The sequence below is a fragment of the Sulfurisphaera javensis genome, from assembly GCF_041154675.1.
Taxonomy (GTDB): Archaea; Thermoproteota; Thermoprotei_A; order Sulfolobales; family Sulfolobaceae; genus Sulfurisphaera; species Sulfurisphaera javensis.
The window spans coordinates 1,434,448-1,547,955 of record NZ_AP031322.1; the positions used below are offsets into that span (position 1 = coordinate 1,434,448).

Sequence of the window (113,508 nt, forward strand, 5' to 3'; positions counted from 1 at the left end):
ACTTTTTTTACTATATAAAGGCCAAACAATATACCTTCTGGGAATTTCAATCCAAATACCAGAAGAAGAATGTAGTTAACAATTATAGTTTCTGGTATACCGAATAGGTTAGCAGCATCATAAACTATAAAGAAATATAAAATATCCGCTACAAAACCCAAGCTATATATCAAAACTTTCTCTATAAATTTAAATGATGAGATAAAGTAACCCATGATAAATCCAGCAATCGCCATTGATATAAATGAACCAGCAAATAAGATCTGATTCTCCTCTTCAATTTTAAACATAAGTGGAGTTAGCCAAGGTATAACAAGAGCTAAACTTAAGACAAATGATAAGATAGCATATTTCCTTATTGCAATAGATACAACTGGAACTCTTTCGCCTTGCTCATCTTCAACATATTTATCCTTACTTGCTGAATTAAGTGTATACCATCCTAAAACTCCACCTCCTAATACTGGTCCTTGGTAAGAAAGTAACTTAGTTATTGGATCCCCGAAGACATAAACTATTACTGATACTAGAAGAATAACTATACTTGTGTACTTTGCTAATACTAAATAATTCATAATTATTAATTAGCTTATAGATCCAATTATATTTTACGTTTATTTTTGGTCTTTAATTTCTAATGACAACAATTCTATTTGTTTAATTTATTTTTTAAAAATAAATAAAAGAAACTATAGTTATGGAAGATATACTTTATATACTATCTTGTCTCCTTCATCTGACTTTGACAATATCTTAACTCCTTTTTCTTTCATGGCTTCGGCCCACATTTCAACTTGATCAGCTTGTAATCCCTTTAATGCTATAATTTCTATTTCCTGACCTCCTCCTTCACTAAGCCAGAATCTCATAATACTTAATGCTGGTGAGTTACTTCCGCATTTAGTATCACTTTGCCTTAAATCTAATACTTTCATCAATATATCATCTCAGAACTAATATTTAGGATCTTTTTATCTTCGAGGAAATATATTCTATTCCATCTCTCTCTTTTCATTTTTTCGATTAAGGAAAGAAGAATCACTTTAGTATTACAGAAAGCTCCTCTACACGAAGTTTTCTCTATCTCAGTATAATCAATTTTCTCTTTTAGTTTGTTTTCTCTTTCATCGCCAGAAGATAAAATTATTATTTGTCTATTTCTAGTGGAAAATATCGGAGAATGAACAAATAATTCTAACTTTTCATAACTAGAAGGGCTTCCAAAAATTTCGGCCATCTTTAATGTACTAAAATAAGCTACACCGTAATTTTCTCCTTTCCCTAAGAAGAAAGGATTATCTTTAATGTTTAAAATTTCTTTAGGATTTTCCTTATCTTCTTCTAGTCTAAAAATAGAATATAAAGCTGATAAAGACATAAGAAAAGACAAGAAGCCTGGTAATTGTGCTTTTGGTTTATATGGTAATATAACTAAATCATTAACTTCTTTTGCTAGTGGCGAGTCTTGATTAGCTGTAACTACTATCACTTTAACTCCTTTATTTTTCAGTCTTTTTGCTAATATTACATTATACTTAGTTTTTCCAGATACTGATAAAATAACTGTGGGCTTGTCTATATTAAAATCAAGAGCCTCATAAGGATCTAGAACAATAATTTTCTTGTAGCTTTTCTCTTGTACTATTAAACCAGCAGCGTATGAATCACCTGCACCTATAACATAGGCTTGATCAAGCTGAATTGGAGAATCGACTTTATAGTTAGTGTTTAATTCCTCTTCAAGTAAAGTGATATAGTCCATAATATTATAAGGTGTTGTTTGGATGAAAAGTATTATTAGAGCTGGGATAGCATTAGGTGCTGATAATCCATTAAAGAAAGTATATGTAGGAATAAATGAAGGTAAAATAGAAGTAATTAGCAATGAAGAGCCAGCTGGATATGAAGATGCTGAGTTAGATATTGGAGGATGGGACAGGTTACTTTCACCTGGTTTTATTTCAATTCATACGTTCATTACACTTTATCCATTTAGATATAGAATATTTTATGGGAAAACTAACGCAAATGACCTTCTTTCAGTTATCAGCAATAATGATGTCTATCATTTGGCTACCTTAGGAGCTTATCATTTATTAAGATTTGGTGTTACTACAACTGTTTTTAGTGATAAGTATTCAGATATCGTAGCAAGAGCTATAGCCAATGTAGGGTTAAAACCAATAATAGCTATTCCAGTTGGTTGTAACAATTCCCCAGATGATTGGGAAAAGGAGTTTAAGGCCATGTACAATAGATGGTCTTATTCAGGTGGAAACAACGTAATACTAAAGGTTTGTGAACACGATTTAGCTAGGGAAGTCTTTGACCTAGCTAAGGAATATAATGTTGCTGTTCTGGTTGAAAGGACAGTAAACTTTTCTCAGTTTAGAAAAGAAGATTTGCCTAAAACTGTAATTGGATTAGGAGGAGGATCAAGGTTAGATTTGAATTATATAAAGAAATATGGACTATATCTTGCTTTCACTCCTTCCTTTGAGGTATCTAGATTTCCACTCAGTGAATATAAGCCTTCATTAGCTTTAGATTTAGTTCCTTCATTTGACATTAGACAAGAAATGGCTTTTGCAAGTACAAGATTAATGCTATCTCCAGAAGAAGCTTTTAGATCAGTGACATTATGGGGTCATCAACAATTAGGATTAAATTCTGGTTATTTAGGAGTTGAAGGTATTGCTGATTTAGTGCTATATGAATATCGTGAACCACCAGCCTTTCCTTTGGATGCTTTCTCTCCTTATGAAAGTCTGATTTACTCTGGTTATTCTGTTGAAACAGTTTTTGTAAATGGAGAAAGCGTATTAGATGGAGGAGTCCCATTAAATGTAGGATTAAAAGATGTCGAGGAAGGGTTAAAAAGGGTGGAGGAAATTGATAAAAGAGCTAGCGAAAGAATTAGGACTATGGAAAAGAGTAGAAATAGTGGGTGATATTGCAGTAGTAGGAATACCATTTGAAAAAGATATTGAAGAAGTAAGAAAATTCGCGTATGAGATACTTCAAAAGATTCCTTATATAAAAGCAGTATGGGGAAGATATAGAGATACAAAAGGAGATTACAGATTATCAACTTTTGTTCACCTAGCAGGTGAAAAAAGAAGTGAAACAATATATAAAGAGCATGGATGCAAATATTTTCTTGATATAACAAAAGTGTTTTTCTCTTCAAAACTATCTTATGAACATTTAAGAGTCGCTAAACAAGTTAGACAAGGAGAAATAATAATTAATATGTTTGCCGGATTTGGTCCTTTTTCAGTTCTTTCCTATGTTTTAGGAAAACCGAAAGTAGTTTATTCAATTGACATAAACCCTTATGCATACTATTATATGATGGCTAATGTGGATCTAAACAAGGCGTATGGGGTTATTCCTATATATGGGGACGCTTTTGAAAAAATAAAGTATTTACCCTTAGCTGATAGGATCATTTCTCCTTTACCAGAAAAGGCTAATGAAGCGTTTAATGTTGCTTGGGACCACGTAAAAGAAGGCGGAATAATCCATTTATTTACTGAAATTGAAGGAGAAGATCCTATTAACATTTCAAAAAATAAATATCCAAATGTTATTTTTGCCAGAATAGTTAGAAGTGTAAAACCAAAAGTTTATCATGTTGTTGTAGATATAAAGAAATAATGGATATTTACACAATTATGATTTTAGGCTATGAAGTTTCACAGAAGAAAGTAATAAACGCTGGAATTTACACAATTAAATTTCACAGAAGAAAGAGAAAAAATGAATATATTTATATTGTTGAGCTTCAATCAGGCGGAAAAGTAATCGAAAGAGGAATCTTTAGTGAATATTCGAATGCCGTATTATATGCTGGACAAATATTTAGTCGTTTTCGCTAATGCTTATAAATTGAGTGGTTTAATTAGTGGTGAGAAAATTGCTTAGAGACGAAGTGCTTGAAATTCTTAAAAGTGGAAGAGTAGACTACGTAAGAGTAGTTTTCACGGATATCCTAGGGAACTCAAGAGGCAGATCACTGAGAAGAATAGAATTTGAAAAAGCATTAGACAAAGGTGTAGAATACTCTGAATCGCTTCTTTATTTAGATTATAAGGATATACCAATAAAACCGAGGTATGGAGATGTATTTGCTGTTCCAGATATTAGCACCTTCGTTATAATACCCTATTTAGAGAGAACAGCTAGAGTGCTATCTTACGTTACTACCCAAGATAATTCTCCTCATCCATTGTGTACTAGATCTTTATTAGCTAGAGCTATAGATAAATTAAGCGAATTAGGTTACAATTTGAAAGTTGCTTTCGAGCCTACTTTCTATTTGATTAACTTTAAAGACGGAAAGCCTGTACCAGCTGACGAAGCTAGAGCTTTTTCATCTGAAGGCTTAATGGAACAACAGAATTTTCTTAGAGATTTGATAAAGTACTTAGAAAGCGTTAATATACAAGTTCAATATATAAATAAGCATTATGGTCCTGGTCAATATGAAATTACATTTAGTATGGGAGATGCAATAGAGGGTGCTGATTCGTTAATAACATCAAGAGAAATTATTAGAGATACGGCAAGAATATATCGCATGTATTCTACTTTTATGCCGAAGCCTTTTAAAGAATATCCAAGCAGTAGTATGGATATTTACATTAAGCTTGTAGACCTTTCAAATAAATCTGTTGGTGTTGATACATCAGATCCAAAAGGCTTAGGTTTAAGTAAAGTTTTGTATTCCTTTTTAGCTGGAATATTAGAACATATTTCATCAATTTTAGCTATTGCTTCTCCCACAATAAACTCTTACAAAAGATATACTGAGATTGTGACACCTAATATTGCTGGAATAGGGAATGAAAGACACTATGTAATTAGAATACCATCGACTTACAGAGATGTTGGTGTATTTGAGTTCAGATTAGCTGACCCATTAGCTAATCCTTACTTATTATTATCTTCAATGATATTTGCTGGTATTGATGGTATTGAAAGAGGACTTGACGTTGATGTTAACTATGAGGTAACTATTTTACCTAAAAACCTTAAAGATGCAATACACAAACTTGACAATGATACTAAACTTAAGTATTATATGGGGAAAGAGCTAATTGATACATTCATTGACTTGAAGAAAAAAGAAATAGATGAATATGAAAAAGAGATTACTGAGTGGGAAATAAACTCTTATTTAAAATCCGGCTGGTAATAATGAAAGCAGCCGTATTTAAGGAGATTGGCAAACCGCTTAGCATAGAAGATGTTCCGATACCTAAATTAGAAAATGAAAAAGAAGTTTTACTAAAAGTTAAAGCTACTGGAGTATGCCATGGCGACTTACACGTTATCATGGGCGATTGGAAGTATGAAGTACCAGTAACTACTCCAATTATCTTAGGGCATGAGATAGTTGGAGAGGTAGTAGAAGGTGGTACTAGATTTAAGAAGGGAGATTTAGTAATGGTTTACAATGCTTTTGGATGCAAAGAATGCAAACATTGCAAAGCTGGTTACTATCAATTCTGTGAAAGGGTTAAAGTATTAGGAGTTCATTTAAATGGTGGTTATGCTGAGTACGTTAAAGTTCCAGATGAGGATTTTCTGATAAAGGTTGATGGTAATCCTATCCAGTTAGCTCCTTTGGCTGATGCTGGAGTAACAGCTTATAGTGCAACTAAGGGTATTCAGGCTGGTGATAAGGTTTTAGTTGTAGGCACAGGGTCTGTAGCTTTGCTTGCTATACAAATACTTAAGAGTTTAGGGGCTGAAGTGAGTGTAGTTAGTAGAAGTCCAGCAAGATTATCAAAAGCTGAGGAATTAGGGGCCGATCACGTTTATTATAGAAAGAAAACTTATCCATCACTTTATACTTCAATTGTAGGAAAGAAGTTTGATTATATTTTGGATTTTGTTGGATCAGATGAAACTTTAGATGATGTTACTTGGCTTTTAGATAGAAGAGGAGAATTGAGAATTATTGGTGAATTTGGTGGTCAACTTAATGTGCCAGAACAATTACTTGTACTTAGAGGGCTTAGGATTAAAGGAATTTTGTATGGAACTATGGAAGATATGATAAACGTTATTAAGCTCTTTAAAGATGGAAAGCTTAAAACCTTACCAGTTCCTTATTACTTAGACGAAATAAATGATGCATTAAACGATTTAATGCAAGAGAGAATTCTTGGTAGGGCTGTCATAATTCCTTCCTAGCCTTAAAGAAGAAGGGTTTCTCACCTTTTATTTCAATTTCAACGTTTAAGAACTTTTTAATAATCTCAGCATTAGTCTTTGCATGCATTGTTAAGATAGAACCTATGTATTCGCCAGAAAATAATGAAGCATACAACATTAACATATCTCCCATGTGCTTATCAACAGTTGCATTACTTTTTATTTCTTCAAAAAGTAGCTTTGCTGCTTCTTCGCCTACAGTTTCAGCTCTTTTCCCTTTTTCACCTAAAGAATCCGATCCTAAATAAGTATTTTCATATATTGCAGTTAATGTAATACCAGATCCTTTACTTATTTCTTTTTCTCTTATATCAAGATCGATATCTATTGGTACATTTAATTTTGATTGAAGGTATTCTTTAGCTGATTTGGCTTGTCTTTCAGCAATATGAGATGGTAATGATGAAACGTGAGATATTCCTTTTATTTTAATTAGTTTGCCAGTTTGTAGTAAAGAAAACCGAGAAGGATTTCCGACAACTTGTGAAACTCTTATTTCACCTCCTCCTTCTGGGTAATGTCCCCTTTTAATCAGATCTAAAGAAACTTTAATACCTATTTTCTCTAGCAAGGGGAGAAAAGTTAATCTAATATAATCTATAGACGGGGATTTCGGTACATCTGTACCTCCCCTAATAGTCACTTTTACCTTTCTATTTAATAAAAGAGGTAAAATTGTTTGTAAAATTAATGTAACACTTCCAGCTGTTCCTACATCGAACATAAATTCTCCTTCTTCAATTATATTTTGAGGTTCAAAAATAACTTCTGTAGAACCTAATTTATCCCCCTTAACTTTTGCATTAGTAAGAATTTTAACAGCCTCGAGTGCAGTTAGATGTTGTCTCTGTAACCCTGGATTAGGTCTATTTGCTCTAATTTTATAAATTTTGAAAGGTTTTTTTGTTAATGCTGAAAGTGTTAATGAGGTTCTTAAGATCTGTCCTCCTCCTTCTCCAAAAGAACCATCTATTTCAATCATTTCTGGTGATTATAAAATGCGTGTAAAAATAAATCCTCTTATTAATATAATAGGAACAGAAGAACTTATTATTTTACCTATAACAAGAAAAGAAGATTTTTTATTAGCTTTAAACTTCTATGAAGATACTTTAGGTGGAAGATTAGCGAGATTTATCTTAGTTTTAGACAAGTATAGAGAAATTAACTATGAAGAGACGATAATTAAAGGCGATAAGGGAGTGGTTGAGGCTGAAGGTGTAGAAGAGGATTTCAAAAAACTTAGTAACTTAATAAAAATTGAGAAATATTTGAGAAGCAATAGATTACCACTCTTTATAAACATAGAAATTTTGAAGGACGCAGATGTAAATGAAAGAGGTGTGAGAGGATTTATTAATTATATTTCAAAATACGGTAAAATAGACATAGAGAGAATTAAGGACAAAATAGAACTTATTATTGAATAAAATCCTCGAGACCCTTAGATTTAAAGATATTATCAAACTTTACTCCTACTCTCCTAACTAGTCTTTTGTCTTTTTCTAATATAGCCTTAAGTAATTCTAAAGATTCTTTATATGCTTTGTCTTTACTTATTCCCCCTTTAAAAGTTTTACTCTTACTTATAATATCTAAATCTTGCATAATTGTAACAACAGTTATTCTTCTGGGTATTCCATCAATTTTTTTGTAAGCTTCGTCTATAGCCTTGATCAAATAAGGTTCAATAATTTTTAGATCTCTAGTATTTTTAGGCAGTGTTAAATATCTTCCGTGAGGTACTCTTTCTTTATTAACAACAGGTTCAAAGTAAGTGTTTGTCGCTAATTTATAAAGATAATGAGCTTTTGCTTCACCAATTTCTTTCTTCAGAGTATCAAAAGGTACATGTAGTATGTCAATTAATTTGTTTATTCCTATCTTATGAAGTTTTTCAGATATCACTTTTCCTACGCCGGGTATTTCATCAATATCCAAGTTTCTTATGAAATCTGATACTTCCTCTGGTTTTAAAATACCTAAACCGTTTGGTTTAACTTTGTCGGCAATAATCTTAGCAAATACCTTGTTAGGTGCTATTCCAATACTTACAGTTATCTTTTCTTTCTGATAAATTTCTTCCTTTAATCTTTTTCCTAACTTCAAAGCCTCGTCAAAATCTTTAACTTTATCTGTTATGTCAATGTAAGCTTCATCAATGCTAGCTATCTCCATTTTATCTGAGTATTTTCTTATTATTTCCATAATCCTCTTAGAAACTTTACTATAAACTTCTTTTCTCATTGGCAAAAATATAGCGTTAGGTGCCAATTCCATCGCCTTAGAAATAGGGATTCCTGCCTTTACTCCTAACTTTCTTGCCTCATAATTTGCTGTAGCTACTGCACCACTTCTTTCACTTCTTCCAGAGTAAACACATACAACTAAAGGTTTTCCCTTATATTGAGGATTAAGAACCTCTTCTACTTGAGCAAAGAAATAATCAAAATCTATGAAAAGTACTATCATTTACATTCTACTTTTGGTGTGTAAGTTTTTAACGCTTCTTTTATTTCGTTTAATGTAGGGGAATTAATACCTCCTAATCTTTGTACTTTTAACGCTGAGGATGTAACAGCCAATTTTAAGCTTTCTTCTATACTTAAACCTTCTGCTATAGAATAATTGAAAGTAGCATCAAATACGTCTCCAGCTCCAGTGGTATCCAGTACGTTGTTAATTTTATAAGCCTCAGCATAACATTCTTGGCTTTCAGTAATAACTTTAGCCCCCTTTTCTCCCATTTTTATAACTATAATCTTAGCCCTTACTTTGCTTAGGTCTATTAGATTACTTTCCTTCTCATTTAAGTAAAGAACATCCACATCGACCTCATTTACATCTTTACTAAAAGGACCAGGATCATAGGAAATTAACCTAGCCATAGGATCTCTGATGACTACATTTGAGGGAATTGAAGCAAAGTGAATTACATCAAATAGACCAAAATATTTCTTTACATCTTCAGCAGTTATTAAGGTTGAAGCCCCTAACTTTCTTACCATCGAAATTTTACCATTCTTTCTTAAAAATATTAAGGCCATACTCTGTGGTCCATTAACTTCTTCAACATAATCAAGTCCAACACCAATTTCTGCTATGCTTTCCATTAAGCTTTGAGTTAAGGGGCTTTTACCAACTTTTGCTAAAAGCTTACTACTATGGCCAAGTTTAACAATAGTCACAGCGTAATTTACTGCAGCTCCTCCTGGTAAAATTTCAAGTAAATCAGTAGTCATAAATTCATCAACATCTGGCAATCTTTCTATATTAGCTATTATATCTATGTTGAATCTACCTACTGAAAGGTGAATAGGTTTCATACTTAAAACCTCAGACAGCCGCCACTTCAGCACTACTCAGTTCCAAAGGTCTTCATCACTATTAAATATTCTTTGATAGTCATTTAAAAGGATAATCTCAAAAATTCACTTATATATATTATTAATGACTATGGCAGAGATCAGAGAGATAAGAAAAATAGAGAGAGAAAAGGCGAGCATTCACAGTCATATAACTGGATTAGGATTAGATGAGAAAGGAAAAGCCAAGTTTAAGGCTGATGGGCTTGTGGGCCAAGTCGAAGCGAGAGAAGCTGCTGGAATCGTAGTTCAGTTAATTAAACAAGGTAAAATGGCAGGTAAAGGAGTGCTCTTTGTTGGTCCTCCTGGTACTGGTAAAACAGCATTAGCTGTTGCAATAGCCAAAGAACTTGGAGAAGATACACCATTTACTACAATGAACGCATCAGAAATATATTCAACAGAGCTTAAGAAAACTGAAATATTAACTCAAGCTATAAGAAAATCAATAGGCGTTAGAATTAAGCAAAGAAGGACAGTTTATGAAGGAGTTGTTAAAGACATTAAATTAAAAGTGGCAAGGAGTAGATTAAATCCTTATTCTGTTATGCCTAGAGAAGCACAAATAGTTTTAGCTACTAAAGATGAGGAAAAAACTTTTACTGTTGGAGATAGCATTGCAGAGCAACTTGTTCAATTAAACGTAAGAAAAGGAGATGTAATTTGGATTGATGCACAAACTGGTGAAGTAAGTAAAATTGGCAAAGCGAAAAGCTTTGAGGGAGCAAAAAGCTATGACATTGAAACGGTTAGACAAGTAGAAATACCATCAGGACCAATAAAGAAAGATAAGGAAACAACAATAACAGTCACTTTACATGATTTAGATTTAAATGTAGCCGCTAGGAATATTTCAATAACTGCATTATTTAGCTTCTTTAGTGAGAGAGAAATAAATAGTGAAATAAGGGAAAGCGTAGATAAATGGGTTAAAGATATTATAAGCAAAGGTGAAGGAGAGTTAGTACCTGGCGTTTTATTTATAGACGATGCTCATATGTTAGATATTGAAGCTTTTTCCTTCTTAACTAAAGCTTTAGAAGCTGATTTAGCCCCTATATTAATTTTAGCTACTAATAGAGGGATAACTAAAATTAGAGGAACGGACGTAGAATCTCCTCACGGAATGCCATTAGATTTGTTAGACAGATTATTAATAATCCCAACAAGGCCTTATAATGCTGACGAGATAAGAGAAATTCTAAAAATTAGAGCTGATGAAATAGATGTCCATTTAGAGGATAAGGCGTTAGAAACGCTTACAAAATTAGGTGTTGAGTTTAGTTTAAGATATGCAGTACAATTGCTTGAGCCATCATTCATCATAGCACAAAGGAACGGAAGAAATATAATTAAGGAAGAAGATGTAATAGAGGCATCAAAATTATTCACAGATTTCAGAAGAAGTGTAGAATATGTAAAGGAATATGAGAAACTATTGTTAAAGTGATGAAAGGCAACGGCACTGAGCTATGATGTATTGTTGCCTGACTGAACACATTTTTCATACAGTTTTTTATCAATTATATCTCTAATAATTCTATATGTCATACCCCATATCCTATAACCATCATAGTAAAAAGCCTCATCGTTACCTTTTTGAAGTTTACTAATTTCAGCCCAGAAAGCCTTCTCAACTTCTTCCTTTTGTATTTTTGGAGTTATTTCACTCTCAATACAACTTAAAAATGCTTTCACTGTCATTGATGGCATGTTATGAGGGGAATAAATACCTATTTCTATTAGATTGCAAGGCTTTATTCCAACCTCTTCTAAACATTCTCTTATTGCTGTATAACTACATTCTTCATCTCCTTCTCTTCTTCCACCGGGTAGTGCAATATGACCACTCCAAGGATCATTCTTATTTTCCTTTCTCTTTATTAGAAGAATTTTCCCAGATTTCGAAATCAAAGCAACAACTGCAGCCTTGCACTCAATCATAATAATGTAATCTACTCAAAGCTTTTATTTTTAAAAGCATAAAACTTTATGTGAAAATTGCCGTAATTTACTTTGGAGGTCAATATAATCATTTGATAGTAAAAGACTTAAAATATCTAGGAATAAACGCTATTCCTATTACTCCAGATAAACCAGTAGAGATTTTAAAAGACTTTGACTGTATTATTTATGGTGGAGGTCCATATTCTGTAGTTACTGAGTTAGATAAAATGGGAAATGCTGTTGATTATGTATTAAAAACGACACAACCAAAATTAGGTATATGTCTTGGTCATCAACTAATAGCTAAAGTCCTCGGCGGAGAAGTTACTAAGGCCTCTTCTCCAGAATATGGACTTGTAAAAGTCAATATACATGATGAGGACACAATATTAAGGGGTTTATCTCCAACTATTAATGCATGGGAAAGTCATTCTGATGAGGTTGTAAATCCTCCAGCTGGATTTAGGGTATTAGCAGAGAGTGAAAACGCTAAAGTTCAAGCTATGGTAAATAAAGATAATACAATATTTGGAGTTCAATTTCACCCAGAAGTAAAACACACTGAAAAAGGAATTGAAGTATTTAAGAACTTTATAGAAGCTTGTAAAAAATAGACTTACTCAATTTTGTTGTTTTCATTTGTTTCTTTAATTTTTTGCATAACTTTTTGGGGTAAAGCATAATCTTCTCTTCTTTCGTTTAGTTTTCCTAAAAGCACAATTCCTTTGCCGGGTTTAATATCAATCTCCCAAACGTACTTATCATGATTAGTTTGCCTCATTTTTTCTATCAAAACATATCTGTGTAACATTCCATCTTTTATAGCTCTTCTAAATCTTATTATTCCATCAGCTACGTGTTCCACACCAAAACCAAAGGCTTGTGATGTAGTTATTGCATATTGCGAAGTTGCATAAATTGTGAACTTCCATTTATTTAACACTCTTTTCAAGTAATAACTAATTTTTCTTGCCATTGCTGGTTTATCTAAAAATAAGGCACTAACAGAATCGATTACTAATCTTGCTCTTCCTTGTCCTAATCTTTGTTTAGCTTCAATTACCTTATTTACTAATTCTTCGGGTGTAAGTTCAGTTAAGCTCCATTCATCTTCTTTTTCCTTCATTAAAGCATCTATAATTATTAATTTTTTCTCCATATATTCCTCAAAATCCCAATTAAACTGTTTTGCTTGTCTAATTATTGAATCCCTACTTTCCTCAGTAGTTACATAAATGCAATTGTCTCCTTCTTTTAGTCCTTGAGCAATAAAATGCAAAGAAAATATAGTTTTTCCGGTTCCAGGTTCACCAGTAAGCGCAACAAAGAAGCCTTGCGGAATTCCCCCTTCTATCAGCTTATCAAAATCTGGTATACCAGTTGAAAGCCTTATCATAATTTTAAAATTTGAGTATAACCTAATAAAATATGATGAAGAACAGCGGATCTGCTGAGTGATGAATGATGTACTGGGTAAGAAGAGGAATTATAGGCGGATCACCTATTCCATACACTGAAGATGAAATAGATGAATGGAAAAAGAATGGGGTAAAACGTGTATTAGTTTTACCAGAAGAATGGGAAATAGAAGAGGCTTGGGGCTCATCTGTGTATTACTTCACTTTATTAAAAGAAAAAGGATTTGAATTTCTTCATATACCTATACCCGATGGTTACCCACCAACATTTGATCAGATGCTAGAGATTTTCAAATGGTTAAAGAAAGATAATGGAAATTTGGTTCATTGTGTAGGTGGAATAGGTAGAACTGGCACTGTAATTGCTGCCTATTTAATACTTGAGGAAGATTTAGATAGTGGTGAAGCCATTGAAGAGGTTAGAAATCATAGGCCTGGAGCTGTTCAGACGTATGAGCAACAGTTGTTTTTATTACAGTTAGAGAAGATGAAAGAAAAATGGAGAAATATATTTTAGATTTTTTAATTAAATTTCAGCAATTAATAGCAAAAAATGTTAAAATTGAGCATTTTGGCTTAGAAAAAGCAAAAAGTATTTGTGGCGTAGATATTGCATATAAAGGAAATATAGGATACGCAGTTGCAGTAAAGGAAGAAAACGGAAATTATGAATATAATTTAGTTAAAGGTGACGTATTTTTCCCTTATATACCTACTTTTCTCTTTATGAGGGAAGCTCCGTTAATGATAAAAGCAGTAGAAAAATATGAGTGTGACTTAATCTTAGTTGATGGTCATGGTTTAACTCACCCTAGGAAGAGCGGGATAGCAACTGTTATAGGCGTACTTCTTGATAAACCAACTATAGGAGTAGCGAAATCAAGGTTAACTGGGGAATATCTAATGGAAAATGGAATAACGTACGTCATCGTTAACGGGGAAAAGTTAGGGGTGAAAGTAGGAAAATATTTCTATAGTATAGGTAATAAAACTGACTTGGATGACATTATCTCACTATCAAGACTAGGTTATCCTACAGTTCTAAAGATGGCAGATAAACTCTCAAAAGAGTTGAAGAAAAAAGAATAATAAACTTGTGTTCGTATTATAAATTATGAAGGTTGAAGTTCCACAAATTCCAGAAGAGAAAGAAGTTTTGCTCTCTCCATCAGACACAGCTTTACTTATTGTAGACATGCAAAATGATTTTGTTAGAAAAGAAGGAAAGTTATATGTTCCAACTGCTGAAGCAACAATACCTTCAATTAAAAAATTGATTGATAAAGCTAGGAGTGCTAATGCTTTAATAATTTACACACAAGACTGGCATATGAAAGATGATCCAGAGTTTAAAATATGGGGGGAACATGCATTAGCTGGAACTTGGGGAGCCGAAATAGTAGACGAATTAAAACCAGAAAAAGATGATTTTATAGTCAAAAAATACCGTTATGATGCATTTTTTGAAACCCCCCTAGATTACATTTTAAGGGTTAAAGGAATAAAGAATGTCGTAGTTACTGGAACAGTAGCTAACATTTGTGTTTTGCATACAGCAGGAAGTGCTGCATTAAGGTGGTATAACGTAATAATGATAAAAGATGGAATATCAGCGGTTACAGATTTTGACTATTACGCTACATTAAGACAAGTGGACTTTCTATATAAAGGCAAAATTACAGATTCCTCTGGAGTAAAATTTATTACTAGAATATAAGGTTTTTATCCTATGGATTATTACGCCATAGTACACAATGATTTTGACGGCACAGCCTCAGCAGCAGTTTATGCTAGAGCAGTAAACAGTTTACCTAAGAAAACCTTCTTTACTGAACCTACAAAGATTCATGACCTATTAGGAAAACTTGAGTTAAGAGGAGTAAATAACATAATGATAGCTGATATAGGGATTAATGCATCGACTCTTGAGACGACCCTTAAGAATCTAAAAAGATTAATTTCTGAGGGAGCAAAAGTCCAATGGTTTGATCATCATGTATGGAAAGAAGATTGGAAAAAGAAACTAAATGAAATTGGAGTTGAAGTCTATCATGATACATCAACTTGTGGAGCTGGTGTAATTGTAAAATATCTAATCCCTAATGACGAGTTTTCGAAAAAGCTAGCTAGTGCTGATTGTTCAGTTGATATATGGCTTCATGATGATCCGATGGGTGAAAAACTTAGAAGAGTAGTTGAATCTAATAGAGATTATAGTTGGAAAGAATATCTAATAAAAAAATTCTATCAAGGCATATTATGGGATGAGGAATTCGAGAAGATACTTATAGATCAAGTAGACAAGGAGTTAAAGGGTTATGAAAAACTTCAGAAATACGTTAGATTATTAGAAATAGATGGAAAAAAAGTAGTAGTTGCTGTAAGATGGAAAGGTCCCCCAGATATAAGCTATGCTTCACAGTTTTTAATGAATAGATATAATGCAATTGTTTTTGCATCGGTTAATGGTAAAGCAATTTCGTTTAGAAGCAATATTATAGAAGTTAGAAAATATGCTGAAAAATTAGGAGGAGGTGGGCATCCATTAGCGGCAGGTGCAGGTTTAAAAGCACCATTTTGGAGATTTTTCCTTCATAGATTAGGTTATAGAAAACCGATGCTTGATTGGGTAAGTAATATAGTTAAGAATGTAATAAATGATATAGGTTTTGTCCCCTACCAGAAAAAAGATGTACCAATGTAAAAATACTATCTTGAAAGAATGATTTATAAGCTCATCTATTAACTTTCATTTAAAAATAATTTAAAAACTTGAAAAGATACTAACTTATAGTGATTCTAAATGGTAAAGCTATACTCCAAGTTTCCAGATACTCAAGTATTAACAACTAAAGGTCCAATAGACTTTTACAAAGATATATTCGGAAAAGGGAAGTGGCTATTCCTATTTGCTCATCCAGCAGACTTTACTCCAGTATGCACTACGGAATTTGTTGCCTTTTCTCAAAAATATGAAGAGTTCAAAAAACTCGGTGTTGAATTAGTGGGAATGAGTGTTGATAGTGTTTATTCTCATATTCAATGGTTAATGGATATAGAGCAAAGGTATGGTATTAAGGTACCATTCCCAGTAATTGCAGACCCAGACAAGAAGTTGGCTAGAATGCTAGATGCCTTAGATGAAGCATCAGGGCAAACAATTAGAATTGTTGTGTTAGCCTCACCTGATGGAATAATCAGATTTGTTGCTCAATATCCATTAGAATTTGGTAGAAACATTGATGAACTACTCAGAATAACCAAGGCAGCAATAGTTAATTATAAAGCAAAAGTAGTATTACCGGCAAACTGGCAACCTGGACAAGATGTTATAGTTCCGCCACCAGCAATATTTGATGAGGCAGAAATGAGGATAAAATTACCAAATGCAAAAGCTTGGTACTTACTATTTAAGAAATACGAAGAATTACCACAAGATCAAAGAGTCTGAATCAATACTATTTTTTTATTTGCTGGTAAAGCTACATTATACACTCTTACATTTCTTACTATACTGAAAGTTATTTTTGCATAATGAGCATGACCATGAATTGCAATATGTGGTAAGCATTCGGCTTCTTCAATTATTCTATCTCCTAGTTGAGGATAAGCTGACTTTCTTTCTCCAACAACTGTGGCAAAGCTTGAAGCATAATGTGTTAGTAAGATCTTTATATCCCCATCTTCACATAACATTTTCATTATTTTTTCTTTTCTCTCTCTATAGAAAGTTTCATCCATACCATTAAGTCTTTGCCATTTTGTAGGTTCTTCTAATACTCCTTCACTTCCTATTATAGTTACTGTTTTATTATCTATATTTAACTTTATTGAATTATCTTCTACCCAAATTATCTTATCAAAGTACTTTTTGTAATATTCTCTCTTTTCATAAAAGTCTTCATTTCCAAAGACAGCAACAGTAGTATACTTTTTTAATACTTCATATATGGGATAGAAGTGGTTATATTCTCCTTCATTTACTAGATCACCAGCTAAAAGAAATAGATCTATTTTTACGTTTCTAATACTATTAAATGCCATAAAGAACTGTGTGAGGTACTTAGGTGAGTGGATATCAGAGGTAGCAGCTATTAGCATAATTTAAATTCTTCTTTGTGTATAAGAAATTTAATTGTGAAGTTAGAAGGAATTGCTGATTTACCTTTACATACGGGTCATGTTCCTCCATGGCTAGCTCAGATTATGAAAAGACTTAGCAAAGCAATTATAGATATTATGGTAATTGAATGGGGTCCAGAAAAAGTAGTTGAAAGATTATCAAACCCCCTTTGGTTTCAAGGGTTTAACAATATAATTGGCATGGATTGGGATTCCTCTGGTTCAACAACTGTAACATTAGGAATACTTAAAGAAGTGATAAGACCAGAAGAAGAGGGATTAGCTATATTAGGTGGTAAAGGAAAGAATGCCATTAAGGTCCCAGAAGAATTATACTCTTTCTCTCAAAAGTACGATTTAGATTATCAAAGGTTAATTAAAGCAAGTAAACTAGTGGCAAAAGTAGATAGTGTCCTTATTCAAGATTCTCACACATTATATCATCATTCTTTCTTGGTAACTACTTCAGGAAAATGGGGGATAATACAGCAAGGTATGAATGTAGAAACAAGGTTCGCAAGGCGATATCATTGGAAAGAAACTGATAACTTTATCATTGAACCTCATGATGGAATTGCTGGTATAAAACAAAATATTGCAGTGAATGTGATAGAAAAAGATAAGGATAAAACTAGAAAATTAATCGTTGACCTAGTAAAAGAAAGGCCAACAAATGTTATTGGGCAAATAAAGAAAGCATTAGCCGTTTTAAAAGGTCAATCTACTTTAGATTCTTTTGGGAAGGCATTTAATGTTGTTATTTCTCCAGAGGCTAAAATAGTTTATATGAAGCCAATTGATGTTAATAAAATACAAACTGTTTTACAGCAACTATATGAATATAATCCTTCTAATTTAGAAGAAGTTCTTCTTAACGGCCTTGGACCCTCTACAGCAAGAGCCTTATATTTAGTTGCTGATTTAATATATAATGAGCCACCTTCATATAATGATCCAGTAAATTATCCATACGATCCATTTAAATATGCGTTTGCCAGTGGTGGAAAAGATGGAGTTCCTTATCCAGTAAATAGAAAAGTTGCGTGGGAAGTGATATATACTTTGGAAGATATTATAGAAAAAGCAAAGTTAGAAAGGAAGGATAAAGATTTTGCTTTAAACAAATTAAAAGAGTTGGTAAAGAATGGAAATAAAGAAGGGCCTTGAGGATGTTTATGTTAAAGAGACAGAGATAACATATATTGATGGAGAATTAGGTAGATTGTATTATAGAGGTTATTCCATTTATGATTTAGCAGAATTTTCCAATTTTGAAGAGGTAAGTTATCTTATTCTTTATGGAAAATTACCAAACAAGGAAGAGCTAAGCTGGTTTCAAGAGAAACTAAGGGAAGAAAGATATCTACCAGATTTTATAGTTAAATTTCTTAAGGAAGTTAGAAAAGATGCTCAACCTATGGATGTTTTAAGAACAGCTGTAAGTCTTTTAGGAATAGAAGATAGTAAAAATGATGAACCATTAGATGTAAAGGGAATAAAATTAATCTCAAAGTTTCCAACTATTGTAGCAAATTACGCTAGATTAAGAAAAGGGTTAGAGGTAATTGATCCCGATCCAAAATTATCTCATGCTGAGAATTTCTTATACATGCTTTACGGAAATAAACCAAATGAAATAAAAGCTAAAACCATGGATGTAGCACTTATTTTGCATATAGATCATGAAATGAATGCATCAACTTTTGCTTCATTAGTAGTCGCATCAACTCTTTCAGATATATACTCATCAATTATTGCTGGAATTTCAGCATTAAAGGGTCCATTACATGGAGGAGCTAATTATGAAGCCTTAAAAATGTTCAAAGAAATAGGTTCTCCAGAAAATGTAAACGATTACATACTTAATAAATTATCTAACAAGCAAAGGATAATGGGATTTGGACATAGAGTGTATAAGACTTATGATCCAAGAGCTAGAATATTAAAACAATATGCAAAATTATTGGCTGAAAAAGAAGGAGGAGAGATAAACACATTGTATTCAATTGCTGAAAAAGTAGAGGAAATAGGAATAAAATATTTAGGCTCAAGAGGAATATATCCAAATGTTGACTTCTTCTCTAGTATAGTATTCTATGCTTTAGGATTCGAACCTGATTTATTTCCAGCTGTTTTTGCTTCAGCAAGAGTAGTAGGATGGGTTGCTCACATTATAGAGTATATAAAAGATAATAAGATAATTAGACCTAAAGCATACTATAAAGGGGAAATAGGAAAGAAATATATTCCAATCGACAGTAGGTAATCTAAATTGATTAAAATTAGAATAAATAAAGAAGAGGAACTGTTTGGGAAGTTAGTAAAGATGGGAGAAGATATAAAAGTAGCTTGCGATACGTTAAAACAGTTAGTTCAAGGTGTAATTTATAATAATGATGATGCCATAAATAGTAATTTAGTTAAAATAAAGACAATAACGGAAAAAATCGCTATGAATAGGGAAGAAGTTCTTGAATTACTTTATAGTGGTGCATTTTTACCAGACTTTAAAGAAGCAATGGTTATGTTAACTCAAGCCCTATATCATACTGGAACTTCAATAAAAGATTCTGCAAGATCCTTAGCATCTAGAAAACCATCAGAGAAATGTGTAATTAGTGTAAAGGAGAGCATATTATCTTATTTATCCATCATACAAGAAGCATCAGAGAAAATGATTACAATGTTATCTACGTTATCTAGAGATATGCAAGAGGCATTAAAGATAGGAAGAGAAATACAGATGTTAGAGAGAGCTGGAGATGATATGAAAGATACATTAATTACCAAGCTATATGAGTTAGAGAAAGAAATAGACTTAATAACAATATTACAAATGAGAGATGTAATATTCTTTTTAGATGACATATTGGACTCAATGGAAGAAGCAACTTTGAGCGTTGAGATTCTTTATGCAACCTTAAAGGCCTAAAATACTTTTTAAAACCCCATATGTTGCTAAAGTAACGATTATTGCTAAAACAGGAGAAATTGTCCAACCTCTTGCAATTTGAAGTAATTGCCTTTTTATATCAAAACCAAAACTTCTAAAGCTTAAACCAATTATTCCTCCCATAATTGTTTGTGTTATAGATATTGGTACACCTAGAACTGTAAAAATTTCAGAAATTATATCACTTCCAATGAGTGCTGATGATGCAGCAATATATCCTAGTCGTGTTATTCTAAACCCTACAGTTATTGCTGCTCTTTGAGAACCTAGATAAAGGCCTAAAACAGCAGCTATTGCATAAATTAGAGAAGTTATATAATAAGGTTCTGCTAGTATGCCAGCAGAAATTATAATTCCTATAGCATTTGCTCCAGTTACATAAGAAGTAAAAATTGAGGCTATAATTAAAGAATATTTATAATATTTAATTTGTTTTATAAAGTTTATGTTTCTATTTCTGAAAGCACTTACTAAACCAAAGTACATAGAGAGAGAAGTAATTATTGCTATTAATGGGGATATACCCCAGGAGGCTACGGTAAACCAAAATTTTTCCCAATCAAAGCTAATAAATCCTCTTGATATTAAAACCAAAACAGCTATAGAAGGGTATATCATTTGACTCAATGAAGCAGGAATGCCTCTTTGATTCAAATAATAAAAAGTAGTAGTTGAAGATAAAAGAATAGAAGATAAAAGAATTTCCAATAAAATTTCTTCCTCAGATTTTAAGATACCATAAATACTGTTAATCATAGTATAACTTCCTAAAAACGCGCCAATAAACAAAGAAATGGCATTTATTGCGTATGACTGTTTTCTTTTAAGTACATTGGTTGAAAGAAGGATACCTAAAGCTACAGCAGAATTATTTCCACCTACACTAAAAGATGCTAATAATCCTACTATGAAAATGAGTAATAATAAAAGATTCATACTTTCTTCTTTTCCTCTTTTTCTATGCTCTTTAAGTAATTAATATATTCTATTATTGCATCTCTAATTAAATCGCTCCTATTAGTATAACCTAGCATTTTTGCTTTTTCATCAATTTCTCTCAAAAAATCTTCTTCTAGTTTAAATGAAATTGTCTTTACTTCACCTAAATCTATTTCAAACATAGTTTCATCCACTTTTCGTATAGTTGCCATAAGTATCAAAAAGAAATTGTAAGGACCTATAAAAAATCTTTTCTGAGAAATCTCTTTTTGATAAGGTTTATATAAGGCTATATTATATGCTGAAGCATACTACATATTTAAAGGCAGATGGATAATAAGGGAAAATACTTTTAAGGCTAAATATAATAAGGAAATAGTTTTAAAATGGAGACAATAACTGTTGACAAGTTACCGTTAGATGAAAAAATTATCCTAATTTTAAAGAAAAGGGGAATTAGAACTTTAAATCCTCCACAAGCCGAAGCAATTAAGAAAGGACTTTTAGAAGGTAAAAGATTATTGGTTACTTCGCCTACGGCCTCTGGTAAAACACTAATAGCTGAATTAGGAATGGTTAATTATCTTTTATCGAAAGGTGGAAAAGCAATTTATATAACCCCTTTGAGGGCTCTAACAAACGAAAAATATAATACATTTAAGGATTGGGAAAGTTTAGGCTTAAAAATAGGAATGTCAAGTGGAGATTATGATACAGACGACTCTTGGTTAGAAAACTATGATATAATAGTTACGACTTATGAAAAGTTAGACTCGCTATGGAGACATAAAGCAAAATGGTTGAATGATGTGTCTTATTTTGTTCTAGATGAATTTCATTATTTAAATGACCCTGAAAGAGGACCAACAGTGGAATCTGTAGCCATAAGAGCAAAAAGGAAAGGGGTTGTGTTGGGATTAAGTGCTACAATTAGTAATGGAAATGAAATAGCAAAATGGCTTAATGCTGAATTAGTTGCTACTAATTGGAGGCCCGTTCCCTTAAAGGAAGGAATAATATACCCAGAAAAAAAAGATTTCATAATAGTTTATAAAGACAATTCAACTAGAAAAGTCTATGGAGACGACCCTATAATAGCCTACACTATAGATATAGTATCAAAAGGAGGACAAGTACTAGTTTTTAGATCTTCTAGGAAATTAGCCGAATCCACGGCAAGAAAAATAGCCCAATATATGAATTTTATAAAGTTAGAAGATAAAAAACTACTTGACATAGGGAGAGAAATAAAAGAAGTTGATGATGCTGGAACAAATGAGAAAGAAGATCTATATAATTTAATAATAAAAGGAGTATCTTATCATCATGCAGGTTTATCTAAAAAGTTGAGGGATATAATTGAGTCTTCATTTAGAGAAAGAATATTGAAAGTTATTGTTGCGACTCCAACGCTAGCCGCAGGAGTAAACTTACCAGCAAGGGCAGTAATAATTGGAGATATTTACAGATATAATAGGAAAGTCGTTGGTTATATGGATCTTATTCCAGTCATGGATTATAAGCAAATGAGTGGAAGAGCTGGTAGACCAGGATTTGATGAAAATGGAGAAGCTGTAATTGTGGTTCGATCAAAAAGAGAAGCACAAAAAGTCTTTGAAAGATATTTGATGTCTGATGTAGAGCCAATTGAATCTAAGTTAGGATCTGAAAGTGCATTTTATTCATTTCTTATAAGTATAATTGCCTCAGAAGGAGAAAAAACAGAGAGAGAATTATTAGAATATGTAAAAGAGACACTATTGCCCAAGGAGTTAGCAAAGAAATATTTTAAGTCTGGGTTAAACTGGTTATTAGATCATGATATTTTCATCAAAATAGAGGATAAAATTAAGCTTTCTCGTTTTGGAAGCAGAATTTCAGATCTTTATATTAATCCATTTACTGCAGTGACTATAAGAGAAGCATTAGAAAAAAGTGAAAAAAGCTGTGAAATTGCGTATCTTCATTTACTTGCATATACACCAGATGGTCCAACAATAAGTGTAAGCAAATCTGAGGAAGAAGCGCTAATAGATGAACTTAACTGCGAGTTATTAGTAGATGAGCCGGAGGATGAATATGAATTTTCTAATTATATCTCTGCATTAAAAGTTGCTTTCATAGTTTATGATTGGATAAATGAGATTGATGAAGATACAATTTTGGGAAAATATGGTATAGGTTCAGGTGATTTAAGGGCTATAATTGATACTATGGATTGGTTAACTTATTCTGGTTTTCATGTAGCATCAGTATTAGAACTGAAAGATCACAAAGAAGTATTAGAAGAACTTCATATGAGAGTTAAAGATGGAATTAAGCCAGAACTAATAGAATTAGTTAAAGTTCCTGGAATAGGAAGAGCCAGAGCTCGATTACTGTATCAACACGATATTAAAAGACCAGAAGATATAGTAATGAACCCAGAAAAAGTAAAACGATTATTAGGTCCAAATCTTGGGGAGAAAATTGTCAGAGAAGCTGCAAGAATTATTGCTTAAATATATACTAGAAGAGAAAAATGAGTTTGTAATTCAATGTAAAGAGTTAGAAAGAGTAAAAAAACTGTTTTTAGCCTTAGGTCGAAACATAATAGTGAAGGAAAAGAAAAATGAAGAAGAATGTGTTATAATGGTATATTCCCATGCTTTTTAGGATATCTATATTCTCTCTTAGTCTTTAACATTTCTAATCCAGCAGCTATCACTCTTCTTGTGTCTTTTGGTTCAATTACATCATCTACTAATCCTTTTTCAGCAGCCCAGTATGGATTTGCAAATAGTTTCCTATATTCAGCTATTCTTTGTTTTAGCACATCGTCTGGATTAGTTGCTTGTTGTATTTCTTTTCTATATAAAATTCTTACAGCACCTTCTGGCCCAGTTACAGCAATTTCAGCTGTTGGCCATGCGTAAACTAAATCTGCACCTAAGCTCTTAATACTCATTGCTATATGAGCTCCCCCATAAGATTTCCTTATAATTACCGTAATCTTTGGAACTGTAGCTTCAGCGAATGCATATAGCATCTTTGCTCCATGCCTAATTATTCCCTTATATTCTTGTTCTGTTCCGGGTACATAACCTGGGGTATCTACTAAGCTAATTAAAGGAATATTAAATGCGTCACAGAACCTTATAAATCTGGCAGCTTTATCTGCTGCATCTATATCAATTGAACCACCAAACTCTTCTGGGTTATTTGCAACAATGCCTACAACATTACCAGCGATTCTAGCAAATCCAACGATTATATTTTGTGCCCAATGTCTGTGTACTTCAAGGAACTCTCCGTTATCTACAATCTTATATATTATTTCCCTCATGTTATATGGTTTTGCTGCATCATTAGGAACTATTTGTTCAACCCCAGCTGCATCTCTATCTGCTGGGTCACCAGTATCAATATAAGGTGGTTCTTCCATGTTATTTGAAGGCAAATATGATAGCAACCTCTTAGTTAAGTTAATTGCTTCTTGCTCGTTATCAACCATAAAGTGTACTACACCAGATTTCGTTGCGTGTACAACTGCTCCGCCCAAGTCTTGGAATGATACTTCTTCTCCAAGTACTACTTTAGTAATCTCTGGACCAGTTACAAACATGTAATATGCATCTCCTTTGATCATTATTATGAAGTCCGTTAATGCTGGTGAATATACTGCTCCTCCAGCTGCAGGACCTGCCATAATTGTTATTTGTGGAATAACTCCAGATGCCATAACGTTCATTTTAAATACAGCACCATATCCTTCTAATGACATTGCACCTTCTTGTATTCTAGCTCCGCCAGAGTCATTAATACCAACTACTGGTGCACCTACTTTTAATGCTAATTCATATACTCTTACAATTTTATTTGCATGCGTCTCTCCTAAGCTTCCTCCTAAAACAGTGAAATCTTGTGCGTAAGCAAATACAGTTCTTCCATCAACTTTTCCCCATCCAGTTACTACACCATCTCCATAGAATCTTTGCTTATCTAAACCAAATTCAGTAGCCCTAGTAGTTGCGAATGTCATTATCTCATTATATTTTCCATCATCGAATAGTAATGCTAATCTTTCTCTTGCAGTTAACTTACCTTTACTGTGCTGGAATTGTATTCTTTCGTCTCCTCCACCCTTATATGCTTTTTCTTTTAATTGTCTTAATTCTTCAATTAATTTTTCAACTGGGGGTTTTTCGTATATGGACATTTTTACCACCTAATTACATGGGAACTATAATGCTTTACAAGAAGAAAAATCATTTAATTATAAGAAGCAAATCACCTTTCTTTACACCTTGTCCAGGCTTTACTAATATCTTTTGTACAACTCCGGCTACTGGTGCTGAAATAATAGTTTCGCTCTTCATTGCTTCGATAGACAATAATGGTTGGCCTTTGTTTACAGCATCTCCTTCTTTCACCCTTATTTGCACTATTCTTCCCTGCATTGGAGATAATATCTCTCCTTCTTTTCCTTTTATTAATTCCTCAATCGACTTTCCTTGTTCTATCGGAGTTTCTGTTATTCTATCTACCTTAAAGATTGTTTCATCGTCAATAATTATATATCCTTGATCGACGTAGACCCTGTGAACTTCTCCATTTATTTTAAATAGTAATTCTCCTTCTCTCCAGCCTGGTCCAATATATTCTATTTTAAATTCATTATCCTCAAACTTTATTATATCCTCATTTCCTTTCTGATCATAAGTCATTACATAATTATCTCCTAAATCTGATGAAATCCTTAGTAACTTCATTACCACATCACCCTATATGAAGATTGTTGTAATAATCCATAAGTCTTCCAGTTTGACTTTCTTTGTGTATTTTGTGAAGTCTGTTGTGTAATTGCTGTTGCTTTCTTATAGTATCCTCTCTGATAGAGTGTTGCAGCTAAAGCAGCTTTCATTTGCTCCTTAGCTTTTAAGTACTTTACAAATTGCTCCCTTTTTTCACTAATGTAAGCTGTTGAGAACTTTCCTTTCTGGAAATCTTCTTCTTGTGAAATCCATTTATATAATTCAATAGTTGTTCTTACTCCACCAATCTTATAATCGTTTAATGCTCTAATACCAGCTTGAATTGCTGTTGGCCTATCTGGCCCATAAACAATAAGTTTTGAAACTAAAGAATCATAGAATGGAGGAACATAACTACCTAAAGTAACACCACTATCAACTCTTACTCCAGGACCAGTAGGTTCTTTATAATAAGTTATAAATCCAGAGCTGCCAGTGAAGTCATTTAATGGGTCTTCTGCATTGATTCTATATTCTATTGCATGTCCTCTTACTCTTTTATTTAATTCTTCTTGCGTGAATGGTAGTGGTTGATCTGCTACTATGTTTATTTGCAGTTTTACTAGATCTAGTCTGAATATCAGTTCTGTTATTGGGTGTTCTACTTGTAGTCTTTTGTTTAATTCAAGGAAGTAGAAATCTCTTGTTGTGTCTGAAAATACTGTTTCGAATGTTCCTAAAGTATAATAGTGTATTAGTTGACCAAATTTAATTATTGGCTCAAACATTGACTCTCTTTCTTCCATTTTTAATGCGGGAGAGGGTGCTTCTTCAATTAATTTTTGATTTCTTCTTTGTATAGTACATTCTCTTTCCCATGCTACCACATAATTACCATATTTGTCACCAATCAATTGGAACTCTATATGTCTTGGATTTACTGCAGCTTTTTCTATATATAAATCTGCTTTTCCAAATGCTTGATAAGCTAATCTTTTGTTTCTCTCCCATACTTCCACTAATTGATCTGGATTATCAACTCTTGTTATTCCAGTACCTCCTCCACCGAATGCCGCCTTTACCATTATCGGGTAACCAATTTTTTCGGCTAATTTTAATGCCTCATCTAGGGACTCAATTGGTCCATCTGAGCCAGGGGAAATTGGGACACCAGCCTGTTTTGCTATTCTTTTACCATCTAATTTGCTTTTTATTGCTCTCATAGCATCTACTGGCGGGCCGATCCAAGTTATTCCAGCTTTAACTACTGCTTCAGCGAAGTCTGCATTTTCAGACAAAAACCCGTAACCGGGATGTATTGCATCTGCATGTGCTTTTTCTGCTGCATCAATTATTGCCTGAATATTTAGGTAGCTTTGTAATGCTGGTGCTGGACCAATATAGTAGGCTTCATCAGCATACTTTACGTGCAAAGCATATTTATCTGCTTCAGAATATACTGCAACAGCTTTCATTCCCATTTCTTTAACAGCTTTCATTACTCTTACAGCAATTTCTCCTCTGTTAGCAACGAGTACTTTTCCAAAAGGTGGCATTTTTGTTCTACTTATAATAGAGTATTTATGGTTTAAAAAGTTTTAATCTTACAGTTTTAATCATACAGATTAAAAAAAGAATATAATTATAATCTCAAATTATTCATTTAATAAAATTTATTAAGAAAATAAGGAATGAACATAGTGACTAAAGATATTAAATTTAGTTTTATCCTCATAGGAAGAACGAGTCTTAACAAGAATCTAAAAAAATAAAAGATCAGTGCTCGCGCATGTCATCACAGTCAGTTCCCGGATTCCACATCATGCAAGATAAATTCCTTCCTCTGCAATATATTTCTTTCTTGCCAAATCCATTAATTTTCTCGTAAATAAGATTGAGTATATTATTACTATTATCCCGAAGAGTAATGAGACCCATGAAGCTAATACTATATTACCATTAGCCGTAGCTACATCTATTAACTTCATCATTCCAGTACGTACTTCTAAGTTATAGTTTTGTATAATATCTGGCCAATATTCTCCAATAGCTAAACCTCCCCATGCGCTGTTTATAGTACTAGATAAACCTGCAATAATATAAGGAAAAGTTCCAGGTAAAATTACATATCTCATTTTTTGCCAGAATGTAAATCCATAGTTTTTCATGATTTCCCAATACTGTTCTGGCAAATTTTTAACTCCCATCCAGAAGCTATAAAAGACGTAATAGAACGTTGATATAAAACCTAGAAGTAAAACGTAAAACTCATTAGTAAATGGTCCAAAGATATTATGTGTAAATGAGAGAGTAACTAAAAAGAGCAAAGGAAAGTAAGCTGGAGCCGGCAAAGATGCGTAAGCTTGGATTAATGGTGTAATTATTTTGTCTGCATTTTCATGAGTAGCTACGTAATACCCTAAAAATATAGCAAAAAGTAAAGAGATAGTAGCAATTATTGTGACTCTCAAATAGTCTACTCCTATTGCTACAAGATCTGAAGGTAAAGTTGAAATTAGATAATTCCATGTAGAAGGAGAAACTGATAGGATAGTAGTTATTGCACCATAAAGTATTAGAGCTAGCAGAAATACACCAACAACTATACCACTAATTTTCCATAGGTATTTATGTTCTTTCTCTTCCTCTTCCGTTTCCTCAGGCTTTCTAAGTTTGGCTGGTGTGGGAAAAACTTTAGACAATTTAGCTGGAACTGAAAGAGTACTTGAAAGTCTTGTAGTATAACCGAAATGAATTCTTCCTCTCTTCTTAACTGATATCTCAGTATCAAGTCCATATCTTTCAACGCTATATCTCGCAAACTCTCTCAGAAGTAAAGTTATAGCAGTAGAGAAAATTCCTATAACAGCAACACCGATCAAAGCGTCACCATAATCATTTTCGCTCACCAAATTAGCAATAACAGTTCCTATTCCAAAAACTTGATAGGTATGTAGACCCACTGAAAATACCTCACTAACTGTTATGTAAAAAAGACCATCAGCAAAACTAGGAATTAAATTTGCAGCTATTCTAGGAATTGAGAATGGTATGTAAACTCTAGTCATAGTTCCCCAGAATCTAAATCTATAATTTTCAGCTACTTCAAGTAAATCTTGGGGAACTGTTTTAAAAGCTTGATATTCGCCCATCCAGATATTCCATACTGTAGCTGTGAAAACTAAGAAGAGAACTGCAAATTCGACCCCTAAACTTCCTCCAATATCATAGATGAAGAAGATTAAAACTATAGGGAAAAAGCTGAATACTGGAACTGATTCGAAAACCTCGATTAAACTTACGTAAATATTTTCAAATACTCTATTTTTTACACTAGCATAAGCTAAGAACCAACCTGTTACAATAGCAAATAATATAGTAATCCAAACTCTTCCTATACTAGCCAGAGAGGCTAAAATCATAGTGATTAATAGAGATAAATTCATTTTTTATCATCTTCATTTACTTTTACTTTTTTACTCACTGGTGTTAATAATTTATATAAGGTATCTAGGTATTCTGCAAATTTAGGATCTCTCGGATCTCTAGGCCTTTCTAGTTCTACTTTTATTTCCCCCACAACTCTAGCTGGGCTTTCATTTAAAACGTAAATCCTATCAGATAATTCAACAACTTCATTTAAATTATGAGAGACTAGAACAGCTGCTCTAAGGTTTGTCTCTGGCGAGAATATCATTTGATATATTTCTTGTCTCAGACCTTCAGCAGTTAACTCATCTAAATGAGAAAAGGGTTCATCCATTAGAAGTACAATTGGTTCAGCTGCTAATGCTCTAGCAATAGCAATTCTTTGTCTCATACCCCCACTAAGTTGTTTAGGATATAAGTTTTCAAAACCAGATAGTCCTACAATTTCTAACATTTTTCTAGCTATTTTATCCTCTTCTTCTTTTGATAATTTTCTGTATTTTAAACCAAGTTTCACATTTTCCAGGGCTGTCATCCAGGGAAATGTTGCAATTGATTGATGAACTAAAGCAATTTTTGGAGTTGGTTTAGTTATTTTCTTTCCAAGTAGTCTAACTTCTCCTTCTTTAGGTTGAATAAATCCTCCTAATATTCTTAATAAAGTTGACTTTCCTATGCCAGAAGGACCTACAATAGTTATTAATTCTTTATCAAATGCTGTTATGTTAACTCCTTTGAACACAAAGTTATCATCTATATAAGCGTAGGCTAAATTTATTCCTTCTAAGATTCTTCCATCTGACCACCGGGATTAAGTTTTTCAAAATACTTATAAGCTTTTCTATTTTCTTAATCATAAGGCTATACTATTTAATATCATGAGTGTAAGTAATTAAATTTAAATTTCGTTAAACTCCGTTCAAAATGCAAAATCTAAAGAATATATGTATAAATATATCAATTTCAAAAGATCGAAAGCAAAGTTTATTAGAAAGTAATGTGTAATTTTAAATGATAAAAATGGCTTTCACAGTAACGGATACGGCGTTATTAATAGTCGTTGCAATAATATTGATATTTGGAGCCTCTAAGCTGCCAGATATTTTTAGAAACTTAGGAAGAGCTACTGGAGAATTTAAGAAGGGGCAGTTAGAGGCTCAAATGGAATTAGCACAGCTACAACAAATGCAACAACCACAGCAACAACAAGCTAGAGAGAAAGAATTACAGAGTAAAATTGATGAATTACAAAAACAATTAGAAGAATTAAAGAAACAACAACAATCACAAAATAAGTGATTTTCTTTTTTCTTAAGGTGATTTAAATGATTGGAAGTTTAGATGATTTTTTAATTGTTGTTCTTGTAGGAATATTATTATTTGCAGGAGATAAAAATTCTGTTAATTCTATTAAGAGTGTCCTAAAAGGATATAATGAATTTAAGAAGAGAAGGGATGAATTAGTAGCTGAACTAAGAAGAGAGATTAATGATATAGCAGAAGAATCTTCTACTCCCATTAGAGATGTTTCTCAACATTTTAAGCAAGGAGTAGAGAGCTTAAATAATAGTTATTTACAAGCTAGAAATAATTTCCAAGATATGAAAGTTAAACTTCTTGAAGAGAGAATAAAGGAACTTGAGGAAGAAATAGAGAAACTTAAAAAACAGACAAAAAGTGATACTAAATGAGTTTTCAAAAACCTACTACTGATAAAGAGGCTCCACTAATAGAACATTTAAAGGAGTTAGGTATTAGAATTAGAAATGCTATTATTTATATTTCAATATTTTTCGTAATTTATTTCGCATTTGGAATTTCTACGACAAAAATTGGTTCTTATACAGTTCCTATTATATATCCTACGATTTATCATAGTATTGCAATACAATTCACTGATACTTTTTTAGAAAGAGAAAAACCAGTTGGTTTACATCTAATTACTCTTAATCCTTTTGATCCTCTATATGCTTCAATGTACGTTTCATTTCTTTTAGCGCTAATTACTACTTTTCCCCTAGTTTTTAGAGAATTTTGGGCTTTTGTAGCCCCAGGATTATATGAGCATGAAAAAAGAACCATAAGGAGAGTATTATTACCAGCTACTGTTCTTTTTTTGGCTGGAGCTTCCTTTGCTTATTTTATAATAATACCTTTTATGATGCTATTCGTATATAGGCTAGATTTAATGTTAGGAGTTGAGCCTACATTAAGTTTAAGGTCTTATGTAAGCACAATAGTTAACTTAATGATAGCTGTAGGTGGTTCATTCGAGTTTCCTCTGGTTATGACATCTTTAACTCAGTTAGGTTTAGTAAAAGCAAAAACGTGGAGAGATAACTGGAGGTGGGGCGTTTTAGTCTCTTTTATAATAGCGTGGATCGTTTCTCCTGGAACTACAGGAGGTCTAATAGAAACAACAATTGCAGTAACTCTGTCAACTTTATATTTTGTAGGAGTTCTAGTTTCGTCAATTATCGAAAAAAGAAGGTCGAATAAAGAAAAAGAGTTACTAGTGAAATAACAAAAATCGAACATATTTTAAAATAATATTTATTTTCTTCTTTTCCTTCTTATAATTCGTGCCTCAAACATTAACTGAAAAAATTTTAAGCAGAGCTGCTGGGAAATCAGTCAGTCCGGGTGATGTAGTAGAAATAAATGTAGATATAGCCGCATTCCATGACTTGACTGGTTATCATGTTATAGAAGTAATGGAAAAAGCTGGAATGCTAAAAGTTTTTGATAAGCAAAAAATAGTTATTGCTTTTGATCATTTAGCACCACCACCTGATGTTAGAAGTGCAGAAATACAAACCCAAATAAGAAAGTTTGTTAAACAATTAAGTATACCTAATTTTCATGATATAAACGTAGGAATTCTACATCAAATATTATTAGAAAAATATGCAAACCCTGGATATGTTATAGTTGCAGCTGATAGCCATACAACTACTTCTGGAGCTGTTGGTGCATTTGCGCAAGGATTAGGTGCAAGCGATGTTGCAGCTGCTGTGATAACTGGCAAAACATGGATAATGGTTCCTCAACCTTTCAAGATAACATTAGAGGGTAAACCCGGTAAATGGATAAATGGTAAAGATGTTTCCTTAAAAATTCTTGGAGACTTTAAGGCTGATTACTTTAATGGAATGAGCATTGAAGTTTTTGTTAAAGAACCTTCAGCATTTCCAATGGACTTTAGGGCTACTGTCTCTAATATGGGAATTGAAATGAATGCTGATGCGTTAATGTTTGTACCAGATGAAGAAACTATAAACTATATAAAAACTAACAGAGGTTACGAACCACCAACAATTAGACCGGATGAAGAGGCTAAATATGTTGATGAATACACAATTGAGCTTAATAAATTAGAGCCTTTAGTTGCTGCCCCTCATAGTGTCGATAATGTTAAAACTGTAAATGAAGTTGAAGGATTAGATGTGGATCAAGTTTACATTGGTTCTTGCACAAATGGTAGGTTAAGTGATTTTGAAATGGCAGCCAAAATATTGAAAGGTAAAAGAGTTAAAACTAGATGCATAGCGATTCCAGCCTCATATGATTTATTTAAGAAAGCGATGGATTTAGGCTATATCGAGATTTTAGTAAATGCTGGATGTGTAGTAACTTATGGTACATGTGGTCCTTGTTTAGGTGGGCACTTTGGTGTTGCTGGTCCTGGTGAAACTATTGTTTCGACAAGCTCAAGAAACTTTAAAGGAAGAATGGGAAGTAATGATTCAAAAGTATATTTATCTGGTCCAGCCGTTGCTGCGGCAACAGCTTTAGAGGGTAAAATAACTGATCCGAGGAGATTCTCATGATAGTCGAAGGAAAAGTATTGAAATTTGGAGATAAAATAGATACTGATATTATAATACCTGCAAGGTATTTAAAATATACTGATCCTCAGTATTTAGCTCAACATGCGATGGAGCCGTTAGACCCAGAATTTTATAAGAAAGCATCAGCTGGAGTAATATTAGTAGCTGGTAAAGTATTTGGAATGGGATCTTCAAGAGAACAAGCAGCCATTGCGTTAAAGGCTGCTGGAGTTAAGGCGATTATTGCTGAATCTTTTGCTAGAATATTTTACAGAAATGCTATTAATAATGGATTACCCGCAATCGTTTTGCCAGATGCGACAAAGTTAATAAATCAAGATGATTATGTTAAGGTTAACGTAGAAACTGGAGAAATAATTGTAAATAACCAGAAAGTGTATAAAGGAAGAGGAATAACTGGAATGCCATTAAAAATTCTTGAAAGCGGCGGATTATTAGATTATTTGAAGAAAGTTTCAGTAAAGGGTTAGAGAGTTCTCCGAAATAAAAAAGCTTTTTTATGATCTTATCTATTTTAATATATGAAAATTACTTTCGTTATACTCTCTCTCATTTTTATGTTAATTGATGAACCAATTGCTCTCTTAACTTTAGAAAGAATTTACGGTTATAAAGTGTATTCCCTTGCATTATCTTTATGGTTCTTAATTCCATATTCTTTACTCATATTCTTTATAGAGTATATGATAGTTAGTAGCTTATCTTTAATATTAGCTAAATTTTTGCATTTCTTAAAACATTTAAGAGCCTTTCATTAGGTTTATTATTCCACTGATTTTCAAAAACTAGTTCCTCGAGCGGCAATCTCTTATTCCATCCTTTTTCTTCTAGTTCTGGAACTTCTGGAAATTTTGTAACATAACAAAGTGTCAGATATGCAATTAATTCTACGTTATCTGGAATTCCAAGAATTTTCTTCACATCCTCTTTTTTGAAGAAGCTAACCCACCCAACTCCTATTCCTTCTGCTGTTGCAGCTAACCATAAATTTTCTATTGCTAAAACTGTAGAATAATTACATGTTTCTGGAATAGTACGTCTTCCTAAAACATGAGGTCCAAATCTGTTGAAATCGCAAGTAACAGCCAAATTTATTGGCGATTCCATTATTGCATCAATTTTTATATTATCAAAAATTTTCTTTCTACTTTCATCTAAAAGATTCTTAAATTCTTCTCTTTCTTTATCAACTAGTTCCTTTATTCTTCTCTTTATTTTCTCATCTTTAATTATAATGAAATTCCATGGCTGAGAGTAACCTACAGAAGGACCTAAATGGGCTGAAAGCAAAAGCTTTGCCAAAACTTCATCTGGTATGGGATCGCCTTTACAGTAACTTCTTACATCTCTTCTCTTTTTTATTGCTTCATATAAATCCATGGATAAGTTATCCACATATTAGAATAAAAATTATTTAGCTAAATAAAGTTGTGTAGCTTTTACTCCTTCTCCTAGCTTTATATCTTCTCCTAACCTTTTTAGTGCCCTTTCAATCGATGCTATTGTAGAAATTGCATCATTTTCTGTTACCCATCCCATATGACCTATTCTAAAGTACTTGCCTTGTAATGCTGGATGTACGCCCGGAGCAAGTTCAATTCCTTCAGAAATTACTTCTGAAAGTACATTTCCTGCATTTACTTTCTTAACCAAAACACCAGTAACAGTATTACTATATGCCTCTGGTTTTCTAGCTACAATATCTAAACCCATTCCTTCAACTCCAGCCCTTATTGCCCCTGCGATTTTTTCATGCCTTTTTATTCTATTATCTAATCCTTCTTCGTCTATGATTATCTTTAAGGCCTCAGCTAACATTAAAATTGTGTGAACTGGAGGAGTTGAGAAGTAAGATGCTTTTCCATCTTCCATGTTAGTCATTACTGGCAACCAGTTTCTTAGATCTAAATAATAGCCAGCAACGCTTTTCTCCTCTTTTAATTTTTCTATTGCATTGCTCGAAAGAACTAACAATCCCATCCCTGGTGGGACTCCTATAGCTTTTTGGCTAGCAGTTAAATAGACGTCAACATTCCAATCTTTTGCTTTAACCTCTTCTGCTCCAACACTAGAAACTCCATCCACGACTACTAAATCCACATAGTCCCTTACAGCTTTTACGCTTTCCCTTATAGGTTGTCTAACTCCAGTGCTTGTCTCTACATGTGTGAATGTTACTAATTTATACTTTTCCCTCTTTACCTCTTTTTCTACTGTTTCTGGTTCTACATAATATCCAGGTTCAGCTTTTAATACATTTACCTGGACTGGATATTTTTTAAATATGTTTATCCATCTATCACCGAATACACCATTAGTAACTACTAATACTTTTTCTCCTTCCTTTAGAAGGGAAGTAACGCTTTCCATTGCTGATGTTCCGCCACCAGGTATAATGAATGGTTGATACGTTTTATCTACTTGAAATAATTCTCTAATTTTCTTTAGAGAAAACTGAAATGCTTGGACAAATTCTGGTGATGTAAAGCCCACGTTATTTTTTAACCCTGCGTAAAGGATTCTATCCAGAATGTTTACTGGACCCACATGCATCAAAATTCGTTTTTCTTTTTGTATCATGAGATACATGACGTGAATTGGTATTTATTCTTTTTATTCTCTCGGAAAGGAAACTTTTTGCTAAAAATCTATTTTTAATTCAAGTATTATCTTGGTGTCTTTATTTGATAATACTGACTAATATATTAAACATGATTGACTTAGCTAATTATACTGTTCTAAGAAGGACTTATGAGAATTTTAGGTCAGAACTCTCTAGCTGTATAAACATTAAAGAACTAAAATTAAAAGTTCAGAAGTTCTTGTCTTTTATATCTTCTATTGAAGCAGAAGAAAACTTAATAGAGTTTATTACAAAACAAAAGGAGATTGCTAAAAGATTACTTCTAGTAATAAATATTCGTTATGTTATATTCTTCTTATATAGGTATTTGGTACATAAACTTCTATCAGAGCTCCTATCTTTAATCAATAGGGCCTTATCTATTTTAAACTATAGATGATCTAATACATTCTTCAATTTTTTTCACATCTTCTTCTGGTATTGGTCTTTTTAAATTTGCTGGGACATTTCTCAAATACTTAGAGAATTGAAATTTGTCCTCTATGAAGGATAGAGATCTTATTAAGTCTTTCGAATCGCATTCACCAACTAAGATAGGTTCGAGTTTAATTCTATAAACTTCAACTGCTTTCCCTACTAGTTTTTCATTAGGAAATAAGACTGTTTCGTCGTAATACCAATCCGATATTACTTTAAATATTCCTACAAATTTTCCTCCATACTTTTTAGCATAATATTTTCCTACGTAGAAAATGATGTAATCTCCAGGCTTGATATACTTTTGTGGTGATTCTCTTCTAAATCCAAACACGTGAGTTTTGAGAATAGTCTCCCACATGTCTTCTTGTACTGGTATAATCCAGTAAGCCATCAATATTAAAACTTCGTTAATAGAATATTTAAAGGTATTGTAATGGTACCGCTTGAAAACTAGAGGTTAAATAAGGGGTATGAATAAGGGTAAATTTATTAGTTCTAAGATTAGAGTAATCATGTGAAAAAGCTATTTCTGTTTGTTACTCCTAAAAGACATTCTTCTATTGAGGATTACGAGCTTGATATGCTATACAAGATTTCCGATAAGTTTGATTTAGGCGACTTAACAGAATATAGTAGATGGAGTGAAGGAAACGTAAATTTTATTTATGCTAGATTTAAAGGTGGATCAGTTAAAATTAGATATATCGAAGGAAAAGAAGGAATAGCACTCATTAGAATAAAAAAACATTACTTAAATAAGAACAAGGATTTCAGCTAACATAATTGCAAATAAACCAGACATAAATATTCCATCAAACGTTCCCATGCCTCCTATACTTACTAACTGAGGACTTGAGTCAATAATCTTTTTAAGATTAAGTAAGTCTGCTCCAATCAAAGATCCTAACACACTACTTATATATGCAGAGATGGGAACTAAATAACTTACCTTGAAAAAGAGAACGTAACTGAAAAGTGCTGAAAATAATGGAGCTATTAAGGGGTTCATAACAACTCCAACACCGTTTACAACCCTAGAAAATATATTACATATTACAATTAAAATTACTAAATCTAATAATAGGAAAATAATGTAAAATCCGTGAAAGGCTAATGCGATTAAAGTTAATGAAAGTAAAGTAGGAATTACTGCTCCTCCTATATTTATAGCTACTAAGGTTTTTCTTATTTGGTATGAAAGTCTAGGGACATAAAAAGGGATACCGAAAACATATACTACGTCAACTTCTGGAGCTAATGCTGGTTTGTTAATTTCTTTGATTACCACGTTTACTGGGCTTAGAATTAGGCTAAAAAGAGCTAATTCAAATGCTAAAAAGTAACTTAACATTGTATTTATTCCAACTATTTTAAGCAAAGTCGAAAAATAACCTATTGAAACAACGAAAATTATTAACCCTAAAAAACCATAGCCTATTGCATATATTCCTCTAAAGGGAGTAAATATTAGTATTCTTTTAGCCACTTGTTATATTCCATGCTCTTACATAAATTTTTAACATTCAAATAATCTGATAAGGTATTCACATTAATGATCTCTTTCTCGAAATATACGTTTTCGTACTCATTAAACTTAAATTCTTTCCATAAGCTAATTCCTACATAACCAGATTTAGTTAGAAGACTACATATAGGTTTTTCGCAATTAAAGAGCTTATACATAGCTTCTTCTGGAATAAATGGGGTATCAGAAGGTACAATTATTACTGGAAAACCAACTTTTTTTATAGCTTCAATGACGTCATATTCATACCCTTTTCCTTCTGTTATGACTTTTCGAAACTCTGAAAATATTAAAGGGCTATAAGGTGTTATTGCAAGATAGATTTCATTTGTAAAGTTTAATAAATTTCTATAAACCCAATAATACATAGGATAACCGCATAAGTCTAAAAGAGGTTTAAAAGGAGATAACCTAGTGCCCTTACCCCCAGCCATAATAATTGCTTTCAAACCTGACAAGCTCTTCATAGAAATCCTCCTTGAAGACTCCTTCTCCCTCAACTTCTAATACGTCTTCTCCCTCAACTATTTTTCCTATTATCTCTCCTCCAAGCTCCTCAATCTTCTTAGGTTTATCTGTTATTACAATAAAAGCACCAGAGGAAATTAACGTATAAGGATTTATTCTCAAAGCTTTTGTTATTTCCAAGGTTTCTTCTAACATTCTAGGCTTTTTGTTTATTACTACTTTATTTTTACTAGCCTTCGCCACTTCTAATAACGCTTGATAAACTCCTCCCTCTGTTGCATCATGCATTGCAATTACATAGTCTTTTACTCTTAACGCTTTATCTTGAACTGAAATAAAATTTCTGAGTTGTTTAGCTTTCTCTATAGTTTCTTTTTTAATTCCTCTTTTTAGAAGCTCATCCTCAAATTCATTTGCTAAAATCCATGTTCCTTCTAAACCAGTATATCCAAAAAACCCTATGTAATGCCCTGCTTTTGCATCTGATAATTTCATAATTTTGTTACTAAAAGATAATGCAGTAGTAGTTACTATGTCTTGATTTAATCCCCTTGTTACTTCAGTGTGTCCTCCAATTACTGAACAACCTATTATTCTACAAGCTTCATTTATTCCTTCAATTACTTTATCAAGGTTTTCCTTTTTGGATAGAAGTATAGTAGTCAATACCCACTTACAAGGTACTCCTTTCATATTTACATCATTACAAGCCACAGTAACTGATAAGAAACCAGCATCTTTTCCAGCTTCAGTTATTGGATCAGAATGAATAACTAGATATTCCCCTTCAGTCTTAATCATTGCATCATCTTCACCTATTGAGGGACAAACATCACAATTTCCGGTCTGAATTTTACTTAGGAAGTCTTTAACTGGAATTTTTCCAAAAAGCATAAATTTTATACGTACGAGAGGGTAAATATGCATTTAATTGAGGTTGAAGATCTTTGGAAAATTTATAAGAATGGCGTTGAAGCACTAAAGGGAATTTCCTTCACAGTTGATGAAGGAGAAGTATTTACATTTCTTGGTCCAAATGGTGCTGGTAAAACTACTACAATTAAAATTCTTTCTTGTGTTTTAAAACCAACGAAAGGTAAAGTAGTTATTTCTGGCTATTCTTCCCCTAAAGAGTGTGACAAAATCAGAAGAGTAGTCACTACTGTACCCCAGGAATTTCAAGGGTTTTCAGATTTAACAGTGAGGGAAAACATAGAGTATTTTGCAAAGCTTTACGATACAGTAGATAAAGTTGATGAAATAATAGAGAAATTGGATTTAAAAGAGCATGAAAGGAAAAGATTCAAAGAATTATCGGGCGGTTTGAAAAGAAGAGTTGCAATTGCTTGCGGATTAGTTGGAGATCCTAGAGTAATTTTTCTTGATGAGCCTACAATAGGTCTTGATCCAAAAGCTAGAAGAAATCTCTGGAAATTAATAGAGACTTTAAAACATATGAAAATTACAGTTTTTCTAGCAACTCATTATTTGGATGAGGCTGAAAAATTAGCAGATAAAGTAGGAGTAATATATAAGGGTAAGATAATCAAAATTTCTTCACCTTCAGAACTTATGGAAGAATTTAAAAAAGAAAATTTAGAAGATGCTTATCTTTCGTTAATGGAACAGTTAAAAAGTGAGGAAGAATGAAAAATATAATTCCAACAACAATTGCAATAATAAAAGATAACTTAAGAAGTCCAATTACAGTATTCTTTATCCTATTTTTCCCTTTAGTTTTAGCAATAATATTCTCTCTTATAACAATAGCACCACAACCTCACATAATGGTTTATGTCAGTGGTGAGAATGCTACTAAAATTGCCAGTTATTTGAATGAAAGCAAACTGTTTATAGGAGTAGTAGGAGGAAACCCAACTGTTGTAAAGCTTAATCAAAATGTTATGTTTTATAATTCAACAAGTAAAGAAGTTTATTACAATCAATTGGAAGCTAATTACGTAACAGTGTTTGAATCTTACTTAATGGCAATGAACAAAAAAGATTTTTTCATTTCACAAGAACTAATAACTAGAAATACTCCATTGGCCTATGAAATTTCTGGTGTAATTGGTGTAATTTCTCTTTCAAATGGAATTTTAGGAATTACTGGAGTTGGAAGTGGATATTATAGGGATAAACTTATTGAGAGATTAGCTTCTTCTCCAATCAAGGACTATGAGTGGGTTGTCTCTTTAATGATTTACGAAGTACTAATTACCGTAATGTCAACTATTGTAGTCTTGATCTTTGGTATAATTTTTGGGTTTCTGCCTATAATCAGTCTTTCCTTCATTGGAATATTAGCATTAGCAACATTAATGTTTTCTGGTTTAGGGGCAATAATTTTTGGTTTATCCCCTAAAGATAAAATTGCTATATCAAACACTGTTGCTACAGTCATAGTTTTTCCCTTAATGTTCATAAGCAACGCCTTCTTTTACGTTAATGAATTTCCATGGTTTATAAGAGCTTTCGTTAACTATCAACCAGTTTCTATTGTAAATGATATGGTAAGAGACGTATTAATTTATAACAGCTTACCAACTCCTATTTACTTTCTCATTATTCTCTTTTTAACAATAATATTCATTGCCATAGGAAGTAGGTTATTAAGGCTCAGAGAATAGACCATTTCGGCTTTGATTTTGTCAAGAACGCTGAAATCCCTTGCCTTCCATCTTCAGTTAGAACTTGATCAATTAAATCTGAAAATGCATCTTCAACTTCTTTTTCGTATTTTTTATATAAGTGTTGCCTCATCACCGTAATTGATGAAGGAGCCATCTGCTTAAGTTCTTTTATTAAATTAAGGTTCGCTTCATCGAAATTGTCATTTATTTCATAAACTAGTCCAGCTTCCTTTGCCTCATTAGCGTTTAATTCTCTGCCTAGGAATGCCATTTTGAAAACCGTATTCCAGCCTAACTTGTATTTACCTAAAGTTATAAGAACTGGAGGATAAACGCCAATTTTTCCACCGGGGGCAGCAAATTTAGCATTATTAGAAGCAATAACGAAATCGGTAGCTAGAAGAATTTCCATTGAAGCACCATAAGCTATTCCTTCAACGTTAGATATTAATACTTTTGAAAAATTTAGTAAAGTTCTAAACATCTCGAACATTGTGGAAAAGAAGCTTGTTGCATATTCTCTATTTTCCGACGCTTTCCTAAGTTCTCCTATATCTGCTCCAGCACCAAAATTTTTTATTCCTCTTATTATTACAAATCTTATTTCTTTATCTTTATCTAGTAATCTTAAGGAATCTATAAGTGAATGCATAAAATTTATGTTCACTAGATTGTATTTTCCTTCTTCATTACTTATTAGCATTTTAGCTGTATAACCCTCCTTTTGAACTAATATTTTAGTCATTGATTAGTCAGTGTAAATGGACTTTATAACCTTTTCTTAATTTTAATGGGTTATTTAGGAACAAAATAATAAACAAAATTAAAGATTTCTTTTAAATTGTTTTATACTTGTTTATTAGGTTTATGAAAATACATTTAAGTCAGAAAAAATAAAAAATAGTTAATCTGATTGGGTGAAACCCATGAGCGCCTCTGATTTTATACGAGGATTGGGCAAAGCTATAGTTTTAGGATTATATTTTGGTGTCAACTTCACTTTGGCTAAAGTATCTGATTTTGTTAATGCTATATTTCAGTTAGATAAGGACTGGATAACAAGAGCTACGATGGGAATGATAGTTCTTAGCCTAATTTGGGGTATATTAGGTATAATTGATGCTTTAATGGTAAGAATCCAGGAAGCTGCGTGGGGAATAGCACAAGCACTGCCATTAACTGCCCAAGAGTATGAAGCATCAATTACATTACATGGAATGAGAGACTTATTTGGTTTTGCTCAGCAATTAATTCTTGCTGTCTTTATATACTTTACATTTAAGATGTTAAATATTCAGCCAAGATTAAAGTGGATGTTTAACTTAGGTTTCGTATTATTTAACATTTCTTTTATGTTATTTGAAGGGCCAATTATAATAACTACTCAATCTGGTTTTGATAATTACTTTTCCGCTACTGGTTGGTACTATTTAGCACCAATAGGTGTAAATGGCTATTCATTATACGTAGTGAGCCCATTATGGTACATAGGATGGATCTTACTTGAAATTGGTATTTATCTAATGACTGGCTGGTATGTCTATCACTTCTATTTAGCATCCAAGAACTTAAAGGAAAAATTACCAATTTTCTTAGTATTCGGATTAGTCGTAGGTATCTTAATACTTGAAAGCTATTCCGGTTCATTCATCACTGCAGCTTGGGACTTATTGGCCTATTACCATGTGGTGGGATATAATATCATAGCAGATCAAATCTCATTTGTAACCTTATGGCATGGTATAGTTTATATAGCGTGGTTCCCTGCTGTTGGAGCCATGTATTTGTTAATACCTATGTTAGCCAATAAACCACTTTATAGCGATAGAATGGGAAGAATTTCAGCTTTATTATATTTAGTCTTTGCTACTGGTCCATTAGGAATTCATCACCTTTACATGGTTGACTTACCAGTTGCTGTAAAAATAGTAACCGAAGTTCTAACTGACGGTATTATAGTACCTTCAATGATGACGTTCTTTAACCTATGGGCTACAGCTAAGGGGGCTAACATTCAATGGAACATATTAGCTGGATTAACTGCAATGTCTTTTGCTGGTTCAGTTTACGCTGGAGTCATGGGAATATCTAACTCTGTAATTACTTACGATGCTATAGTTCATGAAGGATATTACGTGGTAGCTCACTTTCATGCATTTATATTATTCTCTATAGTTCCAGCCGGATTTGCTGCTTTATATTTAATGGTACCAATGATGACAAAAAGAATGTGGTATTCCGCAAAAATGTCATGGATACACTTCTGGGGATATATGATAGGCGTAATAATGGTAGTGATGGGATTCTCGTATTTAGGTGTAACTGGACTAATAAGGAAGGAAATGATATATCCAATATCATCTACTTTTGTTACTGGCCAGTTAATTGCTACTGCTGGTGCTATTATTGCTGATTTAGCTACTGTAGTCTGGTTAATTAATGTTGTTCTAACATTAGTTAAAGGAAAAGTTATGGAAACAGAAGGATTAAGCTTAGGGGAATTAACTACTACAATTGCTATGGCTTTAAATGGAAACTCCGATATAGTATCTAATAGTTTCATAAAAGGAATAAACTTTGTAAAGGCAGAGATTCAAGATTTGATAAAAGTTAAGAAGTTATAACTTTTTTACTTATTTCTTTTAAAATTTCTTCATGTTCTGGGAATCTTTTCTGTTCGTATCTAGAGAATATTAAATTTCCATCCAGGTAGATATCAAATATTCCATTCTTACCTTGTTCTAGAGTTACTTCAACATTATCAAAATAAGTAAGAATATCTTTTGCTAAGTTTAGTGCTCTATCTAAATACCCACAAGGTCTACAATAAACAATTTTAACGGAGTGCATATGAATCGTTATTTTTATCACTTAATATATTTTTCTTTATAATATTTTGTTGGTTATGTAATAATGACTTTATAAAATTGTTTTCCTAAACTTTTTATAAACTTATAATTTAAGTTACAAGTTCGTTTACTAACTGAACTAAAATGAGAATAGTTGTAACATATGATAAAGAATTTAATTTAAAACCATTAGATGAAGCAGAAATAATTGGTTTAATAGATGAGGAAAAGAAAGAAGTTGAACAATATGAGAATCCGGGAATTGGCAGCAAAGAGATGACTATGGATGCTATCCTAAGTTTAAGTCCAGATGCTATCGTAGTTAGTAAGGGTTTCTTATGTCCAGGATCATATATGATGTCTTATGGAAGAATAAAGTACATACCAACAGAATATAAAAACTTAAATGAAGTATTAAATCATTTAGATGAGTTAAAAAAGAACATTAGGGATGAATTAGAAGAAGATATGTACGCTGAGGAGCATATGCACCATTATCGTTTCTAACTCTGAAGTTCTTCAATCCATTTTTCCCAAAGTTTTCCGTTTTCGTCAATTCCTGTAGTTACTTCATAACCCATGCTCATCCATCCCGCCATTCCTCCTATCATGTAATATACTTTTTTACCTTTCCACAAATCTGGCATGCCATAAGTTGCATATCTAGCCCTATTTCCATGTTCGCAAATTACTGCTATTTCTTTGTGTGGTATTTTTTGTATTAATACATCTAAATAATCAAGAGGCACTAAGATAGCTCCGGGAATATGATGATCTTCGTATTCCATTGGTGTTCTAATATCGAGTAACAAGACTTGGTTCTTTTTCCATAGTTTCCTTACTACTGAGGGAAATACATCAATAATATGTGGATAAAATGGTGAGGTGTATTGTTCAATTACTTCCATTTCTAATCTATCTTTAACACTGTTAAAGTAGCTTAAATTTTTTTCTTTTAAAAGAATTTAACTCAATTAGTTTGTTTTCAATAAAAGAAACAAACTATAACTTGTATTGATTATTCTAAATTATTATTAAATTACATAATTACTATATTTAGTAATATTTGTACATATAAAATAAAGTTTTAAGAAATTGCATTTAGCGTAATATTTAAATATTGTATTATATATGAATATATTAAGGGTTGTTATATGAGTCAACTCAAGATATATAAAGAACTAGATCTAACAAGTTCCTCATGTGCCGGGCCAATCGGAGAACTCTCTGGAGTATTAGAAGAGATTAGAGAGGGAGAAGCTGTAAAGGTAATTTTAGGAGATGAAGCTACAAAAAAAGATGTTGAAGCTTTCGTGAAAAAGAAAGGATACAAAATAGCTCAATCCACTCAAGAGGGAAAGAATTTCGTATTATTAATAACAAAAGGGTGAAAGAATGAAAAGGATTATAATTGCAGGAGGAAACATTGCGGGAACTATAGTTGCAAATAGGTTAGCTAAAAAGTTAGATGAAGAACTTGATAAAGGCGAAGTGGAAATAGTAGTATTAAACCCAACCGATGAGCATACTTACTTACCTGGGCAATTGTTAGTAGCTTACGGCCTCGAAAACCCTGTAGAGCTGAAAAGAAAAGAGAGTGAATTACTTGATCCAAGAATAAAATTCTTACATGGTCAAAAAGGAACTATTACGAAAATTGATGTAGCAAATCATTCAGTAATTACTGCTGATGGCCTATCTCATTCATATGACTATTTAGTCATAACAACTGGAGTAGATTACACATGGGATGAAGTACCAGGTTATAGAGCCGCTGCATTATCGCCTTATGAATATGATGGAGCACTAAAGATGAGAGAAGCTTTAGAGAAATTCCAAGGAGGGACTATTGTAGTTAATGTTGCAAAGTTGCCTCACAGATGTCCAGTAGCACCTTTGGAAATGACATTAATACTTGATGACTACTTGAGAAAAAGAGGAATTAGGGATAAGACAAAGATAATTTACACTTATCCAACGCAAGGGGTATTTGGTAGACCAATTACAAATAAGTTTATGTTAAAGTTATTCGAAGAAAGAGGAATTGAAGTTCATTCGCCATTTAATGTTACTAAAGTTGATCCTAATGAGAAAGTAATTGAGTCCCAGGAAGGAGGAAAGTTAAAGTTTGACTTACTATTAGGAGTCCCACCAAATATGGGTGCTAAGGTAATTGAAGATTCTGGAATTGGTGACAGAAGAAGATGGGTCCCAACTGATAAATTTACGTTAAGGATGAAGGATCAGTCAAATGTTTATGTTATGGGTGACGCAACTGACTTACCAGTGTCTAAAGCAGGTTCTACAGCAGATTTTGAGTCATATATTGTAGCTCATAATATAGCTAACGACATTAAAGGAAATATGGGAGTAAAGCACTATGGTGGGGATGTCTTATGTTATATTGCAACTGGTACTGACACTGCAACTTATATTAGGTTTAGTTATACAATGAATGAGAATCCACCACCACCATCATACGTACACTGGTGGGGTAAGATAGGGTATAACAAACTATACTGGACTGTAACTGCTAAAGCTGTGGTGTAAAATGGCAAAAGTAGGAATAGTGCTTGGTACTAATGAGCTTTCAAAAGTCCTCTATACAGGAATGTGGGCTGTAATATCGACGTCAATGGGAGATGAAGTAATAATTTTTGCAACAATGGATGGTGTAAAGGTATTTTTAAAGGAAAATCCAGATTTAAAGGTAACTGATGAAGCATCAAAGAAAGTATTAGAAGCAAAAGAAGATATTTTATCTTACTATAGAAAAGCCAAGAAAACTGGAAAATTAAAAATTTATGCGTGCTCTTATGCAACAAAATTATTTGGGTTAGAAAAAGGAAATTATGATGATTTAATTGACGATATAGTTGGTATAACAACCTTTCAAATGGAATTAGAGGGAGCTCAAATTCTATCAATTTGGTGATTAAATGCAAGAGCTTAACTTGGAGAAATTAATGGAAAAACTTGATAATAAAAAGATTGAAGAACTTTCAGAGATACTTGATCAACTTCCTACTTTAAATGAAACTTTAAAGACTGTTTCACAACTTAAAGAGACTGGAGCACTTGATGCATTAGTAAATTTATCATATTCAGCTAAAGTATTAAGAGATATGTTGACAGATGACGCTATTGAAAACACGGTTGAAATGCTTGGTGGACTGATGGAACTATCAGAAATAATTTCGGAAAATGGAAATAAATTCGCAGAGTTTGTAAAGCATTTAGATTTAATGGATGATTTACTTCATACTATTCATCAATTAAAAGAATCCGGTGCATTAGATGCTGTTGTTGATGCTACATATTTCTTAAAGACTATGAAAGATATGTTAAACGATGAAGCTATAAGTAACTTAGCTTCTTCCATATCTGGTATCCTAGAATTTTCCACTGTATTCTTAGATAACTATGATAAAATAAATGAAACTATAAGGCACATAGGAGTAGTCAACGATTTATTAGTAAAAATGAAAGAGTTAAACGAGTCTGGTGCATTAAATGCATTAATGGATTCTGCATATATGCTTAAGACATTACGCGATATGTTAAACGACGAAGCTATAAGTAATATTGCTAGTTCTATTTCTGGTTTATTAGAGCTCTCTTCTACATTTTATGATAATTATGATCATGTAATGAAAGTAATAAAGAACATTGATATAGTAGGAGAGCTTTTAGATAAAATGAAAGAACTAAAATCTAGTGGAGCTTTAGATGCTGTTGTTGATGCTACATATTTCTTAAAGACCATGAAAGATATGTTAAACGATGAAGCTATAGCTAATATAACTACTACGCTTTCCTTAACTTTAGATTTTCTACCTAGGGGTATTGAATTTCTTAATCATGCAATGCATCCAGTGTTTTATAATATGGTAACTACTTTAACCTCTCCGGAAGCTCAGAAACTCCTTTCAAATCCACCTAAGGTAACTTTAGGTGGATTAGTTGCAGCATTTAGAGATGAAGACATACAACGTGGAGTTGGTGTTTTACTAACTATTTTGAAAATTTTGGGTAAAAACTACAAAATCAATTTATCGTAGAAAAGTTTTAAAGTGATCTTTTTTATATCTTTTTTTGGTGTATTCAAATATGGACATATTTACGAAATTTAGGGAGAATTTGGAAGTTTATAAGAGTATGGGATTAAATCCTTTGTCTCTTGCGACTGGTTGTGCAGTAAAAGTTGATTTGATAGATACAGTATATCCAGCACTTGAAAAAATAAGAAAGATCCTTGAAGAAAGAAACATTACTATACTTCCAAGAGAAGATGCTGATATTTTTATAACAAAAGAAAAAATGGAAATGAAAAGGATTATAAATGGAGGAGAATTTGATGCCGATAGGGCAATAAGTTTAATTCAAGTTAATCAAGAAACAGCTGGAAATCCTGAGGCTTTTTCAAATTTTCTTATAAGAGTGTATACTTCAGTGAAAACTAAGCGGAAATTAACTATAGGTAAAGGACATTCTATTGTTACTACTAAAAAAGATGGTGAGGTAGCGGTATTAGACCTCTTTAGATTAGATGGTAAAGAGGAGAAATCATATACAGTTGCAAATAATGATACAATACAGATAGTTGACCCTCTTGATAACCCTGGTTCTCAAACGCAAGTCGACGTTGCTATATCAAATTCGTTAAATGATTTATTTACTAAAGGTGCTTATCAAGACTTAATTATAGTTCCAGTAGTTGATGCACCGAATGAAAAACTAAAAGAGATTTTGTTGTCAAATTATGAAAACTTTACGAAAAAGTATAATATGAGCTTAAAACATGATATTCAGCCTTCTGTGGGTACTTTAATGATGGGAGCTACGGTAATTGGAAAGAGTGATCATGAATTACCAACCTTTTACGATAAAGTAGACGAGGATATGGTAATTATAGCTAATAGATTCTTTGGTGAGTTAACACCAATTAACGTTCATCTTTGGGCATTAGCTGTTCCGGAATTAATTGAAATAATGGAAAGTAAAGGAATTCGGTTCTCTAGAGTAGAGGAAGTTAAAGCAAAGGCTTTAGAAATTATGAGAAGACCGAATATTCACGTAGCTAAAGTTATTTATTCTTATTTGCCAGAGTTTGGAAAACCTTTTGATAAAAACTCTCATATTGCTATGACTACTGACGTTACTGGTCCTGGAATATTTGTAATTAAAGAGTTTGCTGAGAAAGCTGGTGTAGACGTTGAATTAACAAATATTCCGGTAATAGATAGAGATATATGCGAATTTGCTACTGAGAACTTCATAATTCCTAATTCAACTATTGGAACTAATGGTGCAATAGTCATTTTTGCTAGCAAAAAGATAGCTGATGATATAATGGAGGACTTAACTAAAGTTGGTGAAAAACCAGAAATTGTTGGTTATGTTAAAGGTAAAGGAAATGGTACAGTATATGCTCCAAAAGATGTTATTAAGCTAATAAGAAGGGATAATGTATTAAAACAGTTTAAAATAAAAGAATGAGTTTTTAATAATTAGATAACAAACTTTATTTCTTACCTTTTTAATTACGTCTTATGCGTATTGGTTTAGCTGGACTTGGTGTAATGGGTTATAGAATTGCTGGGAATTTAGCTAAAGCTGGTAAATTAGATATAGTGTATAATAGAACATTAAGTAAGGCTGAGCAGTTTAGTAAGGAATACGGTGTAAAACATGTTACTGATCCTAAGGAGCTTATTAAGTCAGTTGACTTATTAATTACAATGCTTGCTGATGATAATTCTGTTTCCTCATTTTTAATGCCATTAGCTCCTTATGCTAAGGATAAGATTATTGTTGATATGTCAACTATTTCACCTTCAGTCTCTATTAGCATAGCTAATGAGGTTATGAAAAATGGGGGGATCATGTATGATGCTCCAGTAATTGGGACGTCGATATTTGCGGAACAAAAGAAGTTGACAGTGCTTTTAGGTGGACCAGAGTCTCATGTAAGCACTGTTACTGAAGTGTTAAAAGAGACAGCTTCAACTATTCTTTACATGGGTAAAAATGGTATGGGATTGTATGCTAAATTAGTAAATAACTTAATGGTTGGTGTTTATGTTGCTGCTTTAGCTGAAGCTTATAACTTTGGTATTTCTGCTGGGTTAAAACCAGAAGATGTTCATAAGGTTCTAGCATTATATGGAAGTGCAAAATCACCTACATCTGAACTAAAAGTTCCAAAGATGATGACTTCTGATTACTCAACACAATTTGCAACTAAGCATATGAGAAAAGATTTAGAGATTATAACTAAAGAAGCCCAAAATCTTCACGTAATAAATCCATTATCCTCATTAGCCTTACAATTTTATAAGTTTGCTGAAGCCTTAGGTTATTCAGAGTCTGACTATGTTTCAGTATTAGAAGTTTATAAGAAAGCCAACTTAAGCAAATGATAAAATATCTTCTTTTCCACTAATCTTTTTTCTACCTCTAAAACCTTCTTCTGCGTAATGCCAGAACTCTATGTCTTTTTCATCTATTTTCCAACAAAAGTAAGCTGGCCTATCATTTATTACTGCTGGAAAATCTACCAGACCTATGTCTGGATCTCTAATAATTACACCTTTCTGAGTTATCTCTTTAACTATTCTGTCTATTTGTATAGTATATTGAAGTAAGGCTTGTTTATCTCCTTTCATTAATGCCTCTTCAGTAAGATACTTTATTCTCTTCATTTCTATAAGCTTCGTTCTAAGCCATGGCAAAAGCTGTCTAGCTGTATTTAGATCAAAATATGGATATTCCACACTATATATTTGTTTTTTATGAATAAAAACTTTGAATAGTCAACTGTCTATTACTCCCTCTGGCTAAGGTTAAAAAGTTACCGAGTGAATCATTTACTTGATCAAAAATGATATACAGAGAAATAGATTTAGATGAATATTTAACTTTAGTAGCACTAGGATTTTATTAATGAGATTAGCAGAACAGTACATAAAGTCAGCACTTTCTCTCTGTTATGAAATGTTATTACAAAGTGATGCAAGTAAAGCTGGAAAAGTATGGGAAAACGTTATAAAAGCTATTGTAGCTTTTGCTCAAGAGAAAAGTGGAAAGGACGTTTTAGCTTATGCTTTAGCTTTTTCCTCTTTTCAAGGTGAATTTAAAACGGGTGATTATATTCCAATAGTTAAAGAAACATTAAAAGTTGCAGAAAAAATTGGAATTCAAGATAAGGAAACTTTAGAAATCTACGAAAAAGTAAAGGATCAGTTAAGTCGGAGGTCTTCATAGTTCCGTGGGTTCTGAGTTCATCACCAGTCACTTTCATTAGTTGCAATAACTATTCTGCTTTTTGAATCATTTAACCATTTTTTTACTAAATTCCTTTCTTCCTCATCTAAGTGGGCTTCCGGATCTTCTATTATGATTAACTCTTTTTCACTTCCTCTAGTTAAATATATTTTTAATGCAAGTAGGCTTAATAGGTCAGATGTAGCATTATATAATATACTATCATCTACATAAACGTAATTGTCTTCCGTGTTTACCCATATCTTATGTCCGTTGATTGTATCATTAAACCCTTGTGGCAATAGCATTGAATTAATGAATTCAGCAGCAATTCCAAAAGCTTTTGGTATTCCTGGAGCTCCTTCATATTGATAAACTAAGAATTTTGAGAATGCATATAAAAGACCAGCCCTAGAAGAAGGAATAATGTATGGTTTTATCTTTTCTAATTTAGAAAAGTAAAATGAATCGACTTGAAAGTTTCCTTGTATACCTTGAGATATATTTTCTGGTTTTTCTTTTATATTTAATTTAACAGAAATATTTAGGTTATCAATCTTTCCAGATAACGAAACACTTTCTTGTTCTATTTCAAAACTTGCCTTAAAGTAAGTAGAAGATATTTCTAAGTCTGATTTAAGGAGTTGAATGAAGTATTTTTCATAATTTTCCTTCCAACTCTCAATCGGTTCTCCCTTAAGGTAACCGTAAAGTCTAGGTATATTATATTGACTTTTAAGTAAATAATAAAGGAGCCTTACAGTATAATATTTTTCTTCTCCTTTCTCGTTCAATATAATTTTCTTATTGTTGTTTAAATCAAACGTTTTTTCGTATCCTTTAGTACTTATTTTTACTAACATCACTAAAGGGTAGATTTATAGGTATATATTTTTCATATTCAATATGGTCTCTATTGATAAGTACGAGATTTTCCTTGATTTTGATTTTGAAAAGCTAAAATATATTGGTAATGAGAAAATTTACTTAACCACTGAAGAAGAGTTAGTATTAGATAATGTAGGAATTAACATAATTTCTGTTAAGGCTGATGGAAGGAATATTCCTTTTGAGGTAAAGAATAATCAAGTTAGGATTAAAACTGGAAAGTTTGAGGGAATAATAGAAATAGAATTTGAGGGTAAAGTTAAGGAAAGAGGGCTAGTAGGAATTTATAAAGCACCTTACGATAATAGTTACATAATTACAACACAATTTGAATCAGTACATGCTCGAGAATTTATCCCTTGTGTTGATCATCCAGCATATAAAGCAAAATTTAAACTTTCTGTAAAAGTCAATAAAGATCTTGATGTAATCTCAAATATGCCAATAGAAGAGGTTAAAGAAGAGGGAGATAAGAAGATCGTTGTATTTAAGGAAACCCCAAGAATGTCAACATATTTACTTTATTTAGGAATAGGAAAATTCGAAGAAATCAAAGATAAATTAGGTGATACAGAAATAATAGTAGCGACAATACCTGGAAAAATTAATAAAGGAAAATTTGCACTAGACGTGGCTAAGAAATCTATTGCATTTTATGAAAACTATTTCGGAATAAAATATCAACTTCCTAAAGAGCATTTAATTGCAGTCCCAGAATTTGCCTTTGGTGCAATGGAAAATTGGGGTGCAATAACGTTCAGAGAGACTGCATTATTAGCTGACGAGTCTTCTTCAATAAGTCAAAAAATGAGAGTTGCTTCAGTAATAGCTCATGAATTAGCTCATCAATGGTTTGGAGATTTAGTAACAATGAAATGGTGGGATGATTTATGGTTAAATGAAAGCTTTGCAACTTTCATGAGTCATAAGGCTATCGCTGAGCTTTATAAAGAATGGGACTTCTGGGGAACTTTTATAAATAGTGAAACGGCTGGAGCTTTATTTAGAGATTCTTTAACTACTACCCATCCTATTGAGGCTCATGTTACGTCTCCAGAAGAGATTGAGCAGTTGTTTGATGATATTAGTTATGGCAAGGGTGCCAGTATTTTGAGGATGATTGAGGCCTACCTTGGCGAAGAAGATTTTAGAAAAGGTATTCAAATTTACTTAAATACTTATAAATATTCTAACGCTAGTGGAGATGATTTTTGGAATAGCCTTGAGAAAGGTTCTGGTAAACCAGTGTCTGATTTAGTTAGGGATTGGATAACAAAGGACGGTTATCCTGTTGTTTATGTTTCAGTAAATGGAAGCAAGATCAATCTTAGACAAGAAAGGTTTTATTTAAAGGGAATTGGAGATAAAAGAACACTTTACAAGATACCTTTAACTTTAGAAATTAATGGTAAAAGAATGACTTATTTACTAGATAAGGAGAGTGAAAATATTGATGTGGGAAGTGAGGTTAAGTCCTTAAAAATAAACGTAAATAGAACTGGATTTTACAGGGTTTATTATGATGATCTTAGTCTCGTTTATCAGTCTAATTTATCACATTTAGATAAGTGGGGTTTATTAAACGATTACTTTAACTTCTTCTTATCAGGAAGAGTTTCGTATTCAACCTATGAGTCTGTAGTAAAGCAGTTCATGAAAGATAATAACTATCTAGTTGTTAATGAAATGACATATGAGTTATATTATCTATGGCGTGTTAATAGGGAAAAATACAAATTACTTTATGAACTTTTGGAGTATCAAACAAGAAGATTTGCTAAGAAAAAGGATGAACTATCTAGAATGATATATGGATATCTTTTAAGTACTTATGCTTTTGTTGATGAAAAATTCGCTAGTGGTTTAGCGGTTGCTTTTGATAATTATGATTCTCTAGACCCTAATGTAAAAGAAGCTGTAGCAATTGCTTATGCTGTAGCGTATGGTGAAAATGGATATGATGATTTAATATACAAATATAGAAATGAAAAATTTGATGAAGAGAAAACAAGATTACTTTATGCAATGCTTAGTTTTAGGGAGCCATACCTTGTTGTAAATACAATGAGCTTAGCTTTAACAGGAGAGATAAAAAGGCAAGATGTTGCCAGAATATTACCATTTGCAAGTTATAATCCATTCTCGCGTTCTGCACTGTGGAAGTGGATAAAGACTCATATGGAGTTCCTCAGAAGCATATATGCAGGGACTGGAATATTAGGAAGGGCAATGAGAAGTGCAATTCCGTTTCTAGGCCTAAATAATCAAGAGGTTGTAGATTTCTTCACTGTTAACTCTTTCCCAGAAATGGAAATAGAGATCAAAAGCGGTTTAGAGATGTTAGAAATATTAAGAAGAATTATCTAACTTTTTGAATATTTCTTGTATTTTTTCTTCATTGAGTTCATCAAAAAATGTAATTTCTTGTATATTTTCTTTATTACATAATCTTAAGGGAGTAATAATTCCTTTTCCATCAACAATGATAACTGTAAAACCTACTTTCTTATTAACTTTTACAGTAAGATTCTTTTGGATTTCCTGTCTAATGTTATCTATTTCGGTTTGTCTTTGATCTATCATAGTCTTAAGAACGCCTAATTGATTATCAAAACTTTTTATTTTTTTACTTAAAAGATAAATAGTGAGTCCAGAAATTATTATCCCAGGTAAAATTGGTAACCATATCAATTTAAATGAGAAAAAAATAAATCCAATTATTAAAGTTACACCTATGAAAAGTATTGGAAGTATAATTTCTAATAACTTATATGATTGTGCTTTCTCTGTATTTTCTTTAAGTTCTTTTACATAATTTTGAATTTCCTCCATACCATAAGAGTTCTTTTTACTTTCTAACCAGTCAGCCCAATTTGTATCCTTTGTAATGACATTTACTTTAATTCCTTTTGATGCTTTCATTAATAATATTTCAGCAATTTCGTCACTTAACTCTTTAGTAATCACAGTTACAACTCTTTCAGCAGATGTTAGCATATCTTTGATCTTAGTATATAAATCTAGAGATTCTATTAACTGCATAGTATCACTTATAGTATTGCAATCCCAGGTTTATATGGTAATGCTAACTCTTTCTTTCCCATGATATTAGGTACTTTCTCATCAGTAGAAGTATATACTACAATCTCACTTACATCTAACTTACTCAATAGGAATTGAATATTTTGTACTATTACTTCTTCTTCATCTATATCATTTTGTACTATTAAATCCTTCATTAGAGGTGGCAAGATATTTGCAAGTTCATAAACTTTCTTTGCAATCTTTTCATCTACGTTATTTTCAAGTATAAAGTCTCTTAATGACTTTCTACCTTTTATTGCTATTATTGCTTTTTTAAGTAAATCTTTTAATTTTTCATCATCATTAACATATATGATTACCTTTTCTGCTTCTTTTCCTAATTCATTTGACAATGTTCTAACATCATCTATTATGTTTCTTAAATATTCAACTTTTAACAAAGATTTCTCATCACATTCAATTTCGTCCGGGGACGGGAATTTTTCAGTCACAATAAAAGAGTTATTAAATTTATGCCATAACTCTTCAGCTAAATGTGGAGTTATTGGTGCCATTAATTTTAACCATAATGAAACAGTTTTTCTTATTGTGTCTTTATTTACTTTACCGTTAGTTAATTCTATGTAGTCTCTCATTGTTTCGTATAGTGTGTAATATACTGTTATATAAACTGAACGTAAATCTAAATTCTCGTATGCCTTATCTACTTCCTCCACGTACTTTTTAAATATTGAAAGTAACCATAAATCTGCATCTCTTTTTTCATTTACACCATCGACTTCTAAAATCCTTGATATAAAGTCATGAATCCTTTTTAATTGTTCGATTATACTCTTTGCAATATTAGCGTTAAATTCAATATCATCAGAAATAGAGGATGTTGAAGTTAAGGCTATTCTAACTGTATCAACTCCGTATTCATTTATAGCCCTATTCAGAGGATAAATATTCCCGAAACTTTTGCTCATTTTCTTCCCCCCAACTCTGATAAAACCATTAGTGACAATTTGTTTAGGCAATAACATATCTCCAAATATTGCAATATGATGGTAAATATAGTAGGGTAAATGATTTTGAATTAAATCTCTCCCGCTATGTCTTGAATCTACTGGATACCAATATAAAAATTCATTTCTAATTTCTTCTAGTTGATCTTTCGGTATTCCTAGAGTCTTAGATAATTCTTCTGGATTTCCTCTGCCTAACAGTATATAATCCCAGAAGTTATCATTAAGTAATGCTGCAGGATATTTAAGCTTGTGAATAATAGTGTAAAAAGCTGTGTAAATTGTCGAATCGCTTAAACTATCAATTATTTCTTTCTCGTCCCATGGTAATCTAACACCTAATCCCCTAGATCTTGTAAATGGTCTATGGTGTAAATTAAATATAACTTTTTCCATCTCTTTTCTAGCATCTGCAGGAATAAAATGAATCTTATCAAGTGACTTTAATGCTGAAGCCTTCCATAAAGGATTAGAATAATCAATAAACCATTGTCCTTTAATAACTTTAACAACAATTTCAGCTCCACATCTACAGTAAACTGGTCCATTTGTTATTTCATAAATGGTTTCTCTTGAATTTAATTTATCAAGAAGTTCTCTAGTTCTATCCCTTGCATCTTTAACTGGTTTATTAGCAATTTTATCCTTTACGAATTCCTTCATGAAATCAGGGACTAAGTCAACTAAATCATCTCTCATTACTCCCTTATGATATTCTAAGCGATATATAGTATCAATATAGTCTTTTAACTCTGCAGGATTTTTAGTTTGTGCCAATCCTACTGCTTCAACTCCCGGTAATTCTCCTAATTCATCAGTTTTTATTACCGGTATTAATTCAAATTCTTCTTTCAATTCAGTTAAGGCTAAATAGTGCATTGGTTCATGGGATGGGACAGCCATTACAACTCCAGTCCCCATTTTTGGATCTACATATTTGCTAGGTAATACTTTCATGTCTTTTAGTGTGATTGGATTCTTTGCTATTAATCCAATAAACTCTTTGCCCTTCTTCTCATCTTCTTTTTTTATTTCCAACTGGAACTTTAACTTTTCAAACGCTTGTTTTGAGATAACTATTTTTCTATTTAATTTATCAATAGCTATAATGTAATCAGCTTCTGGGTTAATTAATATTGCAATAGCGCCAAATATTGTTTCTGGTCTTGGAGTAGCTGCAACAAAGAACAAATTATTCGAGGGGAAGTAAATAGCATCGACATCACTTATTTCGGGTTCAATATCCCCTTTTGTATCATGCATTCCTACTGGAAATTCGTCTCTGGGACAATAAGGAACTGGCGAATCTTCTCTCTTTATGTAACCTAGATCCATCAGCCTTTTATATTGCCACTGGATGAATCTTTCAAAGATAGAATCAACCGTAGTGAATTCTCTTCTCCAATCGATACTTAATCCTAGTCTCCTTGCTGTATTTTTCATATCATTTTTGAAATATTCAGCAAGATAGTTAGGATCTGAGAACTTTTCGATCTCTTCTTGTGGAATTTGATAAATGTTGACAAAGGTTGAAATTATATCTTCGTCTTTTCTTTGTATTGCTTCAGAGATAGAAAGTATTGGTGTTCCGGTAAATTGAAATGCAAATGGAAATAAAACGTTATATCCTTTCATCCTTAGGTATCTGGCGTAAATATCTGCTGTTATGTATGTTCTTCCATGACCTATATGTAATGGGCTATTAGTATAAGGAAAAGCAACTGTAATAAATTTCTTTTCCTTTGTGGGATCCGGATTTGCTTCAAAGAGTTTATTGTTTTCCCATTCCTTTTGCCATTTGGATGCTATCTCGTTAAAGAAATTTGCCAAACTCACACTTATCTTTAATAAAAACAAATATATTAAGGTATAACCTCAGTAGAATCCTCTGTAGGATCGTAGTACAAGTCACTTAGCTTTATAATACCTTGTTTAACTAGTTCATTTATTTCAGGGACTATAGATAAAACGCTTTTTAAATACTCTTTTGTAACGTCATCCACGGCTTTAAATCCCTCTTCTCCCCAGTACTTTTCTTTTATAGCATAAAGACACCTACCACCACAATAATCTTTATATTCGCAACTTCTACATTCTTCTGGTAAAGGTTCATCTAAAAGTTTAAAGGAATCTAATGTGCCCAATTCAGCCCATTTTTCTCTAACAGCTATAGGGCAAGATAATATTCTTCCATCTGTAGATATTGAAACACTTTCATAACCTGCACCACAAGCTACTCCTCTATACTTTTTAAAGAAATGAGCACTTAATACTCCTAAGAATGGAACAATCTTTACTACCTTACCTTGTTTTAGTTGAGATAAAAAGTAATCTAATAGTCTCCTTATCCCGGGTAAATAAGATTTATATGCCCATTCTTCAAAGTTCCATCTTTCGCTCCAGATAACGTTTAACTGCCAGTGAACCTTATCAAAAACGCCGAGAGAAAGTAGATGCATGACTTCTTCATAAATATCTGAATCTTCAGTTACAGCCATTCTGGCTATAGTTTCTACTCCTAACTCTTTCAAGTATTTGGCATGTTTTACTACAACTTTATAAACTCCTTTACCTCTATGCTTGTCGGTAATTTCTTCTCTACCGTCTATGGAGAGTAAAGCCACATTCATTCTTTTCCAGTATCTTTCTGGCAGAAGCTTTACTGCAATACCGTTAGTCTGAATTCCCCATCTTTTAACTTTAATATTATCCATGACTTGCATTATGAATTTAGGATTCATTAAGGGCTCTCCACCGTAAAATATAACTGTAGCATTTTGGTCTTTCTCAATTGTTTGCTTTAGTTTTTGTATATCATATTTTACATTCCATGGTACTACGTGATTAGGAAAAGAACCCCCACAATAATCGCATGATAAGTTACATTTTCCAGTAGTTAACAAGAGCCATAACATTTAGATTACCTTTAATAACTCTTTCATCCATTGGATTCCTTTATAATAATCTTCAACAAAGATGTTTTCATTAAAGGAGTGAATATTTGAGCCATAATAATCAACTCCTACACCATCAGCAATTTGATTTAGCTTAAGATATCTAGCTATCATTTCCATTGGACCAGTCCCTGGACTATTAGGTAAAACTACAGGATCTTGAGAATACACAGTTTTAGCTGATTTGATTAACGCTTGTGCTATCTCACTATTTATAGAGGTTCTATACGGTTTTACTTTTCCATGAACTATTAGTTCAACATCATATGGCGAAACATATTCCTCTAAGTGTTTAAGTATTTCGTCTGGATCTTGATCTGGGACTAGTCTAAAGTCTAATTTTACAAATGCATAAGATGGAATAACTGTTTTAGATCCTTCTCCAGTATATCCAGCATATATGCCGTTAATATTACAAGTAGGTTCAGAGACCAATTTTATCATTGCGTTGTCTTCCTTAATTTGTTGACTTATTGCATCTTCTAAGTATTTTTTGTCTACATTTAAGTACTTTTTCTCTTCTTCTGTTAACCACTTGACTTTATCGTAAAAGTGTGGGATTAGGACTTTTCCATCTTCAGTCCTTAATGATCTTAATAGATAGACAAGATCCCATGTAGGATTTTTAGCTATAGGGGCATACATTGAATGAAGATCTTTTGCTGTTCTCTTTCTCAACTCTACATACAATAAACCTTTAACTCCTAATACTATCTGAGGAGCATTATTAGGTGCTCTTCCAGAACCTTCCCAAAGAACATAATCAGCCTTCAGCCTTTCAGAATAATCTTTAAGAAAATCTTCCATATTTGGACTTCCGATTTCTTCCTCCCCTTCGTATAAGAACTTTATATTCACTTTCAGTTTCCCTTCTTTTATTATGTCAATAATTGCCTGAAGTCTTGCCATTAAAGTTCCCTTGTCATCACCAGCTCCTCTAGCAAAAATTTTCCCATCTTTAACAGTTGGGTTAAAGGGATCTGTTTGCCATTTATCTAAAGGTTCAACTGGTTGAACATCATAGTGATTATAAATAAGCAAAGTTTTGTCAGCCTTTACATTGATTTCTCCATAAACATAAGGGTTCTTTGCTTTATGTTTGATTAATTCAGCTTGTATTCCATGATCCCTCATATAATCAACTAGAAATTTTGCTCCTTCTTCTCCTTTTCCTTTAGCAGAAGTTGTGTCTATTTTTAGGAACTCAAAGAGGTCTTGCAAATAGTCCATAAGGTTTTTAATGAAAAGGAGTAAATTAATTTATGCTTAAGTATGTTGAATATACAAGGCATACAATGGCTGAACCATTAATGACAGTAAATATTTATAAAAAAGTGGAAGATGGCAAGGTAATTTCTACCTTTAAAATTCTCGTTTATAAAAATATGAGTATAACAGTATTTGAAACTGATAAGTTAGAAGGAGGTCAAGTAATAGAAATGACTTCTGAGAAAATTGATTCTGTGCTAAAAATTATTTATAAGTATTACGATGAGAAAACTGATGATATAACAATATTAGGAGAAGAAAAATTAGTAGATGAGTTAGTCGAAAAATTGAAGTGATGAAAAAACTGGGACATCAGATTGATGAAGAACCATTCATGCGCTGATTAACCAAATATGAATTTACCCCATTTATGTCTAAATACTGCTCCTATAGCAAGGAATACTACGGCCATAGGAACTGCTATATAAGGTACCAATTGCCAACCTGGCACTTGTTCTAGTTGATCAGCAACCCATATTGTAATGGCTAGGAAAACTACTAAAGGACCAACAACAACAAACCATGTAGTTGCACTCCACTTTTTAGAAGTCATAATAAACTGTTTGATGTTTATAAATTTAAGTTTATTTATTTAAAACTTTAGATATGTATGAATACATTTCCTTATCTTTCTCTTCTATTCTCTTTAAAGTCCAAGGTTTTAATCCTTTTGATTTAACTCCCCTTACAACTGATTTAAGCCAAGATTCATATACTTTTCCTCCTCCTTTCTTATAGTAGAACTCTTCCAATTTTTTCACGGCTTCATCTTCTGATAAGCCTTTAATATTAATTAAATATCTACTTCCAACGTAAAGTATAAACCTTTTTCTACAATCCTCGAGTCCTTCATTTAATACTTTTTCAATCCAATCATAATTTACTTTTCTAGGCTTGGGTGGAAAAATTCCTTCAGTTTCAAAAAGAAAATTTCCGTTCTCGTCATAAACCTTTGATGTTTTTCCGTCAAATATAACATAACCTGCTGGTGTATCGTCTGGATAATGTAAAAATATTTTAATTTTCATCTAACATTAACTTTTTCTCCAGTCATTTTTAACCTTACGGCACAAAAAGAGCAAATCTCCCTTCCTTTTGTTGTTGGTCTTCCACATATTTTGCACTTCCCTAATTCTTCTTCCTTAATGTACTTTTCTTTCAAAGCTGGTTGTATTTTATTTATGAAATTTTCAACTAGCATTAACATATAACCAGGAATAGCTTCTTCCATTTCCTCTAATTTTCTCCTAATAGTGTCTTGCGTTACTCCACCAACTCTGAATGTATGAGGACAAGAATCATAAAGGAATGGAATTCCTTTGACTATTGCATACGTTAATATTTCTTTTTCGTACATGAGAAAGAGAGGTTTAACTTTCTTTACTTTATATCCTTTTTCTGGTGGTGTAATTACATCTAGTCTTGCCAGGTCTTGTACATCACCGCTGAAATATCCAGACATAATAAATTGAGCCATATCGTTCAAATTATGCCCAGTTACTATTGTATCAGCATTTTCCTCTTCTGCTATTTCAGTTAGTGTGTATCTTTTAACTAAACCGCAAGTGCTACAGATTGGTCTTCTAATTTTATGTTTTGTCTCATCGATTGTAAAACCATATCTTTCCTTAATTTTTACTACTCGATATTTTACTCCTAATATTTCAAAATTTTTAACAGCATACTCTGTACTCTTGGAAGAGTAAGCTTTCCCCATATCTATGCCTAGGTCAATGTTAATTCCTATTATCTCTAAACCTCTATTATCGCCAAGTTTTTTCATTAGATGAAGTAAAGTAGTACTATCTTTTCCTCCAGAAACTGCTACAGCTATCCTTTTTGATCCTTCGAACATCTTATACTTATCAACAATTCTTTCAAATCTTCTTTCAAACCATTCTATAAAGTGATCCTTACATAATGCTATGTTAGCATAAGGTATCTTAATAATTGCCTTATTTTCGCACTTGCTACATTTCATAATGCTTAATAATACTTTTATACCTTTTAAGTTAATGATGGAAATTTTAGCAGAACTACACCCAAAAAGTAAGAGGGAAAAGATAGAAAAAGAAATTAAAGAGCTTGAAAGCTTTGACGGTTTTGATATTCCAGATTCTCCGATAGGTTTGCCATCTCCTTTACCTTCAGTAATTGCTACAATTATCAGGGGAAAATATGCAGATAAAAGAATTATTGTTAATCAACGGCTTTTAGATGTTAACGAATTGTTTTTAGCTTCTCTTTCCTTAACTTCAAAGCTGATAGATTTTGATATCGCATTTACTAGAGGAGATAAACCAAAGATAGGGAAAGAAGTAGGATATTTGACTTCGGAACAAGCAATTTTGTTATCAAAAAAATTTAACAAAGATCTTAAGGTAGGCTTGATGATAAGTCTCAGAAAGGAGAAAGAAGATATTATAAGGAGGCTAAACTTTGAGCCTGCAGATTTCTTCCTAGTTCTCCGTTTAGAAAGTGATACTCAGCTTGATGGATTACCAACTTCAAAGCTGATTCCTTATGTTATCATTAGAACTGAAAAAAATAAAGAAATAGCTAATACTTTATCTCAACCAGTTATTGATGAAAACAAAGCTTTAGATTTCATCTATAAGCTTGAAGAAAGAAAAGTTCAAGGAGTATTATTATCAGCATTAGGAGACAATGAAGCTTTAAACAGAATTATAATAAGATATTAAAGAGTGATGAGACTCCTTTTTCGGAATTATGAAGAGCGGTGTAGGGTCTGATTCTTTATATAATTAACAACGCATGGAAGGAACTCCTCTACTCTTTCCCTAACTACTATATCAGCAATACTATCTAATGGGGTTTCTTCAGCATTTAGAATTATTAATTTTCCTCCATTTTCTTTTACAGTTAACGGGATTAGATTAGCTGGATATACAGTTAATGAACTTCCTATAGAAAGAACTAAATCAGATTCTCTAGCTATTTGTATTGCTTCTGAAATGTTATATACTGGTTCTCCGAAAAGAACTACATCTGGTCTAATAACTCCTCCACATTCACATTTAGGAGGTAATTCTCCTTCGTCAATTCTCTTTAAAATTTGTTGACTATCATAAGTTTTTAAACATCTTACACAATAACATTTCCTCATTGTTCCATGAAGTTCTATTACGTTCTTAGACCCAGCTAATTGATGTAATCCATCTATATTTTGAGTTATTATAGCTTTAATTAATCCTAATTTTTCAAGCTCAGCTAATGCATAATGAGCTTTATTTGGCAAAGCTGTAAAAAGTCCTCTCATTCTTAAGGAATAAAATTCCCAAAATCCCTTAGGATCTTTGTTAAAATAATCTATTGTTGCTAATTCTGGTGAGTATTTTTTCCATAATCCATTTGGTCCTCTAAAATCTGGAATTCCGGAAGCTGTACTTATGCCAGCTCCAGTGAAGGCTATTGCAAAAGTTGAGGTTAAAATCATATCACCAACTTTATCACATTCCATGAGTGTATATTATAAGAGGAGAAATAAAAATGATGAATTTGCCGAGTACAGATAGGTGATGAACAAAACTCATCTGATATAGCAAATAGTCGTTTCATTATATTCTATTTTATCACACTCTATTCTGCTTAATCCCACTAATTGAGAGAGTTCTTTTCTTAATTCTGGAGTAATGTACAAAACTCTATAAGCTGTTAGCATGTACCAAGGATCTCTCTGGTTAATTAATATCAAGCTTGGATTAAGATTTTTTAGTGATTTTAATTCTTCGTCGAAATTTTTTGTTGAACCCACAACTCTATACTCCTTCATTACCACTTCTCCGTTAATCTCGCATACAGAGATCCCGTCTACGTAAACAGTTAACAATGCACTATTCTCTAAAAGAACTCTCATATCTTTATTCTCTATTTCTAAATTGTACTTAACAATGTAATTTTTCCATCTTTCTAATTTTCTACCCCTTAGCTTCTTATTAATAATTGATTGAAAGCTAAATGATTGTAAAACATCTTGTGGAGTAATTAAAATATAATCTGGGTCTCTAAATATTAAAGATCCTTTACATTCCGTTTGTCTAATTTCCCCGTTACAAATATAAGAATATTCTGGAAGAGGAGGAACTAATAGTTCCTCAACATTCCTTGTTTTTAATTTGACCACATATAAATATATGACGTTAAGTATTATATTCTTATAGAATCATGAAAAGAAATAAAGTTTGCATAATATTTATATTATTTTTTTCCTTTATAAAGAAGTAGAAGATCAAATGTATATTATATTATCAAAAAGAATGAAAAAATAGATTAGTAACGGAAGATTGGGATATAAACTTTTTAAGTAACATAAGGAGTTTTATTTTTTGATCTCAAATGAAACAAAAATATTACATTGCAATATTTGTGGCTTTCCTTGTAGATATAATCCTATACTCTCTGTTCCCAATTTATAATACAGCCACAACAAGTTTAGGAGGACTACCATTCTTCTATGTATATCAAATAATAATGTTAGCAGTGACCACAGTAATCTATCTTATAGCAGCATTTATAAAGGGGTGAGGGAAAGATGAATCCTTATGGATTAAACATAGATGATGTTACAGTAGCTGTATTTATTGCACTATTTGCTGTTTTCACTTTCTTAGGATTTTATGGAATGAAATGGAGAAAAGGAGATCTAAGTAGACTTGATGAATGGGGATTAGGAGGAAGAAGGCTTGGGTGGCTATTAATTTGGTTCTTACTAGGGGCTGATTTATTTACAGCATACACATTCATTGCTGTTCCATCAGCATTTTATTCAACCGGGTCATTATACTTCTTTGCTGTTCCTTATGTAGCATGGGGTTTCGGTTTAGCAATGCTTACGATGCCGAGATTATGGACAGTAGCTAGAAACAAGGGTTATATTACAGCTGCAGATTATGTTAAAGACAGATTTAATAGTAAAGCCTTAGCTGTTGCAGTAGCAATAACTGGTGCTGTTGCAGAATTGCCATACATAGCTTTACAAATAATAGGTATGCAAGCAGTATTAACAGTTCTATTCATAGGTCTTGGAATACCGATTAAAGGTACATTAACGAGTGACTTAGCTTTACTTCTTGCCTTCATAGTTTTAGCAGCATTCACTTTTGTTAGTGGATTAAGAGGAGCTGCATTAAGCGGAGTTTTTAAGGACATCCTAGTTTGGATAACAGTCTTGACTACTATAGCTGTAGTCTTAACTCACTATGGTAACTTTCAAGCAGCACTCTTAGTGTCACATAAGGTAGAACCAAAAGTAGATTTCCTCGATCTTCCACCAAAGCTATTTATGGCTTATTGGAGCTTAGCGTTAGGAAGTACTTTCGCATTATATTTATATCCACATGCTATTAACGGTTCATTATCTTCAGAAAATAGAGAAAGATTAAAGATAGGCACTGCATTATTACCTGTTTACGGAATAGGATTAGCGTTAATAACATTATTCGGATTACTTATTTTCATAGTACCTAATGCGTTAGAAGTAGTTACTAAAACTGGAAATGGAGCATTGACAGTGCCAGCATTGATAGCAGCAACAACGCCAGACTGGTTTACTGGTTTAGCGTTTTTAGCTATATTTATAGGTGGTCTAGTACCAGCCGCAATAATGGCAATAGGAGTTGCAAACTTGTTAACTAGAAATGTAATAGGAGAATTTACTCAACTATCTCCTACTAACGAAGCTAGATTAGCGAAGATATTATCTACAGTATTTAAGTTTGTAGCACTACTTTTTGTCTTTGTAGTACCAGCGACTTATGCAATTCAGTTACAGCTACTAGGTGGTATAATTGTTTCTCAAACATTACCCGCTGTATTCTTATCACTCTTTACAAATAAATTAGAGAAGAACTCAACACTAGCAGGATGGGCTGCAGGAGTATTAACTGGAGTAGGATTAGTATTATATGTTAACTTAGCAGTATATCATTTCGGACAACTAAAAACTTCATTATTTACAACTCCATTAGGGCCTATGTATATAGCCTTAATAGCTTTAGGAGTTAATTTACTAGTAACATTAGTGGGTTCTACAATAGCTTATAGTGTGGGATGGAGACCTTATAATACTATAACCTCAAAAGATTTTGAATTAGAAAAGCCTGAGATTACAAAACAAGAAAAATAATATTTTTTATTCACATATTATTGAATATATCAAATAATAACATATCTTCTAACATCATTGTTTCTATTAACGATAATGTCATTAATAAGGGAAGTAAGTCTACATAATCTTCTGGTATTTCTCCTTCTTCTTGAATTATTTGCTGTAATTCATTTGCTTTTTCTTTAACTTTCTCATAGGCTTTTTCAGCTTCTACTAAACCACTTGGAGTGAGTTCATAAATTGTTCTCTTCTTTATTAATCCTTTTTCGCTCTTTCTAACTAATTTTTCGTTTTCTAATACCCTAAGTGTAGCTTGAACGTAATCACTATCTTCCTTTAAATCGTTAGCAATTTCCTCAACTGTAGCACTCTTTTTGTCATAAAGATAAGCTAATACTTTATCTCTTAGGTTCACAAACATATATATGGCACAAAAGTTAAAAAATGCTTATCTTTCAAGGATTATGTAATTCTCTCCTTCTTTCTTTATTTTCATATCTTTAAGGATTTCCGGGACTTTTGGTTTCTTTTCTTCAACTAAAACAATCTTTTCAAAATTATTTTTCACTTTTTCAAGCAAACTGTTAACGAATTCTTGATTATAAACTGCTTGTATAGCTTCAAATTTGTAATAGTTTCCTTCTTCAAAATATTTTTTAAAATCCTCTCTCCATACATCAATTATTTTTCCATTTTTCTTAGCTGGTGAAGATATCAAGGGAATTACTGCAACTTTTCCTTTTAGATCATTTGTGAAGTTTAGTCCCTCGAAATATTCATCTATAACTTCAAAGAACTTCTTCATATAGTATGTAGCAACTTCAACCACATAGACCTTATCTTTATCGTACTTGGTATGAAATTCACTATAAATCTGATTATAAGCTTCTATTATTTCATCTCTTCTATTCCTTATTAAGTCATAATACCTAGCGTGAGGCACTCTTATTCCCATACCTATTACAGTTACCTCATCTTCATTCAAGTCTAAGGTTGGTTTGAGATCCGCTAAAGGTTCTGCAGCAATTCCATAAATAACTCCTTCGCTATACTCAGTAGTTGAATAAAATACAATTCTATAATGGTCAAGGAATGTTGCGTCTGGATACCACTGTTTATATTCATTATATCCTTCATTTTTAATTTCCTCAATAGTTTCATAAATTTTTTCAAATGCTTTCTCGTAATCATCAAACTTTCCGTTTAATTCACCATAAGGTATGAATATTGGTTCACCATATCTTGGTACAAGGTATTTAAGCCCGTAATACTTAGCAACATCGTGAAGATTCACATCCATAACTGTCTTCAATGTGATTCTCATTTTCTCTGGTAAATGATCTATATGATAAATCTTTTCTTTTCCTCTCTTTAAAATGGGCATTACGAATATGTAACAAATTATAAAAATAAAATTACGCTATTTGAATCATGTGAATACTAGTGATATTGTAGTTCTAACTCTTTTAGAGCTCTCAATCCTTCTAACTGCCTCACAAACTGTTAGATTATTTACTCAGAAGTATTATTTACCTTCTATTTTTGCTGAGATAATTGTCGGAATATTATTAAGCCCTTATGCTATTGGAGGAGTTATAAATAATTTATTTCACGTTCCTTTATTCGAAATAAATTCTTATTTAGATTTATTTGCTAACTTTTCAGTAATCCTTTTAGTCTTTGCGGCTGGATTGTCTCACGGTTTTAAAAACTTAAAATCATCAGGTCTATTAGGTTTCTTAGCAGCAACTTTTGGTGCTGTAATTCCCACTGTCTTGGTTTACTTTACTTTTAGTATTGTTTATCCTTCTCAAGTTTCCGCCTTAATGGGAGCAGCAAGTGCAGCAACAAGTCTTGCGGCAACTTCAACAATCATAGAGGATTTTAAACTTTATAAGAGAAAATTTTCTAGGATAGTAATTTCTGCTGCAGCACTTGATGACGTAGTTTCTTTAATTATTCTCTCTGTTGTACTAGAAATTGAAAGTATTAAAATCCTTTCTTTTTTAAATATTTTATATAATATAACAATTACTGTAATTTCTTGGCTAATTATTCTTTTTTTAGCTGTGTTTATAATACCAAGAGTTTTAGAATATGTTAGAGATGATCTTATTAATGATGTTTCTTTAGTAATTCTTTTTTCTGTAGTCTTTTTGATGCTTTTACTCGGGTTTGAACCTATAATTGCCTCATTTATCGTTGGTATAGCTATTGCAGAAAGCATAAAATCAAGCAAAATTTCATCCTTTACATCAGCTTTATTATCTATATTTGGACCTATATTCTTTATCTATGTAGGAATGGAAACTCCCATAAAGATTTTCATAAACGCAAATGACGTTCTTTTAGGATTATTAATGTCCTTCTTAGCAATTATAGGGAAAATTGCTGGTATCTTTCCTTTTGCTTTTATTTATACTAAGGACTTGAAAGAATCTTTCTTAGCCTCTGTCGGTATGTTACCTAGAGGAGAAGTAGGTCTAATTGTTGCTACATTAGGTTTGTCTTCAGCTATAATAGATATAAATCAATTTTCTCAGATAATAATTATGGCTTTACTTACAACTATTATAGGAGGTACTCTATTTACCTTTCTTATAAAGAGATGGATATTAAAACAGTCAGCTTAAAGGAATTTCCTCACCAATCAGATACGGTCGCTCACATCATTAAGTTATTTATTTTCGTTAACATATTAAAACCTAATGATTGCTTGTACAAGAGACTGTTATGATACTTGTATCTTTGACTTAAATTATAAACCTTTGAATATTTTTCCTGTAAATGGCTTTACTTGTTCTAGGGGAATAACTGATTTAAAGAGGAATAAAATGAACAGAATTGATTCTGCTTATATTGAAGGTAAACAAGTTGCAATAGAGGAGGCAATAAAATATGTTGTAAAGAAGCTTAAGGAATACAAAAAAGAAGAAATATTACACGTTGATTATGATGGAAATCAAGGTCTTTTAACATGGTACTATCCAGCAAGGTTTTGGAATGCGATAGGTTCAGCATCAACAGATTATTCTATATGCTCTGCTGAAGGACATGAGGCAATAAAACTACATTATGGTACCTCTTTTGGTGCTCTACCAGAAGAATTTGAAAAATATAATGCAGTAGTTTTCTGGGGATCTGAAGCAGTTTTCTCATTTATTCATGGCTGGAGAATTTTATCGAAAAAGTATAAAATAACAATTGATGTAAGAGTGAGCGAGACTGCAAAGAGAAGTGAGAAGTTTTATATAATTAATCCAAGCTCTGATGCATTTCTTGCAATTGGCATAATTAAAGTTCTGTTATATGAAGGTTTATACGAAGAATCCCTTTTAGATGATTTAGACTCTCTTAGGCAATATGTTAATCAATATGATTTTTCTCTCATCGAAGATGTCACTGGTTTAAGTGAAGATCAGATAGAAGAATTAGCTGAACTTTACTATTATTATAAACCATTAACAATTATAGGTTTTGCATTAGGGAGAACATTTCAAGGAGGGTATGCAATATCTTTAATTTCTCTAATTCCAGCTCTCTTAGGATTAAAAAGAGGATTTTATTATTCAAATAGCCAAGGATGGGGAATTGATTTCTCTTACTTAAGGGGCTTTCACATTTCTAAACCTAGTAGAATAGTTGGTATGGCTGAAGTTGGAAAAGAGGTTGAAAAAGGAAATGTAAAGTTCTTATTTACGTGGAACTCTAATCCTATACATTCTTTACCTGGATCAGATAAGATTAAAGAGGCAGTTGAAGAAGGTAGGCTGTTTTTAGTATCTCATGACCCCTTTTGGAATGAAACTACAAAATTAGCTAACGTTGTTATTCCAGCCCCCACTTTTTTAGAAAAATATGACGTGGTTTATGGTTACTGGCATGACTACCTAGTCTTTAACGAACCAATATCTCCTTCCCACGGAATAACCGAAGTTGAATTAAATAAAATGTTAGCTAAAGAGTATGGGATTTCATCTCATCCATTAATTGAAGAGGACGAATGGACAGCAATAAACATAGCAATAAAAGGGACGGGGATTTCTCTTAAAGAATTGAAAGAAAAGAAAGTAGTAAAAATAAATAGGAAAATTGAAATTGAGAAAGTTAAAGTAAAACCATTACCAAATCTCTCACTCCCTCCAAAGGGCAAATATTTAGTATTCTCTTCTCACCCTAATTATACTAATTCACAATTTAAAGAGGTATATCCTCAGCTTCCTATAGCTTATACTAAAGATGTTGAAGGAATAGGCTACATTGAAAACTCAAATGGAAAAGTAAAAGTGATATTCAAGAAGGATGAAAGCATCCCAGACAACGTTGTCTTTATGTATAAGAGTAGTTTAATTGATTTAAATGGTAAACCCATTAACTCTCTAATAGGAAGTGAGAAGGGAAAATATAGTGGAACTCCTTTACTTAACGGAACTATTGTTAAAATCACTCTGTTGAAATAAATGTTATACTAATGACTAATTATTATAATGTATTACCAAAAATAAAAGGATAATCTTAATAAATTACTGTTTACACACATAATCTTGACCAGAAATGGTAACAGTAAAGTTCAAGTATAAGGGAGAGGAAAAAGAAGTAGACATTTCAAAGATAAAGAAGGTTTGGAGAGTAGGAAAAATGATATCATTCACTTATGACGACAATGGTAAAACTGGCAGAGGTGCTGTAAGCGAAAAAGATGCACCAAAAGAACTAATACAAATGTTAGAAAAATCTGGAAAGAAATAAATTTTAAACAATTTATAAAATTTTTTGTTCTCCCTCTCCTTCTCCTTTTTCTGATTTAAATAAGCACTTAAACAATCCGCCTTCTCCTCTTAATAAAATTCTATGTCCAGGATTTTTGCCACTGCTTAATTTAATTTCCTTAAGTCTACCTTCTCTTAACACAGTAAGTACCATAGAGTCTTTAACTTCAAGAGATTTCTTTACACCATCAATAGCAACTATTTCGTCTCCAATATTAAGTCCAGCCAAGTATGCTGGTGAATCATCTTCAATAAATGTTATTATATTATTTTCTACTTTTATTCCGTAGTAAGGCTTATGTTTATCGGTAAATTTTATCTCAAGATAATGTCCTAGAAGATCAAATAGTGGTGGATTTCTTTTATAAACTACTTCATCTAAAAAGTCTATCCCAAATTTTTCTGCTATTCTCTTTACATCACTATATGTATATCTTTTTACTTTATATAACTCTCTCATGAAATTTACTATGCTTTTTTCACATTTACTTCTTTCTCGTATTGTAAAATCCATCAAAAGGCCTATAATAAATCCTGCATCATAGTAAGAAATTCCAATATTCAAGTAGTTTTCGTCTTTTTTATATAGTTTTATCCATGTAAATTTAGATGATTCAGCTACGCTCATTTTCTTAAAACCCGGAAAGGTAAGATTTTGTAGGATATTGGCTATAGATTTTAGGGCTTCATTAGAACTAATCACTTCGCTGTCTATCAAAGAAAGAAAAGCAATATAATCTGTTAATCCTTCAGCGACCCAAAGTAAGTCCGTATAAGTTTCTGATTCGTAATTAATCTCAAGATCTTTAGGTTTCATTCTTTTTACATTCCATCTGTGAAAGTATTCATGGGCAAATAGCCATAAAAGGTCTTTCCTATCCCAATTAACTACTATGGCTGAGGAATCCTTATGCTCTATTCCTCCAAAATTTTTATCACTCCTCCTAAAAAAGAAAATATAATTTTCCACTTTATCTTCCATGTAATTATCTAATGTATTTAGTATTCTTTGTAGTTTTTCTATTTCATTAAAGTCATCTATAGTAGAAATAAAATGAGATTCATCAATTTTTATTAATTTTAAATAAGGCGATGATTGAATCGGTGCGTCAGCAAATTCATCATAATTTTCTGCACAGAACCATTCTCCTTCTCTTTTTAGGGTAGTATGTATAGGCCAATTTATATTTATCTTTACGCAATACTTCTCATTAAGGTCTTGAAATGGAAATAAAGAAACTGGATTTATAAACAGATAGTCTGATAAGGAAATTACTTCTCTTTGATCTTTTGAATTAGCGTAATAAACGTATTTGAACTTTCCATTAATCCAAAACTTATTTTTTGATAATGGATAACCATCATAAAAAATTACATTTCTTTCTGGTTCCCTTATAAAATAAGACCCTGGTACCCACGTTGGAAAAGTTACTACTCCTTCTTTACCCTCTCCCTCTACTTCAAGATATCTGTGTCTTGGTGTTACAACAAATCTCATGACTTAAGATACTCTGGACAAATTAAGAGTTTTAATGTCTTTTCAATACCAGCTATACACGAATTACCTAGTTCTATTTGATAATTTAATAAACTGCTAAGGTAATTAGAAATCATAGGATTATGCCCTACTAGCATTACTCCATCATAGGAAAAAGACTTTAACATTGAAGGATCCTTCTCTGGTCTTAAGACGTCCAGAATTACTACTTTAGCCCCAGTGTATTTGCTAAATATTTCTGCTGTTTGTTTAGCTCTAGGTAATGGAGAAGAATATATTATTGTAGGAGAGATTTTTATCTTACTGGCGATAAGCTCGGTCTCTTTTATACCTTCTTCAGTTAAGACAGCATTCTCATCCTTGCCAGTAGCTTTTCCATGTCTTACAATATATAGCATGAGAAAATAGTAGAAAGGAAATTTTTAAGCAATTTTCCTCCTTGTCGATATAAATACGAATAAAAGGCTTATTACCCCTATTAATCCGCACAGTAGTGTGTAAATTTCAGAAAATGTTAATCCTATCTGATAAATTATCGCAAAAACAACACTTCCTAAAGCTCCTCCTAATGCTTTGCCAGTGTATAATATTCCACTATTTACAGTAGAAAATCTTGTACCGAATATTTCGCCAGCTACGTTAAAATATAGTGTAATCATTGACCCGCCAGCAAATCCTATAAGGATTGTTGAAGCTGGCAATTCGTTTATAAGTAATAATCCTGCCCCTAATGTTATAATAACGTTAAGTAACAATGTAGTTTTAAGTATTCCAAGTCTATCAGCAATAAAACCAAAGAATGGTCTTAAACCTCCACTTAATAAAGGTAAAATGGATATCAAAAGAATAAGTTCTTGTTGAGGTAAATTCTTTCCTAAAACTGGTAGTTCAGAAGACATTACTGTTAAGGGTACTACAGCTCCAACAAAGGATACATAAATTAACCAGAATTTAAGAGAGAGAATAACTTGCTTTGGTGCTTGGCCAGTTAACTTTGGGGGATATTGTGATAAAGAGAGAAGTGCCGGAAGTAAAATTATTTCAGTTAATCCTATCACAAGAGTTACTATCTTATAATTTCCAGCCATAGCGATGAAAGGATTTGCTATGGCAGAACCTAATCCAAATCCCATTGAAACTATTCCAGTAGCAAATCCCATTCTGTCTCTAAACCATTTCATAGCTAAATTAGCTGCAATACCATAAAGAATTCCTTCTCCTATACTTCCTAATGACCATACGAAATAGAAGAAATAAATGTTAGGTGAGAAATACGTTCCTAAGAAACCTATTGCTGAAAGTATTGCTGAAATTAAACCAATTTTTCTCGGTCCTTGCTTATCTGCAAAATGTCCTCCAATTGGTTGAAATGCTGAGGAAAAGATACTAAATAAAGTAAAACCTAAAGCTATTTGAACTAAACTTACGTTAAATCCAGACTTTAGTAATGGTTCTAAGGCATTCCATGAGTACTGATATAATGAGTTAAACCCCATTACTAATAGTCCAATGGCTAAGAACTTGTTTCTGTTCATATAAGATAATATATTGGTTAGTTAAAAAACTTATTATTTATAACGCTCAAAAATAGAGAAAGAAACACCTATTTCACTTCTTGAAGATTTATATAAAAGAAGTTAAAAGAGAGTATATGCCACAATATCAAATATTTGGGAATGATCTGCAATATCTAAAAGTTGTTTTAGCACCAGGAGAAGGAATATATGCTGATGCTGGACATATGGTAGCTAAACAATCTACAGTTACTATGCAAACTAAACTTAGGGGTGGTCTTTTAGCTGGTATAAAAAGAGCATTAACTGGTGGATCATTTTTTGTTACAGAATTTTACGGTCCTGGAGAGCTTTATCTTTCTGGGATTTTTCCTGGGAAAATACTCCAAATACCATTGAATGGTGGTGGAATTTTAGCTGAAGCTCACACATTTCTAGCAGCGGAAACTACAGTCAATTATGAAGCCCAGTTAGCTAGATTAACTGCTGGGTGGTTAGGTGGAGAAGGATTATTTTTAGCAAAGTTTAATGGCTTTGGTAATGTATTTTTACATTCATATGGAGACGTTATAATAAAGGACCTAGCGCCAGGTGAAATTCTTCAAGTAGAAGCTTCTCATTTAATGGCTTTTCAACAAGGGATGAATTATGATGTTCAATTAGTGGGTGGATTAAGATCCATATTCTTCTCTCATGAAGGTTTATTCTTTGTGACAATTCAAGGCCCTGGAAGAGTATGGTTACATACGCTAACAGCTGAACAACTTGCCTCTGCTCTAATTCCTTATTTACCACAAGGCCAGCAAGGAGGAATTCAACTACCATTTTAGCTTTTTATTTTTCTTTACTATCTTATTTGTTTAATGAAAGTTGCAATTATAGGCGTAGGCAAAATTGGTTACGCAATTCTAAAAGGTGTAAAATCACTTAATGCAGAAATAATTGGAACTGGCAGAAGCGAAATCACTATAGAGAGAATTAAAAAAGAAGGAGTGGAGGCTACTAAAGATAATGACTATGCTGTTAGAAAAAGTGAAATAGTTATATTAGCAGTGAAACCTCAACATTTTAATTCAGTGCTAAGAGAAGTTAGCAAAACAGCCTGGAATGGTAAAAAAATTGTTTCTATAATGGCTGGTATTAAAATTTCTACTTTAGTTAGACTTACTGGAGCTAAAGTATATAGGGCTATGCCAAATATTAATGCTATAGTTGGGAAAGCAACTACAGCATTAGCTGAAGAGAAAGATGAAGAAATAGAAAAGATATTCAAAACGCTAGGAAGTGTTTATTGGGTTTCTGAGGAATTACTTGATGCTTGGACTGCAATTATAGGTAGTGGTCCAGCTTTTATTGCTGAAATTATTGATGCATTTGCCTTAGGTGCAGTAGCCTGTGGAATGCCAAGAGATCTAGCATATGAAGCAATTTTGGATATGGTAGAGGGAACTGTAACAACTTTAAAAAGAGAAAAAACTCATCCAGTTCTTTTGAGAGACCAAGTTACTACACCAGCAGGTACTACAATTAGGGGGTTAATGACTATGGAAAGTGAGGGAATAAAATCTGCAATTATAAAAACCATTGAAGCTGCGTATCAACGTTCTGCTACTATAGGTAAAGAAATAGATAAAATGTTTGAAAACACTGAGTAAATTTTCCTTTGATTAACGTTATGTAATTATTAAGGTATAAAATTAAGATAACTATATGAATATCAAACGAAAATTTATTGCTAAAAAATCTATAATAAAAATTATAGAAATAATTTATATTAATAGCGTCACGCATACACCCAACCAAATATAAATTTATTACTTATAAAAGTGAGTATTACCTTATGATAATTATATCTTCACTATTAGATAAAAGAATGAGTGATCATGGGGTTAATGCTAAAGATGTTCTCGACGAAATTTTACCTAAACTTCTTGAATCCGTTCATTTATTCAGAAGCAAGGGTAGAATTTACTCAGCAATATTTACAAATAAATATATATGGACTATGAGAGTCAATATCGAATTATTTTCAATTGAAATTTGTAAGTACAAATACAAGTACTGGGAGTTGCCAGACTTAAATATTGAAAAAGTCGAATGTTATAAATTAATGGGTGAAGTACTAGATTATGTGAAACAAAAAATGAGTTCAGTAATCACTCTTAGCTACATCTCTTAATCTTTCATCTCCTTTTATTTCCTTTATAAATTCATAAACGCTCTTTGGAACTAACTCACTCCACTTATTATCATTTTCTATCATTAATTTCCTTATTTTTGTTGCATTATAAAGATCCCTATTAAACATTGGGGGTAAATCTACTATATATCCAGCTTCTTTAGCATTAGTTACGACTAAGGGATTCCCGCTAACAATTACGTCAAACTTAGGTGAATATTGTTCTATTATTCTAATCCATAAACCACCAGTGAAGGATTCTAATATGGGAAAGAATATAACTCTTTTGAAATCCATATTATATTCCTTTAGCCCATTTCTAATCATAACCATTCTTTCTCCAGCAGTAAACGGGTTATAAATTGAGTGACTATCTTTTCCACTTCCTATGACTACTATTATTTCATCATACTTTGTAAGTAACCATTCTATTACCGCTAAATGACCTAAATGAAATGGTTGAAATCTCCCTGGAAATAATGCCCTCATTTCTTTTCCCACGTATTATAAGCTAATTCCACATACTTATTAGGGTTCATAATTCCGTAAGGGTCTATTAAATCTTTAATTCCTTTCATTATCCTTAACACTTCTTCTCCATTGTGAGATACTATTTGCTCTGCAAGTAATTTAGCTTTTTGAAATCCAATTCCGTGTTCACCAGAAATTGATCCACCAAGCTCAATTGCTATCCTAGCAACTTCCTCAAATATTTTTTCAGCTAAGCTTATATCATCAAGCATAATGTTAGGGTGAAGATTTCCGTCACCTATATGAGCAATAACTGGCATTCTAATTCGATATTTTCTTTCAATTTCCTTGAGTTTTCTAATTGCTTCAATAAGCTTTGAGACTGGAACAACAATGTCCTCAACAAACATATACTTACTTTCCGCCCTTAACGCAATAGCTGCTTGAGCCCTAATCGAATAAATTCTTTCAGCCTCTTCTTCTTCAGTTATTATAAATTCTCTTCCTTTTAGTATTTCCTTTATTTCAGTTAAGTAATCATCCTCGATAGAAATAATAAATGCCCCTCCTTCCGATTCTTTCAAATTAGCGTTTAAATGCTTATTTAGGGCCTTAATCACATCAACGTCCATATACTCAGAGATTTCTGGTAATATCCTTTTTCTCCTTAATTCGACTATAGTTTCTGCTGTATCTTCTAAACTGTTCATGTAGGCTAATATTGTATACACTTTCCTTTTTGGTAAGGGAGTTATTCTTAACCAAATTTCAGTTATTATTCCAAGTGTTCCTTCACTTCCTACAAATAAATGTACTAAATCATAACCACCACGATTCTTTCGTAAAGGTTCTCCTACCTTTACAATCTTACCATTTGGAAGTACAACCTTAAGTGCCAGAATCCAATCTCTAAAAGTCCCATATTTAACTCCTCTCATTCCTCCAGAGGAATTAGCTGTAGCTCCTCCTACTGTGCAAAGAAAGAAACTAGCAGGATCGGGAGGAAAGAAGAAACCTTTTTCCATTAATTTCTTGTTTAAAAATTCTAGGTTTACACCTGGTTGAACTCTTGCATACCAATCAATATCGTTAATTTCTAGGATTTTGTTCATATATTTGCTGACGTCAAGTAAAATACATCCTTCACACATCAAATGTCCAGAAAGACTTGTGCCAGCACCCCAAACCACTATTGGCGTTTTAGTTTCTCTAGCATAATTTACTACTTTTACTACATCATTCTCATCTTTAGGATAAACTATTATCTTCGGTCTAACCTTAAACCCTACAAAATCCTCTCTTTCTGTCCCCTCTGTAAATTCAACTCCTTCTAACACAACTAATTATCATTATTGTTTATAATAATTCTTTTGATCGTTTCAATGCTCTTTTCTAATTCTTCTTTTTTAGGTTGCTTCTCGTAGAAGGAATAGACTATTGTTAAGTATTGTTTTAAACCAATTTTTTCAGCAACTTTTTCTGTTATGGTTGGAGTCCATCTCCCGTTTGCTTCGCTTTCTACAGCCTCTTTTATACCTTTTGACAATGCTATAGATCTCACTATGAGTTCAACGGATTTACACAACTTATCAATAGCCTCATCGTAATTTCCTTGTTTTAGAAATTCACAAGATCTTTCCAGTGTTATTTTGCTTAATTCAGAATAGATCTTTGGTTTCAAAGCTTCATTAACGTTAAAAGTACTTAAAATAATTTCAGTAATATCAGCCTCATCGATATTCATCTTCATTAGCTCATTAATGAGTGTTGGCGGTAGCTTCACAAAAAATATGAACTTAGAATGAAATAAAAAGATTTTCACAAATTATTAAAATGTTAATGAGGCATGGTATGGAACATTAAATGCACTATTAACTAATAATCTGCTGTAAATTTTCTTTATCAAAACGTAAGTTCGGTTGAAGTCAAGAAGGGCTTTAATTCCTTCTTTTCCTTTATCAAATCTTAAAATTCCTCCATCATCTCCTCCTTCCATTATGCAAAGTACTCCTTGCGAATAATAATTTTTATTAAGTTTTAATAAATGTGTGACTGCATTTTCCGCTGAAATCATTGCACTCCTAGCTGTCTTAGCTGGCATCATTCCTTTTGCTAAATCTCCTGCAGCATAAATGTTCTCGTTGTAAATAAAAAATGGTAATTTAACTGGAACAAATCCAGATTCATCTGTTAATCCAGCCTTTCTTACAACTTCTGGAGCAGATAAGGTAGGTAAAACTGATATTATATCTGCCTCAATTTCTTGATCATTTCCTAAAATAACTTTTCCTTTTCGAATTTCCTTAACATAAGTACCTTTTATAATCTTTATTCCTCTCTTTCTCTCGAAATAATAATTAGCCTTTTCTGATATCTGGTTTACTGGTAAAATACCAAAAACCCCTTTATCACTTTGAGTAGCTAAATATACTTCTCCCCTAATTCCTTTTTTCCTTAATATGTATTCTGAAATTAATGCAACTTGATATGAAGGTCCCTCAATGGGACTGTTTCTTGCATTCCCTACAAATACTTTAACTCCATCTTCAGCTTTCTCTAACGCTTTCTTTAAGCCTAGAAAACCTTCGAGTGTGTGATGCATAAAAGCATGCTCATGTCCAGGGATCTTTTCGAAATTTTCTTCATAAGCTCCTCCTAGAGCTATAAAAAGATAATCGTAATCGAACGTTCCCTTTGAAGTTTTTACCTCGTTAGACTGTGGACTAATTTCAATTACGTCAGCTTCAACAAACTCTATACCTTTCCTTTTTAAGGCTTCCTCAGCGTTAAATTCAGTATCTTTTACGTTTATTTCATCTGTTAGTAATAAAGGGAATATTGTGTTCTCTCGCACTATTTTACTCTTAGAAATTACTGTAATTTCAGCATTTGAGTATTCTCTAATTCTATGCACAACTGTTAGTCCAGCATAACCAGCTCCTAGGACGAGTATTTTCATAGTTTAATTACTTTTTATAATAGTTATAAATTAAACGATATAGTAAGGTCTTTGGCAAAAGTTTAAATTAGTTAGGGTGAATAACAATTCATGGATAAACGATCAATCATAATACTTTCAATTCTTGTAATAGGAATAATTGCCGGTACAATAATTTATACGATGGGAAAATTCAATGTGGCAAAAGCAAATAATTCTTCTTTTCAAATAAACTATAGTGTAATTGGCACTGTAAAAATATACAATACTTCAGCTTTAATACCCTTCTTATCATCTTACATAAACACTACTTATGTAAAGTTAGTTAATAGTGTTGTAAAATATGGTATAATCAATTTCATTAAAATTAACAATACTAAAGGAATAATAGGTTACTTCAAAGGTGGACCATTATCTTCATTAGCATTTTATCAAATTAACTCAACTTTAACCTCTCATGGTTTTAAATATGCTGAATATCAAACCTTACTTTACGATTATAATACTACTACAGCAATAGGATTTGATGGTAATTACTTCTATGTTGTTCATCAAAACTCTACCAATCAGAACTTAACTATAACTTTACTTTACTATTTATATACCAGTAACAAGACATTTACAGTAACATCTCTGACAAATATAATAGTTACTGGAAGTTTTAGACATAGTAATTTCACAGCTTATTCAGAAAACTCCAACATAATAGTAAAGGGTTATTTTAAAGGAAACTTTAATAATTTTACGAAATTCTTAAGATACTTCAACTTTACTACAACTAACTTTACTATTGCTGGAAAAGTAATTTTTAAAAATTCTACAGTAGAAATTTTCTCTTTATCCTCTATGTATGAGAACTACACTGTTTATGCAATGATTGGACTAAAGGAAATAAGCTCTAACACTATTTATGCTGTAGGTATAGTATCGCAAAGCCAAATTAGTGAAAGTGAAGTTTTAAATCTATTATAGCATTTTATTTTAATCACTTTTTTGAATATATAATTGTGAAGTTCAAAGTCATTAAATATTTTATTTTATCTAGATTTACAAAGGCTTTTGTTTTAGGTACACTAGTATTTTTATTATTTATGATTCTAATTTATTTATCATTAGCTGGAAGTGTCTTTGCTCCTAGAATATTGAATGGAATAAAAATAAACTTTGCCGAATTCGTGACATTTTTTGTTATCTTTAGTGGTTTTTCTTCAACAGTTCAAAAAGCAGACTATGATTTCCTTTTAACCTCTCCACTCAGAAAGGAAGAAATATCTTTTCTTTATATGATATCTTCAATGCTCTTGGGTGGAGGCTATTTTATAATTTTAGGCATAATATTCCTCTTCCTTTATCCCTTTCCTTTAGGATTTTTAACATTGTTTTCATTTTCATTGTTCGGTGTTGCTGTAAGTAGTTTATCGTTAGTAAAGGAGAAATTTTACATCATTATATTTACCGCAATATGGGTGTGGTTTCCTTTCTTTGGGATTCCTTATTCTCCCACCTCAGTACTTTTTGGAAAACCTCTAGTAGGAATTATCTCAATTCTAATTTATTCTATTCCAGTTATTTATAGAGCATTAATGGATCCCCAAATTCAAATTACGTCAAAAAGAGAAGGAGAAGTTAAAAGTAAAGTAAAATATGGAGGAAAGAATTTCCTCATGAAATATTTTCTAACTATGTATGAGTTCGCTTGGGGTTATGGTAGTTCGTTATCTGGAAGAAGATTATTTTATTATGTTCTTTCATTTCCAAAAGTGATCTTAACTTCTACGTTTGTAGCTTTAATTTACTATATAATATTTCATTTTATAGATTTCAATTTTTATAGTATAATGGCCCCTTCAGTAGTTATTTTAGCTTTTCTAATGAGCATGGGGATATATGCAGTTTCCCAAGAAAGACCATGGATTATTTTCGTAACGTTAGATAGAGGTTATTATCTCTCGAGAAAGATACTATTTAAATCCGTACAAAACGCTCTAATTTCATTACCTTTTTGTATCGCGAATGTTCTCTTAGGAATGCCATCCTTAGGAGTTTCTCTATTTTTTGGTTCCTTGATAGGTTATGCTTTAACTTCCTATTTGAGTAGCAAATTAAATCCAATACAATTCAGGGGTGAAGTATATAATTATAGAGCTGGGAGCGGAATGCTATTGATAATATTTTCAGAATACCTAATTATGGGAATAACGGCTCTTTCAGCATTATTTATAATTTCTTCTTTCATGTTCGCAATTATATCACTAATTATATTTCTGTTAATAATTAGAAAGAAAAATTGGGAAAAAATAGCGTATCAACTAGTTGAGAAAGGTTTTGTATAACTATATAAACTATATATAAATATATAGTCTCTATAGTCTATTTATGAAAGTCTATTTAGCTGTTAAAGAAACTTTAAAGGGAAGGTATAAAAGATTAAAGTATCAAACTATATCTTATGACAAAAGTTCTTTTTTTAACTAAAGATAAAAAGTTCTATTATGATGACGGTAAAATAAAAGAGGTAAAAAACATAAAAGATCTTAACGGAGTTGAAATTAGGTTTGCTAGGGCTATGTTAGTATATGATACTGATTTACCCTTATCTTATTTTGTAGAGGAATTAGGAAATGTTACAATTGGTAATTATACTCTTTCACAACTTACTCAATTACTTTACTTTAGAAATTCAATTGTTTTCGTAGATCATGAAAAGAAGAAAATACAAATTTTCTTAGAAAAGAAGGAAATAATTGAATTACCCTATTCCTCACTTGATTTTCTCAGATATTATTTTGCTAAGATAGGAAGAATATTATTAGAGAGTGTTTCATTCGACTACTTCGAGGCTCTTTCCGACTCCGAAATCAATAAATCTATCTTTACTAACAAGACTTTTAGCCAAGTTTCCACTACAATGAGCAGGCCCAATTTTAACAGCCTCAGAAGAAAGCTTATTAATAACATCATTAACGTGCTGAGCTTCGGAAGAAAGCAAATGAAATCCACCTAATACAGCATATATCTTATTTACTCCAGTAATCTCTTTAGCATGGTTTATTATATTTAAAACGTTTGAATGTCCACAACCAGTTAGAATAACTAAACCTTTTACTGAATTTATAAAAAGTGCTGCATCATCATAAAGGTGGTCTGATTCAATACCCTCTTCTTCAGACTTAAATAATCCAGAATTATATTCCGGGTAACCATATCTTTTTACCTCACCACTAAAAATTATGCCTTTCGCAAATTCTAATGGTTTCCTTGTAAGTATAAGATTAAAGTTTCTCTCTATTTCTTCTCTAGTTAAAGGTAAACCAATATATTGTAACTTTCCGCCCCAATTAAGGAATTTCTTCTCAAATATTGATGGATGGGCTATAATAGTTTTTCCTTTTAAAATGTCTAAAAGTTCTTTATTTCCTAGACCTCCAGTATGATCTGAGTGGCCATGACTTAAAACTATGTAATCAACTTTAGATAAATCTATCCCTAAAAGTTTAGAATTATGAAGGACTGGCAAACCTGAATTTCCTACATCATATAAAATCCTCGTATCGTCAGCCTCTATATATGCAGAAAAACCCCACTCTCCAATTAATGGTGGTATTATTGTACTAGTGAAGTTATCACTTAGGACAGTTATTTTAAGCTTTTTAACTTGTTCCATAAGTTAGAAGATCTTTTTATAATTATAAACTTTAGCTTAACGAATCGATAACTATAGAGGAAGTATCTAACTCCTTTATTTTTCTATCTAAAGTAAGGAACTTAAGAGAGTAATATTTAGCTGTGAAATAAAGTAGTAAATCGATAAAGTCAGAATGTTTCTCTTTTAATTTGTATGCGTTAACATATGCATTGAAGGGTATCTTAACTAATTTAAATAATCTTAAACTTCTAAGTCCTTCTTTTACTCTTTTCATATCTATTTTCGTTTTCTTCTCTATTCTCTTTATTACCCAAAAACTTTCAAGAATGGAAATTTCTGTGTAATAAATCTCGTGGGAAGGAAATTTCTTTATTTCATCTTCTACTCCTTCAACTTCAATTCCTAAAATTGGTAAAATAAATGAAGTATCAATTAGTACTTTCATACTCTTTTTGTTCCTCCTCACTTATTTTCTCTATTTCATCAAGTGAAATCTTAGCAAACTTTTTACCATTAATAGCTAGCCAAATTGGATCTCTTATTACTTTAAGGATAATTTTATCCTCTTTTGCAATTAACAGCAATCTATCTCCTTCATGAATGTTTAACTCTTCAGCAATTCCTTTAGGAATCCTTATTGTTAATTTTTTCCCTACTTTTATTTCAGTCTTCACAATTAAATATAATTCTGACTCATATATTAAGCTAAAATCCTGGTAAATTTGCCTTAATTTTCAATTTACTTAAGGCTCCCCACATAGATGCTACATTTTCAGATATTATTGGCATACCTAAATCTTCATGTAGATATTGTACTGCTTCAAATGTTGATAGTGCTGTACAAGCAATGTATACAGCATCAGCCTTAAGAACCTCATCTAAATGTCTCTTAACTAACCTATATATTGTAAATATTGGCGTATTTGAAATATCTATTCCTCTAATTTTTCCTAATCCATCATAACCAACTACTTCAAAACCTTTCTCCTTCCACCATTCAACCTCTTCTAATGTTCTTTCTTTCACATAAGGAGTACCTATCCATAATTTCTTTACATTCAGTTTTTTAAGTAGTTCATATGCAGATTCTTCTGGTATAATTACATCTTTAATCACTTTCTTTATCACATGAGCATGTTTGTGAGTACCATAAGTCCTTCCGTAAATGATAACGTCAGAGACTTCTTCAAGTAATGAATATGTTTGTTTAAGTTCTTTTTCAAATTCCTCAACGTTTTCTGGTTCGCAACCTCTTGTTGGTCTCATTCTTGTTGAGTGGACAGTTACTCCTTCTGGAGCCATTTTCCATAAATCATATTCCATTCCTGCATTATTTGCTGGTAGGATTAAGCCTATTCTACCTCTTCCTCCTGGCATTGCAACTTTTAATTATCTTTATCTTATAAAACTTCTGTGAGTATAAAGACAAAAATTAGAAAAGCAATAAAGGATTTTTTTCAATACGAAAAAGAAGGAGATAAAAAATTACTGAAAAAAATCCTATCAAAGGTGAAAATTGAGGATAATTATGTAATTATTAGGGAAGAGAGAGTTAAAGTAGAAAAAGAAGATGATGCTGTTGGTGTATTCTTAGCTAATATTCCTTATATTATAATTGGAAAAGGGGAACTACATTGGGATTTACCAGAGAAAGTAGTAAAAGTACAAAGAGGTGCATTAAGACTTCTTGACTGCGGAATAAATGATGTTGCAACCTTAGAAATTTACTTAGTTATGGAAATGGCCTTACGATCTTTATACTCAGAGTACGTTAAACAAGGAGTTATTATTCAGTATAAAGATAAGAAAGTTAAACTAAAAGATTATGACTATCGCCGTATAAAATTATATATTAGAAGAAAAGGATGGAGTCAATATAAGGTTAAGGTTAACGGTGAAACTTTTCCTTTTTCTCAAGGTTCATTATTAAGTTGGGCTGAGAAATTTATGGATAAGGAGGAGAGTTTAGCTTTTAGACTTTCTCTAAACGTTAGGAACCTTTTAGCTCATGGGGAAGTAGAATGGGATTTGTTTCCTACATTAAAAAGTCTTGAATCAGCTTCTTACATTTCATGGTTGCTCTTTCAACGAATGAAGAAATATGAAGTGTCTTAAGTATTTTGTAAATTATATCTTTCTAATCATATTTTAGAATCATTATAAATAACTTTGTTTTTTACTTACTTATATTCTATTTTAAAAATCGTAGTACCATTCTCTTGTTTGTATATAACGTTAATTGATAAAAAAGAGTTTCTGTGAAACTCCTTTTGTAAGCCTACTGGTTTAGAAGTAAAATTTATAAGATTCTTTTGATTATTAGTATTTGATGACAGAAGCCCAAGTTGGAAGAAAAAAGAGGACAAGGTATGAAATAATACATGATATACTATCTCAATGCGAGAATGGTGCAAAGAAAACTTGGTTAATGTATAAGGCAAATTTAAGCTATGAACTAACAAACAACTACATTAACAAGTTAGTAGAGAAAGAGCTAATAGTACAAAAAGATGGTCTATATTATTTAACTGATAAAGGAAGAAAACTACTCGATTTGTTGAAGGACTATAAGGAGAAGAAATCTGGATTAGACAAAGTAGTAGCTCAGATAAAGGAAATATACGGAGAAGACTAAAATCTTTTTAAACCAAACCTTTTATTTTTTCTTTCCTTCATTATTTTATGAATATAGTTATATTTGCTTCAAGTAGAGAGGCAGAAATGGAAGAACCAGTTTTTTGCGATAGAGATAGTGTAAGAGTTGATATTTCTAAATGTTCTGGTAAAAGCATCTCTGTTGCACCATTTATTGCAAAATATCTTAAAGATTTGGGATTTTATGTGACTGTTGTTGATCCTTTTGCTGATGATACCTCCTATGATGCTGATAAAATAATAAAAGGTACAAGCTTTCAAGTACCTGATGAAATTGTAAAGGATTCTTATGTTATAGTAGCAACTAGACATGTTTATGATACATGGGCAATTATGAAATCAATTTTAGGAGGAGCAAAGGAAATAGCTGTTATTATGAGTATAAAAAGGGCTAAAGTGATTATGCAAAGATTATTACAAGCAGGAATATCTAAGGAACAATTGAAGAAGCTTAGAATTCCTGCTGGTTTAGATATTGGGGCAAAAAGTGAAAAAGAAATTGCGTTAAGCATTGTAGCAGAAATTTTAGCAGTAACTAGAAATGCTACTGGAAGACCTCTCTCTGAGGTAAAAGAATTTTATAAAGTGGTAGAAGATCTAAAATAACTTTGTTCCACAGTTTAAACAGAATTTAGCACCAGGGGGATTTAAATAGCCACACTGAGGACATTTTATTCCTTGTTGCATTTGTGGCATACTCATCTGTGGAGAAGGTGTTTGTTGTGGCATCATTTGTTGCATTGACTGTTGCATAGGCATTGGCATATCATACATTCCGTCGCTTATTTGTTTATCAATAGTTCCAATAAGTCTATGATTAATTAGATCTCTTCCTAAGGGTCCTATATGTTCTTCCTCAACGATAATAGAGAATTCATTAGGATATCCCCTAATTCTAACTATAACTTCTTCAACATGATGAAGGTGACCTTTTTTCATTGCCCTAATTTCATAATCATAGTATTGTGGCATTCCAGGTTGCATCATTGGTGTAGATAATTGCATTGTCTGGCTTTCCCATCCTTCACTTAAGAAGAGATTATTAATTTCTTGCGCTAAAAGTGGAATATTAACATATCTTCCAGTATATGTTTTCTGCATAAATAAAATTCTAACATGTTATAAATAAACCTTTCTCTTTTTTATAAGTATATATTTGCTTATACTTTACTATCAGAATATTTTTAATTATAACATTTGAAATAAAAAAAGATTAGAGTTAGCGTGCAAATTATAATTACTGATTATGAAACTGTTTCTTTTAGTTACGTTAAAAAACTAAAAAGTTTTAATGAAAATATCAAAAATGCTTATAACCAATTTAGAGTTAAATGGTTAGCGATGATAATCCAAAAAGCCTTCCCTCAAACGAACCTTAAGTTAACACTAATACTAATTAGTTTTTCCATACTACTAATCTTATCATTGCATTCATATGCACAATCCTCATCAAATATAACTGCAGAAATTCAAAGCTTAAATCAAAGTATACTAGCATTAGAAAATCATACAGCTGATTATCCTTCTGCTGCAGTTCCTAGTTGGTTAGATACAGGAAGCAATGCATGGATGCTTACGGCAGCGACTTTTGTGGGATTACAAAGTGTTCCTGGTGTTGCTCTCTATTATGCTGGACTTTCGAAGAAAAAATACGCAGTAAATTCTGCATTAATGGTATTTTATGCTTTTGCTGCTGTTTTAATAGTTTGGATGATTGCTGGCTATAATGCTGGATTTGGCTATCCCGCTGCAATAAGTATAGGTAAGTATGGTATTTTAGGTTATCCATTGCCTGCTTGGTTAGGACATTATGAGGCTAGTCAAACAATTTACGGTCCATCTGGTTCTCCTTTAGATATACCAACATCTACTTACATATTCTTCCAGTTTGTCTTCGCTGCAATAACCCCAGTATTATTAGCTGGTGGTGTATTGGAAAGAATGAACTTCAAAGCATGGATGATATTTGTTCCGTTCTGGAGCTTATTAGTTTATAGCCCAGTAGCATATTGGTTATTTGCAGGAGGTTGGTTAAATCAATTAGGTGCTGTAGACTTTAGTGGAGGTTATGTAATACATGTGGATGCTGGAGTAGGTGCATTAGCTGCTGCATTAGCTGTAGGACCAAGGTTAGCATCTGAAAGAAAATTAGAAGCTCATAGCTTACCATTAGTCTTAGCCGGTGCAGGTTTAATATGGTTGGGATGGGATGGTTTTAATGGTGGTGACCCTGGAGGTGCTACAATTGATGCAGCAATAGCAGTGTTAAATACTAATATTGCTACTGCTGCAAGTGCAATAACTTGGATGTTAATGGATATGGCCTTCTTCAAGAAACCGACATTAGTTGGTGCTACAAGTGGTGCTATAACTGGGTTAGTAGCTATAACGCCAGCAGCAGGATATGTGAATGGTTGGGAAGCAATATTAATAGGAATAGCTTCTGGGTCTATTCCATGGATATCTCTATATAAGTTCGAACCAAGGTTAAAGGTAGATGATACTCTAGGAGTATTCTCTACCCATGGTATTGCAGGAATAGTTGGTGGGTTATTAACTGGAGTGTTTGCAGATCCAGCAGTCACTAAATATATTGATCCAGGGTTAACTGGTGCTCTATATGGTAACTGGTATCAGTTAGGAATTCAAGCATTAGCAGCGGCTGTAGTATTTATATACGATTTTGCAATAACTTTTGGTTTGCTAAAATTAATTGGCCTATTCATACCATTACAAGCACCTCCAGATACATTAGCAATTGGTGACTATGCAATGCACGGTGAAGTGGCTTATTCTGAATTATTAGCAACTTTACCAGAATCTGTAGTAAAGAAGGAAGAAGTTACTGAAGAAACGACAGAAGAAGAAAAAGATCCTAAAGAGAAAGGTAAAAAGAGCTAAATTGTAATTTTTTCTTCTTTTCTAGCTCTTTCTAAAAATAGTAATATAATCATTGTAATTAAAGTTAATATTGATATACTTTTTATGCTATTACTAAAAACTATAGGTATTATTGTTCCTCCAATAGCAGCAATATTTAATGCTATTCCCGCATTTAATGGATTTGCGCCGTATCTTTGTGCTATTGTTGGGGCAATAGCATTAATTCCAAGCCCTAAAGCTGTAAATATGAATAATGCTTCTGAAATATTGAAATAAAAGAAAAGTATTCCTGATACTATAATACCTACAAGCAGCATACTAAGAAATCTCTCAAGTTTTGCACCCAATAAATATATGGGGATTGATAAAGAATAGCTTATTATCATGTATACTAAAACATCGTCCCCAAGTTTTTCTAATACGTAAGGAGCTAAAGTCAATGCGAATGCTGGTTCAAATGCTAGGAAATAAGTTAAAATAGCTAGTAAAGGAGGAAATTGATATCTTACATTACTTGTCTTTATGTTACTTTTATAAGTCAACGTAAATGGTAAAGTTATAAGGCCACTTATTGCTATTAATTCCCAATAATGGAGCAAGGCATAAGCTATACTTCCACCCATCCATCCTACAGCCCAGCCACTCATCGTTAAGCTGGTAATAAATTTACTTCTTGTTAATAATGCCTCATTTATTGCTATAGATGTAGATATACCGAAGAACACACCTATTAAAAATCTTGAAATTAAAAGATAAATTGCATTATGAAATATTCCGTCTGTTGCTGATAGAATACCCAAAGATGAAAATGACAAATAAATTACTATTCTAGATCCTAGAATTTTGAGCAAGTATTGATAAATTAAAGCACCAGCAATTCTTCCACTAAAAGGTATAGACGCTATTGTAAAAGCAATCCATGTAGGTAAGTTTAGTTGGTTAATTACGAATGTTGGTAAAACAAGAATGTATGTAGGCAAAGTATAGGCTAAGAAAGATTCTATTGCATTAGATTTTTGTTCCATCATTTTTGTTGTCATATTTATATCTTCCAATTTTAATTTAAGCATTTTTACATAAGTATAAGAAGTATATAATGAGAATTTAAATTTCCAAACAATGTTAATGATTATAATGATAAATTCACTGGCATAATTAAACAAGTTTATTTAATCCTATAACAATTTCACTTTATGGAACTTTCACAAATACTCAAGCGATTTAATGATTTTAAATATGTTGAAACTAGGAAGCATTCTATATCAAGAACGGAGTTTTACATTATAAACGGAGAGCCTGCTGGTATTGAAAATTTAGAGATTTCTGGTTATAGTGTTAGAGCTTATAAAGAGAATGAAATGTACTTCACTTCAGCATCTAATCCAGAGGAACTTTCACCCTTATCATTTTCTGCAAAGGAGTGGGAAAAGGGGTATTCATCAGATTCAAGAACTAATGGAGAATATTCAGCTTACGAAGTGGAAAAAATAGAAAACTTATCGATACAAGATAAGCTAAATTTACTAGCAGAAATCTCTAAAAATCTTCTTTCGCTTAAAATTAACTCTAAAATTATATCCCTTAATGCTTTTTATTCTGAGTCTGTAGAAGAGAAAGAGATATTATTTGAAGATGGAACTGAGGTTAAAGGTAGAGTGCCTAGAATATATGTCTCTTTTTCAGTAACTTTGAAAGGCGAAAAAGCTAGTTCCACTTTTTATGAAGAGTTTGGTGGAGGTGGTGGGTTAGAATTACTTAAGTTATGGAACTTAGAGAAAACTCTTGAAGAAAAGATAAGGTCAGTTGATGAAGTATTAAATAAAGGTAAATCTCCAACCCAAGGCAAAAAAGATGTTATAATGAGTAATTTGCTTTCTGGAATCATGGCCCATGAATCTGTAGGGCATCCTTTTGAGGCAGATAGAATTTTAGGAAGAGAATCTGCACAAGCTGGTTTAAGTTATTTAGTTGGTAGAAAAATTGGAGAAAAAATTGGATCTGATGTTGTAAATTTAGTAGACGATCCTACATTAGAAAACAGTGCAGGGTTTTACTTGATAGATGATGAAGGGATTAAAGCTAGAGAAAAATTCCTTATAAAGAATGGAGTTATAAATGAACTTTTGCAAGACCGTTTTTCAGCTTACAAATTCGGAACTTTAAGTAACGGTTCGGCAAGAGCTTCTAGGTTTGATAGGGAGCCGTTAGTTAGAATGTCAAATACTTTCTTCTTACCTGGAAATTATACATTTGATGAACTTTTGGAAGATGTTAAAGACGGAGTTTACTTAAAATCTTATATGGAATGGAATATTGACGATTTAAGGATTGGACAAAGATATGTAGGTCTAGAGGCGTATGAGATTAAAAATGGTGAAATTGGTGAACCACTTCTTTTCCCAATAATTGAAGGAACAACTTTTGATTTTCTATCCTCAATAGATGCTGTTGACAATACTTTGAAATTCTATTATGGAACTTGTGGTAAAGGTGACCCAGATCAAGGTATTCCAGTTTGGATGGGAGGACCAAATATGAGGATAAGAAATGTATCAATAAAGGTGAGAGGAAATGAATGAAGATCTTCAAAAGATATTAGATAATTTAAAAGAACATGAAGAAGTCGCTGTAGGAAAATTTAGAGTAAGAAGATTGTTAATAAAATTCGTATATAGTGAGATCGTTGAAGTGCAAAGATTGATCGAAGAGAACATAGGAATATTAGTAAGGAAAGGAAGCAAGTTTGTTGTCTTATTCTTTACTGGAAAAGTCGATGTAAATAAAATTAAGGAAACTTTTAATGTTGTTAAGGAATCATCAATTTATCCCATTATTAGCGATAACGATAGGGAGATAAAATCAATTTCTTCCTCTCCATTGAAAGATGTCATAGAGAAAGGAGAAATATCTACAGTAACAAATGAGATTTATTCTTCAGAATATCCTATCTCTGGGATAATCAGCGTAAATGAGAACACTATCTCTTTAGTTACCTCTAAAGGCTTTAATGGACTAACCGTAACTTATTCTGCTGATGGTTATGTAAGAGCATTTAACAAAAATTATAGTGGGCAATGGGCATTTTATTCTGACTCTTTATCTCCATTAAAAGAAAGTATAAAGCAAGCTAATATTTTAGCTTCTATAGATGGTGAGGTAAAAATAAGTGATGGAAAGTATAACGTTGTATTATCTCCTTTGGTTGTAGGTAATTTAATGAGTGATTTCGCTTACTTTTCTTCAGCATTTAGTGTTTTTACTGGTTCATCCTTTTTATATAATGTAAAAGTTGGTGATAAAGTTGCTAATGAAAAAGTCAGCATTTATGATGTCCCAAGAAAGTTAAATGCTAGGGAATTTGATGACGAGGCAACCTTTACATATGATAAGCCAATTGTAGAAAATGGAGAGTTTAAGACATTACTTTACAATAACGAAATGGCTAAAATGATGAATGCTAAAACTACTGGCAATGCTGGAATTATAAATCCAGTATCTTTTGGAATTGAAGTTAAGAACGGCGATATATCTTTTGAATCATTACTATCTGGTAATGTTATCTTCATAAATAACAATTGGTATACTAGGTACCAGAATTACTTAGAGGGAGCATTTTCTACAGTATGTAGGGATGCTGTTATTGTATATAAAGATGGTAAACCAATAGGAAACGCTGGCAGAATAAGAATTTCCGATTATTTACCTAGGATTCTGAAAAATGTGGAAGAGGTATCTAAAGAGAGCTTTTCAGTAAAATGGTGGGATTCTCCTTTACCAACAATTGCTCCCTATATCTTTGTTAAAGATGTTAATATAACTAAGGCATGAGTTATATTGTATTTTTTTAATTATTCATATCCGAAATACTTATTAAATTTTGCTGAGAGACTATTTTATGGATAAAAGGAATCTAGTTCTATCAATTGTAGTCCTTGGAACTATGATGGCTGCTGTCGATAGCACAATAGTTATATTAGCTTTGCCAGTTATTGTGCAAGATTTACACACTGATTTCTTTACAGCTATCTGGATAATAATTCTTTACATCTTCGTTGTTCTTGTGTTAACTACTCAATTAGGTAGACTAGGAGATAGAGTTGGGAGAGATAAAGTGTATAACTGGGGATTTGTTGTTTTCACAATTGGTTCGGCATTATGTGGTGCTTCTCCTTCAATAGGATCATTAATAGCATTTAGAGGTTTACAGTCTTTAGGAGGAGCCATGATGCAGTCTACTGGTGGAGCAGTAATTGCAGATACTTTTCCACCAAATCAAAGGGGTAAAGCTTATGGTTATACTTCAATTGGTTGGAATGTTGGTGCAATATTGGGAATAATTTTGGGAGGTATAATAACAACGTTCATCGGCTGGAGATATATATTTTACATTAATGTACCTATCGGAATTATAGCATCAATACTTAGTTTTAGATACATAAAATCCACACAAACCATAAAGCAACAGTTTGATATAGTAGGTACAATATTACTAACAATATCGCTTTCTCTTATAAGTTATGGTGCAGCGGATATAGCTGGAGAAGGATTAGTACTGAAGAACGAGATATTAATAATTTTAGGTCTAATAGTATTTGTTAGTTTTATATTTAGTGAGAGAAAAGCCAAAAATCCAATTATTGACTTTACAATATTTCAAAATAGAGTTTTAACATATTCGTTATTTGCATCATTCTTTCAAAGTCTAGGTTATTTGTCAGTTGCATTTATTATAATAATGTATCTTCAAGGAGTTAGAGGATTAAGTCCATTTGAAGCATCATTATTGTTAGTTCCAGGTTATGTAATAGCTAGTATGATAGCCCCTTTTACTGGAAGACTTTCAGATAAAATAGGTGCAAGAATACCAGCTACTTTAGGAATGGCTTTTATGCTTTTAGCAATCTTTGTTTACATAACTATTGCTACTGGAGTAAACACACCATTAGTTAATATAATAATAGCAAGTGTAATAGGAGGAATCGGTTCATCTTTATTTTATCCAGCTAACAATAGTGCAATTATGGCAAATGCAAGAAAAGGAATTTATGGGGGAGTTTCTGGGTTACAAAGGACATTAGCTAATATGGGCTTACTTTTAAGTTATGTTATAGCTATAGCTATATCTTCCTTAACTGTTCCAAGATATGTAGCATTTGAAGTCTTTTTAGGTACTTATAATGGTAAAATACCCGCTCAGTTTATTTCTGGTATCCATTCTGCTCTTTTACTGGGATCATTTATATTAGCAATAGGTTTAGTGCTTTCAGCGTTAAGAGGAAAAGAAGTAAGGAGTGAAGTTAGCTAATCTTCTTACCCATTTCTAAACATATAAGTCTTTACCTTATCTCCCTCAAGAACTAGATAAAGAGAGTGAAGAATACCTTCACTATATTCACTTCCAGGGTTAAATACCATTGTTCTTCCTATCTTATCAAATCCTCTCGATTCATGGATATGGCCATGAAGACCTACTAAAGGTTGAAACTCCTCAATTATTTTTCTCACACTAACTGATCCTACATGAGTAAATACTATTTCTCCTCCTTTTACAACTGGTTTAAGGTTTTCATCCAATAACGGTGCATTATCTAAATGGGTATTGTATGGAGGTGCATGAAGGTTATAAATAGCCTTACTTTGATCTTGAACCTTACTGGCTATTTCTCTTAAATTCTTATATAAGGTATCTTCGTCTTGTTCTCTAGGAGTATGCCATGGTGTTGGATTAACATAACCATAAGATATCATTTCATGATCACCTATTATAATAATTTCTCCTTCTGCCTTATGCATAATATTGCTTTCAGCAATAACGTCAAATAAAAATTCTGGGTCATCGTTTCCTAAATTTACATATATTGGTACTTTATAATCTTTCAATTTCTCTTCAGCTATTTTTATCCATCCTCTAACTACATCACTCATAGCTTGCCTAAACTTCTCATCAACTTTCTTTTTATCGTTTTGCATTTCTTCAAATTCTTTAGGGTCAACAATCACATAGTAATTTCCGTGATTTCTAATATCTTCAATAACCTTTTGTAATCCTTCTCGTCCAAACTCCTGATTTTCCAGCCTATATCTTCCATTTCCTAAGTCAACTATTGCATAAAGTGCTTTTCCAGCTAAATCTCCTCCTATTATGAAAGCGTCTACCTTAAATTGTAATCCAGCGTTTAAGAATTTCCTAAAAACTATATCAGAACCGTGTAAGTCACTCGTGTATAGTATTTTTATCATTTGTTTCTTATCAACTTGAGGTTCTGATTTTCTTCTAAATAGCCCCACTGGTTAAACTTTATTTCTGTGTTTAAATAGTTAATCCCTTCTTATTCACCATCTTCAGTTGTCTCATAATATCTGGTTTGTCAGTCGCAACTGCATCTACGTTATAGTAAACCATTTTTTCTAAGATACTAACATCATTTACCACCCAAGGTATCACGAAGAATTTATTTCTCTTTAATTCATTAGCATGAACTCTATTTAATAAGTTGTATCTAGGTAACATAGCGTAAGCTTTCAAACTTTTTGCTAACTGAATTGGATAAGGCGATGAAGAGTAAATTAAACCTATCTTTTTACCTCCATATTCTAGGACTTTCTTTAAAGAATCGTAATTGAAAGAAATGAAAATAACTGAATCAAGAAGATTAAAACTTTTCACCTCATTTACTATTTGGTCCTCATATCCAGCCTCTTTTATCTCTAATAAGAAAAGTTTTGCCTTAATCTCACTTAAAACTTCTGAGAGTAATGGTATTTTTTCTCCTTGGGAATCTAACTTTTTTAACTCCTCAAGTGTCATTTCACTAACTTTTCCTTTACCATTTGTTGTCCTATCTACTGTTTCATCATGAATAACTACAATCTTTCCATCTTTACTTCTTCTTAGGTCCATTTCTACTCCTTCACATCCCATTTCTATTGCTTTTTTGAATGCTTTTATTGTATTTTCTGGTTCATACGCTGAGGCTCCTCTATGACCAATACAAATCATAATGAAAAGTAATAAAGTTAAAATTTAATCTCTTCTCCCATTATTCTATGGACAAAAAGTTACTGAAATTTCTTTCCACTACTGAGGGAACTTTGAGTATAATAAAGAAAGCACCTCCTTCAGATGATAAATTTCGAAAATTAATAAAGAAAGTAATTCTTGATGAAGCTAAGTTGCTAAAGAATGTTCTTTTAGGGGAAGATATGATAAAAGCCATGAAATTTGGATATAAAAATGCGGTTCTAGGCTTTCTCCATTCAGCTGAAGAAAATAATAGATTTTTAATAGAGAGGGCCTCTCTTTCAACCTTCATAACTCATACTACTGATGCTTATTATAATGCATTAAAAAACATGGATTGGCATAAACTAGTTGATGAAGGTTTTATTATAAGATCTGGCGGTGAAGCTTTAACGAAAATTAGGAAATATTCTGGATTGAGAGAAGTAAATGGCATTACTATATTTTTAGCTGGAAGACCAGTGTGTGAAAAACACTTAAAATGGGAAGATTATTCAATGTCAATTCATGAAATCTTTTCAGAGTTAGGAATGAAGAAAGTAAAAAAGGATATAAAATGCAAATATTGTAAAAATGATGCAAAATATTTTACTTTAGCAATGCCTAAAGCTAGTGCATTAATAGCTTTAGCTTGCGAAACAGTTAACAAAAAATCAAACAGATTGTTAAAAATTTACGCAAATCTTTCGAGGATTCTTCATCCTTACGGTTTTACAGATATCGAAAAAGACGTTGTTTTCACCATATGGGCTAGAGACTTATTAATGATCCTTTCAGAAATCAATGAGCTTCTTTTCCCTTGCAACTTCAAAAAGGGAAGAGGAAGCAGTAACAACAGGAAGTCTGCCCTCCAATTCCTTAAGGATTGGAAGAGTAGAAAGAATAGTACAGGCAATATAGATAGCATCAGCTGAGGATTGATGAGCTATTTTACTTGCCTCAATTAATAATTCGTGGGGAGTTGAAGCAATAGCCTCTCCCCCAGTTCTTCCTAAACTTATAGAACCAACAATATCAAATCCCCAATCCCTTAACCATTTAATTTCATATTCATGTCTTCTTTGATTATAAGGTGTTATTACATAAAGTTTCTTTGCATTTAACTCTCTAAGTCTAGTTATTATAGTTTCTGTTGCAATTAAAACAGGTTTTGAAAAGAACTTCTTCATTCTCTCCATTCCAGGCCTATAAAATACTCCATAGGACCTAGCGTAAAATATAACATCTCCTTGTTCTATTTGTTTCTTTATTTTTTCAAGCTCTTTAAACATCCTATCAAGTTCATCCTTTCTTATCCCATGCCCTGGGTAATATTTCATTGTAAAAACTCTGAATTTCCCTGGGTAAAGCTCATTAACGTCCCTTGGAAGAGTAGGATTCTCCTCTGATACTATTAAGGAAATCATAAAAGGAAAAAGAAATCTAACTCTTTAATCTCTTTCTTATCCAATTTTCAATAATTTCCCATATTTTTGAGTACTGCTGGCCTAAGGGAGTGTGCTTCATTCCAGGAATTATATGAAGCTCACAATTTCCACCGTGCTTTTTTATTTCCTCACACATTACAATAGAATGCTCTTTTAAGACAATTTCATCATTTTCTCCATGAATTAAAAGAACGTCCTTAAGTTTATCAGCATATTTTAATGGAGCATAATCAAACTCATATTCTGGTAGTTTACTAATGTCTTGATATATTCTATTTTGTACAGTCCCTGGAGGAAATTTAGATAAATATTCTCTTTGTTTTCTTCTATCAGAAGGTGCAGATACAGCAATTACACAAGTACCTTTTAATGCACCAGCTATTAATGCAATAGTGCCTCCTCTTGAATGACCAGCTATGCAATCAAAATCGTATTGCAAAGCCTTTTCTATTCCTTCCTTAACTTCAATTTCAAATTCTGGTACAATAACTTCTCCAAATGATCTTAAAGGCTTAGCTAACCATTCTACTTTTTCTGGTGAAGATCCTTTACCATGAAGAACTAAGCTTTTCATTATTCAACCCTCTTCATGAATTCAGACTCATCAACAATAACTCTTTCATGTATTCCTTCTCCAATCTTTTTATCTTTATAATAAGCCTCGACCTTGAACTTAAGTCTCTTTCCGTTAACTTCTATTAATGTTGACTTCACTTTAACTTCTGAACCTATTGGAGCTGGGGCTAAATGTTTAACGTCTACATGATAACCTACAGTAGTTTTTCCTTTTTCTAAATATCTTTGAACTAAAGTAAATGACACATCTTCCATGAAGGCAATCATCATTGGAGTTGATAAAACGTTTACAGCACCACTGGAAACTGCTGAAGCAGAATGTTCTGGCTTTACTATGAAAGTTTTTTCTAAGGATTCTCCGACTTTCACAGTAGATATTAAAAATTAAAGTATAATGAGTTTTACTAAAACGTTTGGCATTCTTTAAGCAAATTGTATTTAAATAGTTAATGAGAATATATTTTATGCTTGTAACAGCACCCTTTGCTGGACCAGTATCTTTTCCTCTTTTAGTTGCAAAAGTATTCGGAAAGACTGATTTTGAGTTAAAGAATAGTTGTGAGACAAATGAAATAGGAGACGTTGTTTTAGATTCAGTAACTAACGTTGCAAAGTTAAGGTTAAAAGGTTACAAAATTGTTGCTGGAGTTTATGTTAGAATGTATTCTCTATTAGGAAATAAAAACTCTGAAGTAATTTATACAATAAGGCAAGGAACTTTAGCTGATTATAATTCTAGGCTTTATGCGAAACTCACTAACAAAAAAGAAGTTGTAAATACTTCTCCAGAAGAAGCTGTAAGAAAAGCAAAAAACGAAGGAAAATTAGCTTTGGTTGGAATAGAAGTAGAATTAGGTGAAATTTTTGAAGATGAAATGAAAAAGATGAATTATCTAGTTCCACAGTGTGTAATTTACTCTAAAGTTAACGCAAGTAATGTTCTTAAAGCATATGAAGAAGGAATAAAAATTATGAGAGATAAACCAGAGGAATCAGCAATGATAATATCTTCAGCAAGTAAATATTATTCTTTAGAAGTTATGAGAAGAATAATAAATATTTACAATCATCAATTAACTACTAATAAAGATGATTTAAAGAGAAGTCTAGAACTATACAGCCTAGTCAAACCGGAAGTGAAAGAGCTTGAAATTAACTAAAACAGTTGAAGTCATCCCCGGAAGTCCTAATACTCTAATTTATGATAATAGGGTTGTAATTGATTTAGGTGGTAAAAATTCAAATTTAGATATAAATGCTGAAGTACAACTTGCTACTCATGGGCACAGTGATCACATAGCTGGATTATTAAAGAAAGCTAAAGTAAAATATTTACCTAAGGAAGACTATTGGGCTTTAACTTTAATGGGAAGAAGATCAATGATTTATGGTTTCAGTTCTAGAGATAATCAATATTTTACGTTTGATTTCATTAAAGAGGATTTAAAAGATGATTTTACAGATACTGAAGTTGAAAAAATTAAATTACCGGGTCATACTCCTGGTCATACAATTTATATAATTGATAACGTTTTGTATGCAGGAGATGCATTTTTTGGACAAAAAGTTTTAGAAAATTTTGGAATTCCATTTTATACAGACTTTTGGGAATCTCTTAATTCTCTTTATAAACTCAAAGAATTAATAAAGGGAGTTGATTACGTTGTAATTGCTCATGGTCCCATTTATACAAACAAGAAAAAAATGGAAGAATTACTTGATTTTAACATATCATTCAATGAGAAATTAATTCAAAAAGTTAAGGATATGATAACTGGAAACGAAATGACTGCAGAGGAAGTTACGTATAAACTATCTGGTAATAAGGATGTTGCAAATATACTATTAAACTCTATAACTATTAAATCAATATTATTTCAAGTTGCTAAAAACATAAGGGTTACTGAAAAAGGGATAACTTTCTCTTTGTGATTTTTGAAAAAATATTCATTTCATAAATTTTGAAAATACGTAAAATGAATAATTTCGCCAAAAACTTCATAATTCAAATTTTTAAAAGAGCAATTGAACCATGTTCATATGAATGGATTAACTAAATTTATCGTTTCGATATTCCAATTAGACAAAGACTGGGTAACTAGAATAGTAATGGCAATGATTGTAATGAGCCTAATATGGGGTATGCTGGGCGTTATTGACGCTCTAATGGTAAGGATTCAAGAGGCCTCATGGGGATTAATGCAGGCATTACCATTTACTCCACAAGAGTACTATGCGTCAATAACCTTACATGGAATGAGAGACTTATTTGGATTTGCACAGCAATTAGAATTTGCTATATTTACATACTTTACTTTTAAGATGTTAAACTTACAACCAAGAGCAAAATGGATTTACAACTTAGCTTTCGTTTTATTTAACATTGCCTTCATGCTAATAGAAGGACCAATATTGATTACAGCATCACAAGGCTTCGATAACTATTTTCCATCAGAGGGATGGTACTATTTATCACCACTAGGTGTTCCTGGATATTCACTTTATGTAGTTTCCCCATTATGGTTCTATGGTTGGATGCTAATTGATATTGCAACCTACATGCAGACTATATGGTTAATTTACCATTATTATTTAGCCAGTAAGACTATGAAAGAGAAACTTCCAATATTTTTAGTATTTACATTAATGGATATACTCTTATATGCCATTGGTTATTCTGGTGAAACTGTTGCTAATGTCTGGGATATTCTTGCTATATTTAAAGTTGTAGGACTTAATGTTATTGCGAATCAAATAGCTTTCGGAATATTATGGCACGCTGTAGTATATATGGCATGGATTCCTGCAGTTTCAGCAATGTATTTACTAATACCCATGTTGGCTAATAAACCATTATATAGTGATAAAATGGGTAGAGTTGCTGCTGTATTATACTTAGTTTTCTCTAATAATGTACCAATCCATCACCTATATATGGTTGATTTACCAATTGCAATAAAAGTATTGACTGAAATATTAACATATGGCGTAGTTTTACCTTCATTAATGACTTTCATGAATTTATGGGCAACAGCTAAGGGGGCTAATGTATCATGGAATATCTTAACAGCATTTACCGTGATGTCATTTACTGGTTCAATCTTTTCTGGTGTAACTGGAATCGCTAATGCTACTATAACGTTTGATGCTATAGTACATGAGACTATGTGGGTTGTTGGTCATTTTCACGGATTTATTCTCCTTTCCATAGTTCCAGCTGGTTTTGCTGTTCTATATTTGATGTTACCTATGATGACTGGAAGAGCATGGTATTCCACTAAGTTGATGTGGATTCATTTCTGGGGATATCTTATTGGTGCTTCAATGGTAGTGATAGGATTTGATGAATTAGGTTTAACTGGACTAATAAGAAAAGCTGAAATTTATCCATTAACTTCTACTTATCTTACTGGGGAACTAATGTCAGCTATAGGTGCAATAATTGCTGATTTAGCAACAGTAGCCTGGCTATTTAATGTTATACTTACATTAGTAAGAGGCAAAACTGAGGTAGTAACTAGTATAGAGGATTCTGCTCATATAATTATGGCTCAAACTGCAGTATCCAGATTTGAATTGGAAAGCAAATTAAAGAAGTTCATGAAAATCTGAAATTTAAGGAAAAGTTTTTATTTTTTATCTTTATTTTCTCTTTTTGTGCTGAAGTGCCGCGGATCTGATTTATGATGAAGGCTTGATTTTTCTGAGAAGTACTTTTTAAGTATTATTTCTAATATTTACATATGGCTGATATATACTTTGAAAAAAGTGATAACAAAGCAATAATCTTTACTGGCAATTATTATGCTATCTTTGAAGGAAATAAGGTTGTAGGTAAAATTGAGTTACAAGGCTTAAAAGTAGAGTTTGAAGGGAAAATAGATAAGATTCCAGATAATAAAGATGAGGCTAATGAAATAATAAAGTCATTATTTTATGATCAACCAAAGCAAGTTAAATATGGAGCAATAATTGAAGCTGAAAACGACAATGTTAAAATAAAGGCATGGGGAATAGCAATAAATGACGTTAGTTCTTTGTTTAACAAATTGTCTGAGTTAAAGCCCTTACCAATCGATACAACAAGACTTTCATTGCAATATGATATGCCTTTACATAAGGTAAGGAAAATATTAAAGGAAAATCCTTTGAATCTAGATAAAGAGGCTTACAAATTTACTATATCTAATTACGGAAATAAATTACCAAAAGTTGAAGAACAAGGAAATATAAAAGTGTTGCTTGACGTCACAGAGGAGGGAGGAATATTAATCTTGGTTTATAACGGAAAACAAATCTATAAAGCAAAAGTCAGTTTCTCAACCTTGTATAAATATATAGAAATGGATCCAAAAGATTTGATAGAAGAAGCAATTAATTTGCTGGAAGGCTTTGTAAACCTATTAGGCAAAGCTGGTGATAGTTATGTTTTACCGGGAATAGTGGAAGGAGTAAAGCAAGATGGTAAAATAATTATAAGAAGTCAGAATGAAGAAGCAGAGTTACCTGGAAAAAACTATGATGAATTAAAAGAGTTTATTCTTTCTCTTAGAAGAGAAGTGCAATCTATCATAAAAAATTATTAATAGCACGCTTTTATACTTTAACATAGTATGGATGTAAAAGTAATTCACGAGAAGATTAGATCATTGGTTGATAGTGTGGAAGAGGAGAAGCATGAACTTAGAGGAAAAACTAGAGATATTTATGTTATTCAAAGATACACCAGAGACAATAACGGGGAATTAGAAGAGATTTATATCTCATCTCCTCAAGTAAACATAAGTTTAGTTATTAATTCTAAAGGCCTTTCATCAGTCACTTATGTTAAAGACGGCAAAATTGAAGGAAAGAATTTGAACAATGAAGAAATAGAAAAAATTGTTGAAGAAATAGTTAAGCTTCTTTCTTCTTAAATTTGTTTACATGTATCTGATGAACAATCATAAACTTCTTTGAACCCTAGTTTCTCTTTTGCAATATAAATGTCAGCATTAACGTCATTAATGGAGTTTGATTGCAAAATATAAGCTCCTATTTCTTTTGGCCTAGCATTTGGAGGATAAAAGTAAACTTTTGCTATTTTATTCGGCCATTGTATCTTTTTTACGTCAATCAATTCTGTTTTAATATTCGGAGTTATTTGCTTTAACATTTCTTCATTTATCTTTGCATTTAATCTTTCCAATTCCTCCAAAGACTCAAATTTCTTATCCTTAAATTGGCTAATTAACTTTTCATCTACTTCTTGATTTACCTTATCACATTGCTTTATAACGTTATAAACTAATTTCATTGCTGCACAGTCAGTATGGGGTAAATAAATAATCTCATCTGGTTTAATTTCTTTTAATCTCTCTAAAAACTCCTTTACGTTAGCTCCCGCATTTCTGAAAATAAGTGTATCCTCATTAGCTCTCTTGTGTATTTCTTCAGTTAGTCTGTAGTCCATACAAGATATTATTACTTTTACCATGGGTAATCAGTTCATTTTATTACTAAAATTTTTTTGTTTTATTAAAATGTAATTAGTATATAAAAAGATGTTAGCGCATTGAATTATCAATTATCTTTTATTTTTTTGAAAATACAAATGTTTAAATAAATACACCTAATGTTTAGATTTTAATCTTGAATTAAATGAAAGACATATGGTGTTTTACTTTTAGCAAAAACATACTACGCAGGTGTTTTCATTTAATTGTGATGATAATAGTACATGAACTGTCTTGCCTTTCCTAGAAGCTAAATCCTTTAAAAGGTTAACAAGATATCCTCTTTGAGGAGAAATTATGACAACTATCTTATCGTTTTTCTTAAATAGATAATCAAAGAACTTTTCCTCATCCTTAATGACTATAAAATTCACAAACCTACAATCTTTACAATTGTAAAATTTTAGCAAATCATTGAGTGATGAATCTAAACTGTCAATGTAAACCATGACTTTCACTATAACTACTTAGATAGAAGTAATTTATAAAGATTTCCTTTCAATAAGAGAATTTTATATTAAATTATCAAATTAAATAACCTATATTTAGATAAAAACGTTTTAGTCAAACTAATTAAAGAAGATAAAATTTCAAATAACAAGATAATATTAACTTTTTCTGTAACAAATTATAAAGCTATTTTCATCTATTCTATCACTCAAGAAAATATGAAGAGGCACGTTTTTGCTTTTCGCTATTTTATTTGAATTTTCCATAATTACTTCTCTATCACTTCTTCCGGAAGAAATTACTAAAGTTACAATTTTCTTAGAAGATATAATAAATTCAAAAAATTTTGAGTAATCACTAACTAAGTTAAATTTATAGAGATAACACTCACTACATCCAAGAGTCTTAACCATATCTTTTATGTTCTCTTCTACATAATCAGCTAAGTTTATCATTACTCCACATAAGAATATTCGAAATTTACTTTTAAAAAGCCTTTAACGTAATAAAACGTGGTTTAATCAATGTCACACAACGAGAAAGTAAAAGTATTTACTTTAGCTATCAAACTGATAATCAAAAACAAAATACAGCCAGAGAAAGCCTTTGATATTTCCATGAAAAAACTAAAAATTAAAGATAACAGAGAAAAGCTTTTCACAGATTTTTTAAAAACATTAAAGAATTTCTATTATTATTCTGAAGTATACAATGATGAAGGATTAGAAGAAATTGTGAGTAAATCTTTAATTGATTCAGAAATTACTTTACCTACTTGGGTAAAGGAAAGATTATCATATCTCAAATTAAATGATTATTCAGCTCTATTTAATAGAACTGTTTGGATTAGAATAAATACGTTAAAAGCTGATGTGGAGGAGGTAATCAAATCAATGCATAAAAAAGGATTTAAATTAGAAAGAGATGAGTTTAATTTTCTTTATAGAGTTATCGAGGCACCTTTTAAAATTTCGAAGACAGAAGAATTTGAAGAAGGAAAAATTGTAATTCAAGATAAGGCCAGTGTTAAAGTAGTTCAAATCTTAGATCCTAAACCTTATGAGAAAATCCTTGAAGTCGGTAGTGCACCAGGGATGAAGACATCTCTCATTCAGCAACTAACTAGGAATAAAGCTTATGTTATAGCACTTGATGTCTCAGAGAAGAGGATTTCAATACAAAAAGAATTAATGAAAAAATTAGAAGTTGATAACGTTGATTTAGTATTAGCAGATGGAGAACATTTGCCAGTTAAAGAGGTGGACAAAATTCTAATAGATGCTCCTTGTAGCAATTCTGGTACTTTAAACGCAGATCCTAGTGTGTTTTTAAGATTAACAAAAAATGATATTATAAAACTTTCAAGAATCCAAAGGAAAATTTTGGAAGAAGCATCAAAGCTTAAGAAGCCAGTAGTTTACTCTACTTGTTCATTATTCCCAGAGGAAGGGGAAAAAGTGGTTGAGAAATACTCTCCCTATTTAGTGAAATTGACTGATGATTCTTCTCACTATGGTTATATAAGAAGTAAGGTTTGGCTAAGAGTGATGAGATTTTATCCTCATATTCATGGAACTGAAGGATTTTTCATTGCGAAGCTTGATTTTAGTAAAGATAATAAATCCTCTCTTTAAACTATTTTTATGCTTTCAGATTTCTTAAAAGAAAACTCCTCTTGGGAGGAATATGTTAATCATAAGTTTGTTAGAATGATGATTGATGGTACTTTGCCTCATGAGAATTTTAGATATTATCTTATACAAGATGCTAAGTATGTTGAGGAAATGTTAAGGGCATTATTTAGAGCTTCAGCTTTAGCCCCAATAGATAAGGCTATAAAGTTACTAAGCGTAATACTGACTACAAGAGACAAGGGACTAGAAACTAACAATTATCTTTATTCTAAACTTAACATAAATCAAGAGGAAATAAAGTCTGCAAAAATGAATGATATAAATTATTCATATACAAGGCATTTAAATTATTGGGCTGAAAGGAGTTGGGAATTATTTCTTGTAGCATGGACACCATGCATGTGGGGGTATTATGAAATTGGTAAAAAAGTAGTTCAAAGTAATGACGACCTATATAAGGCATGGGCCTCATTCTATTCTTCTGATGATTATAAACGAAGAGTTGATATTATTCTAGAGAATCTAAACTCAATAAGCGTAGATAAAGACTTGGCTTTAGAGATATTTAACAGAAGTGTCAAATACGAAATAGGATTTTGGGATTATGCTTTAAGTATGAAATAATAAGCTCATGATAACTCTTAAGAAATTCATGCTCTAATGGTTGTATGAAAATAAAACAACGGAATTGAGTGAAGTACATAAAGGAGTATACAGTATTCTTAGAGAGAAGTTCCAACTACCGTTCAGAGTAGGAGGAAGTCAGATATATGTCAGAAACAATAATCATCTCAAAGGAAGTGAAAAATGAACTTATCAATAAGACTCGAGCAAAAAGTTAGGGAGAGAAGTAGATTTTAACTACGTTATTGAACAATTAATTATAACATACTTGTTAAATGGAGAATTCATAGAAAAGAAAGAGGAAAAATTTAAGTGCTTGATCAGTTGTTCAGAAAAACGCCACAGATAAAGCATCGAAGACTTAAAAGAGAAATTGGGTTGAAAAAAGGAAGTATGTTCTCTGATAATTAAGTTGTTAATATGAAATGAAGAAGTAAAGAAAATTAAGTAATTTTTGAAGAAAATTGATATGACTTTTTTTTTAAATGAATCAAATATTATATTTACTTGACGAATTATAGCGTAGTTAATAAGAAGAGCTCGTATGAGTTTTTTATTGTAGTAAATTAACTATTTCCCTTAATCTTTTAGCTATCTTATTTTTATCTTTCCTAACAAAGAATTACATATGATAAAAGTAAAAAGAGTCTATGATAAACTAGAAAAGGATGACGGAATACGAATTCTGGTGGATAGATTATGGCCTAGAGGAGCAAAAAAAGATAATATTGATGTATGGTTAAAGGACATAGCTCCTAGTGATGAATTAAGAAAATGGTTTTCTCACGATCTTGCAAAATGGGAAGAATTTAAAAAGAAATATTTTGAAGAGTTGGATAAAAACCCTAAAGTAAAAATTTTAATTGAATTAATTTCAAGAAATCAATCTGTAACTTTACTTTATTCCTCTAAGGCTCCTTATAATAGCGCTGTGGCACTAAGGGAATATCTACAAAAGAAGTTAGGAATTTAAGTTGGTCTATCAAACTTCTATTGTGAATATAAAAAATCTCGCTATAGGAGTGGGAGTAATTGTGTTCATTTTAATGCTAGTTTTACCTTATGCTCTTCAACCTTTTGAAGTGCCTTTAAATGCTTTTTTCAAGGTTAGTAACATAGATTATGCTAATAGCAATATTACATGTGTTATTTTTATTAGTTGGTACGGTTGTCCTTATGGTGCAACAGACAGCTGGATTTTGTATGCTTTTCTTTCGCATTATGGAAAGATAACTTATAACATTTCATACTCAGATCCTAACGATATATATCCTAATACCCCAGCATTAATATTTACTAATTTTCAACCAAACTCTTCCATTCATTTTCGTTTTGTGTACTTATACAATAGATTTTTGAACGCTACTGCGAACGGTAGTGTAGTAATTAACTACGTAAAATACGGCCTACAAGTTATTGAAAAAGACTTCCCGCAATATTATCCATTTGTAAAGGAATATGTTACACAAAGATGGGCATCTGGAAGTTTCTTTCAACCAGTAGCTTATATGGGAAACCCTCCTCATATTCCTACATTGATTATTATAAGTAGTGATAAAGGAACTTATATGTTAATTGGCCATATAGTAAGTCCTTCACTCCTAGATAACTATAATGCTACTTATCTACTTTCACATTTATCTCAATTATCTTTTATACAACAAGGTGTAGCTGAGTTAGAAAAGTACACGTGAAGGTGAAATATTGAAGGGTCCATTTGAAGTAAGCCTACTCATAGAAAATCATCCTTGTGAAATAATGAAATTAATTTCTCTTTTCAATATAAAGGCTAACGTAGAGAATGTAAAACTGAGAGAAAGTGTTACTGACCATATTGTTAATTTAGAAGGGAAAATGGATGAAGAAGAATTTTTTAAATTAAAGAACAGTAGCCTAAAAGTTTTACGTTTAAGTGATAATAAGCTTTGGATAAGGACTAATGGTTGTTCTGTTTGTAAATTGCTTTATTCATCTGACGTAATAGTCGAAAAAGTAAAAGTTGTTAGAGAAAAGACTTTGCTTTATACTCTTCTTGTTCCGAATAATAGTTCGTTAAAGGATTTTCTTAACAGGTTAGCTAATGAAGGTGTTAAAGTTACAGTATTAAATATTAATGAAATTAATGAGGATCAACTGACTGAAAGACAAATGGAAATCCTTCAATTAGCTTATAAACTAGGATATTTTGATGACGATAGAAAAATCACTTTAAGTGAATTGGCAGAGAAACTGGGTATTAGTGTGCCTACCTTAGATGAAATATTAAGAAGAGCACTAAAGAAAGTCGTAAAGTATTACATTAATAAAAAATGAAGAAGCATTCACAAAAACTTCAACAAACTTAAATAACTATCCTTAGAGTTTTAAATATGAATAGGGAACTTCTCGCAACCTCAATAATTGCATCTGGTGGAGTAGTTTTAGTATTTATATTTAATCAATCATTCTTAATTTCCAATTTCTTACTAATACTTGGTTTGGTTTTCTCTTATTTTGCTTCTATAAACAGATATATTACACCAGTAGGGTTTATCCTTTCTTTGGTCCCTTTGGTGTTCACAAAAATTAGCTTAATTTATTTAATTTCCGGTCTTTCTTTAGGGCTTATCTCTCTTGTCATCCCTTGGATATGGGAACTCATAATTATAATAATTTATGGAGTCTCGTTACTTTTTCCTTCCGTAATTTTTATTTCATCTCAAGTGTTTCAAATTGCTATTTTCTCCTCATTAGGATTTGCTAACATAAGGGCATCCACTGGTAAAGGATACCCAGCAATTGTCAAGGTTATAGGACTGCCAAACATGCCTTGGTACACTGAAGTAAATGGTGTACTTAGACAAATAAACTCTAACATACTAAGGGACAAAAGCAAAATAGAATTAAGATTATGCCCTCAATTTCTTTCTGGTTATTATTATATCCCAGAAAGTGTTACAGTAACAGCTAAGCAAGGAGAGAAGAAAATTGTCAAGTTTTCACAGTCAAACACAGTTTCTCCAGATAAATTTCCTCATTGTTTTGGCTACTTTTACGCTAAAGGATTACCATCAAATATCTCATGGTCAGTTATTGTAAATAATGTTGAATATTCCTCACAAACTAACTCAGTTATAATTGTACCTATGTTTAACATATTAGAAGCCATTTGGAATGTAAAAGATATAGTTGTTGGTAATGTTATATTTAAGCCAATAACTTATACTGGAATAATAAAAAGAGGTAATAGTGTAACGATCGAATATACAAGTTATGTCACTCAAGTTGTTCAACAGACGAAGCCTATACTTCCACCATTAAACAAATGGGATCCTAATTTGTGGGTAGGAAAAGATCTTTATGGTTATAAAATAGTCTCAGTTATTGGAATTGGAGGAAATGGTTATGTACTTAAGGCTGAGAAAGATAACGTTTATTATGCAATAAAGGTCTTCTCTCTATTTTCTAGTAATAATGCCCAAATAACATTATCTACTGTGACAAATTTTGATCAGATGTTTAAGGAGTCTGAAACATTAAAGAGCTTATCCCAGAATCCTAAGTTTGTAAGAATTTACGGATTTTATATAGATTCAAATAACATTAAGTCAATACTAAAGGGAAACGTAGAGGCGTATTATAATTATCCACCAACGATAGTTATGGAATACATGGAGGGTGGAACTGCTGACCAGTTAATGACAAACCAAAATGTGATTTATTCTAATTATTGGCCCTTAATAGTTAAAGAGATAGTTAAAGAAATTGCTTATGCGTTGGAATCCCTTCACTCTAATGGTTTCGTTCACCTAGATGTAAAACCAGAGAATATTTTCTTTTCAAGAAACTTAGGTAAATATCCAGAAGAGGTATATAGGAATATTATGGGATCTGTAAAACTTGGAGACTTAGGTTCCTCAGTGAGAAAAGGAGAAAGATTCTCCCAAGCTACTCCATCTTACTGCCCACCAGAACAAATAGAAGCAGTAATTGTAGGTAAAGGAGCTGATCCAAAAATGGATATATTTGCTCTAGGGATGACAGCCTACACTTTACTTTCGTTAAGGAAAAATAATCCAATTGCTGACCATTTAAATAAGGCTATAGACTTTTATCTATCTGGAAATGTTGGAGAAGCGTATAAATTAATTCAAACATCAAAACAAATTCTAGCTTCTTGGAGACCTACTTTACCTCCTAATACGCCTAATGAGTTAGCTAACGTAGTTTTTAGAAGTCTTAGTGTTAATCCAGATAATAGACCATCTGCATCAGAAATAGCTAATATGTTAAAGTAATTCTTTAACACAAACTTTATAGATAAAGTAAAGAATATTTGTTTTATGAAATTTGATGTTGTAGTTATAGGTGCTGGTGGAGGAGGATATCCAGGAGCATTTAGGTTGGCAAAGTCTGGCTTTAATGTTTTAATGGCAGATCCAAAAGGAGAATTAGGAGGAAATTGTCTTTATAATGGTTGTGTTCCTTCCAAGACAATAAGAGAAGAAGCTCAATTAATTCTAAGAACTAAAAACATCTTAAAAAGGGAAATTCCAGTAGATTTTCAAAGATTACAAGATCATAAGGACTATGTTCAAGAAACAAGATTTAAGCAACATAAAAGAGAATTATCTGAATATAAGACGATAACATTTTATAAAGGAATTATAAAAATAAAAGATCCAACACACGTTATAGTAAAAACTGAAGATAAAGAGTTTGAGGCAGAAACAAAATACATGATAATCGCAACTGGTAGTGAACCTTTTAAACCATCTTTCCCTGGAAGCGAGTATTGTATAACTAGTGACGATTTATATAATTATAAAACTCCACTAAGAAAACTTCCTCAAGATATGGTTATAATTGGTGGTGGCTATATTGCAATTGAAGTAGCTTCAGTATTTAACATTTTAGGCGTAAAAACTCATCTTTTAGTTAGAGGAGATAGAGTATTAAGGGGATTTGAAGATGAAATAGTAAATATACTCTTACCCATTTTAAAGTTAGACATTACTTACAATGCACCAGTTTTAGAAGTTAAGAAAATAAAGGAAGATGAATTTGAGGTAATCTACAGTGGAAAGGATGGTGCAAAGAAGAGCATGAGAACAAATTTAGTTTTATTAGCTACTGGTAGAAAGCCAGTTTTGCCAGAAGGAGTATACAATATAGGTTTAGCAATTGATAAGAAGGGTTATATAGTAGTTGATGAAGCAATGAGAACGAATTTACCTAATGTCTTTGCAACTGGTGATGTTAATGGTAAGGCACCATATTTCCATGCAGCTGTAAGAATGAGTATGGCAGCAGCTTATAATATTATGGCTAATGGTGTACCAGTAGATTACGTTGATTACAAAAGTATTCCAGTAACAATATATTCAATTCCTTCAGCATCTTATGTTGGAATAATGTCTTCACAAGCTAAAAAAATGGGAATAGATGTGATTGAGGCAACTTATAATATGGAGGATGAGGTTATGGCTCAAATTTATGATGAAAAAGAAGGTATGCTTAAACTGATTTTCGAAAGAGGTTCTTTAAGGCTAATTGGTGCTTGGATGGTGGGTGTACATTCACAATATTTAATAAACGAATTAGGACAAGCAGTACTTCATGGCTTAACAGCAAAACAACTAGCTAGCTTTGCAGATCAACACCCATCTAGTAATGAGATTATTGCTTATGCTGCAAGGAAGGTGTTATGACATTATCTAATTCTTTTCCTTTAGTTTCTGGTACTAAGAATAGTGTAATTAAAGCTGATACTAAAGCTATTAAAGCGTAAACCCCTACCATTCCGCCTAAACCTATTACATTTACTAATGAAGGGAATAGAGAAATAACTGTTGCCGAAGCGAATCTATCAACTGCAACGCTTACAGCTTGTCCAGTTCCTCTCACTTTAGTAAATGCTAACTCTGGAGTAACCATTGCAGAACCAATAATTGATGCTGGTCCAATTGCTGAAAAGAAATAGTTTAACATGTAAAATGAGAAACCTAAAAGGGCAGCTTCGCCAGTTAACACTTTCATTGGTTTAAATCCAAATAAGTAAGGATCTATTAAAAGAAGGGAATACATAATTAGCCAAACAGCAACTCCAGCGTAACCTATTGTTATTAGAATCTTTCTTCCCACCTTATCTATGAGGAAAATGCAAATTAATTGACCAGGTATACCAGCAAGGAACTGTGCAACATAAGTGAACATTATCGGCGTTAAACCTAAGTTCTCGGCAATAGTTATTGGTCCATAAATTGCGAAAGTTGAAGAGTAAATGTCATAAAGTAACCACAATATTGAAGCAATTATTATGAAAGGTAAAGAGGCCTTTAATCTATTTATAAACTTCTCTTTATCAACATTTACTCCAATCAAAACTCCAAAATTTGTTTTGATTTTCTGCAATTCTTCTTCATTAGGTTTGATTTTTGATAAGTAAATTAAAGTCTCTGTTAGTCTTCTTCGTGCTATTATTACCGATAATGCTGGTATTGCTCCTATTCCCAGCACAACTCTCCAGACAACGTTTAAAGGAAGGAACATTGAAGAAATCTGATCAACAAAAGCTGCAAATACAGCACCTAATCCCCATAATACAGCAAAAGTTATAACCATCATTTTTCCTCTGTTTTTTGCTTCAGCGTTCTCAGCAACTATTATTGGTGAAAGAACATAATCAGCTCCTATACCCATTCCCAATAAAAATCTCGAAGCGAATAATTCTGCATAATTTTGTGAAAAAGCTTGAGCTATGGCTCCAATACTCATCAGTGTAACATCAATTCCGTACATTCTTTTTCTTCCTTTAAAATCAGAAAGAATTCCGAAGATTAATGCCGAAATTGCAGCACCAAAATATGAGCCGGCAACTAATAACCCTTCAGTAACTCTGGTAAGTGATATGTAATGTTGAATTATGTAAATTGTGAGGGAAAGGGAATAAAGATTATAACCATCAGTAAATACTCCCATTCCAGAAACTAAGACTGAGTTCCAGCTTAATTTCATAAGCAATAAGTAACTACTCAAATATAAAAACTTAATTAGTAAACTATCTTAGAGTTAAATGAGATCAGAGTATGAAAACTTAAAGTGAGTTAACTAAACTTATTACCTTAATTAGTAAGTATATCATGTGTTAATAAGAAAGCCAGTAAGAATGTTATCTGGAGTTACAATTGTCTCTGTTATGACTCATCCTCATAGATGTCCTCATGGAAAATGTATCTTTTGTCCCGGTGGAATAGAATATAATACTCCTCAAAGTTATTATGGTAATGAACCAACTCTAATGAGAGCTATAGAGAACAATTATGATCCTTTTTTTCAAGTACAATCTAGGTTAAAGCAGTATGAGGCTAATGGTCACATTCCTAATAAGGTTGAATTAATTATTATGGGCGGTACATTTTTATCTACACCCATTGACTATCAAGAATGGTTTGTTACTCAAGCATTAGAAGGAATGAATAGATATCCTTCTTCAGAAAAGCCTAAATTTGTTTACCTTGAAGAAGCTCAGTTAAGGAACGAAACAGCTAATGTAAGATGTGTTGGAATGACTGTAGAAACTAAACCAGATTGGGGTAAAGAATGGCATGCCGATCAAATGCTTAGGTTAGGAGTAACAAAAGTAGAGCTAGGAGTTCAAACAGTTTATGAT

At 32.0% G+C, this 113,508-nt stretch carries 128 protein-coding genes (2 of these 128 cut by a window edge); 68 read left to right on the plus strand and 60 right to left on the minus strand.

Translation table 11 applies throughout. The features are described 5' to 3' along the window. The 3 genes from ACAM25_RS08010 to ACAM25_RS08020 all read right to left on the minus strand — a co-directional run. Positions 1-575 carry the 5' portion of a hypothetical protein gene (locus ACAM25_RS08010; RefSeq protein ID WP_369609212.1) on the minus strand. Its footprint begins 13 nt before the window's first position, so the window shows 575 of its 588 coding nt (coding positions 1-575); its start codon is at positions 573-575; its stop codon lies beyond the left edge, outside the window. 120 nt (positions 576-695) lie between these two features. Next, complete coding sequence (locus ACAM25_RS08015; protein ID WP_369609213.1) at positions 696-935, minus strand: hypothetical protein; 240 nt, start codon at positions 933-935, stop codon at positions 696-698. Continuing rightward, complete coding sequence (locus ACAM25_RS08020; RefSeq protein WP_369609214.1) at positions 935-1,762, minus strand: SIS domain-containing protein; 828 nt, start codon at positions 1,760-1,762, stop codon at positions 935-937. Before ACAM25_RS08020 ends, ACAM25_RS08015 begins: the two co-directional genes overlap by 1 nt. Before the next feature lie 22 nt (positions 1,763-1,784). Between ACAM25_RS08020 and ACAM25_RS08025 the strand changes: the two genes are divergently transcribed. From ACAM25_RS08025 to ACAM25_RS08045, 5 genes are read left to right on the plus strand one after another with little or no spacing between them, the layout of a single operon-like run. Then, a complete protein-coding gene (locus tag ACAM25_RS08025; RefSeq protein WP_369609215.1) occupies positions 1,785-2,951 on the plus strand; it encodes an amidohydrolase in 1,167 nt (388 codons plus the stop codon). Beyond that, positions 2,893-3,660: a class I SAM-dependent methyltransferase family protein gene (locus tag ACAM25_RS08030; protein WP_369609216.1), complete on the plus strand. Its 768-nt coding sequence runs from the start codon at positions 2,893-2,895 to the stop codon at positions 3,658-3,660. The genes ACAM25_RS08025 and ACAM25_RS08030 overlap by 59 nt, the downstream gene beginning before the upstream one ends. Next, positions 3,660-3,881, plus strand: coding sequence for a hypothetical protein (locus ACAM25_RS08035; protein WP_369609217.1), 222 nt, complete (start codon positions 3,660-3,662; stop codon positions 3,879-3,881). Before ACAM25_RS08030 ends, ACAM25_RS08035 begins: the two co-directional genes overlap by 1 nt. A gap of 38 nt (positions 3,882-3,919) precedes the next feature. Then, entirely contained in the window at positions 3,920-5,200 is a 1,281-nt protein-coding gene (locus tag ACAM25_RS08040) for a glutamine synthetase family protein (RefSeq protein WP_369609218.1), read from the plus strand. 2 nt (positions 5,201-5,202) lie between these two features. Beyond that, entirely contained in the window at positions 5,203-6,204 is a 1,002-nt protein-coding gene (locus ACAM25_RS08045) for an alcohol dehydrogenase catalytic domain-containing protein (RefSeq protein ID WP_369609219.1), read from the plus strand. On the opposite strand, the gene rtcA is transcribed toward ACAM25_RS08045, so the two are convergent. Further along, positions 6,188-7,207: an RNA 3'-terminal phosphate cyclase gene (rtcA, locus tag ACAM25_RS08050; RefSeq protein ID WP_369609220.1), complete on the minus strand. Its 1,020-nt coding sequence runs from the start codon at positions 7,205-7,207 to the stop codon at positions 6,188-6,190. The two genes, ACAM25_RS08045 and rtcA, sit on opposite strands and share 17 nt — an antisense overlap. Before the next feature lie 16 nt (positions 7,208-7,223). Here rtcA and ACAM25_RS08055 point away from each other — a divergent pair, with 16 nt between their 5' ends. Continuing rightward, positions 7,224-7,655, plus strand: coding sequence for a hypothetical protein (locus tag ACAM25_RS08055; RefSeq protein WP_369609221.1), 432 nt, complete (start codon positions 7,224-7,226; stop codon positions 7,653-7,655). On the opposite strand, the gene ACAM25_RS08060 is transcribed toward ACAM25_RS08055, so the two are convergent. Continuing rightward, positions 7,645-8,697: a DNA polymerase IV gene (locus tag ACAM25_RS08060; RefSeq protein ID WP_369609222.1), complete on the minus strand. Its 1,053-nt coding sequence runs from the start codon at positions 8,695-8,697 to the stop codon at positions 7,645-7,647. The genes ACAM25_RS08055 and ACAM25_RS08060 overlap by 11 nt on opposite strands. Continuing rightward, positions 8,694-9,551 carry a carbohydrate kinase family protein gene (locus ACAM25_RS08065; protein WP_369609223.1) on the minus strand — a complete coding sequence of 286 codons (858 nt, stop codon included), beginning with the start codon at positions 9,549-9,551 and terminating at the stop codon, positions 8,694-8,696. The genes ACAM25_RS08060 and ACAM25_RS08065 overlap by 4 nt, the downstream gene beginning before the upstream one ends. A gap of 130 nt (positions 9,552-9,681) precedes the next feature. Here ACAM25_RS08065 and ACAM25_RS08070 point away from each other — a divergent pair, with 130 nt between their 5' ends. Then, on the plus strand, positions 9,682-11,040 hold the full coding sequence (locus ACAM25_RS08070; RefSeq protein ID WP_369609224.1) for a RuvB-like helicase: 1,359 nt from the start codon (positions 9,682-9,684) through the stop codon (positions 11,038-11,040). 20 nt (positions 11,041-11,060) lie between these two features. Here ACAM25_RS08070 and ACAM25_RS08075 read toward each other — a convergent pair whose 3' ends face one another. Further along, positions 11,061-11,534, minus strand: coding sequence for a CoA pyrophosphatase (locus ACAM25_RS08075; RefSeq protein WP_369609225.1), 474 nt, complete (start codon positions 11,532-11,534; stop codon positions 11,061-11,063). 50 nt (positions 11,535-11,584) lie between these two features. Between ACAM25_RS08075 and ACAM25_RS08080 the strand changes: the two genes are divergently transcribed. Next, a complete protein-coding gene (locus ACAM25_RS08080; RefSeq protein WP_369609226.1) occupies positions 11,585-12,151 on the plus strand; it encodes a GMP synthase subunit A in 567 nt (188 codons plus the stop codon). A 2-nt stretch (positions 12,152-12,153) separates the two neighbouring features. On the opposite strand, the gene ACAM25_RS08085 is transcribed toward ACAM25_RS08080, so the two are convergent. Beyond that, positions 12,154-12,936, minus strand: a complete 783-nt coding sequence (locus tag ACAM25_RS08085; RefSeq protein ID WP_369611641.1) for a KaiC domain-containing protein — start codon at positions 12,934-12,936, stop codon at positions 12,154-12,156. A gap of 65 nt (positions 12,937-13,001) precedes the next feature. Between ACAM25_RS08085 and ACAM25_RS08090 the strand changes: the two genes are divergently transcribed. The 5 genes from ACAM25_RS08090 (at position 13,002) to ACAM25_RS08110 (ending at position 16,406) form a co-directional block, all read left to right on the plus strand. Beyond that, on the plus strand, positions 13,002-13,472 hold the full coding sequence (locus ACAM25_RS08090; RefSeq protein ID WP_369609227.1) for a dual specificity protein phosphatase family protein: 471 nt from the start codon (positions 13,002-13,004) through the stop codon (positions 13,470-13,472). Continuing rightward, a complete protein-coding gene (locus tag ACAM25_RS08095; RefSeq protein WP_369609228.1) occupies positions 13,454-14,044 on the plus strand; it encodes an endonuclease V in 591 nt (196 codons plus the stop codon). The genes ACAM25_RS08090 and ACAM25_RS08095 overlap by 19 nt, the downstream gene beginning before the upstream one ends. 25 nt (positions 14,045-14,069) lie before the next feature. Further along, the gene (locus ACAM25_RS08100) at positions 14,070-14,672 is read left to right on the plus strand and encodes a cysteine hydrolase family protein (protein ID WP_369609229.1); all 603 of its coding nucleotides are present in this window, start codon (positions 14,070-14,072) and stop codon (positions 14,670-14,672) included. 12 nt (positions 14,673-14,684) lie between these two features. Beyond that, positions 14,685-15,659 carry a DHH family phosphoesterase gene (locus ACAM25_RS08105; protein ID WP_369609230.1) on the plus strand — a complete coding sequence of 325 codons (975 nt, stop codon included), beginning with the start codon at positions 14,685-14,687 and terminating at the stop codon, positions 15,657-15,659. Positions 15,660-15,758: 99 nt separating this feature from the next. After that, on the plus strand, positions 15,759-16,406 hold the full coding sequence (locus ACAM25_RS08110) for a peroxiredoxin (protein ID WP_369609231.1): 648 nt from the start codon (positions 15,759-15,761) through the stop codon (positions 16,404-16,406). Here the strand turns inward: ACAM25_RS08110 and ACAM25_RS08115 are convergent. Next, positions 16,394-17,056, minus strand: a complete 663-nt coding sequence (locus ACAM25_RS08115; RefSeq protein ID WP_369609232.1) for a metallophosphoesterase — start codon at positions 17,054-17,056, stop codon at positions 16,394-16,396. The genes ACAM25_RS08110 and ACAM25_RS08115 overlap by 13 nt on opposite strands. 36 nt (positions 17,057-17,092) lie before the next feature. Between ACAM25_RS08115 and ACAM25_RS08120 the strand changes: the two genes are divergently transcribed. From ACAM25_RS08120 to ACAM25_RS08130, 3 genes are read left to right on the plus strand one after another with little or no spacing between them, the layout of a single operon-like run. Next, positions 17,093-18,244, plus strand: coding sequence for a DUF763 domain-containing protein (locus ACAM25_RS08120; RefSeq protein ID WP_369609233.1), 1,152 nt, complete (start codon positions 17,093-17,095; stop codon positions 18,242-18,244). After that, positions 18,222-19,343 carry a citrate/2-methylcitrate synthase gene (locus ACAM25_RS08125; RefSeq protein WP_369609234.1) on the plus strand — a complete coding sequence of 374 codons (1,122 nt, stop codon included), beginning with the start codon at positions 18,222-18,224 and terminating at the stop codon, positions 19,341-19,343. The genes ACAM25_RS08120 and ACAM25_RS08125 overlap by 23 nt, the downstream gene beginning before the upstream one ends. A 6-nt stretch (positions 19,344-19,349) precedes the next feature. Further along, positions 19,350-20,009, plus strand: coding sequence for a DUF47 domain-containing protein (locus tag ACAM25_RS08130; RefSeq protein WP_369609235.1), 660 nt, complete (start codon positions 19,350-19,352; stop codon positions 20,007-20,009). Here ACAM25_RS08130 and ACAM25_RS08135 read toward each other — a convergent pair. Next, positions 19,998-20,966: an anion permease gene (locus tag ACAM25_RS08135; protein WP_369609236.1), complete on the minus strand. Its 969-nt coding sequence runs from the start codon at positions 20,964-20,966 to the stop codon at positions 19,998-20,000. The genes ACAM25_RS08130 and ACAM25_RS08135 overlap by 12 nt on opposite strands. Beyond that, the gene (locus ACAM25_RS08140; RefSeq protein WP_369609237.1) at positions 20,963-21,181 is read right to left on the minus strand and encodes a ribbon-helix-helix domain-containing protein; all 219 of its coding nucleotides are present in this window, start codon (positions 21,179-21,181) and stop codon (positions 20,963-20,965) included. Before ACAM25_RS08140 ends, ACAM25_RS08135 begins: the two co-directional genes overlap by 4 nt. Positions 21,182-21,355: 174 nt before the next feature. Here ACAM25_RS08140 and hel308 point away from each other — a divergent pair, with 174 nt between their 5' ends. Further along, positions 21,356-23,470, plus strand: coding sequence for an ATP-dependent DNA helicase Hel308 (gene hel308 / locus ACAM25_RS08145; RefSeq protein WP_369609238.1), 2,115 nt, complete (start codon positions 21,356-21,358; stop codon positions 23,468-23,470). A gap of 125 nt (positions 23,471-23,595) precedes the next feature. Here hel308 and ACAM25_RS08150 read toward each other — a convergent pair whose 3' ends face one another. From ACAM25_RS08150 to ACAM25_RS08170, 5 genes are all read right to left on the minus strand, one after another. Continuing rightward, the gene (locus ACAM25_RS08150) at positions 23,596-25,167 is read right to left on the minus strand and encodes an acyl-CoA carboxylase subunit beta (RefSeq protein WP_369609239.1); all 1,572 of its coding nucleotides are present in this window, start codon (positions 25,165-25,167) and stop codon (positions 23,596-23,598) included. Positions 25,168-25,216: 49 nt separating this feature from the next. Beyond that, positions 25,217-25,720 carry a biotin/lipoyl-containing protein gene (locus tag ACAM25_RS08155; protein ID WP_369609240.1) on the minus strand — a complete coding sequence of 168 codons (504 nt, stop codon included), beginning with the start codon at positions 25,718-25,720 and terminating at the stop codon, positions 25,217-25,219. Beyond that, positions 25,720-27,258 (minus strand): acetyl/propionyl/methylcrotonyl-CoA carboxylase subunit alpha, encoded by a 1,539-nt coding sequence (locus ACAM25_RS08160; RefSeq protein WP_369609241.1) that lies wholly within the window; start codon positions 27,256-27,258, stop codon positions 25,720-25,722. Before ACAM25_RS08160 ends, ACAM25_RS08155 begins: the two co-directional genes overlap by 1 nt. Before the next feature lie 264 nt (positions 27,259-27,522). After that, positions 27,523-29,148: an ABC transporter permease subunit gene (locus tag ACAM25_RS08165; RefSeq protein WP_369609242.1), complete on the minus strand. Its 1,626-nt coding sequence runs from the start codon at positions 29,146-29,148 to the stop codon at positions 27,523-27,525. Further along, positions 29,145-29,873 carry an ABC transporter ATP-binding protein gene (locus ACAM25_RS08170; RefSeq protein ID WP_369609243.1) on the minus strand — a complete coding sequence of 243 codons (729 nt, stop codon included), beginning with the start codon at positions 29,871-29,873 and terminating at the stop codon, positions 29,145-29,147. Before ACAM25_RS08170 ends, ACAM25_RS08165 begins: the two co-directional genes overlap by 4 nt. Before the next feature lie 269 nt (positions 29,874-30,142). Between ACAM25_RS08170 and ACAM25_RS08175 the strand changes: the two genes are divergently transcribed. The 5 genes from ACAM25_RS08175 to ACAM25_RS08195 are packed head-to-tail and all read left to right on the plus strand — an operon-like array spanning position 30,143 to position 33,452. Continuing rightward, positions 30,143-30,430 (plus strand): twin-arginine translocase TatA/TatE family subunit, encoded by a 288-nt coding sequence (locus tag ACAM25_RS08175; protein WP_369609244.1) that lies wholly within the window; start codon positions 30,143-30,145, stop codon positions 30,428-30,430. Between the two features lie 26 nt (positions 30,431-30,456). Further along, positions 30,457-30,822, plus strand: coding sequence for a hypothetical protein (locus tag ACAM25_RS08180; RefSeq protein ID WP_369609245.1), 366 nt, complete (start codon positions 30,457-30,459; stop codon positions 30,820-30,822). Then, on the plus strand, positions 30,819-31,655 hold the full coding sequence (tatC, locus tag ACAM25_RS08185; protein WP_369609246.1) for a twin-arginine translocase subunit TatC: 837 nt from the start codon (positions 30,819-30,821) through the stop codon (positions 31,653-31,655). Before ACAM25_RS08180 ends, tatC begins: the two co-directional genes overlap by 4 nt. 58 nt (positions 31,656-31,713) lie before the next feature. After that, entirely contained in the window at positions 31,714-32,961 is a 1,248-nt protein-coding gene (locus ACAM25_RS08190; protein ID WP_369609247.1) for a 3-isopropylmalate dehydratase large subunit, read from the plus strand. Then, positions 32,958-33,452, plus strand: coding sequence for a 3-isopropylmalate dehydratase small subunit (locus tag ACAM25_RS08195; RefSeq protein WP_369609248.1), 495 nt, complete (start codon positions 32,958-32,960; stop codon positions 33,450-33,452). Before ACAM25_RS08190 ends, ACAM25_RS08195 begins: the two co-directional genes overlap by 4 nt. A 244-nt stretch (positions 33,453-33,696) precedes the next feature. Here ACAM25_RS08195 and bluB read toward each other — a convergent pair whose 3' ends face one another. Together bluB and ACAM25_RS08205 are read right to left on the minus strand one after the other, a co-directional pair. Beyond that, complete coding sequence (bluB, locus tag ACAM25_RS08200) at positions 33,697-34,362, minus strand: 5,6-dimethylbenzimidazole synthase (RefSeq protein ID WP_369609249.1); 666 nt, start codon at positions 34,360-34,362, stop codon at positions 33,697-33,699. Between the two features lie 30 nt (positions 34,363-34,392). Beyond that, a complete protein-coding gene (locus ACAM25_RS08205) occupies positions 34,393-35,562 on the minus strand; it encodes an alanine--glyoxylate aminotransferase family protein (RefSeq protein ID WP_369609250.1) in 1,170 nt (389 codons plus the stop codon). 104 nt (positions 35,563-35,666) lie between these two features. Here ACAM25_RS08205 and ACAM25_RS08210 point away from each other — a divergent pair, with 104 nt between their 5' ends. Further along, entirely contained in the window at positions 35,667-36,005 is a 339-nt protein-coding gene (locus tag ACAM25_RS08210) for a hypothetical protein (RefSeq protein ID WP_369609251.1), read from the plus strand. On the opposite strand, the gene ACAM25_RS08215 is transcribed toward ACAM25_RS08210, so the two are convergent. After that, complete coding sequence (locus tag ACAM25_RS08215) at positions 35,991-36,437, minus strand: EVE domain-containing protein (protein ID WP_369609252.1); 447 nt, start codon at positions 36,435-36,437, stop codon at positions 35,991-35,993. The genes ACAM25_RS08210 and ACAM25_RS08215 overlap by 15 nt on opposite strands. Before the next feature lie 123 nt (positions 36,438-36,560). On the opposite strand from ACAM25_RS08215, the gene ACAM25_RS08220 reads away from it, so the two are divergent. Continuing rightward, entirely contained in the window at positions 36,561-36,824 is a 264-nt protein-coding gene (locus ACAM25_RS08220; RefSeq protein ID WP_369609253.1) for a hypothetical protein, read from the plus strand. Here the strand turns inward: ACAM25_RS08220 and ACAM25_RS08225 are convergent. From ACAM25_RS08225 to ACAM25_RS08235, 3 genes are read right to left on the minus strand one after another with little or no spacing between them, the layout of a single operon-like run. After that, positions 36,798-37,532, minus strand: coding sequence for a DUF1614 domain-containing protein (locus ACAM25_RS08225; protein ID WP_369609254.1), 735 nt, complete (start codon positions 37,530-37,532; stop codon positions 36,798-36,800). The two genes, ACAM25_RS08220 and ACAM25_RS08225, sit on opposite strands and share 27 nt — an antisense overlap. Continuing rightward, complete coding sequence (locus ACAM25_RS08230) at positions 37,514-38,038, minus strand: NTP transferase domain-containing protein (protein ID WP_369609255.1); 525 nt, start codon at positions 38,036-38,038, stop codon at positions 37,514-37,516. Before ACAM25_RS08230 ends, ACAM25_RS08225 begins: the two co-directional genes overlap by 19 nt. Beyond that, entirely contained in the window at positions 37,992-38,933 is a 942-nt protein-coding gene (locus tag ACAM25_RS08235) for an AIR synthase family protein (protein WP_369609256.1), read from the minus strand. The genes ACAM25_RS08230 and ACAM25_RS08235 overlap by 47 nt, the downstream gene beginning before the upstream one ends. 27 nt (positions 38,934-38,960) lie before the next feature. Between ACAM25_RS08235 and ACAM25_RS08240 the strand changes: the two genes are divergently transcribed. Both ACAM25_RS08240 and ACAM25_RS08245 read left to right on the plus strand, forming a co-directional pair. Beyond that, complete coding sequence (locus tag ACAM25_RS08240; protein WP_369609257.1) at positions 38,961-39,689, plus strand: ABC transporter ATP-binding protein; 729 nt, start codon at positions 38,961-38,963, stop codon at positions 39,687-39,689. Further along, a complete protein-coding gene (locus ACAM25_RS08245) occupies positions 39,686-40,669 on the plus strand; it encodes an ABC transporter permease (RefSeq protein WP_369609258.1) in 984 nt (327 codons plus the stop codon). Before ACAM25_RS08240 ends, ACAM25_RS08245 begins: the two co-directional genes overlap by 4 nt. Here ACAM25_RS08245 and ACAM25_RS08250 read toward each other — a convergent pair. Beyond that, the gene (locus ACAM25_RS08250; RefSeq protein ID WP_369609259.1) at positions 40,659-41,417 is read right to left on the minus strand and encodes an enoyl-CoA hydratase/isomerase family protein; all 759 of its coding nucleotides are present in this window, start codon (positions 41,415-41,417) and stop codon (positions 40,659-40,661) included. The genes ACAM25_RS08245 and ACAM25_RS08250 overlap by 11 nt on opposite strands. Before the next feature lie 181 nt (positions 41,418-41,598). Here ACAM25_RS08250 and ACAM25_RS08255 point away from each other — a divergent pair, with 181 nt between their 5' ends. Beyond that, on the plus strand, positions 41,599-43,296 hold the full coding sequence (locus tag ACAM25_RS08255; protein WP_369609260.1) for a cbb3-type cytochrome c oxidase subunit I: 1,698 nt from the start codon (positions 41,599-41,601) through the stop codon (positions 43,294-43,296). Here the strand turns inward: ACAM25_RS08255 and ACAM25_RS08260 are convergent. After that, entirely contained in the window at positions 43,283-43,522 is a 240-nt protein-coding gene (locus ACAM25_RS08260; RefSeq protein WP_369609261.1) for a SelT/SelW/SelH family protein, read from the minus strand. The genes ACAM25_RS08255 and ACAM25_RS08260 overlap by 14 nt on opposite strands. Positions 43,523-43,665: 143 nt before the next feature. Here ACAM25_RS08260 and ACAM25_RS08265 point away from each other — a divergent pair, with 143 nt between their 5' ends. Beyond that, entirely contained in the window at positions 43,666-44,028 is a 363-nt protein-coding gene (locus ACAM25_RS08265; RefSeq protein WP_369609262.1) for a hypothetical protein, read from the plus strand. Here the strand turns inward: ACAM25_RS08265 and ACAM25_RS08270 are convergent. Further along, positions 44,025-44,429 carry a rhodanese-like domain-containing protein gene (locus ACAM25_RS08270; RefSeq protein ID WP_369609263.1) on the minus strand — a complete coding sequence of 135 codons (405 nt, stop codon included), beginning with the start codon at positions 44,427-44,429 and terminating at the stop codon, positions 44,025-44,027. The genes ACAM25_RS08265 and ACAM25_RS08270 overlap by 4 nt on opposite strands. A 246-nt stretch (positions 44,430-44,675) precedes the next feature. On the opposite strand from ACAM25_RS08270, the gene ACAM25_RS08275 reads away from it, so the two are divergent. From ACAM25_RS08275 to ACAM25_RS08300, 6 genes are read left to right on the plus strand one after another with little or no spacing between them, the layout of a single operon-like run. Further along, the gene (locus tag ACAM25_RS08275; protein ID WP_369609264.1) at positions 44,676-44,912 is read left to right on the plus strand and encodes a sulfurtransferase TusA family protein; all 237 of its coding nucleotides are present in this window, start codon (positions 44,676-44,678) and stop codon (positions 44,910-44,912) included. 4 nt (positions 44,913-44,916) lie between these two features. Further along, positions 44,917-46,071 carry an NAD(P)/FAD-dependent oxidoreductase gene (locus tag ACAM25_RS08280; RefSeq protein ID WP_369609265.1) on the plus strand — a complete coding sequence of 385 codons (1,155 nt, stop codon included), beginning with the start codon at positions 44,917-44,919 and terminating at the stop codon, positions 46,069-46,071. A gap of 1 nt (position 46,072) precedes the next feature. After that, positions 46,073-46,456, plus strand: a complete 384-nt coding sequence (locus tag ACAM25_RS08285; protein WP_369609266.1) for a DsrE family protein — start codon at positions 46,073-46,075, stop codon at positions 46,454-46,456. A gap of 4 nt (positions 46,457-46,460) precedes the next feature. Next, positions 46,461-47,582 (plus strand): DUF1641 domain-containing protein, encoded by a 1,122-nt coding sequence (locus ACAM25_RS08290; protein ID WP_369609267.1) that lies wholly within the window; start codon positions 46,461-46,463, stop codon positions 47,580-47,582. A 49-nt stretch (positions 47,583-47,631) separates the two neighbouring features. Continuing rightward, complete coding sequence (locus tag ACAM25_RS08295; protein ID WP_369611642.1) at positions 47,632-49,020, plus strand: SelD-related putative sulfur metabolism protein; 1,389 nt, start codon at positions 47,632-47,634, stop codon at positions 49,018-49,020. A gap of 53 nt (positions 49,021-49,073) precedes the next feature. Beyond that, positions 49,074-49,943, plus strand: coding sequence for an NAD(P)-dependent oxidoreductase (locus tag ACAM25_RS08300; RefSeq protein WP_369609268.1), 870 nt, complete (start codon positions 49,074-49,076; stop codon positions 49,941-49,943). Here ACAM25_RS08300 and ACAM25_RS08305 read toward each other — a convergent pair. Then, positions 49,932-50,297 (minus strand): DUF2203 domain-containing protein, encoded by a 366-nt coding sequence (locus ACAM25_RS08305; protein WP_369609269.1) that lies wholly within the window; start codon positions 50,295-50,297, stop codon positions 49,932-49,934. The two genes, ACAM25_RS08300 and ACAM25_RS08305, sit on opposite strands and share 12 nt — an antisense overlap. A gap of 169 nt (positions 50,298-50,466) precedes the next feature. Between ACAM25_RS08305 and ACAM25_RS08310 the strand changes: the two genes are divergently transcribed. Then, entirely contained in the window at positions 50,467-50,787 is a 321-nt protein-coding gene (locus tag ACAM25_RS08310; protein ID WP_369609270.1) for a hypothetical protein, read from the plus strand. Between the two features lie 20 nt (positions 50,788-50,807). On the opposite strand, the gene ACAM25_RS08315 is transcribed toward ACAM25_RS08310, so the two are convergent. After that, positions 50,808-51,650 (minus strand): hypothetical protein, encoded by an 843-nt coding sequence (locus ACAM25_RS08315; RefSeq protein ID WP_369609271.1) that lies wholly within the window; start codon positions 51,648-51,650, stop codon positions 50,808-50,810. Positions 51,651-51,693: 43 nt separating this feature from the next. Between ACAM25_RS08315 and ACAM25_RS08320 the strand changes: the two genes are divergently transcribed. Then, positions 51,694-54,042, plus strand: a complete 2,349-nt coding sequence (locus tag ACAM25_RS08320; protein ID WP_369609272.1) for a M1 family metallopeptidase — start codon at positions 51,694-51,696, stop codon at positions 54,040-54,042. Here the strand turns inward: ACAM25_RS08320 and ACAM25_RS08325 are convergent. Genes ACAM25_RS08325 through ACAM25_RS08340 form a run of 4 tightly spaced genes read right to left on the minus strand, consistent with a single transcriptional unit; the run spans position 54,025 to position 59,911 of the window. Then, entirely contained in the window at positions 54,025-54,717 is a 693-nt protein-coding gene (locus ACAM25_RS08325) for a hypothetical protein (RefSeq protein WP_369609273.1), read from the minus strand. The genes ACAM25_RS08320 and ACAM25_RS08325 overlap by 18 nt on opposite strands. A gap of 8 nt (positions 54,718-54,725) precedes the next feature. After that, entirely contained in the window at positions 54,726-57,563 is a 2,838-nt protein-coding gene (gene leuS, locus ACAM25_RS08330; RefSeq protein ID WP_369609274.1) for a leucine--tRNA ligase, read from the minus strand. A gap of 26 nt (positions 57,564-57,589) precedes the next feature. Beyond that, positions 57,590-58,642 carry a radical SAM/SPASM domain-containing protein gene (locus ACAM25_RS08335; protein WP_369609275.1) on the minus strand — a complete coding sequence of 351 codons (1,053 nt, stop codon included), beginning with the start codon at positions 58,640-58,642 and terminating at the stop codon, positions 57,590-57,592. Then, entirely contained in the window at positions 58,643-59,911 is a 1,269-nt protein-coding gene (locus ACAM25_RS08340; RefSeq protein WP_369609276.1) for a M20/M25/M40 family metallo-hydrolase, read from the minus strand. Positions 59,912-59,943: 32 nt separating this feature from the next. On the opposite strand from ACAM25_RS08340, the gene ACAM25_RS08345 reads away from it, so the two are divergent. Next, positions 59,944-60,246 (plus strand): hypothetical protein, encoded by a 303-nt coding sequence (locus ACAM25_RS08345; protein ID WP_369609277.1) that lies wholly within the window; start codon positions 59,944-59,946, stop codon positions 60,244-60,246. A gap of 47 nt (positions 60,247-60,293) precedes the next feature. On the opposite strand, the gene ACAM25_RS08350 is transcribed toward ACAM25_RS08345, so the two are convergent. The 3 genes from ACAM25_RS08350 to ACAM25_RS08360 are packed head-to-tail and all read right to left on the minus strand — an operon-like array spanning position 60,294 to position 61,931. Beyond that, the gene (locus ACAM25_RS08350) at positions 60,294-60,503 is read right to left on the minus strand and encodes a hypothetical protein (protein ID WP_369609278.1); all 210 of its coding nucleotides are present in this window, start codon (positions 60,501-60,503) and stop codon (positions 60,294-60,296) included. Between the two features lie 31 nt (positions 60,504-60,534). Continuing rightward, positions 60,535-60,978, minus strand: coding sequence for a DNA primase noncatalytic subunit PriX (gene priX / locus ACAM25_RS08355; protein WP_369609279.1), 444 nt, complete (start codon positions 60,976-60,978; stop codon positions 60,535-60,537). Then, complete coding sequence (locus ACAM25_RS08360) at positions 60,975-61,931, minus strand: ATP-binding protein (protein WP_369609280.1); 957 nt, start codon at positions 61,929-61,931, stop codon at positions 60,975-60,977. The genes priX and ACAM25_RS08360 overlap by 4 nt, the downstream gene beginning before the upstream one ends. A gap of 37 nt (positions 61,932-61,968) precedes the next feature. Here ACAM25_RS08360 and ACAM25_RS08365 point away from each other — a divergent pair, with 37 nt between their 5' ends. Further along, positions 61,969-62,652, plus strand: a complete 684-nt coding sequence (locus ACAM25_RS08365) for a hypothetical protein (protein ID WP_369611643.1) — start codon at positions 61,969-61,971, stop codon at positions 62,650-62,652. Positions 62,653-62,678: 26 nt separating this feature from the next. On the opposite strand, the gene cobB is transcribed toward ACAM25_RS08365, so the two are convergent. Continuing rightward, entirely contained in the window at positions 62,679-63,431 is a 753-nt protein-coding gene (gene cobB, locus ACAM25_RS08370; RefSeq protein WP_369609281.1) for an NAD-dependent protein deacetylase, read from the minus strand. Between the two features lie 69 nt (positions 63,432-63,500). Further along, a complete protein-coding gene (locus ACAM25_RS08375) occupies positions 63,501-64,094 on the minus strand; it encodes a hypothetical protein (RefSeq protein ID WP_369609282.1) in 594 nt (197 codons plus the stop codon). Positions 64,095-64,306: 212 nt separating this feature from the next. Here ACAM25_RS08375 and ACAM25_RS08380 point away from each other — a divergent pair, with 212 nt between their 5' ends. After that, positions 64,307-64,495, plus strand: a complete 189-nt coding sequence (locus tag ACAM25_RS08380; protein ID WP_369609283.1) for a DUF3311 domain-containing protein — start codon at positions 64,307-64,309, stop codon at positions 64,493-64,495. A 7-nt stretch (positions 64,496-64,502) separates the two neighbouring features. After that, entirely contained in the window at positions 64,503-66,095 is a 1,593-nt protein-coding gene (locus ACAM25_RS08385; RefSeq protein ID WP_369609284.1) for a sodium:solute symporter, read from the plus strand. Positions 66,096-66,105: 10 nt separating this feature from the next. Here the strand turns inward: ACAM25_RS08385 and ACAM25_RS08390 are convergent, their stop codons facing one another. Continuing rightward, positions 66,106-66,492: a MarR family transcriptional regulator gene (locus ACAM25_RS08390; RefSeq protein ID WP_369609285.1), complete on the minus strand. Its 387-nt coding sequence runs from the start codon at positions 66,490-66,492 to the stop codon at positions 66,106-66,108. A 33-nt stretch (positions 66,493-66,525) separates the two neighbouring features. After that, entirely contained in the window at positions 66,526-67,461 is a 936-nt protein-coding gene (locus tag ACAM25_RS08395) for a hypothetical protein (RefSeq protein WP_369609286.1), read from the minus strand. Between the two features lie 49 nt (positions 67,462-67,510). On the opposite strand from ACAM25_RS08395, the gene ACAM25_RS08400 reads away from it, so the two are divergent. The 3 genes from ACAM25_RS08400 (at position 67,511) to sul7d (ending at position 70,826) form a co-directional block, all read left to right on the plus strand. Beyond that, entirely contained in the window at positions 67,511-68,710 is a 1,200-nt protein-coding gene (locus ACAM25_RS08400) for a cation:proton antiporter (protein WP_369609287.1), read from the plus strand. Between the two features lie 75 nt (positions 68,711-68,785). Further along, the gene (locus ACAM25_RS08405; protein WP_369609288.1) at positions 68,786-70,537 is read left to right on the plus strand and encodes a molybdopterin-dependent oxidoreductase; all 1,752 of its coding nucleotides are present in this window, start codon (positions 68,786-68,788) and stop codon (positions 70,535-70,537) included. Between the two features lie 94 nt (positions 70,538-70,631). Next, positions 70,632-70,826 (plus strand): Sul7d family chromatin protein, encoded by a 195-nt coding sequence (gene sul7d / locus ACAM25_RS08410; protein ID WP_369609289.1) that lies wholly within the window; start codon positions 70,632-70,634, stop codon positions 70,824-70,826. A gap of 12 nt (positions 70,827-70,838) precedes the next feature. On the opposite strand, the gene ACAM25_RS08415 is transcribed toward sul7d, so the two are convergent. Genes ACAM25_RS08415 through ACAM25_RS08425 form a run of 3 tightly spaced genes read right to left on the minus strand, consistent with a single transcriptional unit; the run spans position 70,839 to position 73,879 of the window. Beyond that, complete coding sequence (locus ACAM25_RS08415) at positions 70,839-72,344, minus strand: M61 family peptidase (protein WP_369609290.1); 1,506 nt, start codon at positions 72,342-72,344, stop codon at positions 70,839-70,841. After that, positions 72,341-72,742: a histidine phosphatase family protein gene (locus tag ACAM25_RS08420; RefSeq protein WP_369609291.1), complete on the minus strand. Its 402-nt coding sequence runs from the start codon at positions 72,740-72,742 to the stop codon at positions 72,341-72,343. Before ACAM25_RS08420 ends, ACAM25_RS08415 begins: the two co-directional genes overlap by 4 nt. A gap of 24 nt (positions 72,743-72,766) precedes the next feature. Next, the gene (locus ACAM25_RS08425) at positions 72,767-73,879 is read right to left on the minus strand and encodes an MFS transporter (RefSeq protein ID WP_369609292.1); all 1,113 of its coding nucleotides are present in this window, start codon (positions 73,877-73,879) and stop codon (positions 72,767-72,769) included. A 116-nt stretch (positions 73,880-73,995) separates the two neighbouring features. Between ACAM25_RS08425 and ACAM25_RS08430 the strand changes: the two genes are divergently transcribed. The 3 genes from ACAM25_RS08430 to ACAM25_RS08440 all read left to right on the plus strand — a co-directional run bounded on the left by ACAM25_RS08430 (position 73,996) and on the right by ACAM25_RS08440 (position 76,037). Next, positions 73,996-74,688, plus strand: a complete 693-nt coding sequence (locus ACAM25_RS08430) for a TIGR00266 family protein (RefSeq protein WP_369609293.1) — start codon at positions 73,996-73,998, stop codon at positions 74,686-74,688. Positions 74,689-74,712: 24 nt separating this feature from the next. Next, entirely contained in the window at positions 74,713-75,513 is an 801-nt protein-coding gene (proC, locus tag ACAM25_RS08435) for a pyrroline-5-carboxylate reductase (protein ID WP_369611644.1), read from the plus strand. Between the two features lie 218 nt (positions 75,514-75,731). Then, positions 75,732-76,037 carry a hypothetical protein gene (locus tag ACAM25_RS08440; RefSeq protein WP_369609294.1) on the plus strand — a complete coding sequence of 102 codons (306 nt, stop codon included), beginning with the start codon at positions 75,732-75,734 and terminating at the stop codon, positions 76,035-76,037. On the opposite strand, the gene ACAM25_RS08445 is transcribed toward ACAM25_RS08440, so the two are convergent. The 4 genes from ACAM25_RS08445 to ACAM25_RS08460 are packed head-to-tail and all read right to left on the minus strand — an operon-like array spanning position 76,008 to position 79,467. Then, on the minus strand, positions 76,008-76,526 hold the full coding sequence (locus ACAM25_RS08445; protein ID WP_369609295.1) for a nicotinamide-nucleotide adenylyltransferase: 519 nt from the start codon (positions 76,524-76,526) through the stop codon (positions 76,008-76,010). The two genes, ACAM25_RS08440 and ACAM25_RS08445, sit on opposite strands and share 30 nt — an antisense overlap. Beyond that, positions 76,523-77,845, minus strand: a complete 1,323-nt coding sequence (locus ACAM25_RS08450; protein WP_369609296.1) for an FAD-binding oxidoreductase — start codon at positions 77,843-77,845, stop codon at positions 76,523-76,525. Before ACAM25_RS08450 ends, ACAM25_RS08445 begins: the two co-directional genes overlap by 4 nt. A 2-nt stretch (positions 77,846-77,847) precedes the next feature. After that, positions 77,848-78,291, minus strand: a complete 444-nt coding sequence (locus ACAM25_RS08455; protein ID WP_369609297.1) for a PaREP1 family protein — start codon at positions 78,289-78,291, stop codon at positions 77,848-77,850. A 45-nt stretch (positions 78,292-78,336) separates the two neighbouring features. Further along, a complete protein-coding gene (locus tag ACAM25_RS08460) occupies positions 78,337-79,467 on the minus strand; it encodes an NAD(P)/FAD-dependent oxidoreductase (RefSeq protein ID WP_369609298.1) in 1,131 nt (376 codons plus the stop codon). Positions 79,468-79,557: 90 nt separating this feature from the next. Between ACAM25_RS08460 and ACAM25_RS08465 the strand changes: the two genes are divergently transcribed. Together ACAM25_RS08465 and ACAM25_RS08470 are read left to right on the plus strand one after the other, a co-directional pair. After that, positions 79,558-80,418, plus strand: coding sequence for a hypothetical protein (locus tag ACAM25_RS08465; RefSeq protein WP_369609299.1), 861 nt, complete (start codon positions 79,558-79,560; stop codon positions 80,416-80,418). Between the two features lie 119 nt (positions 80,419-80,537). Beyond that, positions 80,538-81,779, plus strand: coding sequence for a hypothetical protein (locus ACAM25_RS08470; protein WP_369609300.1), 1,242 nt, complete (start codon positions 80,538-80,540; stop codon positions 81,777-81,779). 488 nt (positions 81,780-82,267) lie between these two features. Here the strand turns inward: ACAM25_RS08470 and ACAM25_RS08475 are convergent, their stop codons facing one another. Genes ACAM25_RS08475 through ACAM25_RS08490 form a run of 4 tightly spaced genes read right to left on the minus strand, consistent with a single transcriptional unit; the run spans position 82,268 to position 84,469 of the window. Next, positions 82,268-83,110, minus strand: coding sequence for an MBL fold metallo-hydrolase (locus tag ACAM25_RS08475; protein ID WP_369609301.1), 843 nt, complete (start codon positions 83,108-83,110; stop codon positions 82,268-82,270). A gap of 31 nt (positions 83,111-83,141) precedes the next feature. After that, positions 83,142-83,537 (minus strand): PIN domain-containing protein, encoded by a 396-nt coding sequence (locus tag ACAM25_RS08480; protein ID WP_369609302.1) that lies wholly within the window; start codon positions 83,535-83,537, stop codon positions 83,142-83,144. Beyond that, entirely contained in the window at positions 83,521-83,766 is a 246-nt protein-coding gene (locus tag ACAM25_RS08485; protein WP_369609303.1) for an AbrB/MazE/SpoVT family DNA-binding domain-containing protein, read from the minus strand. Before ACAM25_RS08485 ends, ACAM25_RS08480 begins: the two co-directional genes overlap by 17 nt. Before the next feature lie 31 nt (positions 83,767-83,797). Next, positions 83,798-84,469: an arylmalonate decarboxylase gene (locus ACAM25_RS08490; RefSeq protein WP_369609304.1), complete on the minus strand. Its 672-nt coding sequence runs from the start codon at positions 84,467-84,469 to the stop codon at positions 83,798-83,800. 36 nt (positions 84,470-84,505) lie between these two features. On the opposite strand from ACAM25_RS08490, the gene ACAM25_RS08495 reads away from it, so the two are divergent. The 3 genes from ACAM25_RS08495 to ACAM25_RS08505 all read left to right on the plus strand — a co-directional run bounded on the left by ACAM25_RS08495 (position 84,506) and on the right by ACAM25_RS08505 (position 86,353). Continuing rightward, positions 84,506-85,207 carry a hypothetical protein gene (locus ACAM25_RS08495; protein ID WP_369609305.1) on the plus strand — a complete coding sequence of 234 codons (702 nt, stop codon included), beginning with the start codon at positions 84,506-84,508 and terminating at the stop codon, positions 85,205-85,207. 214 nt (positions 85,208-85,421) lie between these two features. Continuing rightward, positions 85,422-85,727: a winged helix-turn-helix domain-containing protein gene (locus tag ACAM25_RS08500; RefSeq protein ID WP_010978640.1), complete on the plus strand. Its 306-nt coding sequence runs from the start codon at positions 85,422-85,424 to the stop codon at positions 85,725-85,727. Positions 85,728-85,774: 47 nt separating this feature from the next. Continuing rightward, positions 85,775-86,353 (plus strand): XdhC family protein, encoded by a 579-nt coding sequence (locus tag ACAM25_RS08505; protein ID WP_369609306.1) that lies wholly within the window; start codon positions 85,775-85,777, stop codon positions 86,351-86,353. On the opposite strand, the gene ACAM25_RS08510 is transcribed toward ACAM25_RS08505, so the two are convergent. Next, entirely contained in the window at positions 86,345-86,848 is a 504-nt protein-coding gene (locus ACAM25_RS08510; protein WP_369609307.1) for a zinc ribbon domain-containing protein, read from the minus strand. The two genes, ACAM25_RS08505 and ACAM25_RS08510, sit on opposite strands and share 9 nt — an antisense overlap. A gap of 240 nt (positions 86,849-87,088) precedes the next feature. Between ACAM25_RS08510 and ACAM25_RS08515 the strand changes: the two genes are divergently transcribed. Continuing rightward, entirely contained in the window at positions 87,089-88,648 is a 1,560-nt protein-coding gene (locus tag ACAM25_RS08515; protein WP_369611645.1) for an ammonium transporter, read from the plus strand. Here ACAM25_RS08515 and ACAM25_RS08520 read toward each other — a convergent pair. Continuing rightward, positions 88,645-89,700 carry a transporter gene (locus tag ACAM25_RS08520; RefSeq protein ID WP_369609308.1) on the minus strand — a complete coding sequence of 352 codons (1,056 nt, stop codon included), beginning with the start codon at positions 89,698-89,700 and terminating at the stop codon, positions 88,645-88,647. The two genes, ACAM25_RS08515 and ACAM25_RS08520, sit on opposite strands and share 4 nt — an antisense overlap. A 123-nt stretch (positions 89,701-89,823) precedes the next feature. Between ACAM25_RS08520 and ACAM25_RS08525 the strand changes: the two genes are divergently transcribed. From ACAM25_RS08525 to ACAM25_RS08535, 3 genes are all read left to right on the plus strand, one after another. Continuing rightward, positions 89,824-91,209, plus strand: a complete 1,386-nt coding sequence (locus ACAM25_RS08525) for a TldD/PmbA family protein (protein ID WP_369609309.1) — start codon at positions 89,824-89,826, stop codon at positions 91,207-91,209. Next, entirely contained in the window at positions 91,202-92,458 is a 1,257-nt protein-coding gene (locus tag ACAM25_RS08530; RefSeq protein ID WP_369609310.1) for a metallopeptidase TldD-related protein, read from the plus strand. Before ACAM25_RS08525 ends, ACAM25_RS08530 begins: the two co-directional genes overlap by 8 nt. 67 nt (positions 92,459-92,525) lie before the next feature. Next, positions 92,526-93,935 (plus strand): MFS transporter, encoded by a 1,410-nt coding sequence (locus ACAM25_RS08535; protein ID WP_369609311.1) that lies wholly within the window; start codon positions 92,526-92,528, stop codon positions 93,933-93,935. A gap of 5 nt (positions 93,936-93,940) precedes the next feature. Here the strand turns inward: ACAM25_RS08535 and ACAM25_RS08540 are convergent, their stop codons facing one another. The 5 genes from ACAM25_RS08540 to ACAM25_RS08560 form a co-directional block, all read right to left on the minus strand. Then, the gene (locus ACAM25_RS08540; protein WP_369609312.1) at positions 93,941-94,918 is read right to left on the minus strand and encodes a hypothetical protein; all 978 of its coding nucleotides are present in this window, start codon (positions 94,916-94,918) and stop codon (positions 93,941-93,943) included. Positions 94,919-94,940: 22 nt separating this feature from the next. Then, entirely contained in the window at positions 94,941-95,630 is a 690-nt protein-coding gene (locus tag ACAM25_RS08545; protein WP_369609313.1) for a glycerophosphodiester phosphodiesterase, read from the minus strand. A gap of 794 nt (positions 95,631-96,424) precedes the next feature. Beyond that, positions 96,425-97,057, minus strand: a complete 633-nt coding sequence (locus ACAM25_RS08550; protein WP_369609314.1) for a maleate cis-trans isomerase — start codon at positions 97,055-97,057, stop codon at positions 96,425-96,427. A gap of 16 nt (positions 97,058-97,073) precedes the next feature. Then, a complete protein-coding gene (locus ACAM25_RS08555) occupies positions 97,074-97,652 on the minus strand; it encodes an alpha/beta hydrolase family protein (protein ID WP_369609315.1) in 579 nt (192 codons plus the stop codon). Then, positions 97,652-98,023: a thioesterase family protein gene (locus tag ACAM25_RS08560; RefSeq protein ID WP_369609316.1), complete on the minus strand. Its 372-nt coding sequence runs from the start codon at positions 98,021-98,023 to the stop codon at positions 97,652-97,654. Before ACAM25_RS08560 ends, ACAM25_RS08555 begins: the two co-directional genes overlap by 1 nt. Before the next feature lie 95 nt (positions 98,024-98,118). Here ACAM25_RS08560 and ACAM25_RS08565 point away from each other — a divergent pair, with 95 nt between their 5' ends. The 5 genes from ACAM25_RS08565 to ACAM25_RS08585 all read left to right on the plus strand — a co-directional run bounded on the left by ACAM25_RS08565 (position 98,119) and on the right by ACAM25_RS08585 (position 102,570). After that, positions 98,119-98,814, plus strand: coding sequence for a DUF3834 domain-containing protein (locus ACAM25_RS08565; protein ID WP_369609317.1), 696 nt, complete (start codon positions 98,119-98,121; stop codon positions 98,812-98,814). Next, the gene (locus ACAM25_RS08570) at positions 98,801-99,586 is read left to right on the plus strand and encodes an MBL fold metallo-hydrolase (RefSeq protein ID WP_369609318.1); all 786 of its coding nucleotides are present in this window, start codon (positions 98,801-98,803) and stop codon (positions 99,584-99,586) included. Before ACAM25_RS08565 ends, ACAM25_RS08570 begins: the two co-directional genes overlap by 14 nt. 108 nt (positions 99,587-99,694) lie before the next feature. After that, positions 99,695-101,266, plus strand: a complete 1,572-nt coding sequence (locus ACAM25_RS08575; RefSeq protein WP_369609319.1) for a cbb3-type cytochrome c oxidase subunit I — start codon at positions 99,695-99,697, stop codon at positions 101,264-101,266. Positions 101,267-101,397: 131 nt separating this feature from the next. Then, entirely contained in the window at positions 101,398-102,240 is an 843-nt protein-coding gene (locus ACAM25_RS08580; RefSeq protein ID WP_369609320.1) for a hypothetical protein, read from the plus strand. Positions 102,241-102,267: 27 nt separating this feature from the next. Next, entirely contained in the window at positions 102,268-102,570 is a 303-nt protein-coding gene (locus ACAM25_RS08585) for a hypothetical protein (RefSeq protein ID WP_369609321.1), read from the plus strand. Here ACAM25_RS08585 and ACAM25_RS08590 read toward each other — a convergent pair. The 3 genes from ACAM25_RS08590 to ACAM25_RS08600 form a co-directional block, all read right to left on the minus strand. Continuing rightward, positions 102,567-103,130, minus strand: a complete 564-nt coding sequence (locus ACAM25_RS08590; protein WP_369609322.1) for a carbonic anhydrase — start codon at positions 103,128-103,130, stop codon at positions 102,567-102,569. The two genes, ACAM25_RS08585 and ACAM25_RS08590, sit on opposite strands and share 4 nt — an antisense overlap. A gap of 189 nt (positions 103,131-103,319) precedes the next feature. After that, complete coding sequence (locus ACAM25_RS08595) at positions 103,320-103,598, minus strand: DUF4898 domain-containing protein (RefSeq protein ID WP_369611646.1); 279 nt, start codon at positions 103,596-103,598, stop codon at positions 103,320-103,322. 159 nt (positions 103,599-103,757) lie between these two features. Then, positions 103,758-104,054, minus strand: a complete 297-nt coding sequence (locus tag ACAM25_RS08600; protein WP_369609323.1) for a DUF4898 domain-containing protein — start codon at positions 104,052-104,054, stop codon at positions 103,758-103,760. 69 nt (positions 104,055-104,123) lie between these two features. Between ACAM25_RS08600 and ACAM25_RS08605 the strand changes: the two genes are divergently transcribed. The 7 genes from ACAM25_RS08605 to ACAM25_RS08635 all read left to right on the plus strand — a co-directional run bounded on the left by ACAM25_RS08605 (position 104,124) and on the right by ACAM25_RS08635 (position 111,547). Further along, on the plus strand, positions 104,124-105,233 hold the full coding sequence (locus ACAM25_RS08605; protein ID WP_369609324.1) for an RsmB/NOP family class I SAM-dependent RNA methyltransferase: 1,110 nt from the start codon (positions 104,124-104,126) through the stop codon (positions 105,231-105,233). Positions 105,234-105,242: 9 nt separating this feature from the next. Continuing rightward, positions 105,243-105,857, plus strand: a complete 615-nt coding sequence (locus ACAM25_RS08610) for a TenA family protein (RefSeq protein WP_369609325.1) — start codon at positions 105,243-105,245, stop codon at positions 105,855-105,857. A gap of 628 nt (positions 105,858-106,485) precedes the next feature. Further along, complete coding sequence (locus ACAM25_RS08615; RefSeq protein ID WP_369609326.1) at positions 106,486-106,830, plus strand: DUF488 domain-containing protein; 345 nt, start codon at positions 106,486-106,488, stop codon at positions 106,828-106,830. Positions 106,831-106,852: 22 nt separating this feature from the next. After that, positions 106,853-107,551: a DUF929 domain-containing protein gene (locus ACAM25_RS08620; protein ID WP_369609327.1), complete on the plus strand. Its 699-nt coding sequence runs from the start codon at positions 106,853-106,855 to the stop codon at positions 107,549-107,551. A gap of 7 nt (positions 107,552-107,558) precedes the next feature. Then, entirely contained in the window at positions 107,559-108,170 is a 612-nt protein-coding gene (locus tag ACAM25_RS08625) for a helix-turn-helix domain-containing protein (protein ID WP_369611647.1), read from the plus strand. A gap of 56 nt (positions 108,171-108,226) precedes the next feature. Next, positions 108,227-110,134: a serine/threonine-protein kinase gene (locus ACAM25_RS08630; protein WP_369609328.1), complete on the plus strand. Its 1,908-nt coding sequence runs from the start codon at positions 108,227-108,229 to the stop codon at positions 110,132-110,134. 45 nt (positions 110,135-110,179) lie between these two features. Next, positions 110,180-111,547 carry a dihydrolipoyl dehydrogenase gene (locus tag ACAM25_RS08635; protein ID WP_369609329.1) on the plus strand — a complete coding sequence of 456 codons (1,368 nt, stop codon included), beginning with the start codon at positions 110,180-110,182 and terminating at the stop codon, positions 111,545-111,547. Here ACAM25_RS08635 and ACAM25_RS08640 read toward each other — a convergent pair. Continuing rightward, positions 111,516-112,853 (minus strand): MFS transporter, encoded by a 1,338-nt coding sequence (locus tag ACAM25_RS08640; protein WP_369609330.1) that lies wholly within the window; start codon positions 112,851-112,853, stop codon positions 111,516-111,518. The genes ACAM25_RS08635 and ACAM25_RS08640 overlap by 32 nt on opposite strands. A gap of 151 nt (positions 112,854-113,004) precedes the next feature. Between ACAM25_RS08640 and ACAM25_RS08645 the strand changes: the two genes are divergently transcribed. Beyond that, positions 113,005-113,508 carry the 5' end (the start) of a tRNA uridine(34) 5-carboxymethylaminomethyl modification radical SAM/GNAT enzyme Elp3 gene (locus tag ACAM25_RS08645; RefSeq protein WP_369611648.1) on the plus strand. Its footprint extends 888 nt past the window's final position, so the window shows 504 of its 1,392 coding nt (coding positions 1-504); it begins with the start codon at positions 113,005-113,007; its stop codon lies off the right edge, out of view.

Coding starts and splice junctions, on each gene's coding strand:
- ACAM25_RS08015 (WP_369609213.1), bottom strand. CDS start 935: ATGAAAGTATTAGATTTAAGGCAAAGTGATACTAAATGCGGAAGTAAC.
- ACAM25_RS08020 (WP_369609214.1), bottom strand. CDS start 1,762: ATGGACTATATCACTTTACTTGAAGAGGAATTAAACACTAACTATAAA.
- ACAM25_RS08025 (WP_369609215.1), top strand. CDS start 1,785: ATGAAAAGTATTATTAGAGCTGGGATAGCATTAGGTGCTGATAATCCA.
- ACAM25_RS08035 (WP_369609217.1), top strand. CDS start 3,660: ATGGATATTTACACAATTATGATTTTAGGCTATGAAGTTTCACAGAAG.
- ACAM25_RS08045 (WP_369609219.1), top strand. CDS start 5,203: ATGAAAGCAGCCGTATTTAAGGAGATTGGCAAACCGCTTAGCATAGAA.
- rtcA (WP_369609220.1), bottom strand. CDS start 7,207: ATGATTGAAATAGATGGTTCTTTTGGAGAAGGAGGAGGACAGATCTTA.
- ACAM25_RS08055 (WP_369609221.1), top strand. CDS start 7,224: ATGCGTGTAAAAATAAATCCTCTTATTAATATAATAGGAACAGAAGAA.
- ACAM25_RS08060 (WP_369609222.1), bottom strand. CDS start 8,697: ATGATAGTACTTTTCATAGATTTTGATTATTTCTTTGCTCAAGTAGAA.
- ACAM25_RS08065 (WP_369609223.1), bottom strand. CDS start 9,551: ATGAAACCTATTCACCTTTCAGTAGGTAGATTCAACATAGATATAATA.
- ACAM25_RS08070 (WP_369609224.1), top strand. CDS start 9,682: ATGGCAGAGATCAGAGAGATAAGAAAAATAGAGAGAGAAAAGGCGAGC.
- ACAM25_RS08075 (WP_369609225.1), bottom strand. CDS start 11,534: ATGATTGAGTGCAAGGCTGCAGTTGTTGCTTTGATTTCGAAATCTGGG.
- ACAM25_RS08090 (WP_369609227.1), top strand. CDS start 13,002: ATGTACTGGGTAAGAAGAGGAATTATAGGCGGATCACCTATTCCATAC.
- ACAM25_RS08095 (WP_369609228.1), top strand. CDS start 13,454: ATGGAGAAATATATTTTAGATTTTTTAATTAAATTTCAGCAATTAATA.
- ACAM25_RS08100 (WP_369609229.1), top strand. CDS start 14,070: ATGAAGGTTGAAGTTCCACAAATTCCAGAAGAGAAAGAAGTTTTGCTC.
- ACAM25_RS08105 (WP_369609230.1), top strand. CDS start 14,685: ATGGATTATTACGCCATAGTACACAATGATTTTGACGGCACAGCCTCA.
- ACAM25_RS08110 (WP_369609231.1), top strand. CDS start 15,759: ATGGTAAAGCTATACTCCAAGTTTCCAGATACTCAAGTATTAACAACT.
- ACAM25_RS08115 (WP_369609232.1), bottom strand. CDS start 17,056: ATGCTAATAGCTGCTACCTCTGATATCCACTCACCTAAGTACCTCACA.
- ACAM25_RS08125 (WP_369609234.1), top strand. CDS start 18,222: ATGGAAATAAAGAAGGGCCTTGAGGATGTTTATGTTAAAGAGACAGAG.
- ACAM25_RS08135 (WP_369609236.1), bottom strand. CDS start 20,966: ATGAATCTTTTATTATTACTCATTTTCATAGTAGGATTATTAGCATCT.
- ACAM25_RS08140 (WP_369609237.1), bottom strand. CDS start 21,181: ATGGCAACTATACGAAAAGTGGATGAAACTATGTTTGAAATAGATTTA.
- hel308 (WP_369609238.1), top strand. CDS start 21,356: ATGGAGACAATAACTGTTGACAAGTTACCGTTAGATGAAAAAATTATC.
- ACAM25_RS08150 (WP_369609239.1), bottom strand. CDS start 25,167: ATGTCCATATACGAAAAACCCCCAGTTGAAAAATTAATTGAAGAATTA.
- ACAM25_RS08155 (WP_369609240.1), bottom strand. CDS start 25,720: ATGAAGTTACTAAGGATTTCATCAGATTTAGGAGATAATTATGTAATG.
- ACAM25_RS08160 (WP_369609241.1), bottom strand. CDS start 27,258: ATGCCACCTTTTGGAAAAGTACTCGTTGCTAACAGAGGAGAAATTGCT.
- ACAM25_RS08165 (WP_369609242.1), bottom strand. CDS start 29,148: ATGAATTTATCTCTATTAATCACTATGATTTTAGCCTCTCTGGCTAGT.
- ACAM25_RS08175 (WP_369609244.1), top strand. CDS start 30,143: ATGATAAAAATGGCTTTCACAGTAACGGATACGGCGTTATTAATAGTC.
- ACAM25_RS08180 (WP_369609245.1), top strand. CDS start 30,457: ATGATTGGAAGTTTAGATGATTTTTTAATTGTTGTTCTTGTAGGAATA.
- tatC (WP_369609246.1), top strand. CDS start 30,819: ATGAGTTTTCAAAAACCTACTACTGATAAAGAGGCTCCACTAATAGAA.
- ACAM25_RS08195 (WP_369609248.1), top strand. CDS start 32,958: ATGATAGTCGAAGGAAAAGTATTGAAATTTGGAGATAAAATAGATACT.
- bluB (WP_369609249.1), bottom strand. CDS start 34,362: ATGGATTTATATGAAGCAATAAAAAAGAGAAGAGATGTAAGAAGTTAC.
- ACAM25_RS08205 (WP_369609250.1), bottom strand. CDS start 35,562: ATGATACAAAAAGAAAAACGAATTTTGATGCATGTGGGTCCAGTAAAC.
- ACAM25_RS08215 (WP_369609252.1), bottom strand. CDS start 36,437: ATGGCTTACTGGATTATACCAGTACAAGAAGACATGTGGGAGACTATT.
- ACAM25_RS08230 (WP_369609255.1), bottom strand. CDS start 38,038: ATGAAGAGCTTGTCAGGTTTGAAAGCAATTATTATGGCTGGGGGTAAG.
- ACAM25_RS08235 (WP_369609256.1), bottom strand. CDS start 38,933: ATGCTTTTTGGAAAAATTCCAGTTAAAGACTTCCTAAGTAAAATTCAG.
- ACAM25_RS08240 (WP_369609257.1), top strand. CDS start 38,961: ATGCATTTAATTGAGGTTGAAGATCTTTGGAAAATTTATAAGAATGGC.
- ACAM25_RS08245 (WP_369609258.1), top strand. CDS start 39,686: ATGAAAAATATAATTCCAACAACAATTGCAATAATAAAAGATAACTTA.
- ACAM25_RS08250 (WP_369609259.1), bottom strand. CDS start 41,417: ATGACTAAAATATTAGTTCAAAAGGAGGGTTATACAGCTAAAATGCTA.
- ACAM25_RS08255 (WP_369609260.1), top strand. CDS start 41,599: ATGAGCGCCTCTGATTTTATACGAGGATTGGGCAAAGCTATAGTTTTA.
- ACAM25_RS08260 (WP_369609261.1), bottom strand. CDS start 43,522: ATGCACTCCGTTAAAATTGTTTATTGTAGACCTTGTGGGTATTTAGAT.
- ACAM25_RS08265 (WP_369609262.1), top strand. CDS start 43,666: ATGAGAATAGTTGTAACATATGATAAAGAATTTAATTTAAAACCATTA.
- ACAM25_RS08270 (WP_369609263.1), bottom strand. CDS start 44,429: ATGGAAGTAATTGAACAATACACCTCACCATTTTATCCACATATTATT.
- ACAM25_RS08275 (WP_369609264.1), top strand. CDS start 44,676: ATGAGTCAACTCAAGATATATAAAGAACTAGATCTAACAAGTTCCTCA.
- ACAM25_RS08280 (WP_369609265.1), top strand. CDS start 44,917: ATGAAAAGGATTATAATTGCAGGAGGAAACATTGCGGGAACTATAGTT.
- ACAM25_RS08285 (WP_369609266.1), top strand. CDS start 46,073: ATGGCAAAAGTAGGAATAGTGCTTGGTACTAATGAGCTTTCAAAAGTC.
- ACAM25_RS08290 (WP_369609267.1), top strand. CDS start 46,461: ATGCAAGAGCTTAACTTGGAGAAATTAATGGAAAAACTTGATAATAAA.
- ACAM25_RS08295 (WP_369611642.1), top strand. CDS start 47,632: ATGGACATATTTACGAAATTTAGGGAGAATTTGGAAGTTTATAAGAGT.
- ACAM25_RS08300 (WP_369609268.1), top strand. CDS start 49,074: ATGCGTATTGGTTTAGCTGGACTTGGTGTAATGGGTTATAGAATTGCT.
- ACAM25_RS08310 (WP_369609270.1), top strand. CDS start 50,467: ATGAGATTAGCAGAACAGTACATAAAGTCAGCACTTTCTCTCTGTTAT.
- ACAM25_RS08315 (WP_369609271.1), bottom strand. CDS start 51,650: ATGTTAGTAAAAATAAGTACTAAAGGATACGAAAAAACGTTTGATTTA.
- ACAM25_RS08320 (WP_369609272.1), top strand. CDS start 51,694: ATGGTCTCTATTGATAAGTACGAGATTTTCCTTGATTTTGATTTTGAA.
- ACAM25_RS08325 (WP_369609273.1), bottom strand. CDS start 54,717: ATGCAGTTAATAGAATCTCTAGATTTATATACTAAGATCAAAGATATG.
- ACAM25_RS08335 (WP_369609275.1), bottom strand. CDS start 58,642: ATGTTATGGCTCTTGTTAACTACTGGAAAATGTAACTTATCATGCGAT.
- ACAM25_RS08340 (WP_369609276.1), bottom strand. CDS start 59,911: ATGGACTATTTGCAAGACCTCTTTGAGTTCCTAAAAATAGACACAACT.
- ACAM25_RS08345 (WP_369609277.1), top strand. CDS start 59,944: ATGCTTAAGTATGTTGAATATACAAGGCATACAATGGCTGAACCATTA.
- ACAM25_RS08350 (WP_369609278.1), bottom strand. CDS start 60,503: ATGACTTCTAAAAAGTGGAGTGCAACTACATGGTTTGTTGTTGTTGGT.
- priX (WP_369609279.1), bottom strand. CDS start 60,978: ATGAAAATTAAAATATTTTTACATTATCCAGACGATACACCAGCAGGT.
- ACAM25_RS08360 (WP_369609280.1), bottom strand. CDS start 61,931: ATGAAATGTAGCAAGTGCGAAAATAAGGCAATTATTAAGATACCTTAT.
- ACAM25_RS08365 (WP_369611643.1), top strand. CDS start 61,969: ATGGAAATTTTAGCAGAACTACACCCAAAAAGTAAGAGGGAAAAGATA.
- cobB (WP_369609281.1), bottom strand. CDS start 63,431: ATGGAATGTGATAAAGTTGGTGATATGATTTTAACCTCAACTTTTGCA.
- ACAM25_RS08380 (WP_369609283.1), top strand. CDS start 64,307: ATGAAACAAAAATATTACATTGCAATATTTGTGGCTTTCCTTGTAGAT.
- ACAM25_RS08385 (WP_369609284.1), top strand. CDS start 64,503: ATGAATCCTTATGGATTAAACATAGATGATGTTACAGTAGCTGTATTT.
- ACAM25_RS08395 (WP_369609286.1), bottom strand. CDS start 67,461: ATGCCCATTTTAAAGAGAGGAAAAGAAAAGATTTATCATATAGATCAT.
- ACAM25_RS08405 (WP_369609288.1), top strand. CDS start 68,786: ATGATTGCTTGTACAAGAGACTGTTATGATACTTGTATCTTTGACTTA.
- sul7d (WP_369609289.1), top strand. CDS start 70,632: ATGGTAACAGTAAAGTTCAAGTATAAGGGAGAGGAAAAAGAAGTAGAC.
- ACAM25_RS08415 (WP_369609290.1), bottom strand. CDS start 72,344: ATGAGATTTGTTGTAACACCAAGACACAGATATCTTGAAGTAGAGGGA.
- ACAM25_RS08420 (WP_369609291.1), bottom strand. CDS start 72,742: ATGCTATATATTGTAAGACATGGAAAAGCTACTGGCAAGGATGAGAAT.
- ACAM25_RS08425 (WP_369609292.1), bottom strand. CDS start 73,879: ATGAACAGAAACAAGTTCTTAGCCATTGGACTATTAGTAATGGGGTTT.
- ACAM25_RS08430 (WP_369609293.1), top strand. CDS start 73,996: ATGCCACAATATCAAATATTTGGGAATGATCTGCAATATCTAAAAGTT.
- ACAM25_RS08440 (WP_369609294.1), top strand. CDS start 75,732: ATGAGTGATCATGGGGTTAATGCTAAAGATGTTCTCGACGAAATTTTA.
- ACAM25_RS08445 (WP_369609295.1), bottom strand. CDS start 76,526: ATGAGGGCATTATTTCCAGGGAGATTTCAACCATTTCATTTAGGTCAT.
- ACAM25_RS08460 (WP_369609298.1), bottom strand. CDS start 79,467: ATGAAAATACTCGTCCTAGGAGCTGGTTATGCTGGACTAACAGTTGTG.
- ACAM25_RS08465 (WP_369609299.1), top strand. CDS start 79,558: ATGGATAAACGATCAATCATAATACTTTCAATTCTTGTAATAGGAATA.
- ACAM25_RS08470 (WP_369609300.1), top strand. CDS start 80,538: ATGATTCTAATTTATTTATCATTAGCTGGAAGTGTCTTTGCTCCTAGA.
- ACAM25_RS08475 (WP_369609301.1), bottom strand. CDS start 83,110: ATGGAACAAGTTAAAAAGCTTAAAATAACTGTCCTAAGTGATAACTTC.
- ACAM25_RS08480 (WP_369609302.1), bottom strand. CDS start 83,537: ATGAAAGTACTAATTGATACTTCATTTATTTTACCAATTTTAGGAATT.
- ACAM25_RS08490 (WP_369609304.1), bottom strand. CDS start 84,469: ATGCCAGGAGGAAGAGGTAGAATAGGCTTAATCCTACCAGCAAATAAT.
- ACAM25_RS08500 (WP_010978640.1), top strand. CDS start 85,422: ATGACAGAAGCCCAAGTTGGAAGAAAAAAGAGGACAAGGTATGAAATA.
- ACAM25_RS08505 (WP_369609306.1), top strand. CDS start 85,775: ATGAATATAGTTATATTTGCTTCAAGTAGAGAGGCAGAAATGGAAGAA.
- ACAM25_RS08510 (WP_369609307.1), bottom strand. CDS start 86,848: ATGCAGAAAACATATACTGGAAGATATGTTAATATTCCACTTTTAGCG.
- ACAM25_RS08515 (WP_369611645.1), top strand. CDS start 87,089: ATGATAATCCAAAAAGCCTTCCCTCAAACGAACCTTAAGTTAACACTA.
- ACAM25_RS08520 (WP_369609308.1), bottom strand. CDS start 89,700: ATGCTTAAATTAAAATTGGAAGATATAAATATGACAACAAAAATGATG.
- ACAM25_RS08525 (WP_369609309.1), top strand. CDS start 89,824: ATGGAACTTTCACAAATACTCAAGCGATTTAATGATTTTAAATATGTT.
- ACAM25_RS08530 (WP_369609310.1), top strand. CDS start 91,202: ATGAATGAAGATCTTCAAAAGATATTAGATAATTTAAAAGAACATGAA.
- ACAM25_RS08535 (WP_369609311.1), top strand. CDS start 92,526: ATGGATAAAAGGAATCTAGTTCTATCAATTGTAGTCCTTGGAACTATG.
- ACAM25_RS08545 (WP_369609313.1), bottom strand. CDS start 95,630: ATGATTTGTATTGGTCATAGAGGAGCCTCAGCGTATGAACCAGAAAAT.
- ACAM25_RS08550 (WP_369609314.1), bottom strand. CDS start 97,057: ATGATTTCCTTAATAGTATCAGAGGAGAATCCTACTCTTCCAAGGGAC.
- ACAM25_RS08555 (WP_369609315.1), bottom strand. CDS start 97,652: ATGAAAAGCTTAGTTCTTCATGGTAAAGGATCTTCACCAGAAAAAGTA.
- ACAM25_RS08565 (WP_369609317.1), top strand. CDS start 98,119: ATGCTTGTAACAGCACCCTTTGCTGGACCAGTATCTTTTCCTCTTTTA.
- ACAM25_RS08575 (WP_369609319.1), top strand. CDS start 99,695: ATGAATGGATTAACTAAATTTATCGTTTCGATATTCCAATTAGACAAA.
- ACAM25_RS08580 (WP_369609320.1), top strand. CDS start 101,398: ATGGCTGATATATACTTTGAAAAAAGTGATAACAAAGCAATAATCTTT.
- ACAM25_RS08585 (WP_369609321.1), top strand. CDS start 102,268: ATGGATGTAAAAGTAATTCACGAGAAGATTAGATCATTGGTTGATAGT.
- ACAM25_RS08590 (WP_369609322.1), bottom strand. CDS start 103,130: ATGGTAAAAGTAATAATATCTTGTATGGACTACAGACTAACTGAAGAA.
- ACAM25_RS08595 (WP_369611646.1), bottom strand. CDS start 103,598: ATGGTTTACATTGACAGTTTAGATTCATCACTCAATGATTTGCTAAAA.
- ACAM25_RS08600 (WP_369609323.1), bottom strand. CDS start 104,054: ATGATAAACTTAGCTGATTATGTAGAAGAGAACATAAAAGATATGGTT.
- ACAM25_RS08605 (WP_369609324.1), top strand. CDS start 104,124: ATGTCACACAACGAGAAAGTAAAAGTATTTACTTTAGCTATCAAACTG.
- ACAM25_RS08610 (WP_369609325.1), top strand. CDS start 105,243: ATGCTTTCAGATTTCTTAAAAGAAAACTCCTCTTGGGAGGAATATGTT.
- ACAM25_RS08615 (WP_369609326.1), top strand. CDS start 106,486: ATGATAAAAGTAAAAAGAGTCTATGATAAACTAGAAAAGGATGACGGA.
- ACAM25_RS08630 (WP_369609328.1), top strand. CDS start 108,227: ATGAATAGGGAACTTCTCGCAACCTCAATAATTGCATCTGGTGGAGTA.
- ACAM25_RS08635 (WP_369609329.1), top strand. CDS start 110,180: ATGAAATTTGATGTTGTAGTTATAGGTGCTGGTGGAGGAGGATATCCA.
- ACAM25_RS08640 (WP_369609330.1), bottom strand. CDS start 112,853: ATGAAATTAAGCTGGAACTCAGTCTTAGTTTCTGGAATGGGAGTATTT.